Origin of the sequence: Anaerostipes amylophilus (assembly GCF_025567365.1) — a bacterium.
GTDB lineage: Bacteria > Bacillota > Clostridia > Lachnospirales > Lachnospiraceae > Anaerostipes > Anaerostipes amylophilus.
In genome coordinates, this window is the sequence record NZ_JAOQJG010000004.1 from 1 (window position 1) to 115,343 (window position 115,343).

Annotated in this window: 101 protein-coding genes and 1 rRNA gene (1 of these 102 running past the window's edge); 94 read left to right on the top strand and 8 right to left on the bottom strand. The window is 37.1% G+C overall.

The genetic code is table 11. From position 1 onward, the window contains the following. Together OCV53_RS06400 and mgtE are read left to right on the top strand one after the other, a co-directional pair. Positions 1–194: ribosomal RNA gene (locus tag OCV53_RS06400) — 23S ribosomal RNA — on the top strand; the annotation flags it as partial. Positions 195–684: 490 nt separating this feature from the next. After that, the gene (gene mgtE, locus OCV53_RS06405; protein ID WP_008391695.1) at positions 685–2,082 is read left to right on the top strand and encodes a magnesium transporter; all 1,398 of its coding nucleotides are present in this window, start codon (positions 685–687) and stop codon (positions 2,080–2,082) included. 40 nt (positions 2,083–2,122) lie between these two features. Here the strand turns inward: mgtE and OCV53_RS06410 are convergent, their stop codons facing one another. After that, positions 2,123–4,951: a bifunctional diguanylate cyclase/phosphohydrolase gene (locus OCV53_RS06410; RefSeq protein ID WP_242852138.1), complete on the bottom strand. Its 2,829-nt coding sequence runs from the start codon at positions 4,949–4,951 to the stop codon at positions 2,123–2,125. A 343-nt stretch (positions 4,952–5,294) separates the two neighbouring features. Here OCV53_RS06410 and OCV53_RS06415 point away from each other — a divergent pair, with 343 nt between their 5' ends. From OCV53_RS06415 to clpX, 6 genes are all read left to right on the top strand, one after another. Beyond that, a complete protein-coding gene (locus OCV53_RS06415; RefSeq protein ID WP_055197216.1) occupies positions 5,295–6,296 on the top strand; it encodes a calcium/sodium antiporter in 1,002 nt (333 codons plus the stop codon). A gap of 62 nt (positions 6,297–6,358) precedes the next feature. After that, positions 6,359–6,799, top strand: coding sequence for an Rrf2 family transcriptional regulator (locus OCV53_RS06420; protein ID WP_055197218.1), 441 nt, complete (start codon positions 6,359–6,361; stop codon positions 6,797–6,799). Next, positions 6,796–7,785: a Gfo/Idh/MocA family protein gene (locus tag OCV53_RS06425; protein ID WP_055197220.1), complete on the top strand. Its 990-nt coding sequence runs from the start codon at positions 6,796–6,798 to the stop codon at positions 7,783–7,785. The genes OCV53_RS06420 and OCV53_RS06425 overlap by 4 nt, the downstream gene beginning before the upstream one ends. Before the next feature lie 56 nt (positions 7,786–7,841). Further along, positions 7,842–8,612: a peptidylprolyl isomerase gene (locus tag OCV53_RS06430; protein WP_055197222.1), complete on the top strand. Its 771-nt coding sequence runs from the start codon at positions 7,842–7,844 to the stop codon at positions 8,610–8,612. A 24-nt stretch (positions 8,613–8,636) separates the two neighbouring features. Beyond that, the gene (gene pdxR / locus OCV53_RS06435; RefSeq protein WP_055197224.1) at positions 8,637–10,028 is read left to right on the top strand and encodes a MocR-like pyridoxine biosynthesis transcription factor PdxR; all 1,392 of its coding nucleotides are present in this window, start codon (positions 8,637–8,639) and stop codon (positions 10,026–10,028) included. A gap of 18 nt (positions 10,029–10,046) precedes the next feature. After that, positions 10,047–11,432: an ATP-dependent Clp protease ATP-binding subunit ClpX gene (clpX, locus tag OCV53_RS06440; protein ID WP_055197226.1), complete on the top strand. Its 1,386-nt coding sequence runs from the start codon at positions 10,047–10,049 to the stop codon at positions 11,430–11,432. Positions 11,433–11,611: 179 nt separating this feature from the next. On the opposite strand, the gene OCV53_RS06445 is transcribed toward clpX, so the two are convergent. Together OCV53_RS06445 and OCV53_RS06450 are read right to left on the bottom strand one after the other, a co-directional pair. Continuing rightward, complete coding sequence (locus OCV53_RS06445) at positions 11,612–12,637, bottom strand: branched-chain amino acid aminotransferase (protein ID WP_022375432.1); 1,026 nt, start codon at positions 12,635–12,637, stop codon at positions 11,612–11,614. 118 nt (positions 12,638–12,755) lie between these two features. Further along, complete coding sequence (locus OCV53_RS06450) at positions 12,756–13,814, bottom strand: glycoside hydrolase family protein (RefSeq protein ID WP_022375433.1); 1,059 nt, start codon at positions 13,812–13,814, stop codon at positions 12,756–12,758. A gap of 225 nt (positions 13,815–14,039) precedes the next feature. Between OCV53_RS06450 and OCV53_RS06455 the strand changes: the two genes are divergently transcribed. From OCV53_RS06455 to OCV53_RS12250, 4 genes are all read left to right on the top strand, one after another. Continuing rightward, the gene (locus tag OCV53_RS06455; RefSeq protein WP_055197228.1) at positions 14,040–15,998 is read left to right on the top strand and encodes a fructose-bisphosphatase class III; all 1,959 of its coding nucleotides are present in this window, start codon (positions 14,040–14,042) and stop codon (positions 15,996–15,998) included. 96 nt (positions 15,999–16,094) lie between these two features. Then, positions 16,095–17,771 carry a S8 family peptidase gene (locus OCV53_RS06460; protein ID WP_055197230.1) on the top strand — a complete coding sequence of 559 codons (1,677 nt, stop codon included), beginning with the start codon at positions 16,095–16,097 and terminating at the stop codon, positions 17,769–17,771. Between the two features lie 170 nt (positions 17,772–17,941). Next, positions 17,942–18,379 carry an AAA family ATPase gene (locus OCV53_RS12245; RefSeq protein ID WP_055197232.1) on the top strand — a complete coding sequence of 146 codons (438 nt, stop codon included), beginning with the start codon at positions 17,942–17,944 and terminating at the stop codon, positions 18,377–18,379. Next, on the top strand, positions 18,366–18,716 hold the full coding sequence (locus OCV53_RS12250) for a PD-(D/E)XK nuclease domain-containing protein (protein WP_055197234.1): 351 nt from the start codon (positions 18,366–18,368) through the stop codon (positions 18,714–18,716). The genes OCV53_RS12245 and OCV53_RS12250 overlap by 14 nt, the downstream gene beginning before the upstream one ends. Before the next feature lie 71 nt (positions 18,717–18,787). Here OCV53_RS12250 and OCV53_RS06470 read toward each other — a convergent pair whose 3' ends face one another. Further along, entirely contained in the window at positions 18,788–20,104 is a 1,317-nt protein-coding gene (locus tag OCV53_RS06470; RefSeq protein ID WP_055197236.1) for a polysaccharide biosynthesis protein, read from the bottom strand. 135 nt (positions 20,105–20,239) lie between these two features. On the opposite strand from OCV53_RS06470, the gene OCV53_RS06475 reads away from it, so the two are divergent. The 15 genes from OCV53_RS06475 to OCV53_RS06545 all read left to right on the top strand — a co-directional run bounded on the left by OCV53_RS06475 (position 20,240) and on the right by OCV53_RS06545 (position 35,997). Continuing rightward, on the top strand, positions 20,240–20,698 hold the full coding sequence (locus tag OCV53_RS06475; protein WP_022375440.1) for an RrF2 family transcriptional regulator: 459 nt from the start codon (positions 20,240–20,242) through the stop codon (positions 20,696–20,698). Positions 20,699–20,700: 2 nt separating this feature from the next. Further along, positions 20,701–21,885 carry a cysteine desulfurase NifS gene (gene nifS, locus OCV53_RS06480; RefSeq protein ID WP_055197238.1) on the top strand — a complete coding sequence of 395 codons (1,185 nt, stop codon included), beginning with the start codon at positions 20,701–20,703 and terminating at the stop codon, positions 21,883–21,885. Between the two features lie 34 nt (positions 21,886–21,919). Continuing rightward, positions 21,920–22,357 carry a Fe-S cluster assembly scaffold protein NifU gene (gene nifU / locus OCV53_RS06485; RefSeq protein WP_008391662.1) on the top strand — a complete coding sequence of 146 codons (438 nt, stop codon included), beginning with the start codon at positions 21,920–21,922 and terminating at the stop codon, positions 22,355–22,357. A gap of 9 nt (positions 22,358–22,366) precedes the next feature. After that, positions 22,367–23,452, top strand: coding sequence for a tRNA 2-thiouridine(34) synthase MnmA (gene mnmA / locus OCV53_RS06490; protein ID WP_081020042.1), 1,086 nt, complete (start codon positions 22,367–22,369; stop codon positions 23,450–23,452). Positions 23,453–23,588: 136 nt separating this feature from the next. Next, positions 23,589–25,070: an extracellular solute-binding protein gene (locus tag OCV53_RS06495; protein WP_022375240.1), complete on the top strand. Its 1,482-nt coding sequence runs from the start codon at positions 23,589–23,591 to the stop codon at positions 25,068–25,070. 29 nt (positions 25,071–25,099) lie between these two features. Then, positions 25,100–28,366, top strand: coding sequence for a histidine kinase dimerization/phospho-acceptor domain-containing protein (locus tag OCV53_RS06500; protein WP_148368932.1), 3,267 nt, complete (start codon positions 25,100–25,102; stop codon positions 28,364–28,366). Positions 28,367–28,369: 3 nt separating this feature from the next. Continuing rightward, positions 28,370–28,996 carry an ATP-binding response regulator gene (locus OCV53_RS06505; RefSeq protein WP_148368934.1) on the top strand — a complete coding sequence of 209 codons (627 nt, stop codon included), beginning with the start codon at positions 28,370–28,372 and terminating at the stop codon, positions 28,994–28,996. Between the two features lie 116 nt (positions 28,997–29,112). Then, positions 29,113–29,982: a DUF368 domain-containing protein gene (locus OCV53_RS06510; protein ID WP_055197240.1), complete on the top strand. Its 870-nt coding sequence runs from the start codon at positions 29,113–29,115 to the stop codon at positions 29,980–29,982. Positions 29,983–30,233: 251 nt separating this feature from the next. Next, on the top strand, positions 30,234–30,914 hold the full coding sequence (locus tag OCV53_RS06515) for a response regulator transcription factor (protein ID WP_022375237.1): 681 nt from the start codon (positions 30,234–30,236) through the stop codon (positions 30,912–30,914). Then, positions 30,911–32,389, top strand: a complete 1,479-nt coding sequence (locus OCV53_RS06520) for a HAMP domain-containing sensor histidine kinase (RefSeq protein WP_055197242.1) — start codon at positions 30,911–30,913, stop codon at positions 32,387–32,389. The genes OCV53_RS06515 and OCV53_RS06520 overlap by 4 nt, the downstream gene beginning before the upstream one ends. A gap of 131 nt (positions 32,390–32,520) precedes the next feature. Beyond that, positions 32,521–33,300: an SIR2 family NAD-dependent protein deacylase gene (locus OCV53_RS06525; protein ID WP_055197522.1), complete on the top strand. Its 780-nt coding sequence runs from the start codon at positions 32,521–32,523 to the stop codon at positions 33,298–33,300. Positions 33,301–33,312: 12 nt separating this feature from the next. Beyond that, positions 33,313–33,918, top strand: coding sequence for an imidazole glycerol phosphate synthase subunit HisH (gene hisH, locus OCV53_RS06530; RefSeq protein WP_055197244.1), 606 nt, complete (start codon positions 33,313–33,315; stop codon positions 33,916–33,918). Positions 33,919–33,930: 12 nt separating this feature from the next. Beyond that, a complete protein-coding gene (hisF, locus tag OCV53_RS06535) occupies positions 33,931–34,692 on the top strand; it encodes an imidazole glycerol phosphate synthase subunit HisF (RefSeq protein WP_055197245.1) in 762 nt (253 codons plus the stop codon). A 198-nt stretch (positions 34,693–34,890) separates the two neighbouring features. Further along, entirely contained in the window at positions 34,891–35,571 is a 681-nt protein-coding gene (locus tag OCV53_RS06540; protein ID WP_262568743.1) for an Rpn family recombination-promoting nuclease/putative transposase, read from the top strand. Positions 35,572–35,589: 18 nt separating this feature from the next. Next, a complete protein-coding gene (locus OCV53_RS06545; protein ID WP_009265149.1) occupies positions 35,590–35,997 on the top strand; it encodes a C-GCAxxG-C-C family protein in 408 nt (135 codons plus the stop codon). A gap of 118 nt (positions 35,998–36,115) precedes the next feature. Here OCV53_RS06545 and OCV53_RS06550 read toward each other — a convergent pair whose 3' ends face one another. Next, positions 36,116–40,333, bottom strand: a complete 4,218-nt coding sequence (locus tag OCV53_RS06550; protein ID WP_055197248.1) for a 2-hydroxyacyl-CoA dehydratase — start codon at positions 40,331–40,333, stop codon at positions 36,116–36,118. Between the two features lie 216 nt (positions 40,334–40,549). Here OCV53_RS06550 and OCV53_RS06555 point away from each other — a divergent pair, with 216 nt between their 5' ends. From OCV53_RS06555 to OCV53_RS06585, 7 genes are all read left to right on the top strand, one after another. Next, positions 40,550–40,894: a LysM peptidoglycan-binding domain-containing protein gene (locus OCV53_RS06555; protein ID WP_055197249.1), complete on the top strand. Its 345-nt coding sequence runs from the start codon at positions 40,550–40,552 to the stop codon at positions 40,892–40,894. Positions 40,895–41,027: 133 nt separating this feature from the next. Further along, positions 41,028–41,960, top strand: coding sequence for a magnesium transporter CorA family protein (locus OCV53_RS06560; protein ID WP_022375510.1), 933 nt, complete (start codon positions 41,028–41,030; stop codon positions 41,958–41,960). A gap of 28 nt (positions 41,961–41,988) precedes the next feature. Further along, positions 41,989–42,858 (top strand): rhomboid family intramembrane serine protease, encoded by an 870-nt coding sequence (locus tag OCV53_RS06565; protein WP_055197252.1) that lies wholly within the window; start codon positions 41,989–41,991, stop codon positions 42,856–42,858. A gap of 45 nt (positions 42,859–42,903) precedes the next feature. Next, positions 42,904–44,346, top strand: coding sequence for a pyruvate kinase (gene pyk, locus OCV53_RS06570; RefSeq protein WP_022375512.1), 1,443 nt, complete (start codon positions 42,904–42,906; stop codon positions 44,344–44,346). A 105-nt stretch (positions 44,347–44,451) separates the two neighbouring features. Next, positions 44,452–44,769, top strand: a complete 318-nt coding sequence (locus tag OCV53_RS06575; protein ID WP_022375513.1) for a hypothetical protein — start codon at positions 44,452–44,454, stop codon at positions 44,767–44,769. Next, positions 44,766–45,743: a DUF2953 domain-containing protein gene (locus OCV53_RS06580; protein ID WP_055197254.1), complete on the top strand. Its 978-nt coding sequence runs from the start codon at positions 44,766–44,768 to the stop codon at positions 45,741–45,743. The genes OCV53_RS06575 and OCV53_RS06580 overlap by 4 nt, the downstream gene beginning before the upstream one ends. 1 nt (position 45,744) lies before the next feature. Next, positions 45,745–46,116, top strand: a complete 372-nt coding sequence (locus OCV53_RS06585; protein ID WP_022375515.1) for a GerW family sporulation protein — start codon at positions 45,745–45,747, stop codon at positions 46,114–46,116. Between the two features lie 566 nt (positions 46,117–46,682). Here OCV53_RS06585 and rpmB read toward each other — a convergent pair. Continuing rightward, on the bottom strand, positions 46,683–46,868 hold the full coding sequence (rpmB, locus tag OCV53_RS06590; protein ID WP_006565876.1) for a 50S ribosomal protein L28: 186 nt from the start codon (positions 46,866–46,868) through the stop codon (positions 46,683–46,685). Positions 46,869–47,061: 193 nt separating this feature from the next. On the opposite strand from rpmB, the gene OCV53_RS06595 reads away from it, so the two are divergent. From OCV53_RS06595 to OCV53_RS06635, 9 genes are all read left to right on the top strand, one after another. Then, positions 47,062–47,418 (top strand): Asp23/Gls24 family envelope stress response protein, encoded by a 357-nt coding sequence (locus tag OCV53_RS06595; RefSeq protein ID WP_055197256.1) that lies wholly within the window; start codon positions 47,062–47,064, stop codon positions 47,416–47,418. A 6-nt stretch (positions 47,419–47,424) separates the two neighbouring features. Further along, complete coding sequence (locus OCV53_RS06600; protein WP_055197258.1) at positions 47,425–49,104, top strand: DAK2 domain-containing protein; 1,680 nt, start codon at positions 47,425–47,427, stop codon at positions 49,102–49,104. Positions 49,105–49,176: 72 nt separating this feature from the next. After that, positions 49,177–51,207, top strand: coding sequence for an ATP-dependent DNA helicase RecG (recG, locus tag OCV53_RS06605; RefSeq protein WP_055197260.1), 2,031 nt, complete (start codon positions 49,177–49,179; stop codon positions 51,205–51,207). A gap of 12 nt (positions 51,208–51,219) precedes the next feature. After that, positions 51,220–51,492, top strand: coding sequence for an acylphosphatase (locus tag OCV53_RS06610; RefSeq protein ID WP_022375154.1), 273 nt, complete (start codon positions 51,220–51,222; stop codon positions 51,490–51,492). 124 nt (positions 51,493–51,616) lie between these two features. Continuing rightward, complete coding sequence (locus OCV53_RS06615) at positions 51,617–51,838, top strand: alpha/beta-type small acid-soluble spore protein (RefSeq protein ID WP_022375155.1); 222 nt, start codon at positions 51,617–51,619, stop codon at positions 51,836–51,838. Between the two features lie 187 nt (positions 51,839–52,025). After that, the gene (gene rsmD, locus OCV53_RS06620) at positions 52,026–52,583 is read left to right on the top strand and encodes a 16S rRNA (guanine(966)-N(2))-methyltransferase RsmD (RefSeq protein WP_022375156.1); all 558 of its coding nucleotides are present in this window, start codon (positions 52,026–52,028) and stop codon (positions 52,581–52,583) included. Positions 52,584–52,586: 3 nt separating this feature from the next. After that, positions 52,587–53,078 carry a pantetheine-phosphate adenylyltransferase gene (gene coaD, locus OCV53_RS06625; protein ID WP_055197262.1) on the top strand — a complete coding sequence of 164 codons (492 nt, stop codon included), beginning with the start codon at positions 52,587–52,589 and terminating at the stop codon, positions 53,076–53,078. Next, positions 53,079–53,687, top strand: a complete 609-nt coding sequence (locus OCV53_RS06630) for a hypothetical protein (protein ID WP_022375158.1) — start codon at positions 53,079–53,081, stop codon at positions 53,685–53,687. Beyond that, positions 53,677–53,841: a hypothetical protein gene (locus tag OCV53_RS06635; RefSeq protein WP_155492458.1), complete on the top strand. Its 165-nt coding sequence runs from the start codon at positions 53,677–53,679 to the stop codon at positions 53,839–53,841. Before OCV53_RS06630 ends, OCV53_RS06635 begins: the two co-directional genes overlap by 11 nt. A 791-nt stretch (positions 53,842–54,632) precedes the next feature. On the opposite strand, the gene OCV53_RS06640 is transcribed toward OCV53_RS06635, so the two are convergent. Continuing rightward, on the bottom strand, positions 54,633–55,844 hold the full coding sequence (locus tag OCV53_RS06640) for a tRNA(Met) cytidine acetate ligase (protein WP_055197266.1): 1,212 nt from the start codon (positions 55,842–55,844) through the stop codon (positions 54,633–54,635). Positions 55,845–56,117: 273 nt separating this feature from the next. Between OCV53_RS06640 and pta the strand changes: the two genes are divergently transcribed. The 17 genes from pta to OCV53_RS06725 all read left to right on the top strand — a co-directional run bounded on the left by pta (position 56,118) and on the right by OCV53_RS06725 (position 79,456). After that, the gene (pta, locus tag OCV53_RS06645; RefSeq protein WP_055197268.1) at positions 56,118–57,125 is read left to right on the top strand and encodes a phosphate acetyltransferase; all 1,008 of its coding nucleotides are present in this window, start codon (positions 56,118–56,120) and stop codon (positions 57,123–57,125) included. 27 nt (positions 57,126–57,152) lie between these two features. Then, positions 57,153–58,343, top strand: coding sequence for an acetate/propionate family kinase (locus OCV53_RS06650; protein ID WP_055197270.1), 1,191 nt, complete (start codon positions 57,153–57,155; stop codon positions 58,341–58,343). A 129-nt stretch (positions 58,344–58,472) separates the two neighbouring features. Next, complete coding sequence (locus OCV53_RS06655) at positions 58,473–58,982, top strand: YceD family protein (protein WP_055197272.1); 510 nt, start codon at positions 58,473–58,475, stop codon at positions 58,980–58,982. A 4-nt stretch (positions 58,983–58,986) separates the two neighbouring features. Beyond that, a complete protein-coding gene (rpmF, locus tag OCV53_RS06660) occupies positions 58,987–59,172 on the top strand; it encodes a 50S ribosomal protein L32 (RefSeq protein WP_008391606.1) in 186 nt (61 codons plus the stop codon). Between the two features lie 95 nt (positions 59,173–59,267). Then, entirely contained in the window at positions 59,268–60,275 is a 1,008-nt protein-coding gene (plsX, locus tag OCV53_RS06665; protein ID WP_022375101.1) for a phosphate acyltransferase PlsX, read from the top strand. A gap of 7 nt (positions 60,276–60,282) precedes the next feature. Next, on the top strand, positions 60,283–60,969 hold the full coding sequence (rnc, locus tag OCV53_RS06670) for a ribonuclease III (RefSeq protein ID WP_022375102.1): 687 nt from the start codon (positions 60,283–60,285) through the stop codon (positions 60,967–60,969). Between the two features lie 18 nt (positions 60,970–60,987). Beyond that, on the top strand, positions 60,988–64,545 hold the full coding sequence (smc, locus tag OCV53_RS06675) for a chromosome segregation protein SMC (protein ID WP_055197274.1): 3,558 nt from the start codon (positions 60,988–60,990) through the stop codon (positions 64,543–64,545). Between the two features lie 13 nt (positions 64,546–64,558). Further along, a complete protein-coding gene (gene ftsY, locus OCV53_RS06680; protein ID WP_022375104.1) occupies positions 64,559–65,494 on the top strand; it encodes a signal recognition particle-docking protein FtsY in 936 nt (311 codons plus the stop codon). Position 65,495: 1 nt separating this feature from the next. Continuing rightward, positions 65,496–66,713, top strand: a complete 1,218-nt coding sequence (gene ilvA / locus OCV53_RS06685) for a threonine ammonia-lyase (RefSeq protein WP_022375105.1) — start codon at positions 65,496–65,498, stop codon at positions 66,711–66,713. A 342-nt stretch (positions 66,714–67,055) separates the two neighbouring features. Next, positions 67,056–69,236 carry a 1,4-alpha-glucan branching protein GlgB gene (gene glgB, locus OCV53_RS06690; RefSeq protein WP_022375106.1) on the top strand — a complete coding sequence of 727 codons (2,181 nt, stop codon included), beginning with the start codon at positions 67,056–67,058 and terminating at the stop codon, positions 69,234–69,236. A 16-nt stretch (positions 69,237–69,252) separates the two neighbouring features. Continuing rightward, positions 69,253–70,437 carry a glucose-1-phosphate adenylyltransferase gene (locus OCV53_RS06695; RefSeq protein ID WP_022375107.1) on the top strand — a complete coding sequence of 395 codons (1,185 nt, stop codon included), beginning with the start codon at positions 69,253–69,255 and terminating at the stop codon, positions 70,435–70,437. Between the two features lie 13 nt (positions 70,438–70,450). Further along, a complete protein-coding gene (gene glgD / locus OCV53_RS06700) occupies positions 70,451–71,584 on the top strand; it encodes a glucose-1-phosphate adenylyltransferase subunit GlgD (RefSeq protein WP_055197276.1) in 1,134 nt (377 codons plus the stop codon). Then, positions 71,577–73,022 carry a glycogen synthase gene (locus tag OCV53_RS06705; protein WP_022375109.1) on the top strand — a complete coding sequence of 482 codons (1,446 nt, stop codon included), beginning with the start codon at positions 71,577–71,579 and terminating at the stop codon, positions 73,020–73,022. Before glgD ends, OCV53_RS06705 begins: the two co-directional genes overlap by 8 nt. Before the next feature lie 62 nt (positions 73,023–73,084). Next, positions 73,085–75,523 (top strand): glycogen/starch/alpha-glucan phosphorylase, encoded by a 2,439-nt coding sequence (locus tag OCV53_RS06710; RefSeq protein WP_055197279.1) that lies wholly within the window; start codon positions 73,085–73,087, stop codon positions 75,521–75,523. Positions 75,524–75,550: 27 nt separating this feature from the next. After that, positions 75,551–77,473, top strand: a complete 1,923-nt coding sequence (locus OCV53_RS06715; protein WP_055197280.1) for a glycoside hydrolase family 13 protein — start codon at positions 75,551–75,553, stop codon at positions 77,471–77,473. Between the two features lie 194 nt (positions 77,474–77,667). After that, complete coding sequence (locus OCV53_RS06720; protein ID WP_022375112.1) at positions 77,668–78,039, top strand: BlaI/MecI/CopY family transcriptional regulator; 372 nt, start codon at positions 77,668–77,670, stop codon at positions 78,037–78,039. A 133-nt stretch (positions 78,040–78,172) separates the two neighbouring features. Beyond that, complete coding sequence (locus OCV53_RS06725) at positions 78,173–79,456, top strand: M56 family metallopeptidase (RefSeq protein ID WP_172674552.1); 1,284 nt, start codon at positions 78,173–78,175, stop codon at positions 79,454–79,456. Between the two features lie 353 nt (positions 79,457–79,809). Here OCV53_RS06725 and OCV53_RS06730 read toward each other — a convergent pair whose 3' ends face one another. Beyond that, positions 79,810–81,492, bottom strand: coding sequence for a Na/Pi cotransporter family protein (locus OCV53_RS06730; protein WP_022375114.1), 1,683 nt, complete (start codon positions 81,490–81,492; stop codon positions 79,810–79,812). 314 nt (positions 81,493–81,806) lie between these two features. Here OCV53_RS06730 and miaB point away from each other — a divergent pair, with 314 nt between their 5' ends. From miaB to OCV53_RS06900, 34 genes are all read left to right on the top strand, one after another. Next, a complete protein-coding gene (miaB, locus tag OCV53_RS06735) occupies positions 81,807–83,219 on the top strand; it encodes a tRNA (N6-isopentenyl adenosine(37)-C2)-methylthiotransferase MiaB (protein ID WP_055197284.1) in 1,413 nt (470 codons plus the stop codon). Further along, a complete protein-coding gene (gene mutS, locus OCV53_RS06740; protein ID WP_055197285.1) occupies positions 83,212–85,839 on the top strand; it encodes a DNA mismatch repair protein MutS in 2,628 nt (875 codons plus the stop codon). The genes miaB and mutS overlap by 8 nt, the downstream gene beginning before the upstream one ends. A gap of 3 nt (positions 85,840–85,842) precedes the next feature. Continuing rightward, positions 85,843–87,825, top strand: a complete 1,983-nt coding sequence (mutL, locus tag OCV53_RS06745; protein WP_055197287.1) for a DNA mismatch repair endonuclease MutL — start codon at positions 85,843–85,845, stop codon at positions 87,823–87,825. A gap of 24 nt (positions 87,826–87,849) precedes the next feature. Continuing rightward, a complete protein-coding gene (cdd, locus tag OCV53_RS06750; protein ID WP_055197289.1) occupies positions 87,850–88,227 on the top strand; it encodes a cytidine deaminase in 378 nt (125 codons plus the stop codon). 4 nt (positions 88,228–88,231) lie between these two features. Next, positions 88,232–89,194, top strand: a complete 963-nt coding sequence (gene miaA, locus OCV53_RS06755) for a tRNA (adenosine(37)-N6)-dimethylallyltransferase MiaA (protein WP_055197291.1) — start codon at positions 88,232–88,234, stop codon at positions 89,192–89,194. Beyond that, entirely contained in the window at positions 89,166–90,461 is a 1,296-nt protein-coding gene (locus OCV53_RS06760; RefSeq protein ID WP_055197293.1) for a methionine gamma-lyase family protein, read from the top strand. Before miaA ends, OCV53_RS06760 begins: the two co-directional genes overlap by 29 nt. A gap of 124 nt (positions 90,462–90,585) precedes the next feature. Continuing rightward, positions 90,586–91,284 carry a RadC family protein gene (gene radC, locus OCV53_RS06765; RefSeq protein WP_022375121.1) on the top strand — a complete coding sequence of 233 codons (699 nt, stop codon included), beginning with the start codon at positions 90,586–90,588 and terminating at the stop codon, positions 91,282–91,284. An 11-nt stretch (positions 91,285–91,295) separates the two neighbouring features. Next, positions 91,296–92,252: a rod shape-determining protein gene (locus OCV53_RS06770; RefSeq protein WP_022375122.1), complete on the top strand. Its 957-nt coding sequence runs from the start codon at positions 91,296–91,298 to the stop codon at positions 92,250–92,252. A 27-nt stretch (positions 92,253–92,279) separates the two neighbouring features. Beyond that, positions 92,280–93,146: a rod shape-determining protein MreC gene (gene mreC, locus OCV53_RS06775; protein ID WP_022375123.1), complete on the top strand. Its 867-nt coding sequence runs from the start codon at positions 92,280–92,282 to the stop codon at positions 93,144–93,146. Positions 93,147–93,157: 11 nt separating this feature from the next. Beyond that, entirely contained in the window at positions 93,158–93,673 is a 516-nt protein-coding gene (mreD, locus tag OCV53_RS06780) for a rod shape-determining protein MreD (RefSeq protein ID WP_022375124.1), read from the top strand. Beyond that, complete coding sequence (locus tag OCV53_RS06785; RefSeq protein WP_055197295.1) at positions 93,673–96,588, top strand: penicillin-binding transpeptidase domain-containing protein; 2,916 nt, start codon at positions 93,673–93,675, stop codon at positions 96,586–96,588. Before mreD ends, OCV53_RS06785 begins: the two co-directional genes overlap by 1 nt. A gap of 20 nt (positions 96,589–96,608) precedes the next feature. Next, positions 96,609–97,349 (top strand): septum site-determining protein MinC, encoded by a 741-nt coding sequence (minC, locus tag OCV53_RS06790; RefSeq protein ID WP_022375126.1) that lies wholly within the window; start codon positions 96,609–96,611, stop codon positions 97,347–97,349. A gap of 18 nt (positions 97,350–97,367) precedes the next feature. Further along, positions 97,368–98,153, top strand: coding sequence for a septum site-determining protein MinD (gene minD / locus OCV53_RS06795; protein WP_055197297.1), 786 nt, complete (start codon positions 97,368–97,370; stop codon positions 98,151–98,153). Positions 98,154–98,167: 14 nt separating this feature from the next. Beyond that, a complete protein-coding gene (gene minE, locus OCV53_RS06800) occupies positions 98,168–98,428 on the top strand; it encodes a cell division topological specificity factor MinE (RefSeq protein ID WP_022375128.1) in 261 nt (86 codons plus the stop codon). Positions 98,429–98,443: 15 nt separating this feature from the next. After that, positions 98,444–99,559, top strand: coding sequence for an FtsW/RodA/SpoVE family cell cycle protein (locus OCV53_RS06805; RefSeq protein WP_022375129.1), 1,116 nt, complete (start codon positions 98,444–98,446; stop codon positions 99,557–99,559). A 12-nt stretch (positions 99,560–99,571) separates the two neighbouring features. After that, positions 99,572–99,964, top strand: a complete 393-nt coding sequence (locus tag OCV53_RS06810; RefSeq protein ID WP_022375130.1) for a methylglyoxal synthase — start codon at positions 99,572–99,574, stop codon at positions 99,962–99,964. Between the two features lie 39 nt (positions 99,965–100,003). After that, positions 100,004–100,966 carry a D-alanyl-D-alanine carboxypeptidase family protein gene (locus OCV53_RS06815; protein ID WP_242852139.1) on the top strand — a complete coding sequence of 321 codons (963 nt, stop codon included), beginning with the start codon at positions 100,004–100,006 and terminating at the stop codon, positions 100,964–100,966. A gap of 1 nt (position 100,967) precedes the next feature. Next, entirely contained in the window at positions 100,968–101,912 is a 945-nt protein-coding gene (mnmL, locus tag OCV53_RS06820; RefSeq protein ID WP_055197299.1) for a tRNA modification radical SAM protein MnmL/YtqA, read from the top strand. Further along, positions 101,913–103,292, top strand: a complete 1,380-nt coding sequence (locus OCV53_RS06825) for a biotin/lipoyl attachment domain-containing protein (protein ID WP_055197301.1) — start codon at positions 101,913–101,915, stop codon at positions 103,290–103,292. 35 nt (positions 103,293–103,327) lie between these two features. Next, positions 103,328–104,023: a YggS family pyridoxal phosphate-dependent enzyme gene (locus OCV53_RS06830; RefSeq protein WP_055197303.1), complete on the top strand. Its 696-nt coding sequence runs from the start codon at positions 103,328–103,330 to the stop codon at positions 104,021–104,023. A 265-nt stretch (positions 104,024–104,288) separates the two neighbouring features. Then, on the top strand, positions 104,289–104,585 hold the full coding sequence (locus OCV53_RS12525; protein ID WP_410075005.1) for a cell division protein SepF: 297 nt from the start codon (positions 104,289–104,291) through the stop codon (positions 104,583–104,585). A 2-nt stretch (positions 104,586–104,587) separates the two neighbouring features. Then, a complete protein-coding gene (locus OCV53_RS06840) occupies positions 104,588–105,343 on the top strand; it encodes a YlmH/Sll1252 family protein (protein ID WP_055197305.1) in 756 nt (251 codons plus the stop codon). A gap of 9 nt (positions 105,344–105,352) precedes the next feature. After that, on the top strand, positions 105,353–105,937 hold the full coding sequence (locus tag OCV53_RS06845; protein ID WP_022375137.1) for a DivIVA domain-containing protein: 585 nt from the start codon (positions 105,353–105,355) through the stop codon (positions 105,935–105,937). Then, positions 105,912–107,006, top strand: a complete 1,095-nt coding sequence (gene aroB, locus OCV53_RS06850) for a 3-dehydroquinate synthase (RefSeq protein WP_055197307.1) — start codon at positions 105,912–105,914, stop codon at positions 107,004–107,006. Before OCV53_RS06845 ends, aroB begins: the two co-directional genes overlap by 26 nt. Before the next feature lie 12 nt (positions 107,007–107,018). Next, on the top strand, positions 107,019–107,528 hold the full coding sequence (gene lspA, locus OCV53_RS06855) for a signal peptidase II (RefSeq protein WP_055197309.1): 510 nt from the start codon (positions 107,019–107,021) through the stop codon (positions 107,526–107,528). Next, a complete protein-coding gene (locus OCV53_RS06860) occupies positions 107,512–108,429 on the top strand; it encodes an RluA family pseudouridine synthase (protein ID WP_055197311.1) in 918 nt (305 codons plus the stop codon). Before lspA ends, OCV53_RS06860 begins: the two co-directional genes overlap by 17 nt. A gap of 17 nt (positions 108,430–108,446) precedes the next feature. Then, positions 108,447–109,265 (top strand): pyrroline-5-carboxylate reductase, encoded by an 819-nt coding sequence (gene proC, locus OCV53_RS06865; protein ID WP_022375141.1) that lies wholly within the window; start codon positions 108,447–108,449, stop codon positions 109,263–109,265. A 127-nt stretch (positions 109,266–109,392) separates the two neighbouring features. After that, positions 109,393–109,659, top strand: coding sequence for a 30S ribosomal protein S15 (gene rpsO / locus OCV53_RS06870; RefSeq protein ID WP_022375142.1), 267 nt, complete (start codon positions 109,393–109,395; stop codon positions 109,657–109,659). Between the two features lie 267 nt (positions 109,660–109,926). Continuing rightward, positions 109,927–110,844: a nucleotidyltransferase family protein gene (locus tag OCV53_RS06875; protein ID WP_055197313.1), complete on the top strand. Its 918-nt coding sequence runs from the start codon at positions 109,927–109,929 to the stop codon at positions 110,842–110,844. Positions 110,845–110,993: 149 nt separating this feature from the next. After that, positions 110,994–111,332 carry a prenylated flavin chaperone LpdD gene (gene lpdD, locus OCV53_RS06880; protein WP_022375144.1) on the top strand — a complete coding sequence of 113 codons (339 nt, stop codon included), beginning with the start codon at positions 110,994–110,996 and terminating at the stop codon, positions 111,330–111,332. Positions 111,333–111,373: 41 nt separating this feature from the next. After that, on the top strand, positions 111,374–112,408 hold the full coding sequence (locus OCV53_RS06885) for a metallophosphoesterase family protein (RefSeq protein ID WP_022375145.1): 1,035 nt from the start codon (positions 111,374–111,376) through the stop codon (positions 112,406–112,408). A 3-nt stretch (positions 112,409–112,411) separates the two neighbouring features. After that, on the top strand, positions 112,412–113,746 hold the full coding sequence (locus OCV53_RS06890) for an AAA family ATPase (RefSeq protein ID WP_055197316.1): 1,335 nt from the start codon (positions 112,412–112,414) through the stop codon (positions 113,744–113,746). A gap of 54 nt (positions 113,747–113,800) precedes the next feature. Further along, on the top strand, positions 113,801–114,781 hold the full coding sequence (locus OCV53_RS06895; RefSeq protein WP_055197318.1) for a LacI family DNA-binding transcriptional regulator: 981 nt from the start codon (positions 113,801–113,803) through the stop codon (positions 114,779–114,781). A gap of 222 nt (positions 114,782–115,003) precedes the next feature. Further along, positions 115,004–115,343, top strand: partial view of a sucrose-specific PTS transporter subunit IIBC gene (locus tag OCV53_RS06900; protein WP_055197320.1) — the 5' portion only. 1,589 nt of this gene lie beyond the right edge of the window; the window shows 340 of its 1,929 coding nt (coding positions 1–340); it begins with the start codon at positions 115,004–115,006; the stop codon falls past the right edge of the window.

The window sequence follows — 115,343 nt, forward strand, 5'->3', positions numbered from 1 at the left end:
AGTGCATCGCAGAGTAGCCAAGTCTGGAAGGGATAAACGCTGAAGGCATCTAAGCGTGAAGCCCCCCTAAAGATAAGATTTCCCATACCGTAAGGTAGTAAGACCCCTTGAAGACGACGAGGTAGATAGGGCAGAGGTGGAAGTACGGTAACGTATGGAGCTGACTGTTACTAATCGGTCGAGGCTTTAACCAAAGAAGGCTAGAGTGTAAGAGATGTGAATAGTTCTTGTATGTTGTTTTGAAGGTATATCCTTTATATATAGATTTAATATGAAGATTCAAGCATTCTTAGAGATAAGGATGTTTTTTTTATTGCATAGAAGATTTCGATGAAATCCCCTATGCAATAAAAAGCCCTCCGGGCAGGATCACACTGCGGCGGAAAAGATTGTTAAATCATAGTAAAATAGGTTGACGATATCAGAAAAATCTGATAATATAACCCAGAATGAAAACAAAGAATGTTGAGAGATATTAGTAAAGATGTGAAAGGAGGTGTATGTTCATGGATAGTTGCGATCGTATAGGACGAAGTTGTATGCGGGGTCAAAAAAGAAAATATAAGATGCGAATGCTGCTCTCTGTGAAGATACATGAATAGCAACATTTGTATTATGATATCCTTTTTGATACACCGCGAAACAGAATTTTGCAACCAGATTTAGGAAAAGAAGGAGGATATCATGAAAAATGCAAGAAATCAGCATAGAACAGATTATGCAAAAGAATTGATCAAGATCGTACAGACAACGAAAGATAGAGAAGAATTAAAGAAAAAGATCGCAGCTTATCACGAAAGAGATATTGCAAATGCAATCGTAGAATCAGATAAAACAGTTAGAAAATGTATCTATGACATTTTAGACATTGCAGATATTGCAGAGATTTTTTCTTATATCGAAGAGGAACCAGGAAAATATCTGGAAGAAATGCCAATTGAACAGGCAGCGAAAGTTGTATCAAACATGGATTCAGATGATGCGATGGATCTGTTTGAAGAACTAAATGAAGAAGATAAATACAAATTATTAAAGAGACTGGATAAAGAAGCAAAAGAAGATGTTCAGAAACTGCTGTCTTACGAGGAAGATCAGATCGGTAGTTGTATGACGAATAATTATATCGTAGTAAGAAATGATGTAACGATTCGTGAGGCAATGAGTACACTTGTAAAGCAGGCAGGAGAACATGATAATATCCAGACACTTTATGTGATAGATGAGAATGGGATTTTTGCAGGAGCGATCGATCTGAAAGATTTGATCATCGCAAGAGAACATGATAATCTACAGGACATCATAAGCAGTTCTTATCCTTATGTATATGAACATGAAAAAATCAGTGAATGTATGGAAATCTTAACAGATTACGAAGAAGATTCCATCCCAGTACTGACACAAGATAAGAAAATCGCAGGAATCTTAACATCTTCCGATATTGTAGAATTGGTCGATGACGAGATGGGAGATGACTATGCAAAACTTGCTGGTTTAACAGAAGAGGAAGATTTAAATGAACCCACGATAGTTAGTATGAAGAAGAGACTTCCATGGTTGATCGCATTGTTATTCTTAGGAATGGCAGTATCCTCAGTTGTTGGAATGTTTGAATCTATTGTTGCGGTATTACCAATCGTTATCTGTTTCCAATCCCTGGTACTTGATATGGCGGGAAATGTTGGAACACAGTCTTTAGCTGTAACAATCCGCGTATTAATGGATGAAAATCTGTCAGGTAAGAAAAAGATTGCTTTGTTATTTAAAGAAATGAAGATCGGTTTCTTAAATGGAGCGAGCCTAGCGATCATGGCACTCGTATTTTTAGGGGTGTACATCCATTTATTTAAACATTATGCATGGATTTCTTCATTTCTGATTTCAGGGTGCGTAGGAATTTCACTGATCGTTGCGATGGTGATCTCAAGCCTTGTAGGAACGATCATTCCAATGTTCTTTCATAAGATCAATATTGACCCAGCAGTGGCTTCTGGTCCATTGATCACAACTATCAATGATCTAGTTGCAGTTATCACATATTATGGACTTTCTGGTCTTGTGTTGATTCAGTTATTCCATATATAAAGAAGAGAGTGGCAAAAGTAAATTCTTGCCACTCTCTTCTTTATATGTTTGGTGCTTTATTTTTCATGATCGGAATATATTCATAAGTTGGTTCAAGATGATGTTTGCTATATAACTTATAATATTCGATAAAGATACGATTCATAATCTGAGGTATCTTTGTTTCATCAGTCTCATATAAAATGATCAGATACTGCATGGAACTGTAATGAGTACAGATATCAACTTTTCGAATTTTTTGACGGATCGCCTGTTCCATGCAATCAAGCGCATCCTCGATGTTCTCGATATACATGATATGATCAGGATTTGTTTCCATCGTGACCATCACTAGATAACAGTGATATTTGTAGCGGTTACCCAGATGATGCATATATTCATAGATTTTAGCAAACTCACGATAATCAAGATCAAGTACACCAGAGTAATTACCATTTTCACGTAATGCTTTTGCAATTAAAGAGAGATCATTTTTAACCGTGTGGTCGTCACACCCAGATTCAGAAATCTGCCGATAAAAGGAGAAGTCGCTTTTTCCATTTTGTTTTACGAAATATAGTGCTTTATCAGCTTTTGTATAACATTCGTCAAAAGAATCTCCAATATTGCACATATATAGTCCGGCAGAAATGGATGCAGCATGAAGCTCAGGATCTTGTTCCTTTCGAGTATTAAATTTCTTAAAAATAGCAGTTATAACTTCTGTAATACTATTTTGATCAGCATTTGGCATAAATAATAGAAATTCATCTCCGCCAAGACGACAGACAAGACATTCACTGGAATATTCTAATAATAGATTACCAAGAAGCTTCAATACACGATCACCAGCTTTGTGGCCATAGATGTCATTGATGGTTTTTAAATTGTCCATATCCATAAAGACAAGACATCCGCTGTGGCGTTTCATCAACTGCGCAATGGCTTGCTCACCTTTATTTCTGGTTGGAAGCCCAGTTAAAAAGTCGAGATTTTCTTTGGTTTTTTGTGTACGGATCGTGCTCATGATGTCAGAAATGAATTGACTCATTTCGATTTCAGCTTCAGGAATCTGAGTATTCTCAGTGATACTTAAAAGATCTTCTTTGACATGAATACGGTCTTCCCTTAATAGTTTTAAAAAGATATCAGTGATCTCAGGATCAAACTGAGTCCCTTTATTATTCTCTAATTCCTGTATGATCTTTTCTGGTGGAAGTTGATTTCGGTAAATTCTCTGGGAACTCATAGCATCATAACTGTCAGCAACCGCAACAATTCTTGCATGTAGTGGAATCTCTTTTCCCTTTAAACCGTCAGGATAACCATTTCCATCATAACGTTCATGATGATTGCGTACAATTTCTTGTACGTGATCGATCAGAGAAATATTCTTTAAGATATTTGCACCAATGATCGTATGTTCCTTAATAATAGAAAATTCTTCCTCAGAAAGTTTGCTTGGTTTATTTAAAATGGTATCAGGAATAGCAATTTTGCCGATATCATGAAGATGAGCAGCATTTTTTAGATTACTAAGTTCTTTTTCATTCCATCCAAGTTCACGAGCAATCAAAACGGAATACTCTGCAACACGATGAGAATGTCCTTTCGTATATTCATCTTTTGCCTCGATCGTGGTGGATAACATCTGCATCAACTGCAGAGACATCTCTTCTATATTTTTTTTACGTTTATCGAGTTCTTCCTGTTGCTGGTGTTTGATGATATCACGGATGATATGGATCGTATAGATCACATTTATAAACAGTAAGATCAAAATAGCGATACCGACAAATACACCAGAAACAGATACTTTGTAATATACAGAAATTGCTTCAAAAATCACAGAAAGCATTGTAATAAGCAGTCCAAAGAACAACAGGCAATCACTTCGACTCCGATGATTCCAATATCTGATCAGAAAAGTAAGAATGACAGCAAGGAAAGTAATAATAAGGATTGCGTGTGCTGCTGGCATTGTCTCAATATAATCTGCAACGCCTGTAAGATGCAGGATCGTACAGATGATAAAATTCAATAAAGCAATAAAACAAATCGATTGAAAGATCTTTTTATATTTACCTTTCTGAAGATTATTGACATATAAGGAAATCGGCAACGGACATAACATGAGCATAATAAAACATGAAGTTGCAAGTCCAGATGCATTTGGAACAAGGATCTGCCGCATTTTTGATTCTCCGATCATCCAGACAGAACCCATAAGCGTACACCATCCAAGATATTCCATATTAAACTTGGTTTTGTAAACAATTCCAAGGGCGATACTGAATAAGATTGTGACAATCGATGCAAAAAAGATAAATGATCCGATCACGGTTCCAGAGAAGTTATGATTGAAAATATAACTCCAGATCTGCATTTGATCTCCACAGTAAATCGTATTGACAACACCAGAGTAGTTACTCGTATATGTTGTAAGTTCCAGACAAAGTTCCTTTCCGGCATCTGCAGACGAAGTATTGCAGAATATATAACGGCTGGCAGAGTTTTTGCCAAATCGGTGCAGGCTTTTTGCATTGTACTCTTTTCGAAGTTTTCCATCAATGTAAAAACGTACATCTTGAAGGGAAGAACGGATTGCGATCACATTCTCGTTATAATCATCTGGAAGTGTAGTAGTAATGATCATCGTCTGTTTTGCTGGAACTTTATAACGTCCAGGGACAGAAATGTTTTGTTTTGTACCATCGGATTTCTTCCATGTAAAAGTACCATTGTAGATGATGGAATGTCCAGATTGGTCAAAAAACTGTTCATCAGGTCCTAAAATCTGAATCCCAATGAACCAGACAAAGATGATCATCATCAAAATATAAAATAGTCTGGAAATATTTTTATTAGTTTTGTATGGTTTTCTGATCAAAAATAGTTTCCCCCTCCATTTGTTGATCGCATTGTATATCAAAATCAACATAATTAATTTTATTATACGGTTTTATGATTCAATTTGCAATTTAAACTATACTTGACAGATCAATATTTTTTTGTTAAAGTAATCAAACAATCAATATTCCATGAGGGAGTAGTTCGCGTCATACAAAGACGTGATTTGTCAACAGACTCGGTAATGACTCGCAGATATCAAGCAAGTCAGCCTGGCAAATATTAAAGAATGAGACTCATGTATGTTCTTATAGTACATCTGGAACATACATGAGTTTTTCTTATGTACAAATAAAAAGACAATTTTGAAAGGAGAAAAACAAATGGAGAAATTTATCAACCAATCCCCATTATTTTTAGTGATCATCTGTCTGATCATAGGATTTGCATTTTTAATGAAAGGAGCAGACTATTTTGTAGAAGGAAGTTCAAGTGTCGCCAAACGTTTAAAAGTTCCTTCTATTATCATTGGATTGACGATCGTAGCCATGGGAACATCACTTCCAGAAACTGCAGTCAGTGTAACAGCGTCTATTGCCAATAATAATGCTCTGGCGATCAGTAATGTAGTTGGTTCTAATATCTTTAATATGATGTTTGTGATCGGAGTCTGTTCAATTTTAGCAACGATCGGTGTAAAAAGAGAAACAATTATAAGAGATATTCCATTATCTCTTGTATGTGCGACATTACTTCTCATATTTGGTTATCTTGCATTCGGAGATAGATCACATATGATCCTTGGACGTTTTGATGGAATCATTTTCCTTATTATATTTGCCGTATATGTTCTTATGATGGTTTTTCAGGCAATGCGTGCCAGAAATAATCAGGAAGTCGTACAACTTGAAACAATGGAAAATGAAGAATTGATGATCATGTCTTATCCAAAGAGTCTGTTATGTATCGTTGGAGGTGCAGCAGCCATTGCATTTGGTGGAGATCTTACAGTTGATGCCGCAAGCAGGATTGCCATAGATTTTGGAATGAGCCAGAATCTTGTAGGATTAACGATCGTTTCTATCGGAACTTCCCTGCCAGAACTAGTAACATCCATCGTAGCAGCAAGAAAAAATGAAGTTGATATGGCAGTTGGAAATGCAATTGGTTCGAATATCTTTAATATTCTTATGGTACTTGGAATTGCATCCGCGATCAGTCCATTACAATTGATCGGTGAAAATATTATCGATATTGTTGTATTAGTCGTATTTTCTATCGTTGTATGGTTCTTTGGAGCAACAAAAAAAGAGATTTCAAGAACAGAAGGAATCATAATGATCTGCTTGTATTTATGCTATAGTGCATACATCATTATGCGCTAGTCGTAATCATTGACATTACACCACTGCCACTATAAAATATAAGGTATACAGGAGGAAAGAAAATGCAGATATCAAGCAGATTTACAATGGCGATTCATATGTTTGCATGTATAGATGTATTTAAAGATATGAAAATGACCAGTGATTTTATGGCAGCAAGCATCGGAACGAATCCCGTGATCATAAGGAAACTTTTGCAACAGCTCAAAGCAGCAGACCTGGTTGAAGTATTAAGAGGAACTGGCGGCGTGAAAGTGAAACGTCCATTTAATGAGATCACATTTTTAGATATTTATCAGGCTGTGGAATGCACACCACAGGAAGAATTATTCCATTTCCATGAGAAGCCAAACCAGAAATGTTCGGTAGGCCGTAATATCCATCATGTGCTGGATAGTAAATTAGATAAAGTACAAAGGGCGATGGAACAAGAACTTGCTAAGATAACCTTAGAAGATGTAAAAGAAGAGATGGAAGAGTGGATCAGGAAGGAGAACGAATGATCAGATTAGCAACGATCGGAACCAACTTTATCACAGACTGGTTCATGGAAGGAGTTCAGGAATTAGAAGAGATTAAATTAACTGCGGTATATTCAAGAAATTTAGAAAAAGGAAAGCAGTTTGCAGCAAAATATGGTGTAGAGAAAGTATATAACAATTACGAAGAAATGGCACAAGATCCAGAGATTGATGCTGTTTATGTAGCAAGTCCGACTTATATGCATTACGCACATTCCATTACAATGATCAATTATGGAAAACATGTTTTGTGCGAGAAACCAGTCTGTTCAAATCGTGAAGAATTAGATATACTTACCCAAGCAGCGAAAGAACAAGGTGTTGTATTTATGGAAGCTATGAAGAATGTTCATTCACCAGGATTTTATGCAATGATGGATAATCTTCATAAGATCGGAACGATAAGGAGAGCAACGATCCAGTATTGTCAGTATTCTTCTAGATATGACAAATTCAAAAATGGTATCATAGAGAATGCGTTCAATCCAAAGCTTTCTAATGGGGCATTAATGGATATTGGATCTTATTGCATCCATTTCCTCGCAAGTTTATTTGGCAAACCAGAAAAGATCTTGGCGGACAGCATTTTTCTTGAAAATGGAGTTGATGGAGCAGGAAGTGTGATCGCATCTTATGGAGATAAGCAGGCAGAGATCATTTATTCCAAGATCACAGATTCTAAACTGCCAACACAGATTCAGGGAGAAAAGGGCTGTATGATCATTGAAGAATGTCCGATCATTAAGAAGATTACGATTCTTTATCGTAATGGGGAGAAAGAAGAATTACAATTTGAAAAAAGAGACAATCCAATGATCTACGAGACAAGAGATTTTATAGAACTGATCAAAAAACATAAAGTCGATCATGAATTTTTAAGATCATCAGAGATTGAGATGGATATCATAGATGAAGTACGAAGACAGACAGGAATCATATTTCCAGCAGATAAGATCAGAGAACAATGATCCTAAATAAGAGATTTTAAAATAAGACTAATAAACAAGAAGGGAAATCAAAAAACATGAGAAAGATCATAGCAGCAGGATGTTTGATGATGGCAATGTCACTATGTGTGGGATGCTCATCAAAGAAAGAGGACAGCAAAGAAACAACAACAGCAACAACGGAAGCCAAAATGAAAGTACAGTCCAAATATAAAGTACCAAAGATCACAGCAGCAAAGAAAACGGATCAGCTGGCTGAAGCACAAAAGGGTGAAACAATTGTTACGATGCAAGTTAAAGGTTATGGAGAGATGAAGTTTAAATTTTTTATGAAAAAAGCACCATTGGCAGTGAAAAACTTCGTAACACTTGCATCAAATGGATATTTTGACGGACAGATCTTTCACAGAGTCATTAATGATTTTATGATCCAGGGTGGAGATCCAACAGGAACAGGTACTGGAGGCGAAAGTATCTGGGGAGAAGAATTTAAGAATGAAGTCTGTGATGAACTTTTACCTTTAAGAGGGGCGTTATGTATGGCAAATTCTGGAGCTGATACAAATGGAAGCCAGTTCTTCATCGTTCAGGCCAAATCAGATACAGCAAAAAAAGGTCTGGAAGAAGGAACTATGGATTTTACCAAGAAACAAAAACAATTATTTTTAGATCAGGGTGGATACCCATCCTTGACAGGAAGCTATACGGTATTCGGACAGATGATCGAAGGATATGATGTGTTAGATAAGATTGCAGCATGTGAGACAAAGGATAGTGGAAGTGGGGAACAAAGCCAGCCGGTGAAGAAAGTTGTGATTGAGAAAATGGCGGTTTCAAATGCAAAATAAATAAAAGGGGAAACAGGTGATGATATGCTGATCGTTGCACTTGATGCATCAAGGAAAGAACCTTTATATGAGCAGATTTATAATTCTATAAAAGAAGAAATTGTAACAGGAGCTTTACCTTTCGGGGCAAGGCTTCCTTCTGCAAGAAGACTTGCAAAACATCTGGATGTAAGCCGCAATACAGTGGATACAGCTTATGCACAGTTGTGTGCAGAAGGCTATATAGAGTCAAAGCCCAAAAGGGGATTTTTTGTCTGTCAGGTTGAAGAACTCGCAGAATTACATATTCCAGTTAAAATTGAGGACGAGGAAGAAGAAATCAAGAAGGAAGAAGTTCCTTATGATTTTTCTCCGGTAGGAGTTGATATGACGCAGTTTCCATATCATATTTGGAGAAAACTTTTAAAAGAGATCATGATCAATGATAATAGTGAATTGTTCCAGAAGGGAAATTTTCAGGGAGATTTAGAACTTCGTAAAGCAATCATGTATTATTTGAGACAGTCAAGAGGTGTGCATGTTCACACTAGCCAGATTGTAGTGGCAGCAGGAATGGAGAATCTATTGTTTTTGATTCATCAGATTCTTGGAGAGAAAGTTTCTATCGGAATTGAGAATCCAGTATACAAAAATGCTTATGCAATCTTAAAAGAACTAAATTTTAAGATTCATCCGATCACTATGGATGAATCGGGAATGTGTGTGGAGCAGCTAGAACAAACAGATGCTAATCTGGCCTATGTGACACCAGCACATCAGTATCCAACTGGAGTGATCATGCCAGTTGGTCGTAGAAGCCAGTTACTAAGATGGGCAAAAAAAGACCCAGACCGTTATATTATTGAAGATGACTATGACAGTGAATTCAGATATCAAGGAAAGCCAATTCCAGCAATGCAGGGATTAGACGATGGAGAAAATGTAATCTATACTGGAACATTTTCAAAAGCGATCGCACCGGCCATTCGTGTATGTTATATGGTATTACCTCAAAAGCTGGTAAAACAATACCAGAAGATTGGGCGGACATTTTCATGTGCAGTATCAAGAATTGATCAGAAAGTATTAACCATGTTTCTGACAGAAGGACATTTTGAGCGGCATTTAAATCGTATGAGAAACATTTATAAGGAAAAACATGATCAGCTTATCATAAGTCTTAAAAAATTGGATTCAAAGATCAAAATATATGGACATGGAGCTGGTGCACATATCATTGTAAGCTTCCCGGTAAATGATCCTTACAAGTTCCAGAAAGAATTAAAACAAAGAGGTGTGATGATCTATCCGCTTTCATGGTACTATATTGAAGGAAAGCCATCGACAGAAGAATATATTTTAGGGTTTACTAGAATGAAAAAAGAAGATATGATAAGAGGGATTGAAATTATAAGAGAAGTACTCTATTCAAAATAAACAGTGGAGGACAATCATATGTCAGAAGAGAAGAATCAAAACGAGATTGAGGAAGTAACAAATGAAGACGAACACAAAGATGTAGAACATTACTGCTATCTTTGCAGACGTCCGGAATCTGCAGCCGGTAAGATGTTAGAACTTCCTAATAATATTTATATTTGTACAGACTGCATGCAAAGAACATTAAATTCTATGAGCAATGGCCAGTTTGGTTTCATTGATGCAAGAAATATGGATCTTGACAGCATGGACATCACAAAGATGATGAACGATATGCAAAGTATGCAGCCAAAAGCAGAAGTAAAGAAGAAAAAGAAAGACAAAAAAGAAACGCCAGAACTTACATTAAAAGACATTCCAGCACCACATCAGATCAAGGCAATGTTAGATGAATATGTCATTGGACAAGATTATGCAAAGAAAGTCATGTCTGTTGCAGTATATAACCATTACAAACGAGTGGTCACAAATACAATGGATGAGATTGAAATCGACAAATCCAATATGCTGATGATCGGACCAACAGGAAGTGGTAAAACATATCTTGTCAAAACACTGGCAAGACTGTTAAAAGTGCCCCTTGCAATCACAGACGCCACATCATTAACGGAGGCCGGATATATTGGAGATGACGTAGAAAGTGTCTTATCAAAGCTTCTACAGGCTGCAGACAACGATGTAGATCGTGCAGAACACGGAATCGTATTTATCGATGAGATCGATAAGATCGCCAAGAAACAAAACACAAACAGCAGAGATGTCAGCGGAGAATCCGTACAGCAGGGACTGTTAAAACTTTTAGAAGGAGCAGAAGTCGAAGTACCAGTCGGAGCTACAAGCAAAAACGCCATGGTACCACTGACAACGATCAATACAAGAAATATCCTTTTTATTTGCGGAGGAGCTTTCCCAAGACTCGAAGGAATCATCAAAAAACGACTGATGAAGAAAACATCTATCGGATTCGGAGCGGATCTTAAAGATCACTTTGATAACGAAGAGAACATCATCTCCAAAGTCACAAACGACGATCTGAGAGAATATGGAATGATTCCAGAATTTATCGGAAGACTTCCAATGGTATTTACATTAGACGGATTAACAAAAGAAATGTTAGTCAAGATCTTAAAAGAACCAAAGAATGCGATCCTGAAACAATACCAGAAGTTATTAGAACTAGATGAAGTCAAATTAGAATTCGATGAAGGAGCATTAGAAGCCATCGCAGAACAAGCCCTGAAAAAGAAAACAGGAGCCAGAGCATTACGTGCGATCATCGAGAAATTTATGCTGGACATCATGTACGAAATACCAAAAGATGACACGATCGGAAGTGTAACGATCACAAGAGACTACATCGAAAACCACGGAAATCCAGAAATTCATCTAAGAGACCAATAAATACAATCCAGATAATCCACGATATATCTAAACACAATGCAGACGGAATTATTAACCAATAGCTTTCCGTCTGCATTTTTATGTGATTCAATAACCTTCCGTATAAAAGAATATAGAAAATAAAATAGTAGTCAATTTGACTACTATTTTATTTTCTATATTCTATTGATTACGAAAGATTATTTAATAACCTTAATCCATCCTTCAGGTGCTTCGATATGTCCCATCTGGATTCCTGTTAAAGTATCATATAATTTCTGGATGACTGGTCCCATTTTTTCCATTCCGCTTGGGAAACAGATTTCGTTACCATGATCATAAATCTTTCCTACAGGAGAGATAACTGCGGCTGTTCCGCATAATCCACATTCAGCGAAATCTTTTACTTCATCAAATAATACTTCACGTTCTTCAACTTCAAGTCCAAGATATTCTTTTGCTACATAAACTAAAGAACGGCGAGTGATAGATGGAAGAATGCTGTCAGATTTAGGTGTTACGACTTTACCATCTTTTGTAACGAAGATAAAGTTAGCTCCACCTGTTTCTTCTACTTTTGTTCTTGTTGCTGGGTCAAGATACATATTTTCATCAAATCCCTGACGATGAGCTTCCATGATTGGGTAAAGGCTCATTGCATAGTTTAATCCAGCTTTGATGTTTCCTGTTCCGTGAGGTGCAGCACGATCGTAATCACTGACACGGATAGTAATAGGTTTTGCACCTTCTTTGAAGTAAGGTCCTACAGGTGTAGTGAATACACGGAACTGGTATTCGTTTGCAGGTTTAACACCGATAACGGCGTCACTTCCAAACATATATGGACGGATATATAATGTAGCACCAGAACCAAAAGGTGGTACGAATGCTTCGTTAGCTGCAACAACTTTCTCAATGGCTTCTACAAATTTGTCTTCAGGGAATACAGGCATTTCAAGTCTTCTACAAGAATCTGCCATACGGCTTGCATTTAAGTCAGGACGGAATACAACAATATGTCCATCTTCAGTTGTGTAAGCTTTCATTCCTTCAAAACATGTCTGAGCGTACTGTAATACACCGGCACATTCAGAGAGTGTGATCGTAGCATCTGTAGTTAATGCTCCTTCATCCCATGCTCCATCTTTATAATTTGCAACAAAACGGTAATCTGTTGGCATATAACCAAAACCGATGTTAGCCCAGTCGATATTTTTCTTTTCCATAATATTAATGCACTTCCTTCTAATCTTATTGTAGAGTCGTTAGCCAGTCTATGGATGGTTGGCTAAAAATTCTTATTGCTAACAGTTTACACCCGAATATTTATGACGTCAAGATATTTTATACATCATAACCATGAATGTTTTTCACCGATGGCCCATAGGTAAGACCAACACCTTGAGAACTTTTTGGTCCCTTTGGATAACCGATACCGCTGTAATAGATATAATAGGTGCCATTTTCTACAAAGAAGCTGCTGCGGTAAATACCACGGTTATCCCATGTTTTCTTCTTTTGGGATGGTTTTAAGATCGTGATACATTTCTTAAAATCATGTTCATTTTTAGAAGAAGTATAGTAAAGATTCATTTCTCTGTGCTTATGACCATTAATGAAAGCAACAACGATTATCTCATATCCTTTGTTCGTATGAATGACATCGAGATGCCAGCTGCGAAGATTATTTGATGGATATTTTAACTGAATCTTGCGTGGATTACTCCAATGGAATCCGTCTTTGCTTTCACGGTATAGAATCGGATATTTTCCTTTGCAATTAACGGTCCACATTTTATATCGTCCATTTTCATAGATGATCGATGGACTTAGAATGCGGTCAGTGTGTGCATCAGAAACCAATACATTCTGAGCTTTACTCCAATGGATACCATCAGTTGTTGTGCGTTTCATGATCTTATCGATCTGGGTACGATTATCAACCTGGCGCCAGTAGCATTCTAAAGTATTGATATCCTTTCTATATACAAGATGTGTATCAGAATTATATTGCTTGTCAGGATTTTCAAATGGAGTTAGTGGATCCAGTGCAACAGCTTTTCCTTCTCCTTCAAATGGTTTCCAGTGAATTTTATCATTGGATACGCAGACATGGGGATTTTCTTTTCGCTGGTCAGCACCTGGGTATGGTGTATAAGCCATCCAGTAGCGGTAGCCGTTCCAAGGTTTGTCAAAATTCAAGACTTTTGGGTGAAATGCCTGATCATCACCATAAGAACTGATGATATTAAGTTTTGATCTGCAAAGTTTCCGCTCCCAAGAGGTGTTTGTTTTTGCAGGCTGGTTAAGTTCTGTCTGCGTGTTTTTTGGTGCACAAGAAGAAGTGACGATCAATAAAGTTAAGATCATCACCAGTGCAATGCTTTTGTTCTTTTTTAACATAATCTCCTCCTTATTGTATGCAGCCTTTCAAATCTACGATCAAAAATCAGAAAATTTACATAGATTTTGCAAAGACTGACTACAGTATAACACAAGAAATGACATTATTTTCATAAAAGCATCATAATTAAGGAAAATGAAAGAAAGTTATTGGGAAAGTATGAAAAATAATGATATAATATTACAGAACAATAAAATAAGCGTAAACGAAAGGGGATTCTTCTCATGGACCAGATGAAGTATCTAAAGGAACTGGCAGTGCGTTATCCAAATGTCGCAGCTGCTTCAACGGAGATAATTAATCTTCAGGCAATCTTACATTTGCCAAAAGGAACAGAACATTACCTGTCTGATGTCCACGGAGAATATGAGAAATTCAGTCATATTATAAGAAATGGATCAGGAGCAGTCAGAAGTAAGATAGAGGATGAATTTGGAAATAAACTAACAAAAAAACAAAAGAAAAATCTAGCATCTGTTATCTATTATCCAGAGCAGAAAATGGATTTAATGGAAGAAGAATTACCAAGGAATGAACTGTTAGAGTGGCAGCATGATACGATGGTACGGCTTGTGCATGTTGCAAGAGCGGTTGGAAACAAGTATACAAGATCAAAAGTAAGAAAAGCAATGAATCCTCAATTTGCCTATATTATGGAAGAATTGATGGTGGAACATCGAAGAGCAGATAAGAAAAAATATGTAGAACAGATTCTTGAGACGATCATAACAACAGGAAGGGTCAGACAGTTTATCGCAGCAATGGCACATCTGATTCAGGATCTTTCCATTGACCATTTGCATGTGATCGGTGATATTTATGACAGAGGTTCAGGTCCACACAGGATCATGGATTGTATCATGAAAACGGAGAATGTAGATATTCAGTGGGGAAATCATGATATTTTATGGATGGGAGCTGCATCCGGGCATCGGGCATGTATTTGTAATGTAGTAAGGATCTGTGCAAGATATAATAATCTGGATGTATTGGAAAATGGTTATGGAATTAATCTGATCCCATTGGCAAGATTTGCACTGGAATGTTATAAAGATGACGATTGTGAGCTATTCCATGCATCTGGAGAAGTTGATGAAAGTAACATCCGTGAAGAAGAATTAAATAAGAAGATGCATAAAGCAATCGCCATCATTCAGTTCAAAGTTGAAGGACAATTGATCAAACGGCGTCAGGATTTTTTAATGGACGATCGATTGTTATTAGACAAGGTTGATTATGAAAAAGGAACGATCACATTGGATGGAAAGGAATATGAACTAAAAGACAAGAATTTTCCAACGATCGATCCAGAAGATCCATATAAGCTGACAAAAGAAGAAGAATACGTGATGGATCATCTTGTGACCGTATTTAAATATTGTGCTTATCTTCAGGAACATGTAAGATTTTTGTTTGCGAAAGGAAATTTATATAAAGTATTTAATGGAATGCTTCTGTATCATGGCTGTGTACCGTTGAATGAAGATGGTACCTTCCGTGAGGTAGAGATCGAAGGAAGAAAATATGCGGGAAAAGAACTTTATGATATCTTGGAACATCTGGCAAGACAAGGGTATTATGAAGAGAAGAATATGAAAGCTAGAAAATACGGACAGGATATTATGTGGTTCATCTGGTCTAATGAAAATTCACCTGTTTATGGAAAAGCAAAGATGGCAACGTTTGAAAGGTATTTTCTGGATGATGCAGATCTTAAGAAAGAGAAAAAAGACTATTATTATCAATGGTATGAAAATGAAACAGTGATCAATCAGATCTTAGAAGAGTTTGGTTTAGATCCGGCGACAGGAAAGATCGTCAATGGACATATGCCAGTTGCGGTCAAGAAAGGAGAAAGTCCGATTAAATGTGGTGGTAAACTGTTTGTCATTGATGGAGGATTTTCAAAAGCATATCAGAAGACAACAGGAATTGCGGGATATACACTTGTTTCGAATTCGTATGAATTAAAAATCGTAGCACATGAACCATTTGTATCAAGAGATACAGCAATTCGTGAGGAAACAGATATTCATTCTGACACAACGATTATCAATAAGGTAACAAAACGAAAATGTGTTCTTGATACGGATAATGGAAAAGCATTACAAGAAAAAGTGGCAGATCTTGAACAGTTATTATGGGCTTATCAGAAAGGACTGATTACGGAGCGTATATTATAGCAAGTTGCAATGGTAAGACAATGAAGTGTAAGGTTACTGTAAAATAACAAATTAAGAAGTTGCAGCATAAACTATAAAAAAATCCGAGGTATTCTTATGCCATGCGAAAATGCCGCCCAAAGTGATGACTACTTTGAATTTATTGGAGAATATAGTGGAGTTGTTGACTATGTAAAAGAAGAATTTAACACCGAATGTATCACAGTCATCGATCAAAGATTTGCAATCGCATACGTCCCGAAAAATGGACGGACATCAATCTACGGACAAAACTGCCCATACAACACGATCCCAAGATGTTTTGGCTTGATGGATACACAGATGTTAGAAGATGTTGGAGTTGCACAAGTAAGGAGAAGTACGTTAGAACTTTATGGAAATAGTGTCTTGGTCGGAATGATCGATACAGGAATCGACTATGAACATCAGGCATTCCGCTATGAAGACGGTAGCAGCAAGATTTATTCTCTATGGGATCAGACAATCAAAGGCAATCCAGAAGATACCTTCCTAGGATACGGAACAGAATACACAAAAGAACAGATCGAAGAAGCACTAAGAAGTAAAGTGCCGCAAGAAAAAGTACCATCGAAGGATGAATCCGGACATGGTACTTTTTTAGCAGGATTAATCGCAGGAAATGAGGACAACGAAGCAGGTTTTTCAGGGATTGCCCCAAATGCAGGACTCATTGTTGTCAAGTTAAGAAAGGCAAAAGATTATTTAAAAGAATACTACTGCATTGACCCAAAATACGAAGTATATGCAGAAACAGATATCATGCTGGCAGTCCGCTATATTGATGCGATCGCAGAACAACTGCAAAGACCTGTTGTCATATTTTTAGGAATCGGAACAAGCCTTGCATCCCATCTTGGAACAGGTCCATTAGATCAATATCTGTCAGGCAGAGCTATGCTTCGAGGAGTCGCAGTCGTCACAAGTGCCGGAAATGAAGGGCAGGCAAGACATCACTACAGCGGTCAGGTTTCACAAAATGCATCCAAAGTAGAAGTAAAAGTCGGAGAATCAGAATATGGATTTACGATGGAATTATGGGGATTAGCACCAAACCGATATTATGTGGATATCGAATCACCATCTGGACAGAAAACGGGAAGGATTCAAGGAGGATTAAGCGGACAGAGAGATGTCACATTTTTACTGGAAAGAACAAGGCTGATCGTGGAATATTTTACAGTAGATACATCTGCAGGAGCACCTGTCATCGTTATGAGATTTCAAAATCCAGCCCCCGGGATTTGGAATATCTATGTCAGCGATGATGAAGTTGGAAACAGAGAGTTTGATCTATGGCTTCCAATTACAAATTTTCTAAGTGAAGACACATTTTTTTTAGAATCGACACCATATAATACACTGGTAGCACCATCCAATACAGGATTATTAATGTGTTGCGGAAATTATAATTCTAATACAGGAAGTCTTGCAATCGACAGCAGCAGAGGTTTCCCAAGAAATGCGATCAAACCAGATTTTACAGCACCCGGAGTAGAAATCTTAGGACCACTTCCAAGAAATCGTTATGGAAGAAGATCAGGAACCAGTGTCTCAGGAGCTATCACAGCGGGAATCGCAGCATTGATGTTGGAATGGGGAATTGTACAGAAAAATGATATGCAGATGAATACGACGAGGATTAAGAATTATCTGATCCGCGGTGCAAGAAGAGATCAAGGGAGAATATATCCTAATCGAGAATGGGGATATGGGGAAGTTGATCTTTATGAGACGTTTTTGGGAATACGGTAAAAGAATGAAGATAAGAAAATTGTTTGAAGCAGCAGGAGACAGGATTGAAAATATTACAAGTGTTCAAAATGGAAAAAAGTGATACTTTTGTTAACTATTAATATCGCAGGAAAGAAGGTGTAACATGATAAACTTAAACATTCCAGTAGGAATTTCAGACTAAATCAGGCTTGGTCAGTGAAATTCTAAAAACACCAGCAACGGAAGTTACATTGATCACAAGACCAAGACGTTTTGGAAAAACACTTGGAATGAGTATGTTATACAACTTCTTTGATATAAAAAAAGACAGCAGGAAATTATTTGAAGGTCTGGAGATTTCAAAAAAAGATAATGTATGCAAAGAGTGGATGAACCAGTATCTAGTCATTTTTCTAACATTTAAAAATATTGATGGATTAAACTTCCAAGGAGCATATGATCAGTTAGTATATGAGATTGGAAGTTTATTTGAAGAGCATTCATACTTAACAGATTGTGAACAACTAAGTGAGAATGAACGACAGATGTTTCGAAGATTACAGAATCAGCAAGCCAGTACAGTTGAGATTTCGCGCTCCTTACAATTATTATTGCAGATCATGAATAAATATTATGGAAAAGAATAAACTACTTAGAAAAACAATCAGTTATCACGATTATAAAGAAGATTTCTACCCATTTCTTGCAGGAATTTTTGCAGGAGCAGGATATATGGTGGAATCAAATAAAGAACATGGAGAAGGCAGAAGTGATGTGGTTGTTTATGACTCTATAGATGGAAGAGTTGTGATATTCGAGGCAAAGTATTCGAAGACGATCGATGCAATGGATCAGGATTGTCAGGCAGCGATCAAACAGATCGATCAACGGATGTATGCAAAAGAGTATGAAGACAGCTGTGATGAAGTGATTTGTTATGGGATTTCTTTTTATAAAAAGAGATGTACGATTTTGAAGAAGTAGTTGTAAGGTAGAAAAAATTTAAGTTGTGGAGTTGGCCAACTGTAGATTTTTGTCACATATACGAAAGCCTATCAAATCACAATTTTCAATTTCCGATAATTCGCCCAGCAAAGGAACAAACAACTAAGAAACAATCCTCCAAAATATCCCTTAACCCCATACAAAGGAATGACAAATAAAATAAAACAGATCTGAATCACAAGAGATACACTGTTATGTAGCAGTGTATCTTTCGTTTTTCCAAGTCCATTTAAAATCGTAGATAAGATTGAAGAACAATACAAAAACGGACATAGAAAAGACAATAATCTTAAATATTCCCCGCAAAGTTTATTATGAAAAAAGAAGTTCCCAATCCAAGGAGCTAATACAAAGAATCCGCCCCAAGCCCCAACTCCAAGAATCAAACAAAAAATGATAGGCAGGATCGCACAACGTCTAAGATAAGCAGAATTATTTTCAGCTTTGGCAGCGGAAATCTTAGGTAAGAGCATTAAAGATAAAGCATTTGTGATCGTAGATGGAAACATAATAAAAGGAAGTACCATTCCACTTAAGATTCCATAAATCTCGACACTACGATACCGATTTCCATAAAAGCGATATAACATCATCGGAATCAGAATACTTTGCACACTCTGCAATAAAGTGACAGACAAGCTGTTTAAAGTCAGGGGAATCCCAAGAGATAACAGTTCGTAACATAAAGAACGTTTTGATACAGTCGAACCGGATCCTGCCTTAACATGATCAGATTTTTTATGTAAAAGATAATAGATCACAGTAAAGAAAAATGAAACGATTTCACCGACAGCCATTCCACAAACAGCAAGGAATGCAGCAACTGGCATTTTTTCTATCAAGAATATAGAAAGCAAAAAAATGGAAGAAACCCGAGAAATCTGTTCTAAACACAAAGAAAGCGCGGGGACATAAGAATTTCCGACTCCAAGACAATATCCATGAATACAATTTTTGACACCGACAAAAGGAAGAACAAGGACAGCAAGCCGAAGGCATGGCACGCAGGCAGGTTCATGAAGAAAGACAGCACAGATTTTATCTGCATATACAAAGCAAAAAAAGGAAAAAATAAAACAAAGCACCATTGTCAAAATAATTGTAAGTCGAAGAGTTGTTTTGGCAGCATCAACTATTCCTGCAGCTTTTTTTTCCGCAGTGATCTTAGAAAGTGCAATCTGAAATCCCTGAAAGCAGACCGCAAACCCAAGAAGATATACAGGAAAGATCAACTGATAAATTCCAATCTGATGTGCACCAATCATCCCTGCAAGAAATATTCTATTATAGAATCCAATGAGCCGTGAAAGAAAATTTGAAATTGTTAAGATCACAGTGCCACAGATAAATGGGCTTGCATTTTTCATAAGAGATACCAGCCGTTTTTAATCATTGTATGAAATAAAAAAATAAGATATTCCAAATAATGTTGACATCACAAAGATGCTTTGTTAATATAACAAATGAAATCCGAGTTATATAGTCGGGATTGAGGTGAGAGAATGAAATTATCGACAAAAGGACGCTATGGATTAAGAGCAATGGTAGATATTGCAGTATACAGTCAGGATAGTCCGGTACCGATCAGTGCGATCGCAGAACGGCAGAATATTTCTGTCAGCTACTTAGAGCAATTATTACCAAAACTTAAGAAGGCAGGAATTATCAAAAGTATTCGTGGGGCACAAGGTGGATATATGTTGGATAAAGATCCAAAAGACATTTCCGCAGGAGATATTTTAAGAACTCTGGAAGGAGATCTAACACCGATCGACTGTGCAGCATTTACTGGAGATACATCCACTTGCAGCGGAACAAAGTTCTGTGTAACTAAGACAGTCTGGCAAAGAATCAATGATAGCATCCAGCAGGCGGTTGATTCAATTACCTTACAAGAATTGATGGAAGAATCAATCGAAATACATAATAAATATGATCAAGAAGAAAGGCAGGAATCATAATCATGGAAAAGAAAATCATTTACTTAGATCATGCAGCAACTACAGCAACAAGACCGGAAGTTGTAGATGCAATGCTTCCTTATTTTACAGAAAATTTCTGGAACCCATCCAGTGTATATACACCAGCATTAAATAACCGTAAAGTCATAGATGAATCAAGAGATACGATCGCAAAATCTCTTGGAACAACACCAGAGAACATCTATTTTACAGCAGGTGGTTCTGAATCTGATAACTGGGCATTAAAATGTACAGCAGAAGCTTATGCAAGCAAAGGAAAACATATCATCACAAGTAAGATCGAGCATCATGCGATCCTTCATACATGTGAATATCTTGAAAAAAGAGGATTCGAGATCACATATATCGATGTTGATGAAAACGGAATCTTAAAATTAGATGACCTAAAAGCAGCAATCAGACCAGATACGATCTTAATTTCTGTGATGTTTGCAAACAACGAGATCGGAACGATCCAGCCAATCAAAGAGATCGGTGCGATCGCGAAAGAACATGGAATCATCTTCCATACAGACGCAGTTCAGGCATATGCACAGATTCCAATCAATGTCGATGAATACAACATCGATATGTTAAGTGTCAGCGGACATAAATTCGGTGGACCAAAAGGAATCGGATTCTTATATATCAGAAAAGGATTAAAACTTCGTTCTTTCGTTCATGGTGGAGCTCAGGAAAGAAAGAGACGTGCCGGAACAGAAAATATCACAGGTATCGTAGGACTTGCAAAAGCAGTCGAGATCGCATTTGCAACAATGGATGAAAGAATCAAGAAAGAAACAGAAGTTCGTGACTATGCGATCAAGAGAATCTTAGCAGAAGTTCCATACTGCAGATTAAATGGAGATGCAGTGAAGAGAGTACCAAATAATATCAACATCAGTTTCCAGTTTATCGAAGGTGAATCCTTACTGATCATGCTTGATATGGCAGGAATCTGTGCATCTAGTGGATCAGCATGTACATCTGGATCCTTAGATCCATCTCATGTATTGTTAGCTATCGGACTGCCTCATGAGATCGCTCATGGATCACTTCGTATGACAATCGGAGAAGAAACAACAAAAGAAGATATGGACTATGTTGTTGATAAGATCAAAGAAATCGTGACAAAATTAAGAAAGATGTCACCATTATACGAAGATTTCGTAAAGAAAAATAACTAGAAAATTATAGATAGATAAATCAGGAGGAATCACAATGTACAGTGAGAAAGTAATGGATCATTTTCAGCATCCAAGAAACGTAGGAGAAATTGAAAACGCCAGTGGTGTTGGAACAGTTGGTAACGCAAAATGTGGAGATATCATGAGAATCTACTTAGATATCGATGATAATGGAATCATTCAGGATGTCAAATTCAAGACATTTGGATGTGGAGCAGCTGTTGCAACAAGCAGTATGGCAACAGAATTAGTAAAAGGAAAGAACATCCAGCAGGCATTAGAAGTAACAAACAAAGCTGTTATGGAAGCATTAGACGGACTTCCACCAGTGAAAGTTCACTGTTCTTTACTTGCAGAAGAAGCAATTCACGCAGCATTATGGGATTATGCTGAGAAAAATGGTATCAAGATCGAAGGATTAGAAAAACCTAAAACAGATATCAGTGAAGGTGAAGAAGAAGAGGAATACTAGGAGGCAGCTGTGAAAGAAAAAGTCGTGGTTGGAATGTCAGGAGGTGTTGACTCATCTGTTGCGGCATATCTCTTAAAGAAGCAGGGATATGACGTGATCGGTGTGACAATGCAGATCTGGCAGGAAGAAGATGAGTTTGTTCAGGAGGAGAATGGCGGATGCTGTGGATTATCAGCGGTTGATGACGCAAGACGTGTTGCCCAGGCAATTGGAATCCCACATTATGTTATGAACTTCAGAAAAGACTTCAAAGATAAAGTCATTGACTATTTCTGTGAAGAATATTTAAATGCAAGAACTCCAAATCCATGTATCGCATGTAACCGTTATGTAAAATGGGAGTCCTTGTTAAAGCGTTGCTTAGATATTGGAGCAGACTATATTGCAACCGGACATTATTCACAGATCACAAAGCTTGATAACGGACGTTACGCATTAAAATGTTCTAAGACACAGAAGAAAGATCAGACCTATGCCCTGTATAATCTGACTCAGAATCAGCTTTCCAAAACACTCATGCCAATCGGGGCATATACCAAAGATGAAGTCAGAGCGATCGCAGAAGAGATCGGACTTTTAGTAGCTAAGAAGCCTGATAGTCAGGATATCTGCTTTGTAGATGATAACTATGGTGAATTTATTGAAGAGACAACTGGAACAAAGATTCCAAAAGGAAATTTTGTAGATCCAGAAGGCAATGTCTTAGGACAGCACAAAGGAATCATCTACTATACTGTAGGACAGAGAAGAGGTTTGGGACTATCCTTGAAGAAACCAGGATATGTCATTAAAGTAGATAAAGATACGAATGAGGTCGTCGTCGGAGACAAGCAGGATTTATTTGCCAATGTTTTATATGGAAATAAAGTTAACTGTATGTCTGTACCAGCATTTGAAGATGGTATGAGACTGATGGCGAAGATCCGTTATAATAGTCCGGAAGTTCCTTGCAGAGTTTATATGACAGGGGAAGATGAAGTGAGAGTTGTCTTTGACGACCCACAAAGAGCGATCACACCGGGACAGGCCGTTGTATTCTATGATGGAGATATTGTTGCAGGAGGAGCTACGATCCTTCGTGCGGCAAATGAATAAATAAAAAAACAAGGAAGTTTTTATATCTCAAAAAAGGTATAAAAACTTCCTTGTTTTCTATATTTTTCTATTTCAAATAAAAAAATCATGTTATAATGAAAAAAGTAGTTCATGATGATAAGGGGGGAATGATATTATGAAAAAAGGGTTTCTGGCCGCACTGATGGCATGCATGATGATCACATCATTATTGACAGCATGTGGCAGTTTAAAGAAAGATGAGGCAAAGACGGTCAAGCTAGACCCAGATAATCCAGTGACGTTAAAAGTCTGGCATTATTATAATGGAAACCAGCAGGCAACATTTGACAAACTGCTAGAGAAATTTAATTCAACCGTTGGAAAAGAACAAGGAATTTATGTTGAAGGCTATGGACACGGATCAGTTGCAGATCTTGATAAGGCATTGACAAGTTCGGTAAACGAAGAAGTAGGTGCAGAAGATATGCCAGATATTTTTTCAACTTATGCAGATACGGCATATTCCATCCAGAAAAAGGGAAAATTAGCAGATCTATCACCATATTTTACGAAGAAAGAACTTTCAAAATATATAGATTCCTACATCAAAGAAGGATATTTAAATAACGATAAAAAGCTGTATTTACTTCCAGTTGCTAAATCAACGGAAGCAATGCTTTTAAATACGACAGACTGGGAACCATTTGCCAAGGCAATGAAAGTGACAACGGATGACCTGAAGACAACAGAGGGAATCACAAAAGTAGCAAAGAAATACTATGAATGGACAGATGCAAAGACACCGAATACACCAAATGATGGAAAAGCATTCTATGGAAGAGATTCCATGTCAAATTATTTTGTGATCGGAATGAAGCAGATGGGTCAGGAATTATTTAGAGTCAAAGATGGAAAAGTAACAGTGAATGTAGATAAAAACTCCATAAAACGTTTATGGGAAAACTATTATGTACCATATGTGAGTGGCTATTTTGCATCTTACGGAAGATTCAGATCTGACGATGTGAAGACAGGAAATATTATTGCATATACAGGTTCTACGTCTTCTGCATTTTATTTCCCGGATAAGGTAGAAGAAGATAAGGGTTCTCATAAGATTGATTATAAAGTATTAGAAGCACCGATCATGAAAGGTGGAAAAAATTATAAAGTGCAGCAGGGTGCTGGAATGGCAGTGACGAAATCAGATGATAAACACGAATATGCAGCGACTGTATTTTTAAAATGGTTTTCAAAGAAAAAACAAAACCTTGAATTTGTTTGTGAATCTTCTTATCTGCCAGTTTTGAAAGAAGCCAACAATATGAAGAGTGTGGATCAGATGATCAAAGATAAGAAGATCAAAGTAGATGATAAAACCTACGATTGTCTGAAGAACACATTGGATAATTTTGATAAAACAAAATTTTACACAACAAAGACATTCAAGAATGGATATAGTATGCGAAAAGTCTTGGACTATAATTTATCCGATCAGGCAACTGCGGATAAAGCTGCCATTGATAAAGCGATCAAGGCAGGTGCATCCAGAGAAAGTGTGTTAAAGCAATACACATCAGATAAGAATTTTGAAACATGGTATCAGGGATTTTGCAGTGCACTTGAGAAAGCACAGGAAGCAAAGGAAACGAAATGAAAGTTTCGTAGTAACAGGGGAGACAGAGCGTGAAAAAGAAGAGATCATTATTGCAGATCATGTTAATACCGATGCTTGTGATCATATTGATCCAGGGGAGTATACCGTTTTTGACACTTGTACTGAGCGGGATCAAGAAGAGTCTGGAAGATAATACGATACAGATGGATACGCATATGATAGAGAAAAACCAGTTGATCCTGCAAAATGATATGAATGAGAAATGGCGTACGATCTACAAAGAGAGTGATGGGCTTTCACTGAATCTCGAGAATTTATTAAAAAGTGATCATAAAACGATAAAGCAGTTTTTGAAATCAAAAGAATTACAGGGGCAGTATCTGGAAAAGGTATTCCCACAGCTTTTGAGTACACTACAGTATAATACAACATCTGGTGTTTTCCTAGTACTGGCGAATGACCAGGATATTTCAAAAGAAGCAGATTATCAAGGAGTTTTTGTAAGAGATTCTAATCCACAGTCTAAGACAGTTTCGAATACAGATTTACTAATGGAACGTGGCAGTAAGAAGCTGTCTCATAATGAGAAGATTTCCTTAGATAGTCCGTGGGTAACCAATTTCCATTTTTGTGGAAATGGACAGCGAAGTGCCGATGATTTTTATTATCAGCCATACATAGCGGCACAGAAATATAAAGACAGTAAGATGGTCGATCTTGGCTATTGGGCTAAGCCATTTATCTTGGAAGACAGTTATTTGGATGATCATAAGATGATCACTTATTCTGTACCTTTGAAGTATGATGGAGAAATCTATGGAGTTTTGGGAGTGGAGATTTCCTTGGATTTTTTAAACAGTTACTATTCTGTACATGATCTTGATACTTCAAGAAATGCAGGATATGCATTGACGATCGATCAGTCGGATGATTCTGATAAAACTTATGAGATCATCAGTGGAAAAGGAACACTTTATGATGCAGCAGCAAGAGTTGGAAAGACTTTAAAATTACAACAACAAACAGGAAAAGAATTATATAAAGTGAAGGATGCTTTTGTTGGAACGCAAAGAATCTATGCGATCACAAAACCTCTAAAATTATATAGTAATAATGTACCATATGAGGATACGAAGTGGACATTGTGTGGATTTGTTACAGAGGATTCTATCTATGGACTTGGGAATCAGGTATATATGTGGATCATTGCAACAATCATAGGAAGTACATTATGTGCAGTTATCCTTTTATATATTTTGATACGTTATGTGACAAAACCAGTATATACGCTTGCTGAAAGTGTAAGAGGCGGGGTTAAGAAAATTCATCAGTATGGATCATCATCGATCAAAGAAATCAATGAACTTCATGAAGTGATCGAAACATTGACAGATGCACAGCAAGAAGCAGAAGATAGGCTGTTGGAAGAAAAAGAACGTTATAAGATTGCAGTAGAGACATCCAATGATTTGTTCTTTACTTATCGTAAGAAGGATAAGATCCTTGAAATTGTAAACAGCAAAGAATTTGATGGAGTCTGGAAATGCAAAGACCATCCAGAATATTTAAGAAACGAGTGTATCCATCCGGAAGACCGCAAGAAAGTATTTGACATTTTTAAGACAGACGAGAAGAAATTGAATATTGAATGCCGTTTAAGAGAGAATGTTCATAAAGACTATAAATGGGTAAATCTGACGGGAAGTGTGATGAAGGATGAGAATGGAGAATATGATCGTGTGGTTGCCTGTGTACATGACATTCAGCAGCACAAGATGTTAGAAGAAGCACAGAAAAATAAACAGATTCTTGATTCTACAACTAAGTTTTACCGTTTGGAACATGGAATTAATGAAATCATGTTACGAATGAAACAGGTTCATAAGTCAGTATTCACAGAACTTGAGATTGATCAGTTTACAAAATTAAACCAAAAATATGGTCTGGTATTTGGAGACCTGATACTGGAACATTTAGCAAAGATCATTCGTAGAGAATGTATAGAGCAGAAGATCAACGATGCTATTTTTATTCGTGGAAATGCAGGAAAGATTGTAATCTGGATTCCACACAAAAGTGTAGATGATATGAAACAACTTCTTGATCTGATCAGAGAAGATTTTGAAAATATGATTCATAAAGATTATCAGGAATTAAGCTTTAAGGCAGGAATATCTATGATATCAAAGGATGATGATATATGGGAAATGCTAAAACAGACAGAAAAAGCTTTACAGCTAGCAAAAAGCAAGCAGATGAAAGAACTTTGTTATGAAGAATTATCCAAAGAAGAACAGATCATTCCTAAAGATATGAAGATTGAAGAACGCCCAATTTTTGAAAAGCTAAAAGAAATGAGTCTGTCATCATTGGCATTAAATTTATTTGATCGTAGTAGTGATATGAAGGTTGCAATGGATGTACTTGCTCTGAAACTTCAGGAAGTTTGTCATCTTAAAAATCTTGAGATCATAAACTTTAGCAAAGAATATCTGGTAAATAGCTATTCCTATCAGTGGAAACAGGAAGATACACAAAAATGGAGCGGAATCGTACATTGTAATGCAACACAATATGCAGATTTCATAAAAAATAACATTAAGCAAAAGATTCTTCCAATCACACAAAAGCTGCGTCAGGAACCATTACTGAAAGACTTTGTCAAAGAACAAGATGGTATGATCTTCCATATGCTTGATGATGGAGAATATTCTGGAAGTGTATTATTTATTGGAGTAGAGCGTCAATATATTTATGAGGAGAAAGAGCAGAAACAGTTAGAAGAGATTAGTGCGATCATCCAAAACCGAATGAACCTGCAACGTCACAATCTCCTGGCTCAGGCAAAATCTGATTTCCTTGCACGAATGTCACATGAAATCAGGACACCAATGAATGGTATTATCGGTATGACGGAGATTGCTTTAAGAGAAGATCAAGGGGAAGCAAGAAGAATGGATTGTTTAAGAAAGATTCAGAGTTCTTCTACATATCTGCTTGGCATTTTGAATGATATTCTTGATATGAGCAAGATTGAAAGTGGGAAGATGCAGCTTGTAAAAAAGAAATATTCATTGAATCAAGTGATCGAAGATCTAAGCGTTGTGATGGAATCAAAGATAAAGCAAAAGAAGCTACATTTTGTAAAACAGATTGAACTGATTCACCATACATTCATATGCGATGAACTAAGACTTAATCAGATTCTTGTGAATCTCTTAAGTAATTCGGTCAAATATTGTGATGAAGCTGGATATATCTCACTGATCGTGAAAGAAACAGCTATGGATGAGAAACATTCTGATGTTTATTTTGCGGTGCAGGATAATGGATGAGGAATTGCAAAAGATAAGCAGGAGATCATTTTCAAACGTTTTGAGCAGGCCGATAATTCTGATCTCGCAAGAAGACAAGGAACAGGACTGGGACTTGCAATCAGTAATCGTTTAGTTCATATGATGGATTCAGAGATTGAACTTCAAAGTGAGTTAGGAAAAGGAAGTATCTTTGGATTTCATGTGACACTGGAACTTGCACAAGATCAGGAAGAGGTAAAGAAAGCAGAGGATCATCCATTAAATGTGGAAGGAAAGAGAATTTTGATCGCAGAAGATAATGAGCTGAATATGGAAATCATTACAACGATACTAAAGGACTATAAAGTGATCGTGGAATCTGTTTATAATGGACAAGAAGCATTGGATAAGATCAAAGCAAGTGCTCCAGGATATTATGATCTTATTTTTATGGATATCATGATGCCAGTGATGGATGGGCTTGAGGCAACCAAAGAGATTCGAAGACTTTCAAGAAGAGATTGTCAGGAGATTCCAATCATAGCAATGAGTGCGAATGCATTTGATGAAGATGTGAAAAAGTCTCTTGCAAGTGGGATGAATGGACATTTATCTAAACCGATCGATCTTGCTAAGTTGGAAGAGGTTTTATTGTTAATATCTTCTTAGTCTTTATAGATATCAGATGAGTATATGCGTATTTTATTTCATACTTTCTTCTAAAAAAAAGGTATGTTACAATACTATGAGTTGTATATTAACAAATAACAGGAGAAAGAGGTAGTATGCTAAATTTTATCAGAGGATTTTGTATGGCATTAGCTGACAGCGTTCCGGGTGTATCTGGTGGAACGGTTGCGTTCTTACTTGGATTTTATGACAAGTTTATCACATCACTCGATCATTTGATGTCAGGAACAAAAGAAGAAAGAATCGAAGCAATCAAGTTTTTAATAAGAATTGGAATTGGATGGGTAATCGGAATGGGGGCAGCGGTTTCTGTTCTGGCTAGTATTTTTGATGATAAGATCTATGAGATCAGTTCCTTATTCTTAGGACTTATCATCTTTGCGATTCCAATGATCTGTAAAGAAGAGAGGGATTCCTTAAAAGGGAAATATCAGAATATCATTTTTGTAGTGATCGGAGTTGTATTAGTTGCAGCGATCACATATTTTAATCCGGTATCTGGAAAAGGTATCAGTGTCAGTGTAGAACATTTAAATGTTACACTTGGTATTTACATCTTTGCGGTAGCAATGGTAGCAATTTCAGCAATGGTGCTTCCTGGGATTTCAGGATCAACTATGCTTTTGATCTTTGGATTATACATTCCAGTGATCACTGCTGTTAAAGAAGTAATGCATCTAAATCTGTCTTACTTTCCAGTTGTTGTGATCTTCGGACTTGGAGTCTTAACAGGGATCGCACTTGTCATTAAATTGATCAAGAGAGCTTTGGAAAATCATCGTTCAGCAATGATTTATTTTGTCATTGGAATGATGATCGGGTCTTTATATGCAATCGTTATGGGACCAACAACACTGGAGAATACGAAGGCAGCAATGACACTTCATACGTTCCATCCGGTATTCTTTATTATCGGTATTGCAATCGTTTTTGGACTTGAGAAGATCAAAGCAATTTCTGAATAATCCAATGAATTTAATAAAATACGAGAGTATAATAAAGGAGTTTTGCAGAATTTTATCTGTAAAGCTCCTTTTTTGCATATGTTATGTATGTCGTAAAATTACGATTGTAAATTCATAACAAACATTCACAGTTTTGACATAATCCTATGATAGAATAAAATCAACAAAATGAGAAAAGCTGTTTTTTACTCGATAGGAAGTACAGTATTATAAATGATCGTATAAAAATAAAATCAGGAGGAAGATATAAGGTGAGTGAATTAAAGATATTAGTTGTGGATGATGAAAGCAGAATGCGAAAGCTAGTGAAAGACTTTCTCACAAGAGCAGGCTATCAGGTACTAGAAGCACAGGATGGTGAAGAAGCGGTTGATACCTTTTATTCTACAAAAGGAATCAATCTTTTAGTCTTAGACGTTATGATGCCGAAGATGGACGGATGGGAAGTTGTCAAAGAGATCCGTAAGGTATCGAAAGTTCCGATTATCATGCTGACAGCCAAGGATCAGGAACAGGACGAGCTTCTTGGATTTGAACTTGGGGTGGATGAATACATTTCCAAGCCATTCAGCCCAAAGATTTTAGTAGCCAGAGTGGAAGCTCTTTTAAGAAGAACGGTTCAGACAGAAGGTGAACAGTTAGAAGCAGGCGGAATCGTGATGGATGTTGGAGGACACCATGTATCGATAGATGGGAAAGGAATCAATTTAAGTTATAAAGAATTTGAATTGTTACAATACTTTATGTCCAATCAGGGAAGAGCACTTACAAGAGAGAGTATCTTAAATCAGGTGTGGAATTATGACTATTTTGGAGATGCCAGAACAATTGATACGCATGTGAAGAAATTAAGAAGTAAACTTGGCGAGAAAGGTTCTTACATTCATACGATCTGGGGCATGGGATATAAATTTGAGGTTGAAGAGAATTGAAAAAGAGAGTATTAAAAAACCGTTCAGTCCGAGTAAAGATGACTTTGATGCTGATCATTATCATGACATCGGTGATCTTATTGTCTGTATTAGTAAATCTTACGATGCTTAAAACATACTATACAGAAAAAGAGAAAAAGGCAATTAAGGAATCATACTGTGAGATACAGAAAGTGTTTAAGAAGGATACAGTTCGTAAGAATGATGTTGATGAGATTGCCAAAAAGTATAATTATAGAATTATGATCAATGATTCGACAGGACAGAATGTATATAGCTCAGAAGGCGAAAAGAGTTTTATGTATAAAAACCTTTGGAATATTCTAAATAATAATCTGGACAGAATCAGTAATGAGATCAGCAAACAGGGATATGCAGTTATGACCAATTCCAATAAGAGTATTGGAACAAGTATTAATCTGATCGGATATCTGGAGGATGATTATACGGTGATCATTAGCACACCGATGGAAAGTATTCAGACAAGTGCAAGATTATCAGGACAGTTTACGATGTATGTTGGATTGGTCTTGATCGTTTGTGGTGCAGTGGCAATGTATTTATACAGCCGCCAGTTTACAAAGCCAATCGAAGATATGGCAAAAGCAGCGAATCAGATGTCGCATCTTGATTTTGATGTAAAAGTACCAACAGGATCAGATGACGAACTTGGAAGGCTTGGGAACAGTATCAATGAGCTATCGTCTAAATTGGAATTAACTATTTCAGAACTAAAAACGGCAAACAATGAGCTTCAAAAGGATATTGAGCAGAAAGTTCAGATTGATGAGATGCGAAAGGAATTCTTATCCCATGTATCACATGAATTAAAGACGCCGATCGCATTGATCCAAGGATATTCAGAAGGGCTGAAAGACAATATCTTAGATGACGAAGAAAGCAAGGAATTCTACTGTGACGTTATCGCAGATGAAGCAAAGAAGATGAACAGGATGGTTCAGAAACTGCTGACACTCAATCAGATTGAGTTTGGAAATAATCAGGTTAACATGGAACGATTTGATATTACGGAAATGATTCAAAATATGGTGGAAGCAAGTAAGATCCTTGTGGAGAAACAAGGAGTTCAGATTATTTTTGATGAACCAGAGACACATGTGTGGGCAGATGAATTTATGATCGAAGAGGTTGTGAATAACTACTTGAGCAATGCAAGAAATCATGTTACAGATGGAGGAATCATCAAAGTAAGCTATTGTCAGCATGGAAAGGACTTAAGAGTCAAAGTATTCAATACAGGAGATCATATTCCACAGGAAGATATCAATAAGCTTTGGGTAAAATTTTATAAAGTCGATAAGGCAAGAACAAGAGAATACGGTGGAAGCGGAATTGGATTGTCTATCGTTGAAGCTACGATGAAAGCCCATGGCAAAGATTACGGAGTTACGAATGTAGAAGGTGGAGTAGAATTTTACTTTGAAGTAGAATCCGCAGATTCTGAATCCGAATAGTATGATTCAATGTAAAAATAATACAGACAAGGAAACGATTCTTGTGGTATGATATAGAAAGAGTAAAAGCAGGGGAAATCAGTGTAAGCTGGTTTCCTTTGGCAAATAAGGATAAAAAGGATGAAAGAAATATGTTAAAAGATTACAAAGACCAGATTCAAGATGCAGACCTTGTATTAGTTGGAATCGGACGAGAATTACGTGCAGACCGTCTGATCGATTTTAAGAAAGCAATCACAAATGAACATTATCAGAATCTGATCGGCAAAGATGATGAAGATTCCAAATGGATGAGAACAGTCTACGAAAGAGAATATTTATTATCTATGAAAGAGACAGATCTGTTCAAAGAATTAGAAGAAGTTTTAGAAGGAAAAGAATATTTTGTAGTGACAAGCAATGATGATGGATTATTATATCATACTCATTTAAAGAAAGATCATGTTACTGCACCATGTGGCAACGGTGATTTCTTCCAGTGCAGCGGACCATGTGATGAACAGCTCTATCCAGCCAACTTAGGACTTAAAGATCTAATTGATTATTACGAGAAAACAGGTAAGATAGAACATCTGGAGTGTCCAAAGTGTGGCAAACAATTAATCTTTAATGTCCGTACAGAAGAGACAAAATCCATCTATATCGAAGGAGCCTACCTAAATTCATGGGCAAGTTATACGAAATGGCTCCAAAACACTTTAAATAAAAAGCTTTTTATATTAGAATTAGGAGAAGGTTTTGAAGTCCCAAGTTTGTTCCGCTGGCCTTTCGAGAAGATGGCATTCTACAATGAGAAAGCAACTTTTGTAAGAGTGCATCATTCACTTTACCAGATTGGAAAAGAGATCAAAGAAAAAGGAATCGGGATCAAGATGGACAGCCGTGACTTTTTAAACATAGCACACGAATAGAGGAGACAGCCTATGATAGCGATTATCGATTATGATGCAGGAAATATCAAAAGTGTTGAGAAAGCACTGAATTACCTCGGAGAAGAAGCAATCATCACAAGAGATCACGATGAGATCGTAAACAGCGACAAAGTCATTCTTCCAGGAGTTGGAGCATTTGCAGATGCGATGGAGAAGATTCGTCATTATGGATTAGAAGATACGATTCATGAAGTCGTAGAGAAGAATATTCCATTTTTAGGGATCTGTCTTGGGCTACAGTTAATGTTTGAATCTAGTGATGAAGGACCAGGGGTGAAAGGACTTGGATTATTACCAGGAAAGATCTTAAGAATTCCAAAGAGTGGAGATTTAAAGATTCCACATATGGGATGGAATAATATCAAAGTTAAAGAAGGTTCTAGATTATTCAAAGGACTTCCAGATAATCCATATGTATATTTTGTACATTCCTATTATCTTCAGGCAGACGATGAAGATATCGTAGCAGCAACAACCGAATATGGTGTGAAGATTCACGCAGCAGTAGAGAAAGACAACATCTTTGCCTGCCAGTTCCATCCGGAAAAGAGCAGCACCGTAGGACTACAGATTTTAAAGAACTTCGTTTCACTATAGGAGGAATTGGCGATGCATACAAAGAGAATTATCCCATGTTTAGATGTCAAAGCAGGACGCGTTGTGAAAGGTGTCAATTTCGTTAATCTGATTGATGCCGGAGATCCGGTAGAGATCGCAGCAGCATATGACAAAGCAGGTGCAGATGAGCTTGTATTCTTAGATATCACAGCATCATCCGATGCAAGAAATATCATGATCGATATGGTAAGAAAAGTCGCAGAAAAAGTATTTATTCCATTTACCGTCGGTGGAGGGATCCGTACTGTGGATGACTTTAAAGCAATCTTACGAGAAGGCGCAGATAAGATTTCGATTAATTCCTCAGCAATCAATACACCGAATCTGATCAATGATGCAGCAGACAAATTCGGAAGCCAGTGTGTTGTTGTAGCGATTGATGCCAAACGCAGAGCCGACGGAAGCGGATGGAATGTCTACAAGAACGGTGGAAGAATCGATGTAGGCTTAGATGCTGTAGAATGGGCCATGGAAGCAAACCGCCGTGGAGCAGGAGAAATCCTGTTAACAAGCATGGACTGTGACGGAACGAAAGCAGGATATGACAATAAACTGACAAGAATCATTGCAGAGAATGTTGATATTCCAGTGATCGCATCTGGTGGTGCGGGGAATAAAGAACATTTTTATGATACATTGACAGAAGGAAAAGCAGATGCAGCATTGGCGGCTTCACTGTTCCATTTTAATGAATTGAAGATATCTGATCTCAAGGAATATCTGGATCAGAGAGGGATTAGTGTCAGACGATAGAATTATATCATTTGATGATAAGGAAAGAAGACTCTTTTTTTGTGAGGAGTCTTCTTTTTTAATACAATGTTATTGTAAAATATTGACAGGAATAAACAAATGTGTTTTAATTACATAAAATACAAACATTTACATAATAAACAGGAGGGGACATATGGAACAAAATGAAAATAATTTTATCAGCGAAGAAGTAAAAAGATTAACATAGAAATGCAAAATACCTATCAGGAAGACTGGGCAGAGAGAAGCCTTTTCTACAACTGTCGGATGTTTACAGAAGGTTTTAAAAAAGGCGATCCTTACTGGAAGCTTTCACCTTGTATCCATATAGGAATCTTAAATTTTAACATGATGAAAAGTCCTGGATATTACCATAAAGTGACATTGCGAGACGAAAAAACCAATGAACTCTACAGTAGAAAATTTCAATTCCATGTGATAGAATTAAAGAAAACAAAGGCAGCCAAAGGCAAAGCAAGAAAGCATCCTCTATACCGTTGGGCAAGACTGATCGCCGCAACGACATGGGAAGAGGTTGCGCAGGAATCAGCAGGTAATAGATATATGGAAAGGATACAAGAAGAAATGGTAAAGATGAGCCAGGACGAACGGGACAGATATCTATATTTGAGAGAAGCGATGGCAGCGAGTGACAGAGTGAGTCAGCTGCAGAGTGCGGAAAATCGTGGGGTAAGGGCAGGAAAATTACTAAATCAAATTTCTATGATTCAGAAAAAAGTAAAGAAAAACAAGAATCTAGAACAAATAGCAGATGAACTAGAAGAGTCAACAACCAAGATAAGACCAATCTACGATCAAGTAAAACAACATCCAGACAAAACAGCAGAAGAAATCTACAATCTAATTAATAATGAATAAAATCGGAGGACATTACAAATGAGTATCAAGACAGACAAAGCAGCACAAAACCACCAGAAAGGCTACAACTGTGCCCAGGCAGTTGCCTGTGCATTTGCTGAAGAAATGGGAATCGACGAATCCATCATTTTCAAGATGATGGAAGGTCATGGACTAGGAATGGGCTGCATGGAAGGAACATGTGGAGCGATCACCGGAGCCGTTGCAGTCATCGGTGCCATAAAAAGCTGTGGAGACATCGAGAAACCAGTTTCCAAAGCAGCAACCTACAAACTTTCAGGAGAGCTTGTAAAACGCTTTCAGGAGAAGAATCAAGCAACAAAATGTAAGGACCTAAAAGGGATTGAAACGGGAAAAGTCTTAAGATCCTGTCCAGGCTGTATTGAAGATGCAACAGCCATTCTGGAAGAAATTTTAGCAGAATGATCTAATTGAAATAGAAAGAAACAAACAAGAAGCCATGTTACAAGCATAGACAAGATTTATCTATGCCGGAACATGGCTTCTTTTTATTAGCATTTGATTCTAAACAATAGAAAAATAACTATTTATTCATATTCTTCTCAGCCGCAGAAAGCATCAGCTTAATACGGTTGATCTGGTTAACCTCACTAGCTCCCGGATCATAGTCAATCGCCACGATGTTCGCATCAGGGAATGCCTGACGGATTTCTTTGATAACACCCTTACCAACGACATGGTTCGGTAAGCATGCAAATGGCTGTGTACATACGATATTTGGAGCACCGCTGTGAATCAGTTCAACCATCTCACCTGTTAAGAACCAACCTTCACCAGTCTGGTTACCGATGGATACAAATGGTTTTGCATATTCTGCAAGATCTTTGATATATGCAGGTGGTTCAAAACGGTTACTCTTGGCTAGTTCTTTACGAAGAGTCTGACGATAACGTTCAACGATCCAGATCGCGGAATTGCTGATGATCGCAGATTTCTTAGATTTACCAAGGTAACGGTATTTGAAGTTACTGTTGTAGAAGCTGTACATGAAGAAATCTAATAAATCAGGTACAACAGCTTCCGCACCCTCACGTTCCAGAAGTTCTACTAAGTGGTTATTTGCATCTGGAAGGAATTTCACAAGGATCTCTCCAACGATTCCGACACGAGGTTTCTTAATATCTTTTAATGGAATGCGGTCAAAGTCACGAATGATTCCACGGATATTCTTCTGGAATGTGTAGAAGTTACCTTTGGCAATATCACGTTTACATTTTGCAGCCCATTGTTTGTGTAATTTATTAACAGAACCAGGTTTTACTTCGTAAGGACGTGTATGATAAACCGTTCTCATAAAGACATCACCATAAACGATCGCCTGAACTGCTTTATTTAATAAACCAGGTGTAAAACTAAATCCGCTGTTTTTCTCAATTCCCTGTGCACTTAAACCAATAACAGGAACATAACCATAACCAGCTTTCTCAAGCGCACGGCGGATAAAACTGATATAGTTTGTAGCACGGCATCCACCACCAGTCTGAGAGATGACAAGTGCGATCTTATGAGGATCATATTTACCAGAAAGCAATGCATTCATTAACTGTCCAATCACGATCAGAGATGGATAGCAAGCATCATTATTTACATATTTAAGTCCTGTATTAACATCTTCCATACCACCCTGATTTAAAACTTCAACGTTATATCCACAAGACTGCAGGGCAGGTTCTAAGAATTCAAAATGGATCGGAGACATCTGAGGAACTAACAGTGTGTAGTTTTTACGCATCTCTTTTGTAAATTCCACACGTTTGATCGCTGGAGATACAGGTTTTGGTTCAATCTTATGTTTTTTACGGACACGAACAGCACTGATCAGTGAACGGATACGGATTCTTGCTGCACCAAGGTTATTTACTTCATCAATCTTTAATACTGTGTAGATACGTCCAGATTTTGTTAAGATATCTTTTACTGTGTCAGTTGTAACCGCATCCAGTCCACAACCGAAAGAGTTTAACTGAATGACTTCTAACTGTTTATTTGCTTTTGCATAGTTTGCTGCAGCATATAATCTGGAATGATACATCCACTGATCCTGTACATTTAATGGACGTTCAACCTTTGATAAATGAGAAATAGAGTCTTCAGTTAAAACGGCGATTCCATAAGAGTTGATCAGCTCTGGAATACCATGATTGATCTCAGGGTCGATATGATATGGACGACCACATAAAACGATACCAGTTCTACCAGTTTCAGCAAGGTAAGCAAGTACTTCCTCACCTTTATTCTGAATGTCTGTACGAACCTGTGCAAGTTCTGCATACGCCTTATCAACCGCATGATTGACTTCATCTACTGTTAAATGATACTGAGCTTCTAATTCCTCGAATAAACGGGATTTCAGGGCTTCTTCATTATCCAGTGCTAAGAATGGATTCATGAAGTTGATATGCTCTGTAGCAAGTTCTTCCATGTTATTTTTGATATTTTCTGCATAAGAAGTAACGATCGGACAGTTGTAATGGTTATTTGTACCTTCCATCTCGTTACGTTCATAAGGAATACAAGGGTAGAAGATATCCTTGATTCCCTGTTTGATCAGCCACATCACATGACCATGGGCTAATTTTGCAGGGTAACATTCTGATTCACTTGGAATAGATTCGATACCTAACTCATAAATCTTACGGGAAGATTCTGGAGATATCACAACTTTAAATCCAAGATCTGTAAAGAATGTATACCAGAATGGATAGTTCTCATAAATATTTAAAACTCTAGGGATACCAATGACACCACGTGAAGCTTTTTCATCAGATAAAGGTTCATAGTCAAAAGTACGATGGAGTTTGTAATCATAAAGGTTTGGAATATGTTCTGCATTTGGTTCTTTTCCAACACCACGTTCACAACGGTTACCTGTGATATAACGGCGGCCGTTTGAGAATTTGTTGATCGTTAACAGACAGTGGTTTGTGCAGCCTTTGCATCGTGTCATAGATGTATCAACACTCATAGCAAAGATCTCTTCTAAAGGAAGCATAGAAGTTTCCATATCTGCTTCATAACGTTCTCTGGCGATCAGTGCAGAACCGAAAGCTCCCATGATACCAGCAATATCAGGTCTTACAGCATGGCATCTAGAGATACGTTCAAAGCTTCGAAGAACCGCATCATTATAAAATGTACCACCCTGCACAACGATATGTTTTCCAAGATCAGAAGGATCTGTTAATTTGATAACTTTGTATAAAGCATTCTTGATAACAGAGTAAGCAAGACCAGCAGAGATATCTCCAACACTTGCTCCTTCTTTCTGTGCCTGTTTTACCTTAGAGTTCATAAACACTGTACAACGTGATCCAAGATCAATCGGATTCTGTGCTGTTAAGGCAACTTTTGCAAATTCCTGTACGGAATGATTTAAGGATTTTGCGAATGTTTCAATAAATGATCCGCAACCTGAAGAACAGGCTTCATTTAACTGTACATCATCAACGACACCGTTTTTGATACGGATACATTTCATATCCTGGCCACCGATATCAAGGATACAGTCAACATCAGGATCAAAGAATGCAGCAGCATAGTAATGCGCAATTGTTTCAACTTCACCAAAATCAAGGTTTAACGCAGCCTTGATCAGATGTTCTCCGTATCCTGTCGAACAGGAAGATACGATCTTGGCTTCTTTTGGCATCTGTTTATCAATCTCATGAAGTGCCTCGACAACAGCGTGAAGCGGACTTCCGTTGTTATTATTGTAGTAGCTGTAGAGAAGTTCTCCGTCTTCACCAGCTAAAGCAACTTTTGTTGTTGTGGAACCAGCATCGATTCCTAAGTAACAGTTTCCTTTATATGTAGAAAGATCTCCGCGTTTTACAACATGGCGGTTATGATCTTTTACGAAACTCTTATATTCTTGTTCGCTCTTAAATAAAGGTTCTAAACGGTCAACTTCCTGCTGAAGCTCAATCTTCTTCTCAAACTGCTTTAATAAATGTTCAAAATCAGTTGTAACTTCCTCTTTTGCATTTAAGGCAGCACCGACAGCTGCAAATAAATGAGAGTGAGTTGGAGCAATGATCTCATCATCTTTTAAGTTTAATGTACGGATAAATGCCTCTTTTAATTCTGTAAGGAAATGAAGAGGACCTCCAAGGAAAGCAACGTTTCCACGGATTGGTTTACCACATGCAAGACCACTGATCGTCTGGTTTACAACTGCCTGGAAAATAGAGGCAGCAAGGTTTGGTTTCGTTGCACCTTCGTTGATCAGAGGCTGGATATCAGTCTTTGCAAATACACCACAGCGGGCTGCGATCGGATAGATTGTGTCATAATCTTTTGCATATTCGTTTAATCCGCCGGCATCTGTCTGTAATAAAGAAGCCATCTGGTCGATAAATGATCCTGTACCACCAGCACAGACACCATTCATACGCTGATCGATTCCATGTGTGAAATAAATGATCTTTGCATCCTCACCACCAAGCTCGATGGCAACATCTGTCTGAGGAGCGTAATCCTGTAATGCACTGGATACACAGACAACTTCCTGACAGAATGGGATGTCTAAGTAAGAAGAAATGGAAAGTCCTCCGGAACCGGTAACGGTTGGAGCAAACGTCATTTCTCCGATCTGGTCTTTTGCTTTTCTTAATAAGGAAGATAGTGTTTCCTGAATCTTAGCAAAATGTCTCTGATAATCAGAGAAAAGTATATTATGTTGTTCGTCGATGACAGCGACCTTGACTGTCGTTGAGCCAATATCAATTCCTAATCGTTTCATCTTCTCGTATACCTGCTTTCTATAAAATACTATAATTTCAAGCGTTAAAATAATGTTAAAAAAACATATCTGTCCAATATACATGGACATTATATCTATTATAATCATTTTCAAAATAATTGCAAATAGGAATATTATCTAAAAAATCGGGGGAAAATAGTGGAAACAAGGAAATGCTGCTGCATATTCTATAAAAAAGCGAAGGAATTCTTAAAAATGAGTCAAACAAATACATGCAAAGGAACAGTTTATATTGTAAAAGAAAAAGACAGCCTGTATCAGATCGCAAAGGCATATGGAGTGAAGGTAAGAGATATCATGAGAGAAAATCCTTTTGTTAATGTGTATAATTTACAGATCGGTGATGAATTATGTGTTCCTGGATTTTTAAGTGTTGCAGAAAATGCATACACTCCATATATTGTAAAAAAAGGAGAAACAATCCTTAATATAGCCAATATGCACAAAACAACAGTGGAAAATTTAGCAAAAAGTAACAAAAAAATAAGGGAAATGACATTGCCAGTTGGTACAGTACTGTTAATTGACAAAGCAAAATGAGTTCTTTATAATGAAATAGGTAAAAGTTTGGAGTTTTAGATATTCCAAAGAAGAAAACAGGATCTGTGAGAATACAGAGCCCTGTTTTGTGGGAAACTTATGGACAAGGTACTTCCATAGAAAGGAGCGGACAATGATCAAGTATTATCGCACGATGGATCATCAGATTCATGAAATCAGTGAACCTATGGAAGGTACATGGATATCGTTAGTTCATCCCACAGCGGCAGAACTTGCAACGATTGCGGCAGAATATAAGATAGATATTGATGATCTTAGAGCCCCTTTGGACGAAGAAGAACGTTCGCATATCGAGGTGGAAGAAGGTTATACCTTGTTTATCGTAGACGTACCAACAACAGAGGAACGAAAAGAAAAAGAATATTTCTTAACGATTCCATGTGGTATTATTCTGACTGAGAAAGTGATCATTACAGTATGTCTTGAAGATACTTCTGTTCTTGCAGACTTTAAGAATGGAAGAGTTAGAAATTTCTGGACATTTAAGCGTACAAGATTTATCTTACAGATACTTTACAGGAATGCATCATTATATCTTCAATATCTGCGAATCATTGATAAAAAGAGTGATTCTGTTGAAAAACAGCTTCACATCTCAACGAAGAATCAGGAACTTATAGAGCTTTTGGAATTAGAGAAGAGTTTGGTTTACTTTTCTACATCCTTAAGATCAAACGAACTGGTACTTGAGAAGATGCTAAAGATTGATAAGATCAAACAGTACCCGGAAGATGAGGAATTACTGGATGATGTTATCATAGAGAATAAACAGGCTATTGAGATGGCGGATATTTATAGTAATATCTTAAGTGGTACAATGGATGCATATGCATCAGTTATCTCAAATAATCTGAACATAGTAATGAAAGTTCTTGCAATCATCACGATCGTTATGTCGATTCCAACGATGATCGCAAGTTTTTGGGGAATGAATGTTCCAGTACCATTAGCACATTCACCATATGGATTTTTGATCCTAGTGATCGTATCTTTAATTCTCACAATTTTTGGAGGATACATCCTGGGTAAGAAAAACATGTTTTAATATTGATTGATGATAAGAAAGGTTTTTTATGTGGCTAAATAAACTGGAAGAGAAATTTGGCAAATATGCAATTTCAGATCTTCCAAAGATCATAGTTTTATTATATGCGGTTGGATTTGTGATCGCAAATATATCACCACAATTATACAGCTTACTGGAATTGAATCCGTATCTGATCCTTCACGGACAAGTCTGGAGATTAGTAACATTTTTACTGATCGGACCAGAGACGAATTTGATTTTTGTAATATTTGTATTATTATTTTATTACTCTATCGGAAGCTCATTAGAGCAGGTATGGGGTACTTTCCGATTTAATATGTATTATTTGATCGGAGTTTTAGGAACGATCGTTGGAGCGTTCTTAACCTATGTGATTCTTACGTTTGCGTATGGAGAATCCTATGGTGCTTTTGTGAATATGGACACATTTTATCTGAATATGACATTGTTTTTAGCATATGCAGCAATGTTTCCAGAGATGGAAGTATATTTGTATATGATCCTTCCAATCAAGGTAAAATGGCTTGGATACTTAGATGGATTATATTTAATCTACATTTTTTTAAGTTCAGGCTTTACAGTTGCCGGAATTTCGGTTAAAGTATCTATAGTTGCAGCTTTGTTAAATTTTCTACTATTTTTCTTCTCTATGAAGAAGATCCGAAGAATGGGAGCAAACTTCAAGGCTAAAACAATACATAAGAAGAAGGCAAGAGCGTACAAAGCTAAGACGATCACGCCAAAGAAGAAGAATGGTGCGATGCACGAATGTGCAGTGTGCCACAGAACAGAACTTGACGATCCAGAATTGGAATTTCGTTATTGTTCAAAATGCGATGGGAATTATGAATATTGTCAAGATCATTTATTTACCCATAAGCATGTGAAAAGGTGAGTTGTTTATTATTTAAATATATTTTGAAACCAAAGGAGAAAAATTATGCTAACCAAGAAGACAAAAATCATTTGTACAATGGGACCTGCAACAGACGACGATGAGGTATTAAAAGACCTGATGCGTTCAGGAATGGACATTGCCCGTTTAAACTTCTCTCATGGAGATCATGAAGAGCAGTTAGGACGTATCAAGAGAATTAAGAAGTTTAGAGAAGAACTGAATTTACCAATCGCTATTTTACTTGATACAAAAGGACCAGAGATCCGTACAGGATTATTAGAAACAGATGATGATGTTGAATTAGTAACAGGTCAGGAATATACACTGACAACAAGAGACATCAAAGGAAATAATGAAATTACCAGCATTACATATGCGGAACTTCCACAGGATGTAGAAGCTGGAAACACAATCCTGATCGATGACGGATTAATTGGGTTAAAAGTTAAAGAGATCAAAGATGGAACAGATATCGTATGTGACGTTATCAACGGAGGACTTTTAGGAAGCCGTAAGGGTGTTAACGTACCTAACGTAAGAGTTAACTTACCATCTATCACAGAAAAAGATAAAGCAGATATCGAATTCGGTCTTGAGAATGGAATCGACTTCATCGCAGCATCATTCATCCGTAATGCAGAAGCTGTAGAAGAGATCAAAGATATCATCGGTGCACATAACATGCATGTTGGTGTAATCTCTAAGATCGAGAACATGGAAGGTGTTGAAAACATTGATGCGATCATCGATGCATCTGCTGGTATCATGGTTGCCCGTGGTGACCTTGGTGTTGAAGTACCTGCTGAAGAAGTACCTTTCTTACAGAAAGAGATCATCAGAAAATGTAACGATGCATTCAAACCAGTTGTTACAGCTACACAGATGTTAGATTCTATGATCCGTAACCCACGTCCAACAAGAGCTGAGGCTACAGACGTGGCAAATGCGATCTATGATGGAACAGATGCGATCATGTTATCTGGAGAAACAGCAAAAGGTAAATATCCAGTAGAAGCTGTTAAGATGATGAATCAGATCGCAATCTCAACAGAAGTTCACTTAAGCACAAAGATCAAAGATTACAGATCTAAATATATCAATCGTGGAATTTCAGCAGCAGTTGCTTATTCTGCAGTACAGACAGCACACAATGTAAATGCAAAATGTATCTTAGCATCAAGTATGTCAGGATTCACAACAAGAATCGTATCTAAATTCAAACCAGATGCACAGATCATCGGTTTGTCACCAGATGATGCGATCGTACGTCAGATGCAGATCTATTGGGGAGTACGTCCTTTCAAATCTCACAAAGCTGAGACAACAAAAGATCTGTTAGATGAAGCAACAGATATCGTATTAGATGCAGGACTTGCTGAGAAAGGTGACATCTTAGTCTTAACAGGTGGTGGACCAGCTAACCACCGTGGAAAAGGTGTTACAAATATGTTAAAAGTAGTAAAAATCGGTGAATTTGGCGAGTAATCGACACGAATATATGATAGAATGGGGATGTAGCAATACATCCCTTTTTTCTTTTATCAGGAAATTCACTAAGATAAGATGGGATATTTTCAGGAGGAAATACGAGTGAAAGTTTCAGAACGTGTATACATATCAGAGATATTAAAAATACAAAAGAGGCACTTACTTCGCAAAATAGAGAAAGAAAAATCAATTTCAAGACTGTATTGTATCACACTGCCACTCTGGAACAGTGCATTTCTGGAAATATATCCTTATAATGAATTATTATCAGATATTCACAAAGAAAAAGATATTACAATCGTAGGGATGGCAGCAGGAAAAGATGATGCAGTCGTTATGTTAAGACGTATGATCGATGATCTGTATCATAAAGGAAAATTAAAAGACATCACAACATATTTCTGCGGGGAAGATAAATGAGCATACTATTTTTTATATTAAAGATCATAGGAATCCTGATCTTGATACCGATCGTGTTACTTTTAATCCTTCTGATATTTCCAATCTGTTACCAGATGGAAGGAGATTTTGATGATAAAACACCGAAAGCACAAGCGAAAGTATCATGGGCAGTCGTATTTTTACGGGCAAAGGTGTTTTATGAAGAAGAACTTAACTTTGCAATCCGCATCTTTGGAATTCCGGTATATGATTCACGAAAGGACCATTGGTCTGTATTAGGGGAGCATCCAGAGAAAGATAAGAAGAAAAACAAGAAGAAACATAAGAAAAAATCGACATCTGAAAAGAAATCAAAAAAAGAAGCGAAACAAAATAAACAACAGATAAAACAGGAAAAGCATACTGTACAAGAACAAATTTCAGATAAAAAGGTGGTTCGGGAAGCAAAAGATATAACAATAAAAAAGACTTCAGAAGACGTATTTGATCTTACATGGGATGAAAAAGAAGAATCAACAAAGAAAGACAAGGAGTTTTTCGGCAAAAAAATCGTGAATCTTCTCAAAAAGTGTTATAATAAATGCAAGAATCTCATAACAAAGATTCGTAAGATTACAGATAAGATGGAGACTGTTGGAGACATCTTAGAAGACGAAGATATTATCAATGCAATAAAGAGAATCAAAGAATATGGAATAAATGCAGTAAAGCTGTTGCTTCCGCAGAAACTAAATGCACAGATAACATTTGGTTTCGAAGACCCATATTACACAGGGAAAGTCTTAGGATGGGCAGCGGTACTGATTCCAATTTACGGAGATCGCATAGATATTACACCAGACTTTGAAAAAAGAACTCTAAAAGGACATTTAAAGATCAAAGGAAGTATAAGAAGATATAAGATCTTACAGCTGTTATGGAAAATATACAAAGACAAAGATGAACTAATAAAACAAAAAGACCGAGCATTAAGAATGATAGGAGGCAACTAAAATGAGCAAAGAAAATTTAAAAGATACCATGGGTTCACTATTTGACGGCATGGAAGGATTCTTAACATCAAAAACAGTCGTAGGAGAACCTATCTATATCAAAGATACCATCATCTTACCATTAGTAGATGTCTCCTTCGGAATGGGTGCAGGAGCTTTCTCTGGAGACAAGAAAGATAAAAGTGGAGGAGGAATTGGAGGAAAGATGACTCCAAGTGCTGTACTTGTTATTAAAGATGGACAGACGAAGCTTGTGAACATTAAGAATCAGGAGACGATCGTGAAGTTATTGGATATGGTACCAGATGTGATTGACAGGTTCGCAGGTAAGAACGAAAGTTTGGAAGATATTGTGGATGATCTTGAAAAGTAAATTTTAATTTCGAGTTGGCCAATTGTAGAATTCGAGTATATGATAAAAAATAAATAAGCAACTGAACGCGATGCGGTGGAATTTTGCTCATATTTTGAACAAATCGCTGATCCGCCCAATTTCCTACGATAACTCGCTTTGGAGTTTTGTTTCAGACAAAAGTCTTTGAAGCTCAGACAATCGTCCAATTGGGCTACGAATTTATTCAAAATATGGCAAAATTCCAATGCATCGCGTTCAGTTGCTTATTTATTTTTTATCATATACAAAAGCCTACCGTCGCAAACCCAAATTTATAAAGGAATGAGTAATAAAATTTCGGAATAAATATGTACAAAAAGGATTTTTAAATATGAAACGAGTCTGGGCTATTGCTTTTTTCTTTTTCTCTATGGGGTTGTTTGCGGGATTTTGGATTACGCATGATCCTATGAAAATAGTTATTTGTATAGGATGTGACATTATAGCGTATTGTTTGTTTTTTAAATGAATTTCAATAGAAAGGTAAAATAAAAAGAGTTGGAAAAATTCCAACTCTTAGTGGTTTCTTATATAATCAATCAAGATTAAGCACGTTCAACCTTACCAGATCTTAAGCAAGAAGTACAAACGTACATTTTCTTAGCTGCTCCGTTAACTTTAACTCTTACGGATTTGATGTTTGATTTCCACATTTTGTTTGATCTTCTATGTGAATGGCTCACTGCGTTTCCAAAATGAGCACCTTTGCCACAAATAGCACATTTTGCCATGTTAGCACCTCCTTATTCCAATCTCTATTCCTGTTTCATTCCAGGCTCGACAACTATTTCATTCTAACAGATTGATTTATAAAAATCAAGAATAAATTTGCTTTTATTTTAAATCATTTTTTGAAACACTAGACTTAGAGGGTTTCATAATGTATAATCGAGTTATATGAATTCTCGTTTGGAGGTATAATTTATGAAAGGACATGTGAATACAAAGAATGGAGAAATCTCCATTGAAAATCAGGTAATTGCGAAATATGCCGGAATCTGTGCTCTTGGATGCTTTGGTATTGTAGGAATGGCAATGGTGAATATGAAAGATGGAATTGCCAAGCTTTTGACAAGAGATAATATCAGAAAAGGTGTATTTGTTTCAGTAAATAATAATAAGATCACGATAGACTTCCATATTATTGTATCTTATGGAGTTTCTATTTCTACAGTGGCAAGCAATCTTATGGAATCTGTAAAGTATCGTGTGGAAGAATTTACAAGCCTTGAAGTAGAACGGATCAATATTTACGTTGAAGGCGTAAAAGATATAGGATAATAGATGATGGAGGCAAAGATTAAGATGAAACAGATAGATGCAGCATTGCTGCAGAAGATGTTGATTGGCGGAGCCAAGAGATTAGAGGCGAATAAAGAATATATTAATGAACTGAATGTATTCCCTGTACCAGATGGTGATACAGGAACGAATATGACAATGACTGCACTTGCAGCAGCCAAAGAAGTTGGAAATGCACCAGAAGTAACAGTTAAGGAAGTTACAAGAGCATTATCAAGCGGGTCTTTAAGAGGTGCAAGAGGTAACTCTGGAGTTATCTTATCTCAGTTATTCAGAGGATTTTACAAAGGTGTCAAGGGTGAAGATGTTCTGACAACCGAAACTGCTGCAGCGGGGTTTAAGAATGCGGTAGATACAGCGTACAAAGCTGTTATGAAACCCAAAGAAGGAACAATCCTTACAGTAGCGAAAGTAACGGCGGAGAAAGCAGTAGCATGTGCAAGAGAAACAGAAGATTTTAATGAATTTGCAGAGGTTGTGATCAAGGAAGCAAATGCGATTCTTAAGAAAACACCAGACATGCTTCCAGTACTGAAAGAAGCAGGTGTTGTGGATTCAGGTGGACAGGGACTGGTAGAATTTCTTCAGGGGGCAGTAGATGTATTGTCCGGAAAAGAAGTTGATCTAAGTGGTGTAGAAAGAGTTGCAAAGAAGCCAGCAGCGACACAGACAGAAGCACCATTGGAAGAGAAGGATATCAAATTTGGTTATTGTACAGAGTTTATTGTTATGACCAAAGAAGAGATTTCTATGGAAGAAGAACAGAAATTCAAAGATTTCTTAATGGGAATCGGAGATTCTATCGTAGTCGTTGCAGACGAAGACATCATTAAGGTTCATGTGCATACAAATCATCCTGGAAAAGCAATCGAAAAAGGTCTCACATATGGAGAACTTACGAATATGAAGATTGATAACATGAGAGAAGAACACAGAGAGCGTTTGAATCTTACACAGGCAGAAGCACAGGTGGACGATCAGCCAGTGAAACCAGAAGAACCGAAGAAAGATTATGGATTTGTAGCAGTTTCTATTGGACAGGGAATGAATGACATTTTCCGTGAATTAGGGGTAGATTATCTGATCGAAGGTGGTCAGACAATGAACCCTAGTACAGAAGATATGTTGAATGCGATCGAACAGGTTAATGCAGAGACAGTCTTTATCCTGCCGAATAACAAGAACATCATTCTTGCAGCAACACAGGCACAGTCTTTAGTAGAAGATAAGAATGTTGTGATCATTCCGACAACAACTGTTCCCCAGGGAATTTCAGCGATCATTGGATTTGATCCAGAAGCAGATGTCGAGTCTAATGAAGAAAGTATGAAAGATATCATCGAATGCGTCAAGACTGGAGAAGTAACTTATGCGGTCAGAGATACATCCATCAATGGAATTGCGATCAAGATTGATGATATTATGGGAATTGATGATGATGGAATCAAGAAAGTCGGACAGGATATCGAGAAGGTTACATTAGGATTATTAGAAGAGATGGTAGATGAAGACAGCGAGCTGATCAGCATTTACTATGGAGCAGATACAACAAAAGAACAGGCAGAAGCATTACTTGAGAAAGTAGAAGAAACATATGGTGACTGTGATGTACAGTTAGAATATGGCGGACAGCCGATTTATTATTTCTTATTGTCAGTAGAATAAGATGATACAAAGAAATCCCGCTTGAAGGCGGGGTTTCTTTGCTTTTAAGAGGAACTATTTAAGGAGAGACCTATGGATGGAACAACGAATATCATAGAATTAAAAGGAATTGGGGAGAAGAGTGCAACGGCATTTGGAAGACTTGGAATTCGGGATATTGATAGTCTTATCACGATGTATCCTAAATATTATCTCACTTACGAAGACCCAAAAGACATCCATGAATTAGAAATCGGACAGAGGGTTTCGATTGCAGTACGCATTAATTCAGAAGTGCATATTCAGTATGCAAGAAGAATAAAGATTGTTACTTGCACTGCAAAGGATCACACGGGAACGATCATGCTTGTATGGTATAATATGCCGTATTTAAAGAAACAATTACATCAGGGAAGAGACTATATATTTACAGGGACACCGATCTACAAGAATGGCAGGATCACAATGGAACATCCAGAAATCTTTACACCAGAAGATTATGAGGCAAAACAGGAAACACTGCAGCCAGTTTATCCATTGACAAGCGGGCTTACCAATAAGCTGGTATCCAAAGCAATGTTTCAGACAAAAGATTATATTTTTCAGATTCCAGAATATCTTCCACAGAATATTCTTGATCAGTATCATCCGATGGAATATAACAAAGCGATTTGGAATATTCATTTTCCAGAGTCCAAGAATGATCTGATAGAAGCAAAAAAACGCTTGATCTTTGATGAATTTTTTATTTTTATCTCAGCAATGCATATGATAACATCAGGTGAAGATATTAAAGAAGAAGGATATAAGATCGGTGTTTGTAAGGAAGCAAAAGAATTAATAGCGAATCTTCCATATGAGCTGACAGGAGCACAGAAACAGGCGTTAAATGAGATGGCAAAAGATATGGCATCGGGAAAAGTTATGAATCGTCTTGTGCAGGGGGATGTAGGTTCAGGAAAGACGATCCTTGCGATCATATTGCTTTTGATGTGTGCAAAGGCTGGATATCAAGGCGTTTTAATGGCCCCGACAGAAGTACTTGCAACGCAGCATTACGAATCATTTATGGAGCTTTTGAATCCATATGGAATCAAGATTGCATTATTAACAGGATCAACAAAAGCAAAAGAAAAAAGAGAAATTTACCAGAAGATTAAGGGTGGAGAGATTGATATTGTGATCGGAACTCACGCGGTAATTCAGGATAAGGTAGAATATCAGAAATTAGCACTTGTTATTACAGATGAACAGCATAGATTCGGAGTAAGACAAAGAGAAAGTTTATCGTTAAAAGGAGAAAAACCACACGTGCTTGTTATGAGTGCAACACCGATTCCAAGAACACTTGCGATCATCTTATATGGAGATCTTGATGTATCGATCATTGATGAACTGCCCGCAGAGAGATTGCCGATCAAAAACTGTGTAGTAAATACAAGTTACCGTCCGACAGCCTATCGATTTATTGAAAAACAGGTAAGTCAAGGAAGGCAGGTTTACATCATTTGTCCAATGGTGGAAGAAAGTGAGCCAATGGAAGGGGAGAATGTCATTCAGTATGCACAGATGTTAAGAAGCCAGTTTGCACCATCGGTAAGGATCAGTTATCTTCATGGGAAGATGAAAGCAGCAGATAAGCAGAAAGTGATGGATGATTTTTCAGAAGGGCTGATAGACGTACTTGTATCAACAACGGTTGTGGAAGTTGGCGTAAATGTACCGAATGCAACGGTTATGATGGTAGAGAATGCAGAACGTTTCGGGCTGGCACAGCTTCATCAGTTAAGAGGAAGAGTTGGACGAGGCGTTTATCAGTCATACTGCATTTTTATGACAAGTTCCAAGAAAAAAGAAACTATGCAGCGTTTAGAAGTATTGAATAAATCAAATGATGGATTTTACATCGCAAATGAGGATTTGAAATTAAGAGGACCTGGAGATTTCTTTGGAGTCAGACAGAGTGGAATGATAGATTTTGTTTTAGCAGATATTTATACGAATGCAGATATTATGAAGCAGGCGGCAGATGCAGTGAAAGAACTTGAAGAAGAAGAATTTGATTTTTCAAATTTAAAAAATAGCAGATTGGAAAAACAGATCGGTCTTGCAAGAAATATATAGGAGGAAGAAGATATGGTACGTTTTTATCTAAGGTTTACAGGAAGGGTCCAAGGAGTGGGATTTCGCTTTTTTGCAGCAATGAATGCAGAAAAATGTCATCTGAGTGGATGGGTAAAAAATATGCTGGATGGTTCGGTAACAGCGGAAGTTCAGGGAACAAGGCTTCAGATCGAACAATTTCTTGAATTAACACAGACTGGAAATCGTTTTGTAAGAATTGATCATATTGAAAAAGAGGAACGCCCATATGATGAAAAAGAAAAAGGATTTCATGTAAGATATTAAAAAATATCAGAAACAGTTACAAAAAAATTCCACAATATGTAAAAGATTCTAGTGTATCTTTTGAACGTTTACATATACTATGAACGTAACAAACAACAAACAAAAGAAATGGAGGTCTTTCAAAATGGAAGAACGAACTTCAGCAAGAAGCAAAGGAACAAACAGAGTCGAAGTACCAGAAGCAAGAGGAGCTTTAGACAAATTTAAGTTTGAAGTAGCAAATGAAATTGGCGTGGATTTAAAAGATGGATATAATGGACATCTGACAACTGCTCAGGCAGGATCTGTCGGAGGAGAAATGGTTCGTAAGATGATCCGCAGACAGGAAGAAGAAATGTCTCGCTAGTAAATTAAAAATACAAATGAAAAAAGAAAGATAAGAGAGAAAGAGGCAGTGAAAGCATAAACTATGACTGCTTCTTTCTCATTGTCGGTTGACAAAATCTGTAGATATAATAAAATAAAAGAATGATAGTCTGCGAAAGCAGAAGTGTATCGTGGAATAAAATACAGATAAGGAATGTACATAGATTATGAGAGTCGTAGCAGGAAGTGCGAAGAGTTTAAAATTAAAGACGATCGAAGGTATGGAGACAAGACCTACGCAGGATCGCATCAAAGAAACATTATTTAATATGATACAATATGATATTGCCGGATGCACATTTCTGGATCTTTTTTCCGGGAGCGGCGGGATTGGAATTGAAGCATTGAGCCGCGGTGCAAAGCAGGCTTATTTTGTGGAGAAGGCAAAGCCGGCACTTCGATGTATCCGAGAGAATTTAAGATATACAAAGCTTGATGACAGAGCACAAGTTATGGCTGTGGATGTCATAACAGCTATCAGGCAGTTAGAAGCAAAGAAGATAACATTTGATTATATTTTTATGGACCCTCCATACAACAAAGGATTTGAAGATGAGGTATTGGCGGTACTGAATGATTCAACAATCTGCACGCCAGATACGGTCGTGATCGCAGAGTCATCACTTGAGACGGAGATTTCAGATTTTGAGGAATTAAAGGTGTCAAGAGTCAAGAAATATAAGACAAATAAACATACATTTTTGATGAAGACACAGGAGGATTAGAAAGTGAGTATTGCAGTTTATCCGGGAAGTTTTGATCCGGTTACATATGGACATATTGATATTATTGAGCGTTCAGCAAAGGTATTTGACAGGTTGATCGTCGCAGTGCTGGTTAATAGCGCCAAGAAACCATTATTTACGACACAGGAGAAAGTCGATATGATACGCAAGGCAACAAGTCACCTTGATAATGTAGAAGTAGTGTCATTTTCGGGATTATTGGTAGATTTTGCAAAAGAACAAGGGGCCAGTGTATCTGTAAGAGGATTGCGTGCAGTAACAGATTTTGAGTATGAGATTCAGATTGCCCAGACAAACGCGAAGTTGAATAAAGATTTAGATACAATGTTTTTTACAACCAGCATAGAGTATTCTTATGTAAGTTCCACGATCGTAAAAGAAATAGCTTCTTATCATGGAGATGTTTCTGAGATGGTACCGCCTTACGTACAAGAATGTCTTGAGAAGAAATTTAAAGCACAGGAGGCGAAATAAATGAGTGAAAAATATTTACATGAGATGATTGATGATATCGAGGTTCTGATCGATGAAGCAAAACCGGCAAGATTTAGTCCGGGAAAGATCACAATTGAGAAAGATGTTTTGATGACAGTGATCGAAGAATTAAGGAAACAGATTCCAGGAGAGATTGAACGAAGCCATAAGATCATTCTTAATAAAGATGCGATTTTAGAAGATGCAAGAGTGAAAGCACAACAGACGATCGACCAGGCAGCGAAAGATGCAGGAGAATTGATCGATCATAATGAGATTGTTGAGATGGCTAAGATGAGGGCAGATGAGATTGAGAACCATGCCAAAGAAACAGCAAGAAGTGTGATGCATAATGCGAATGAAGAAGCAGATCAGATCCGCGCAGGAGCACTTCGTTATGTCAATGAGATCATGGAAGATGTTCAGGGATATGTTGTGAGCGTAAAAGAAGCACAGCAAAGTATATTTGATCAGTTGTTGTCTGCATTAGATTCTGATCTTGAATCAATTAAGACAAATGCGAAAGAGATTGAAGAACAGCTTTCAGGAGTCAGCATACCTCAGACAAGAACGAGAACGGTTGAAGATTTTATCTCAGATGAAGAATAGGGCAGCAAGCAGACCACTTGATAAACTGAATAAGAATTTAACAAGCAGATATTTCCAGAAGGAAAGTCTGCTTTTTTTACATACGCTTATTGTCTGTGCAGCAGCAGAAAGTCCGCCAAAAGAAGTGATCATGCAAAGAAGGATTATTTTATGATAAGAAGAAATCTGCATTGTACCAAAATAAGAGACGGCGTTTGTAATCTCAAATATAGCGATCAGCATTTGCTTTATAAAAAATGGAAATGGTAAAACAGAGATTAAAGATGCACCGATCGAAAAGATCATGATACAGATACCGATCGTAAAAATAGAATGGAGACTGTCAAAGATTATCTGATCAGCCGATTTTTTTATAGAAACAGGATGTGAAATTTGATGTGCATGAAGAAAATCTTTTGTGAAAAATAGATAAAATAAATAAAAAAGATAACAAAGTACAGGGAAATAAAGACAGAAAAAGAAACAAAGAGTATTTATGTTTCCGTGGAGAATCAAAGTTAATGTATATCCAATAGTAAACATTGGGCTGATCTGATTGCAAACATAAAGAAGTGCCTGACCTTCCTGTTTGGTATAAGAACCAGAGAGAATAAGATCATTGATAATTTTTGCACCGAGTGGACAGCCACAGAAAAAACCAAGAATACAGGTGTAGAAAAAGTCATCATTAATGTCAGGAAAGAGCTTTTTTAAAGGGAAAAACAGGCGGGAAAGAAAATGGAACGTTTGGTAATATTGCATAAAACCAGATAGAAGTAAAAATGGAAGAAGTGTTGGAGTGATCGTTGCAGACCATAAAAGTAGTCCATTTTTGGCTCCATCGATTGAAGTTTGTGGAAAAAATAACAAGGAAACTGCACAAAAAATGAGCAAAAATTGAATAATACCATTACGCATAGGAAATCTCCCGTTCCTTTTTTATAATGTATGAAACGGGAGATAAAACTAGACGATAATCTGTTCATCTTTCAAGATCGTATGGAATTTCTGACCTATGACAGCCTGATATATCTGGTGGGCATATTGATCAACTGACAACAGAATTTGCTGCTCTTTTTCAAGTGGATCGTGGAGTGGACGGAGGTGACGGACCATAGGGAGACTTGTTTCTTTTTTTATAGCACCGATCAAAGAAGAAGAATCCCGGCGGAAACCAAGGATCTGGTAATAAGGTGCCATATGATATTTCTTTGCCAGAAGAAATTTCGAATCTGTCATTCCAAGCATAATATGGAGAAGGTTTCTGCTTGTTTTACTCCACGTGATATTTTTGCTCTTACATGCTAAAATAAGATCTTCAAAGGACTGATCAGGACGAAGTTTTTTCATAAGGCGATCGCTGAAATCCTTAGAAATTCCGACAATCTTAGTCAGATCATCAGTGGAATGAATACTAGTTTGCAAAAGAAGAGAAAAGTCATCTGAACATACAGGAAAATCATGTTGGTAATGATGTTTATACAGATCATGCAAAGAATCAGGGACTCTTGAAAATAATGGTTCGATCAGATTTTGCTCGAGTGTACTGCGGATCGATGTCGCAGAAGAGATCGATGGTGTCAGATCTGTGCTGTGATGATCGTTTGCAATTCGTTCTACGCAGACCGGTGTTATAGAACTGTTGAGACGGATCAATGCTTTTAGATATTCAATCCCAAGAATGTTATTTGGCTGCTTTAAAATCTGAATCATGGAAGCATCCTTAAGGTGAGTTGTAAGATACAGTTCTTTAGCTTTTGGATAAGAATGTCCAAGGCTCATAAGATCTTTTATGCCGGATTCAATTTCATTTTCATATTTAATAAGAAAGGATGCAATTGCTTTAAGTTTGTTAATCTCTTGACATTCGCTTCCGAAAGAAAGGTAGTCAACAACACCTAATTTATCAAGCAAAGTAACAGCACCCATGGCGAAATCAGGAGCAGAAGAGGCAGCTGCAAAAAGAGGCAGTTCGATTACAAGATCAACACCACACAGTAGAGCTGCATGAGCACGTATTTTTTTATCCATAATCGCCGGAGTTCCACGCTGGACGTAGTTTCCACTCATTAGCGCAATTACACGTTTAGCTCCGGTTTTTTTCTTTGTTTCCATAATATGATATTTATGTCCGTTATGAAACGGATTATATTCACAAATGATAGCTGCAGTCTTCATAAAATATCCTTTCAGAATTTCAAAATTAAATCTTTTATATAATAAATGTATTATAAATCACGAAACAAAAAAAGTAAAATTGCACAAAAAACAAAAAATGGACAACAAGTATCTTGTCAGAGGAAACAAAAAAATGTAGAATAGAATATAGATTTTTCTGGAAATGTACAACGAAAAATACAAATACCATTATTGTATACACAGAAATGATGTTGTATAATTTAACAGGATTAAATTCATCTTTTTGGAAAGTTGAAAGGAGCAACGCGAAAAATGAGTGTTATTGATGAGATTAAAAACAAGGCAAAAACAAATAAGAAAACTGTTGTACTGCCTGAAACTACAGACATGAGAACATTAACAGCAGCAGCAGAAGTTATCAGTGAAGGAATTGCTGATATTATTTTAGTTGGAAAAGAAGACGAGATTAAAGCAAAAGCAGAAGGATTGGATTTATCAAAAGCTTCTTTTGTTGATCCAGAAAACAGTGATCGTTTAAATACATATATCGAATCTTTATGTGAAGCAAGAAAGAGCAAAGGACTGCTTCCAGAAGATGCAAAAGAGATTCTGCTATCCAACCCACTGTTCTTCGGAGCAACAATGGTAAGAGTCGGAGATGCAGACGGAATGGTAGCAGGAGCAATCAACTCTTCTGCAAACGTACTTCGTGCAGCACTTCAGGTTGTTAAAACTGCACCTGGTACAGAAATCGTATCTGCCTTCATGTTAATGGATACAAAGGCAAAAGATATGGGAGAAAACGGATGTTTCGTATTCGCTGACTGTGGACTGAACCAGAATCCAAATCCAGAACAGTTAGCAGCGATCGCTTCAAGTTCAGCTAAGACATTTGAACAGCTGATCGGAGCAACACCAAGAGTTGCAATGTTATCCCATTCTACATGCGGAAGTGCAAAACATGACGATGTAACAAAAGTTGTAGAAGCAACAAATATCGCTAAAGAAAAATATCCTCAGTATTTAATTTGTGGAGAATTACAGCTTGATGCAGCAATCGTACCAGAAGTTGCAGCAGCTAAAGCTCCAAGAAGTGAAGTTGCTGGTAAAGCAAATGTATTAGTATTCCCAGACTTAGATGCTGGTAACATTGGATACAAATTAGTACAGAGATTAGGTGGAGCACAGGCATTCGGACCTATTACACAGGGAATCGCAAAACCAGTCAATGACTTATCACGTGGATGTGTAGCATCAGATATCGTTGGTGCAGTAGCAATCACATGTGTACAGGCAGCAGCACTGGAAGCAGATAAATAAGAATAAATTTAAGGAGAATCATATTTCATGAAAGTTTTAGTTATCAACTGCGGAAGCTCATCATTAAAATATCAGTTAATCGATTCAGAGACAGAAAGTGTTTTAGCAAAAGGATTATGCGAAAGAATCGGAATCGACGGAGCATTAACACATCAGCCAGCAGGAAAAGACAAGATCAAATCTACACCTGCTATGCCAGATCATAAGACAGCAATCGGAATTGTTATCGATCAGCTGACAGATAAAGAAAACGGAGTTGTAGAAAGCCTTGATGAGATCGGTGCTGTAGGACATCGTATCGTTCATGGTGGAGAGAAATTTACAAAATCATGTCTGATCACAGATGAGGTTATCAAAGAAGTTGAAGAATGCAGCGTATTCGCACCACTTCATAACCCAGCTGGATTAATTGGAGTTCGTGCATGTCAGGAATTAATGCCAGGACTTCCAATGGTAGCAGTATTTGATACAGCTTTCCATCAGACAATGCCAGAGAAAGCATTCTTATATGGTATTCCTAGAAAATACTATGATGAAGATGGTATCCGTCGTTATGGATTCCACGGAACATCTCATCAGTTTGTATCTTTAGAGACAGCAAAAATGTTAGGAAAAGATATCAAAGACTTAAAAATTATTGTATGTCATCTTGGAAATGGTGCAAGTGTAACAGCAGTCAAAGGTGGAGAATCTGTAGATACATCTATGGGATTAACACCGCTTGAAGGATTGATCATGGGAACACGTTCTGGAGATCTTGATCCAGCGATTGTTGAATTTATTGCAAACAAAGAAAATAAAACAGCATCTGAAGTATTAAATATTTTAAATAAAGAATCAGGAGTTTATGGATTATCTGGAGTATCTTCTGACTTTAGAGATGTAAAAGCAGCAAGAGCTGAAGGTAATAAAGCTGCAGCTGCAGCATTAGATGCATATGCATATCGTGTAGCAAAATACATTGGTGCTTATACAGCAGCTATGAATGGTGTAGATGCAATCACATTTACAGCAGGACTTGGAGAAAATGATGATATTACACGTGCAGCAATCTGTGAATATCTTGGATATCTTGGAGCAGATCTTGATAAAGAGAAGAATAAGGTTGCTGGAGAACCAGCGGTGATTTCTAAAGATGATGCGAAAGTTAAGTTACTGTGTATACCAACAAATGAAGAATTAATGATCGCAAGAGACACAGTAGCCCTTGTAAAATAATTATTTTATGAAAAAATAGAACTTGTTAAAATGTGCTTCTGGATTGTTTTTTTTAAAAGTAAGGAAAATTACTTGACAAACCAGAAGCACATTCGTATAATAGTACAGTATGAAAATTTAGGAGATCGTATGAAGATTCAATTATCAAAAATTATTTCAGTACCTAAATATGAAGAAACCGTCGAAGCGTCAATCAATCTGAATGAGATTAAGCTAAAAGGTGTGTCTTATCCTATTCGAGAGAAGAGTGATTTTTCGATCGTTTTTAGAAATATTGGAAAGGATAAGATATCATTTTCATTTGAGACAGAAGTTACGCTTGGAATTCCATGCAGTCGATGCCTTGAGGAAGTGAGTTATCCGGTTTCCGTCAAGGTGACGAAAGAATTAGATTTTTCGGATCTTGATGAGGAAGACTCCTCATATATCGAGAACAAGGAACTTGATCTTGATATATTGATCTTCGATGAAGTTGTTCCAAAACTTCCGTCCAAAGTTTTGTGCAAGGAAGACTGCAAAGGACTTTGTCCGGTATGTGGAACGAATCTGAATAAAAAAGAGTGTGGCTGCGATCGTACGGTGGCAGACCCTCGTATGGCAGCGATTCAGGATATTTTTAAGAATTTTAAGGAGGTGTAAACCAATGTCAATTTGTCCAAAGAATAAATCATCCAAAGGAAGAAGAAACAGACGTAGAGCAAACTGGAAGATGACTGCTCCAACACTTGTAAAATGCAGCAAATGTGGTGCTCTTATGATGCCTCACAGAGTATGTAAAGCCTGCGGATCTTACAATAAAAAGGAAATTGTTTCAGCACACGCTGAATAATGGTAAATCAAAGAAAAATGCCATACGTTTAGACTTTTTAAGAAGGTTTATGCGTATGGCATTTCCTATTTTAAAAGAAAAGGAGAATAGGTCGTATGGAGAAATTAGTCAAAGTTGCTGTTGATGCTATGGGTGGAGACAACGCACCAGGAGAGATTGTAAAAGGTGCAGTTGATGCTGTGAATGAAAGAAATAATCTCAAAGTATTTTTAGTAGGAAAATCCCAGAAAATTCATGAAGAATTAAGCAAATATCAGTATAAGAGTGAACAGGTAGAAGTCATAAATGCAGAAGAAGAAATTTCTTGTGACGAATCACCAGTAGAAGCGATTCGTAAGAAGAAAGATTCTTCCATGGTGGTTGCACTGAAAATGGTGAAAGATAAGACTGCAGATGCATTTGTGTCAGCCGGAAGTTCGGGAGCGATCCTTGTTGGAGGACAGTTTGTTGTTGGAAGGATCAAAGGAATCAAAAGAGCACCATTAGGTGCAGTTATGCCAACAGCCAAAGGGCCTATGCTGTTAGTTGATGCAGGAGCAAATATGGATGCGAAAGCTGAATACTTACTCCAATTTGCACAGATGGGATCTATCTATATGGAAGATGTCCTTGGAATCAAGAATCCAAGAGTCGGTCTTGTCAATGTTGGTGTGGAAGAAGCAAAGGGAAATCAGCTTGTTAAGGAGACAGGTCCATTATTAAAAGAATGTGAAAATATTAATTATATTGGAAGTATCGAGGCAAGAGAAATTCCATATGGTGCAGCGGATGTTGTTGTATGTGATGCATTTGCTGGGAATATCGTCTTGAAACTTGAAGAAGGATTATCAGCGGTATTAGTAAGCCAGATCAAGGAAGGAATGATGTCAACACTAAAGAGTAAGATCGGTGCATTACTGGCGAAACCAGCACTGAAGAAAACATTAAAGAAATTTGATGCTTCAGAGTATGGTGGAGCACCACTTCTTGGTTTAAATGGCCTAGTTGTAAAAGCCCATGGATCAGCAACAGCAAAAGAAATGAAAAATGCGATCGTTCAGTGTATTGCATTTGCAGAAGAAAATATTACACAGAAAGTAAAAGATCAGATTGTGAAAGGATAAAATAGAAATGGATGCAAAAAGTGTGGAAGAATTTCAAGAGCAGATAGGAATTAAATTTCATGAACCATCCCTTCTTTGGAATGCTTTTATTCATAGTTCCTATGCGAATGAACGAAGAATGAGCAAAGATAAAAATAACGAACGCTTGGAGTTTTTAGGTGATGCGGTATTAGAACTTGTAACAAGCAATTATCTTTACAGAACTTATACAAAAGAGCCAGAAGGTAAGCTAAGTAAGATCAGAGCAAGTCTTGTGTGTGAGCCGACACTTGCAGGATGTGCAAGAGATATTAATTTAGGTAAATATGTTCTCTTAAGCAAAGGAGAAGATATGACAGGTGGAAGATCAAGAGATTCTATTCTTTCAGACGCATTTGAAGCAGTGATCGGTGCAATCTATTTAGACCAGGGAATTGAGACTGCAACAAAATTTGTTGAAACATATTTATTTAAAGACGTAGAAAATAAAGTTTTATTTTTTGATGCGAAGACAAATCTTCAGGAGATTGTTCAGGGAGAAGGAAAAGGCAGATTAAAATATGTTCTAGTCAAGGAAGAAGGACCAGATCATGCAAAAATCTTCACAGTAGAGGCAAGACTTGGAGATACAGTGATCGGAACAGGAGCTGGGCATAGCAAAAAAGCGGCCGAACAACATGCAGCCTTTGAAGCGATCAAAAGCCACAAAAAATAACATGAAGCAGAGGTGGACATGTATTTAAAAAGTATTGAAGTCAATGGTTTTAAATCTTTTGCCCATAAAATGATTTTTAAATTTGAACATGGAATTACAGGAATCGTAGGACCAAATGGAAGTGGAAAAAGCAATGTTGCGGATGCAGTGCGTTGGGTACTTGGAGAACAAAGAGCGAAGCAGCTTCGTGGTTCTAAAATGGAAGATGTCATTTTTGCTGGTACAGAATTAAGAAAACCAATGGGATCAGCATATGTTGCGATTACTCTAGATAACAGTGATCATAGTCTGCCAATTCAGTTTGAAGAAGTGACGGTTGCCAGAAGAGTATATCGTTCTGGTGAAAGCGAATACCTGATCAATGGAAGTGCCTGCAGGCGAAAAGATATTGTAGAACTTTTTTTTGATACGGGAATTGGAAAAGAAGGTTATTCTATCATTGGACAGGGACAGATCGAACAGATCTTAAGTGGAAAACCAGAAGATCGAAGAGAACTCTTTGATGAAGCGGCAGGAATTGTAAAATATAAGAAAAACAAGCTGGAGACACAGAGATCATTAGAAATCGAACGAGAAAATCTTGTAAGGGTAACAGATATTTTGACAGAATTGGAACGTCAGGTTTCACCTCTTCAGAAACAATCTGAACGTGCAAGAGAATATCTGCTTTTAAGAGATCAGTTAAAAGATGAAGATGTAAAATTGTTTTTATTTGAAAATCGAAATCTTGAACAGGAATTAAATGAGCTGGATCAAAAGATAGAGATTGCACAGCGAGAGATGAAACAGACAGAACATGCACTTGCCAAAGCAAAAGAAAAATATGGAAAACAAGAAGAACTTTTGGACAGTTTAAAACAGGAAATAGAAACGATCGCAGCAGAAATTTCAGAGATGAAGATCACAAAGCAGCAAAAAGAAGGGCAGATTCAGGTACTGAAAGAACAGATCAATACAGAACGTATGAGAGAAAGTATATATCTGGAATCAAAAGATAAGCTGTTTAAAGATCTGAATGAGAAGAAGCAGCAATTAAAGAGATTCGAAGTGGAGACAGAAGAGATCCGTAAGGAATATGAAGCTGTTATGGATCAAAAGATTCAAAAAGAAAGCGAAGTTGCACTGTATCAGAAACAGATTCAGGATTTTGAGAAAGAACACGAAGAGATTGAGATCAGAGTGAATGCTGTAAGAGAAGGCCGTATGAGGGTTGCTGGAGCTATCGAACGATCACAGACTGTAAAAGAACAGTTAAATGTGCAGATTATTGGTCTTGAGCAGCAGATGGAAGAATTAGAACAACAGATAAAAGAACAGCAGAACGAAAAAACTCTTTTTAACAATAAGATCAAAGCAATCAAAGGAAAGAAAGAGCAGTTAGAGATTGAACGTCATAATGCCAAAAGAATCGAAGAAACATTATCAGTAGAACGTCGGCAGATTCAGACAGAGATTGATAAAAAAAGAGAAAAATACCATAGAATCCGTTCAAACTATGAAACGGTGCGGAATATGGCAGAACGTTATGATGGATATGGATTTGGAATCAAAAAGATCATGGAACAGCAAGCTGTGGAGTCAGGGATCATTGGAGTGGTTGCAGATATCATTAAGGTAGAAGCAAAGTATGAGACAGCAATCGAAACAGCTCTTGGAGGAAGTATCCAGAACATTGTAACGGATACACAGAAAACAGCGAAGAAAATGATTGAATATCTTAAAAAGAATCGTTATGGAAGAGTGACATTCCTGCCGTTAGATGCAATAAAAGGAAAATCATTTGCAAGAGAAGAAATTCTTTCAGAACCGGGAGTGGTCGGATCGGCTAATATGCTTGTGCAATACGATGAAACATATAAGGAACTGTTCTCATCGCTTCTTGGGAAGATTCTTGTTGTAGAAGATATGGATGCAGGAATCAGGATTGCTGATAAATATCATCATAATGTAAGAATTGTAACACTTGAGGGAGACTCTTTGAATCGTGGAGGTTCCATGTCAGGTGGTGCATTTAAGAATAAGAGTAATCTACTTGGAAGATCCAGAGAAGTTGAAGAACTAAAGGGACGACTTGATAAATGGACTCAGACAATAGCAAAAGATGAAAAAAAATATGATGAAAATGAAAAAAAACTCAAAGAATATCAGCAAAATATGGTAAACTTAGAGCAAGACATTCAAGCGATATCTCTGGAATTGAATACACAACAGATGTCACGCACAGCAATCGAAAACAGACAGGAAGAACTGACAAAGAGAAAAGAACAGCTAGTGCTGCAAAAAGATAGACTGAAACGAGAGTTATATACAGCAACAGAAGATGCAGACAGACTGCAGGATGAGCAGATGGATCTTGAAAGTGCGAATGAACAGGACGAAGAACGAAATAAAGTAATTGATGAGAAATTAGAATATCTTCGAAAATGTGCAGAAAAGCATGCAATGGAAGTATCAAAAGTTCATATGCGTTTAAGTCAGGAATCGCAGAAACTAGAGTTTCAGGAAGATAATCAGGAGCGTATAAGATCCGAGATTGAACGTCTTAGTGAAGAATTTAATGAGAATCAAAAAGATGTAGGAGATGTCAATGAGAATGTAAAGACATTACAACAGCAGATTGAAGAACTTAAAGATTCTTTAAACTTGATGGAACAAAAGATCATAACAGATCAAAAGAGACATCAAAAGATTCAGGAAGAAGTAAAAACAAAAGAAATACTTTACAAAGATATCTTGAAAGAACGCGAAGAGATGATAGAACGTGTCAGTGGATATGATAAAGAAATCTATCGTCTGGAAAGTCAGAAAGATGGTAAAAAGCAAAAGAAAAAAGAATTGCTTGATTATATGTGGGAAAACTACGAGGTTACTTACCATCAGGCGAAGCAAAGATTGGAGCTGAATGAGACAGAAAGTCTTTTAAGGATCAAAGAAACAATCAACCGATTAAAGAAACAGATCAAAGATCTTGGACCAGTTAATATCAATGCGATCGAAGATTATAAAGAAGTTTCTGAGCGTTATGAATTTATGCAGAAACAGCATGAAGATATCGTAACAGCAGAGGCACATTTAGCAGGGTTGATGGAAGAGCTTGAAGAAGCTATGAGACGTCAGTTTAATGAAAAATTCAAAGACATCCAGAGAGTATTTCAGGAGGTTTTTGTGGAATTGTTCGGTGGAGGAGAAGCAAGACTGGAACTTACCGATGATGATGTGTTAGAATCAGGAATAAGGATCATTGCACAGCCACCTGGAAAGAAACTTCAGAATATGATGCAGCTTTCCGGTGGAGAAAAAGCATTAACAGCAATCTCATTGTTATTTGCAATTCAGAACTTAAAACCATCGCCATTCTGCCTGTTAGATGAGATAGAAGCGGCATTAGATGATTCGAATGTTACAAGATTTGCAAAATATCTGCATAAACTTACAAAGGATACCCAGTTTATCGTGATCACACATCGGAGAGGAACGATGATGGCAGCAGATGTCTTATATGGTATCACGATGCAGGAGAAGGGAATATCCACACAGGTTTCTGTTAATTTGATCGAGAATGATTTAGATGAATAAAAGGAGAACAGCTATGTCAGAAAAGAAAGGTTTTTTTAAACGACTTGCCCAAGGGTTATCAAAAACAAGAGACAATATCGCCTCAAGTTTTGATTCTATTTTCAGTGGATTTTCTGGAATCGATGAAGATTTTTACGAAGAACTGGAAGAAATTTTGATCATGAGTGATATGGGAATTGATACAACCATGAATATCATTGAAGATTTGAAGAAAAAAGTAAAAGAAAATAAGATCAAAGAGCCGGAAGAATGCAGACAGCTTTTGATCGACTCCATCAAAGACCAAATGCGTCTTGATGATACTGCTTATGATTTTGCTGATAAAAAAAGCGTGGTACTTGTAATTGGAGTAAATGGTGTAGGTAAAACAACATCTGTTGGAAAACTTGCAGCATCTTTAAAAGGACAGGGAAAGAAAGTATTGCTTGCAGCAGCTGATACATTCCGTGCAGGAGCGATCGAGCAGTTAAAAGAGTGGTCAAATCGTGCTGGTGTTGATATTATCAGTCAGGCAGAAGGTGCAGATCCGGCAGCAGTTGTATACGATGCAGTAGCAGCTGCGAAAGCAAGAGATGTTGATGTATTATTATGTGATACAGCTGGACGTCTTCATAACAAAAAGAACCTGATGAATGAGTTAAGTAAGATCAATCGCATCATTCAGAAAGAATACAGTGAAGCTTACCTAGAGACACTTATCGTATTGGATGGAACAACAGGACAAAATGCCATGGCACAGGCAAAACAGTTCAAAGAAGCAACAGATATTTCCGGTATTATTTTAACGAAATTAGATGGGACAGCAAAAGGTGGTATTGCAATCGCAATCCAGTCTGAATTAGGAATACCGGTAAAATATATTGGTATTGGGGAACAGGTAGATGATCTTCAGAGGTTTGATCCAGATATGTTCGTTAATGCACTATTTGAAAAAGGAGAAGAAAATTAAAATGTTAGAACTAAAAGATTTTGAAGCAGCATATAATAAAGTGCAGGAGGTTGTCCTTCCTACAAAGCTGATCAAAAGTGAATATTTTTCAAACCAGACAGGAAATGATGTTTATTTAAAACCAGAAAACATGCAGCTTACAGGAGCTTACAAGATCCGTGGTGCATATTACAAGATTAGTACATTATCTGAAGAAGAAAAAGCAAAAGGACTGATCACAGCATCTGCTGGAAACCATGCACAGGGGGTTGCATTAGCAGCAGCGAGACAGGGCGTAAAAGCAACAATCGTTATGCCAACAACAACTCCATTGTTAAAAGTAAACAGAACAAAAGATCTTGGAGCAGAAGTAATCCTTCATGGAGATGTATATGATGAAGCATGTGCACATGCATTAGATCTTGCAGCAGAACATGGATATACATTTGTTCATCCATTTGATGATCCAACGGTTGCAACAGGACAGGGAACGATCGCTATGGATATCTTCAAAGAACTTCCAACAGTAGATTACATTCTTGTACCAATCGGTGGAGGTGGACTTGCAACAGGTGTATCAACACTTGCCAAGTTATTAAATCCAAAGATCAAAGTCATTGGAGTCGAACCAGCAGGAGCAGCTTGTATGAAAGCTTCTTTAGAAGCAGGAAAAGTTGTATCATGTGATCATGTCAGTACAATTGCTGATGGTACAGCAGTACAGACACCTGGAAAGATTATTTTCCCATATGTTCAGGAGAATCTTGATGACATTATCACAGTAGAAGATGAAGAATTGATCCCATGTTTCTTAGATCTGCTAGAAAATCATAAAATGTTAGCAGAAAACTCTGGATTATTAACGATTGCAGCATTAAAACATCTGGACGTAAAGAATAAGAAAGTTGTATCTATCATCAGTGGTGGAAATATGGATGTGATCACAATTGCATCTTTAGTACAGCATGGACTGATCATGAGAGATCGAATCTTTACAGTATCTGTATTCCTTCCAGATAAACCAGGAGAACTAACAAGAGTATCTCAGGTGATCGCTGAAACACAGGGAAATATCGTTAAGCTTGAACATAACCAGTTCGTAAGTATCAACAGAAACAGTGCGGTAGAACTTACGATCACAATGGAAGCATTCGGTAGTGAACACAAAAATAAGATCATCAAAGCATTGAAAAAAGCTGGATATGATCCTAAAATCAGAAATTCAAAATCTGTATATTAATTGGTTGGATGAATTTCACAATATGACAATAATTTAAGTATTAAATATTGTACAATTTGTTGAAATATACTTTGATTTTTGGTATAATAAAGTTAGTGAAACAAACACTTTTTGAACAGCGGATAAATGACCAGAAAGTGGACAAGAAACGAAAGATATTTACAGTACATTGTTCTTTGAATATGAAATATCTTGTAAGATGACAGCGTGTCACATTCTTTGCTATACATATAGAAATTAAAGATATGACTAATAAGCGTAAATAAGCCATTTACAAGAAGATTGTTCATGACTGTTTACGCTTTTTTATTTGTTTTGGAAATTTTAAGGAGGAGTTATACTATGAGTGAAACTATCAATCGTGAGGATTTGTATTTGTTTCAGACTGGGAAGGCCAGACAAGCATATTTAACGTTTGGCTGTCATTACCAGAAGAAGACAAAGACTCACAGATTTACTGTTTGGGCTCCAAATGCAAAATCAGTAAGTGTCGTAGGAGATTTCAACTTTTGGAATCCACTCGCCCACCCAATGAAGGGTGACAAAGATGGAATCTATACGATAGAGATTGAAGGACTTAAGAAAGGTGATCTGTACAAGTATTATGTAGAAGGATACGATGGAATCTGTCGTTATAAGAGTGATCCATTTGCGTTCTATGCAGAGTGCAGACCTGATACAGCATCAAAAGTCTGGGATTTTGACGATTTCAAATGGTCTGACAAACGTTTTATCAATCAGAGAAAGAAACGTCAGGCAATAGATCAACCAATGTCCATTTATGAATTGCATCTTGGAACATGGCGTATGCCACAGGAAGAAGAGAGAGAGTTTTATAATTACAGAGAGATTGCTGATATGCTGATCCCTTATCTTCAAAAGATGGGATATACACATGTCGAATTAATGCCGATCACAGAATATCCATACGATCTTTCCTGGGGATATCAGGTAACAGGATATTATGGGGTAACATCAAGATATGGAACACCAGAAGATTTCAATTATATGATCAATGAATTGCATAAAGCAGGAATCAGTGTGATCCTTGACTGGGTACCAGCTCATTTCCCAAGAGATGAACATGGATTGGCGATGTTTGATGGAACACATATTTATGATCATGAAGATCCTAGAAAAGGAAGCCAGCCAGACTGGGGAACATTATTATTTAATTATGGGAAGCCAGAAGTACAAAGTTTCCTGATCTCAAGTGCAATGTTCTTCGCAGATATTTATCATGTTGATGGAATCCGTATTGATGCTGTATCAGCAATGCTTTATCTTGATTTTGGAAAACAGGAAGGTGAATATGTGCCGAACGAAGATGGAACGAATATCAACTATGAAGCGGTTGATTTCCTTCGTAATCTAAATGAAGCACTTCGTACAACATATGAAGGATTCCTAACGATCGCAGAAGAATCTACAGCATATCCAAAAGTCACAAGTGATATCGATGATCCAGATGGACTTGGATTTGTTTATAAGTGGAATATGGGATATATGCATGATTCCCTTTATTATATGGAACTTGATCCATTATATCGTAAAGATAATCATGGAGCGATCATTTTTTCTATGGATTATGCATACAGTGAGAACTATATTCTGCCATATTCACATGATGAGGTTGTTCATGGCAAAGGTTCCATGATCAATAAGATGTATGGAGCATATGATGAGAAGTTTGCATCTTTGCGTACATTATATGGATTTACGATCGCACATCCTGGTAAGAAATTATTATTTATGGGTGGAGAATTTGCTCAGTTTGTCGAGTGGAGAGACAAGGAACAGCTTGACTGGTTCTTGATTGACCAGTATGAGATGCATGATTCTTTCCATGAATATGTAGCAAAATTAAATGAAATTTATAAAGCTCATCCAGCGTTTTATGAATTAGATCAGGATCCAGCAGGATTTGAATGGTGTTTACAGCGTGATGCAGATCATAGTGTTGTAGCATTTATACGAAAGAGTAAGAGAGGCAGAGGAAGAAAACAGGAACAGATCCTTTGTGTCTGCAATTTTACACCGATGGAATGGGATAAGTATCTGATTCCATTGCCAAAGAAATCAAAACTTACGAAGATCTTAGACAGCAGTGAGCTTGATTTTGGTGGAGATGGTGATGTTTCAGAAACAAAAGTTTCAACAAAACGTGTGAAAGTACCATCAGAAGGAAAGGCAACATATCAGCAGTGTGCACAGATTTCCTTAAAACCACTAAGCGTTGTATATTATAAGATCGAGGAAGTGGAGAAAAAACCACGAAAGACGACTGCGAAAAAAACTGAGACAGCTAAGAAAGTAACAAAAGAAGTTGTAGAAGAGACAAAGAAGGCAGAACCTATCAAGAAAGCAGTGCAGGAGAAGAAACCTGCACCAAAGAGTGAGACTTCAAAGAAGGAAGATACAAAAGAAACAACCAAAACTGTAACAAAAGAAAAGGAGCAGCCAAAAAAGAAAGCAAGAAAGACAAGAAGAACTAATAAGAATAAAAATCAAGGTGTAAAATAAAGGAGGAACAAGAGTTATGATTAACAAGAAAGAAATCGTTGCGATGCTGCTTGCAGGGGGACAAGGTAGCAGACTGTTCGCATTAACTCAGAAGAAAGCAAAACCAGCTGTATCATATGGTGGAAAATATAAGATCATTGACTTCCCATTATCAAACTGTGCAAACTCAGGAATTGATACTGTCGGAGTATTAACACAGTATGAACCATTAGAGTTAAATGCATATATTGGTACTGGAGGATTCTGGGATCTGGATGATCTAAATGGTGGAGCATATGTATTACCTCCTTATATGCGTGGGGAAACAGGTAACTGGTATCGTGGAACAGCAGATGCGATTTATCAGAACATCAACTTTATTGATAATTATGATCCAGACCATATCATCGTATTATCTGGAGACCAGATCTGTACAATGGATTATGCAAAAATGCTTCAGTATCATAAAGAAAAAGATGCAGATTGTACAATCTCTGTTTTGAATGTTACATATGAAGAAGCAAAACGTTTTGGAATCATGAATACAGATGAAGATGAACGTATTTATGAATTCGAAGAAAAACCAGCAGAACCAAAGAGTACAAAAGCTTCTATGGGTATTTATATCTTTAAATGGAAACTGATCCGTCAGTATCTGATCGATGATGGAAATGATCCAGAATCAGAACATGACTTTGGTAAGAATATCATTCCAAGAATGTTGGAAGATGGAAGAAAGATGTATGCTTACTCATTTGATGGATACTGGAGAGATGTAGGAACGATCGACAGCTTATGGGAAGCTAATATGGAACTTCTAGATGAAAATCCTCAGATTGACTTAAATGATGATAAGATGAGAATCTACACAAGAAACTTCTCATTACCACCTCATTTTGTAGCACCAGGTGCATCTGTTAAGAATTCTATTCTTGCCGATGGATGTATCATTGAAGGAGAAGTAGAAAACTGTGTCATCCATTCTGGTGTTAAGATTGGAAAAGGCAGTGTTGTTAAAAACAGTGTGATCATGAAAGATACTGTGGTAAGAACAGGTTGCCAGATTGACAAAGCACTGATCGATGAAGAAGTTGTTATCGAACAGGGTTGCAAGGTTGGAGAAGGAAATAATGTAACTGTAATCGGATATCATTGTGTAGCATTAGAAAATGCAACTGTTGAAGACGGAGCAATGATCTACCCAGATACCATCTTACACTAGGAGGATTGAAGATATGGATAAACAGATGTTAGGTATTATCAATGCAGGAGAAGAAAATAGAAAGTTAAAAGACCTTGTACGATCCAGAAGTTTATCAGCACTTCCTGTTGGTGGACGTTATCGTACAGTAGACTTTATGTTAAGTAACATGGTAAATGCAGGAATTAAAAATGTTGGATTATTAACAAGAAGAAACTATGATTCCTTATTAAGCCATGTAAGCTCAGGTAAAGACTGGGGATTAAATAAAAAACGTGGTGGATTATATATTTTCCCACCATATATCAATGATGCATCTCCATCTGGAGAATACGCAAGTGTTATGGACGGACTTCGTGGAACACTTGGATTCTTAAAGAAAGCAAAAGAAAAATATGTATTATTAGGACGTTCTTATGTGATCTTTAATGCAGATTTTCAGGATATGTTAGATAAACATATCAAATCTGGAGCAGATATCTCACTGATGTATTTTGATAACAGCGATGATGCAACAAACTGCGATTATGAAGGAGTTTATTTAAAGACAGATGAAGATGACAAAGTTCTTGATATGTGCTATTCAGAAGGAAAACATCGCTCTAATAAGAAGAGTATGGATACTTATATTATGAAAACAACACTGTTGATCGATTTTATCGAAACAGCGATCGCACATAATAAGAAACACTTCTTCTTTGATGTTATTGTTCCAAACTTTGACCGACTGGCTATTCAGGGATATGAATATAAAGGATATGTTGGATGTATCACATCTTTGGAAGCATACTATAATGTTAATATGGATATGTTAAAACCAGAAGTTTACAATGAGTTATTCCTTGCAAGAAGAAGAATTTATACAAAATCTGCCGATGGAGCACCAGCAAAATATGGATCAAATGCGAAAGTCAGCAATAGTTTGATCTGTAGTGGATGTGAAGTAGATGGTACAGTTGAGAATTCCATCATCTTCCGTGGATCACAGATTGCAGAAGGTGCAGTGATCAAGAATTCTGTAGTTATGGCAGAAGGATTTATCGCACCAGAAGCAGAAATCAATAATACAATCTTAGACCGACATGTAAAAGTTTATTCAAAGGCACACTTATCAGGATCTTCAAACCATCCAGTATTCATTCCGAAAGGAGCAAGTGTTAATGAGTAAAAATAATTCACTGAAAGTGCTATTAGCAGGAGCTGAATGTGCACCATTTGTGAAACTTGGAGGGTTGGCCGATGTTATGGGAACGCTTCCAAAAGAATTAAACCAGATTGGTGCTGATGCTCGTGTGATCATGCCTTTTCATAGTCAGATGAAAGGCAAGTATGGCGCTCAGACAAAACATCGGGCAGATTTCAACATCAACTTTGCTGGTGGAGAAACATATGTCGGTGTAGAAGAACTATTTTACAATGATGTTACATATTATCTGATCGATAATGAAGGCTTCTTTGGAGATGCTGTATACCGCGGTGGACTTGCAGAAGGAGAGCAGTATGCTTTCTTCTGCCGTGCCGTGATCGAGGCAGCAAGCCGTATTGGATTTATTCCAGATGTGATTCACTGTAATGACTGGCAGACAGGGCTGATCCCAATCTTACTTCGTACACAGTACGGACATTGGGATATTGGAAATGCGAAAACGATCTTTACGATTCACAACATGATGTATCAGGGAGAGTTTGGATTTGATCAGTTCGAACATTGGTTAGGAATCGATCCAAAATATGATACACCAGAATTTATGCATAATTATGAGTGTGCAAGCTTTATGAAAGCAGCCCTCGTATTTGCAGATCGCTTGAGTACAGTAAGTCCAACTTACGCACAGGAGATCCGTGATCCTGCATTCGCATATCGTCAGGAAGGAATTTTGAATGCAAGAGCAGGAGATACATGGGGAATCTTAAACGGAATGAACCAGGAAGAATTTAATCCAGAGACAGATCCGCTTATTCCATATCATTTTAACAAAGATGATCTATCTGGAAAGAAAAAGGATAAGATCGAACTGATTAAGAATCTTGGATTATCCATCACACCAGGAGTTCCGATCATCGGTATGGTTACAAGATTAACAGAGCAGAAAGGTCTGGATCTTGTAAAATACATGTTAGATGAGATCATGTGTACAGAGAATGTTGCATTTGTAATTCTTGGAACGGGTGATTATGAATATGAAGAATTCTTCCGTTATATGGAAAATAAATACAAAGGAAGAGTATGTTCATACATCGCATATGATAATGCGATTGCACACCAGATTTATGCAGCGAGTGATCTGTTCTTAATGCCATCCAAATTTGAACCATGTGGAATTTCACAGATGATCGCACTTCGATACGGAACACTTCCAATCGTACGTGAGACAGGTGGACTGCGTGATACGGTACAAAGCTACAATGAATACGAAGATACAGGAAATGGATTCTCATTTGCAAACTACAATGCACACGAGATGCTTGGAGCAATCCGTTATGCATTACAGACTCTGCAGAGTCCAAAGAGAAAACATGGACTGATCAGAAGAGCTATGGAATCCGATAACAGTTTTGCAAAATCTGCAAAAATTTATCTGGATATGTATAAGAGCGTATTATAAATTTCAGAAAAACAACGGGCATCTATAAGATGCCCTGTTTTTTTCACAGAAAGGAGGCATAGATGAACGTAACAGACAGCAAACAGATCGTACAAAGGATCAAGAGTAAACTGATTCATGCCTTAGGAACAACGATCGGTGAGGCGACCAATGATGAAATTTATAAAGCGGCAGCAGAGTGTATCAGGAAAGATATCATGACATCCTGGGCGGACAGCAGAAGAAGAGTTCAGGAACAAGGGGCAAAGAAACTTTATTATATGTCTGCAGAATTTCTTTTAGGAAGAGCATTTTCAAATAATCTGATCAATTTAGGACTATATGAAACATATAAAGCAGCATTCTGGGAGATGGGAATTGACTTTGATGTGATCACAGAGGAAGAGAACGAAGCAGGACTTGGAAATGGTGGACTTGGGCGGCTTGCAGCATGTTTCTTAGACTCACTATCAACCATGGAACTGCCAGCAGTTGGTTGTGGAATCCGCTATGAATATGGGATGTTTCGTCAAAAGATTGTCGATGGAACTCAGATCGAGATGGAAGATGACTGGCTAAGAGACGGAAATATATGGGAAATTGAACGGCCCGAATTAAGTGTAGAAGTTCATTTTAACGGAACAATTGAGGAAAACTGGACAGAGAATGGTTTAGAGATCAAGCACAAAGATTATAATACAGTGATCGCAGTTCCATATGATATGCCGATCATTGGATACAAAACCAAAACTCCGGCAACTCTTCGCTTATGGAGTGCAAGAAGTAAACAAAGATTTGATTTTCATTCTTTTAATGAAGGAATCTATGATAAAGCAATGGCAGATCAGACATTTGCCGAAGCAATATCAAAAGTATTATATCCATCCGATGACCATATGCCGGGGAAACAGTTAAGGTTAAAACAGTTTTATTTTCTTGCATCTGCAACAATGCAGTCAATGCTCAAGAGACATAAACAGATATTTGATGATCTGCATACATTGCCAGATCATGTTGTAATTCAGATCAATGAAACACATCCAGCTCTTGCAATTCCAGAATTAATGAGGATTTTGATGGATGAAGAAGGATTTGGATGGGACGAAGCTTATCAGATTGTAAAGAAAATGTTCCATTATACAAACCATACGATCATGACAGAAGCCATGGAATGCTGGGATGAAAATATGTTTCGTTTTTTGCTTCCAAGAATTTATCAGATCGTCTGCGCGTTCAATGAAAAATACTGTAATAAGATTAGGGCATATTACAGTCATGATGAAGAAAAAGTGCGAAGTATGGCGATTATCGGAAACAATGAGATCCGCATGGCAAATTTATGTGTAGCAGTATGCAGAAGAGTGAACGGAGTATCAAACCTTCATGGGGATATTCTGAAAGAGAAGATATTTAATAGTTCGTATCGTATCTTTCCACAGAAAAATCTTGCGATCACAAATGGGATCACACACAGACGTTGGTTTGGGCTTGCAAATCAGGGACTTTATCATTTGGCGAAAGAATATATAAAGGGAGATATTCTTAAAGATTATCATCTGTTTGAACAGTTTCTTCTATATAAAGAGGATGAAGAATTCTTAAAGAAATACAGCGAAGTAAAAGAGAATAATAAGATTCGATTTGCAAAATATATTAAAGAAAAACAAGGAATTGAAATTAATCCAGATTCCATCTTTGATGTACATTGTAAACGTCTGCATGAATATAAACGGCAGTTAATGAAATGTCTGCATATCATTTATGTTTATCAGAGGATCAAAAAAGATCCGGAATGTATTACGACACTGATCACATTTATTTTTGCAGCAAAGGCGGCACCTGGGTATACGAAAGCAAAAGAGATCATAAGGCTGATTCATTCTGTGGCAGAGATGGTTAACAAAGATCCGGATATGAAAGGAAAGATTCAGGTTGTTTTTGTAGAAGATTATTGTGTGTCTGTTGCAGAAATGTTGATTCCGGCAGCAGATATCAGTGAACAGATATCAACTGCCGGAATGGAAGCTTCTGGAACTGGAAATATGAAATTTATGATGAACGGAGCATTAACGATCGGAACTATGGACGGAGCGAATATAGAGATCGCTGATAGAGTCGGAAGAGAAAATATCTTTATTTTCGGAGATAGTGCAGAAGGTAATTATAATAAAAAAACCTATCATACATACAATCCAGGAATCATATTTGAAAATAATCCATGGATTCGTGATGTATGCAACTGCCTGATCGAAGGAAATCTGTTATACTACGGCAAGAAATATTCAGAAATCTACCAGTCGTTACTATTTGGGGAATATGGAGAAGCAGATCCATATTATGTTCTGGCAGATTTTCCATCTTACATCGAAACATATGAAACAATGTACCGGCTGTATGTAGATCAAAAAGAGGAATGGATCAAAAAAACAGTGATCAATACAGCAAAATCCGGATATTTTTCATCAGACCGAACGATTGAACAATATAATGAAAAAATCTGGAACCTGAAACCAGTAAAATAAGAGTTACAAGAAGATGAGATTAATATTATGATTCATAACGCGTCAATAGAAAAATACAGAACTCCCGTAGGAGCAGTCACCTGCGGAAGTGAGATGACCATAAGGCTTTATGAAACAGGGAAGTCGGTCAGCAAAGCAGAGATTATTATGTATTCCGAAACCTTTCATCGGGAATACGAGATGAAACGAAAAAAAGACTGTATGGAAGAACATTTAAAGATTACAAATGAAGCAGGGATTGTGTGGTATTATTTTCGAATCTGGGAACATGGCAGATGTTATTTTTATGGAGCGAAGCATGGACAGACACAGGGAGAAGGGATGATCTATGATGACACTCCACAAAGTTTCCAGATCACGGTATATGAAAAAGACTTTGACACACCAAGATGGATGTCTAAAGGAATCATGTATCAGATTTTTCCAGACCGTTTCTGTCAGGGAAATAAAAAGAATATGGAACGTGGAAAAGCATACCATGAGAGTATGGGAAGAGATGTGTATCTTCACGATGAATGGGAAGAACGCCCAATCTTTGGACCACTTCCTGGAAAAGAATTTTATGATCCGTGTGATTATTTTGGAGGAGATATCGAAGGAATCATATCAAAACTAGATGACCTTAAACGATTAGGAATCAACTGTATTTATTTAAACCCAATCGGAGAAGCAGCATCAAATCACCGCTACAATACATCAGATTATAAGAAAGTCGATCCATTCCTTGGGAATAACGAAGATTTCAAGCGGCTATGCCAGCTTGCCAAAGAACGAAGGATTCATGTGATCTTAGACGGCGTATATTCCCATACCGGAGATGACAGCGTCTATTTTAATAAGAGGGGAAACTATCAGGAACCCGGTGCATATCAGGGAGAAGAATCGAAGTATTACGACTGGTATGACTTTAATGAGGACGGAACTTATAAGAGCTGGTGGGGATTTGAAACCCTTCCGGAAGTCAATGAACTAAATGAGAAATTTGTGGATTACATTATCACAGGAGAAGATTCGGTGATCAAACACTGGTTAAGTCTTGGAGCATCAGGGTTCCGTCTTGATGTAGCAGATGAGCTTCCAGATGAATTTATCTTTAAACTGCGAAGTGAACTAAAGAATAAGTTCAAGAATTATGCCTTGATCGGGGAAGTATGGGAAGATGTCACAACCAAAGAAAGCTACGGAACGAAACGTAAATACGCGTTGGGAAAAGGCTTAGACAGCGCAATGAACTATCCGTTGAAAGTCAATGTCACAGATTATTTACTCGGCAATCAAAGCGCCGAAGATATGAAGACATTCCTGCTATCCCAGCAGTGCAACTATCCAAAACCACTGTATTATGCACTGATGAACCTATTATCCTCTCATGATATTCCAAGAATTCGGACGACACTTGCAACAGGAATGAACGAGAACTTTCCATCGAGAGAGCAGCAGGCAGAATATGTCATAACATCAAAGATGGATCAGAAAGGAAAATCCCTCACAAGGCTTGCGATAGCAGTCCAGTTCTTTGTTCCTGGAATGCCATGTATTTATTATGGAGATGAATACGGAATGCATGGATTGATGGATCCATTTAACAGGGGAACATTTTTTGAAAATGATAAAGAAACATATCAGGATGTTCTGAAACTTACTAATATGAGAAATCAGGAAAAGGTATTGCAGACAGGACATGCATTGTATATGGCAGCAGACGATGATGTACTAGCCATCCTGCGTTTTATCAGTAGAAAAAAAGATGTTTTTGGAGAGGCATGTGAGAATAAAGCATTGCTGCTTCTTATCAATCCAACACAAATGGAAAAAGAGATTGAGATCGATCTTGCAGAAGCTAAAGAAGGTGTAAGCGAGAGTGAATTACAGCTACTGTCAAAGAATTTAACAAAGACTGTGGTTAAGGCAAAGGCAGCACCAATGGATTACAAGATCATAGAGCTGTAACAAAAATGCATTAAGACCAAAGAAAAAGGCAGTTTCAAAGAGAAGCTGCCTTTTTTGTGCATTTTAACGAAAAACAAGTGATGAAATTATGCACAATAGAGAAAAAGAAATAATTTGAGAAAATCATTTACATTCAGATTAACTATAGTTATAATTAACTATAAATATAACCAATAAAGGAGGGTGATAAAAGAATGAAATTAAAAGAATTATCAGAAGTGGAAATTTTGATAATGAAGAGTATCTGGAAACTAGGAGATGACATCACGGCATATGATATTATCGAGTATTTAAAAGACCATTATGATCGTGATTATGCAAGAAGCACAGTAAAAACTTATATAGCAAAACTAAAAGACAAAGGTTTTCTAAACACAGAAGTAAGAGGAAACTACAGTTATATCACAGCGATCATTTCTGAGGAAGAATACCGTGAGGAACAGATGAGAAAGATGAAAGATTTCTGGCACGATGGTTCGGTCAAGGAAATGTTCCAGACACTGACAAAGACGATCACACCAGAGGAGAAAGAAGAATTACAGGATTTAATTGATGATTTGGATTAATATAATTTATACGATCAAACAGACTATTATTTATATAATGAGTTTGATTTTGTTAAATGCATTGACAGGAAGCTGCATATTTATCTGTTTTAAATTATTAGAAAAGCCACTTGAGAAAATGGGATTGATAAAGATGAGCATCAGATTACTAAGAGTTGTGATCTTATCATTTTTGATACCTGTTGTATTTGTTTTATTATTCCGTGTGTACGATGATAATGTGACATTTTCAATAGATTATCCATTGCCTTATGTGTTTGGATGCTTTTTGCTGATCTGGGCAGTTGGATGGGGCAAAGCTTTCGTTCATAGTATTCAGATCCACAAGAGGTTGAAATATCTGATCAATACAGCATGTTTATGTGAAAAAGATGTGATAAAGGTAAAGGACGAGTGGCAGAAGAAACTTAGAATTCATCAAAATGTAATAGTGAAACAGACCTATACGATCGCAACACCAATCATATGCGGTATCATAAAACCGGTCATCTTGCTGCCAGTAAAAGATTATTCCAAGGAAGAACTGGATGTCATTTTTGCACACGAACTGATGCATTGCCGTCATAAGGATATCCTATGGAAACAGCTTTGTGCATTCAGCCGTATTGTCTTCTGGTGGAATCCACTAATCCAGAGATTTGTCTTTGATGTAGACAGCTGGAATGAAAGCTATTGTGATCAGGCGGTTACAAAGATCTTAAAGAATAAGAAAGAATATTTTACAACCATATGCAGACTAGGAATAAAACCATTTGAAAAAGGGGCGTATCTTTGTGCAACACTATATGAAGATAAGAATCAGCTGAAGACAAGGATATACAGGATTAGGGCAATTGAAAGTATGAACATAATAAAGATTTTTGCAGGGCTTTGTATGGGTACATTATTGTTTGTGACTTCCATGTTTGCTGTGATATTTATTACAAGAGGATATCACGATATTTATATGAGAACAGTCATAACAGTTAGTGATCTTAGGGAAAAATATATGGACCCTGAGCCAATCGCAGAAGTTACGGATGTTGAGAAACTGGAAGTACATGATGAAATCAGACTCGCAAAGAAGCTTCCAGTTGTACCAATGAAAGAAAGAATTACCAGAAAAAAAGATGATCTTGTATTCGTGCAGAAATTAAAAGCCGGGACAAGAATGGAATCGAACTCTGTCTATCTAAAGAAAGGAGAGACAGTAGAGATTTCAAATGGAAATTCCATGGATGAAAATACCAAGAACGATTCAAAATTTGTTTCAGGGATCATTGATGATCGGGGAAAAGAATGGTATGCAATGAATTCCATGGATGTTAACTGTTCGATCAAGATTCAGAAAGAGGGAAATTACAGGGTATTTGTAGAAAACAGATATAAGACGAAAGTAAAAGTTTTTATGTTTACATATCTGGATAATAAAAAATAAAACAATAAGAAGGATCATAAATAGAATTATAAAAAGGAAAGAGGGATAGGATTTGAAACAAAAATAAGGACGGACAGGAAGGAGAATGCCTTATGAAGAAGCTATATCAGTCAGAACTCTATACAAAACATCATTGGAAAATTTAAAGGCAATATTTTTCTTCCACATTTTGTATATTTCACACTAGCGGCAATTAAGTATCTTGCACTGCCGATCTTGTTATTATTATGTGATATACATTCGGATTGGGTGTACAGCTACTAAAAAGAATCCGCAAACCTTTCGATACTTTATGTATCTTTGGTTTGCGGATTCTTTTTTTATCATTTATATATTTTTTGATTCGATTGAAATTAATTATTCGTAGCGAGGGCCTCATTCTCAGCAGCAAGCATTTCATCTTCATCTTCGTCGCTCATAGAGTATGCGATATTGACACTATGATCAGCGATACGCTCTAATTCAGAAAGCATATCAGAGAATAATAAACCAGCTCTTGGCTCACAGTCACCTTTGGCAAGACGTTTGATATGATGCTTCTGGTAGCGGCGTTCCATCTTATCGATGGAAGCTTCCAAAGCAGCAATCTCAGCAAGTTTATCTTCTTGTGTGTTCACACCATCCTGAGCCATAAAACTTTCTAAAGAAAGTTTTAACAGTTTAGAGACAGCTTCATACATTTTTTTGATTTCCTCTTTTGCATCGCCAGTAAGACCAGTATTATGTTTTAATTCGGTCTTTGTATAATCAGCAAAGTTCTCTGCGTGATCTCCAATTCGTTCAATATCATTGACTACATAGAACATGGAACCTAAAATCTTCTGATCGGCCAAAGGCAAAGATAACTGGTTTGATTTTACCAGATAATCTGTAATCGCATGGCTGACATTGTTGATGTCTTCTTCTCTGTGATAAATCTTATTCAGATATTCATCAGACTGATTTAAAAATCCTTTGATGGAACGATCCAGATTCTCCTGTGCCATATCTGCCATACGTTTTAATTCATTCTTAGCCTGAGGAATCATAGTTGCAGGAGATTTTAAGGAAATCTCTGTGATGTACTGTAATTCATTATGATGTACTTTTTGATCTTCTCCAGGAATGATCTTCTCAGTTAATGCAACAACTAAAGGTGTACATGGGAACATGAATAATACTTCAATGATCTTAAATGTTGTATGTGCATTTGCAACACTTCGTCCAAGATTTCCACCGGAAATACTTAAGAAGAAGTTAGTAATAGGCTCAAGTGCGATACTAAGTCCTGTAAAGATGATGATACTTCCAAATACGTTAAATAAGAAATGGATCATCGCAGCACGTTTCGCACCCTTATTACCACTTAAGCTGGCAAGTAATGCAGATACACAAGATCCCATATTACATCCAAGGATAATAAAGAAACAGATCGGAAGGCTTAATAATCCCTGTGAGGCCATTAACAAAACGATACTTACAGTGACTGAAGAACTCTGTAAGATCGCAGTCATGATAAATCCAAATAAAACTCCAAGGAAATGGTTATCAAGTGTCTGAAGATAAGACGTGATCAATGGTGAATCTTTTAACACAGACATAGCACTTGACATGGAAGTTAATCCCATAAATAAAACACCAAATCCAAGAACAACTTCTCCAATTTTCTGAACCGTAGGATTATTCATAAATAATACCATGATAACACCAGCCATCAAAAAGACAGGTGCGATCTCAGAAAGATTAAAAGATACAAGCTGAGAAGTAACAGTAGTACCGATATTGGCACCAAGGATAACTCCGGCAGCCTGAGATAAGTTCATAAGCCCAGCATTTACAAAGCTTACTACCATAACAGTAGCAGCACTGGAGGACTGAATGACTGCGGTAAAAAAGATACCGACTAACATACCGGTCAAACGGTTTGTAGTAAATATTTCAAGAATCCGGCGAAGTTTGGCACCGGCAGCTTTCTCAAGTCCATCGCTCATCAGTTTCATTCCATAAAGAAAGAGGCCAAGGCCTCCCATCAGAGCAAGTATGATAGTATAGTCCATACAACATTTCTCCTTTTTAACAATAACTTAACATAAATATTACTTATATTTTACTTTATACGAGGCAATGTGACAAGAAAAATTTTGATTTGTGATAGAGTTGCATGTATGAGATAGAAATATTCAAACTTCACATCTTCTGTCTGAGAAAACATCAGTTTACAGCCAGTAACATTCTCCATACACATCCGGTAGTGGTTTCGATTACGTCATCAAACCAGCAAATTAATATTTGTCTAAGCAAAATATTCATGATATAATCAGAGATACTGTAAAAATAGAGATGAATTAGATAAAGTAGGAGAAATAATAGAATGGAACAGTTAAAGAATGAGTCGTCAAGACAGTACGAATATATGGAAGAAATGAAAAAATGGGTTCAGAAAAAGTCTGAAGAATTAGGACGTAAGTTAACATGCCATGTAACAACATTTGGCTGTCAGATGAATGAAAAAGATTCAGAAAAGTTATTAGGAATCCTAGAAACGATCGGATATGAAGAAGTTGAGACAGAAGATGCAGACTTCTTAATTTTTAATACATGTACTGTCCGTGAAAATGCCAATACAAAGTTATATGGACACTTAGGACAGGTTAAGAAGATGAAAGAAAGAAATCCACAGATGATGATCGGATTATGTGGATGTATGATGCAGGAAGAACATGTCATTGAGAAAATCCGTACAAGTTATAAATTCGTAGATATCATTTTTGGAACACATAATATCTTCAAATTAGCTGAATTATTAAAAGCAAGAGTTGATTCTAAGGGGATGATCGTTGATATCTGGAAAAATACAGACCAGATTGTGGAAGATCTTCCAAGTGACCGTAAGTTTTCATTCAAATGTGGAGTCAATATCATGTATGGATGTAATAACTTCTGTAGTTACTGTATTGTACCATATGTAAGAGGAAGAGAGAGAAGCCGTAAGCCGGAAGATATCATTAAAGAAGTAAAACAGGTAGTATCAGAAGGAGTCAAAGAGGTTATGCTTCTTGGACAGAACGTAAACTCTTACGGAAAGACATTAGAGGAACCAATGTCTTTTGCCCAGTTATTAAGAGAAGTAGAAAAAGTCGAAGGATTAGAAAGAATCCGTTTTATGACTCCACATCCAAAGGATTTATCTGATGAGCTGATCGAAGTGATGGCAACAAGCAAGAAAGTATGTAAACATATGCATCTTCCAATGCAGTCAGGTAGCAGCCGTCTGTTAAAATTGATGAACCGTCACTATACAAAAGAACAGTATATTGCATTAGCTAAGAAGATTCAGGAGAGAATCCCTGGAGTATCATTTACAACAGATATTATCGTAGGATTCCCTGGAGAGACAGAAGAAGACTTCGAAGAGACATTAGATGTTGTAAGAGAAGTCGGATTTGACAGTGCATACACATATGTATATTCCAAACGTTCTGGAACACCAGCAGCAAGCATGGAGGATCAGGTGGATAAAGATGTCATCAAAGACCGCTTTGATAGACTTCTTGCCTTATTAAAAGAGACATCAGCAAAGAACTGTAAGAAGAAAGTAGGAGATATCGAGAGAGTTCTGATCGAAGAGGAAAATACACACGAAGAAGGAATGTTAACAGGAAGATTGGAAAATAACCTGTTAGTTCATTTCAGAGGATGCAAAGAACAGATCGGTACAATGGCCGATGTCAAATTAGTTGAGGAAAAAGGTTTCTATTATATGGGAGAACAGATCCATGGCTAAAAAAGGAAAACTTACACCGATGATGCAGCAGTATATGCAGATCAAAGAAGAGAATAAGGATTGTATCTTATTCTACCGCCTCGGAGATTTCTACGAGATGTTCTTTGATGATGCACTGACGGCATCCAAAGAATTAGAGATTACATTAACAGGAAAGAACTGTGGACTTGAGGAGCGCGCACCAATGTGTGGCGTTCCTTATCACGCTGTAGATTCTTATTTAAATAAATTAGTAGAAAAAGGATACAAAGTCGGAATCTGTGAGCAGGTGGAAGACCCAAGCCAGGCAAAAGGGATCGTAAAGAGAGAGATCGTGCGTATCGTAACACCTGGAACGAATATTTCACAGCAGAGTCTTGATGATGAGAAGAATAATTATCTGATGTGTATCTTTGCAAGTGATGGAAGCTATGGAATCTCATTTGTTGATGTCACAACAGGAGATTTCAGAACAACCTCCATGGACAGTTTAGCAAAGGTACGAGATGAGATCTTTAAATTCGAGCCGGCAGAGATCATTTGCAATGATGCATTCCTGATCAGTGGCATGGATTTTGATTATTTAAAAGATAAGATGTCTATCGTGATCTCAAGCATTGAGCCATATCATTTTGATGAAGAACAGGCAGAAGAACGGATCAAACGTCAGTTTAAAGTAGGAAATTTAGAAGGTCTTGGACTTGTGGATTATCCAATGGGAGTGATCGCAACTGGTGCATTACTTGGATATCTGCATGAGACACAGAAAAGTTCCTTAGATCATTTGATGCATATTGATGCATATGAGACAAGTGAATTTATGATCATTGACAGTTCCAGCCGCAGAAATTTAGAACTGTGCGAGACATTAAGAGATAAACAGAAAAAAGGTTCCCTTTTATGGGTATTAGATAAGACAAAGACAGCCATGGGAGCCAGAATGTTAAGAAATATGGTAGAGCAGCCATTGGTTGACAAGAAAAAGATCGAAGAGAGATACGATGCAATCACAACACTTACGAATCAGACGATTGTGAGAGAAGAATTAAGAGAATACTTAAATCCAATTTATGATCTGGAACGTCTGATGACAAAAGTAAGTTATAAGACAGCAAATCCAAGAGATATGATCGCATTTAAGACATCATTGGAACTTTTACCAGCGATCAAAACGATTCTTGAAGAATGTAAAGATCCGCTATTATCAGGGTTAAGAGAAGATTTAGACCCATTAGAAGATATTCATGATCTGTTAGAAGATTCCATTATTGAAGAACCACCGCTTGCGATCAAAGAAGGCGGAATCATCAAAGAAGGGTTTAAAGATGATATTGATCAATTAAAACGTGCGAAAACAGAAGGAAAACAGTGGTTGATGGAACTTGAGGAAAGAGAACGAGAGAAAACTGGAATCAAGAATCTGAAGATTAAATATAATAAAGTTTTTGGGTATTATTTGGATGTAACAAATTCTTACAAAGATCTTGTGCCCAATTATTATATTCGTAAGCAGACACTGGCAAATTCTGAGCGATATACAACAGAAGAATTAAACCAGCTGGCAGATACGATCTTAGGATCTGAAGATCGTCTGTATGCATTAGAATATGAAACTTATGTTACGATCCGTGAAACATTAGCAGGAGAGATGGAGAGAATCTCAAGAACAGCCAATGTGATCGCACAGATTGATGCAATGGCCTCTTTTGCATATGTCGCAGAACGCAATCATTTTGTGCGTCCAAAATTAAATGTAAGAGGAACGATTGATATCAAAGATGGAAGACACCCGGTTGTAGAACAGGTGATTCCAAATGATATGTTCATTTCTAATGACACATACCTTGACAATAAGAAGAATCGTGTCGCGATCATCACGGGACCAAACATGGCAGGTAAATCAACCTATATGAGGCAGGTTGCCCTGATCGTGTTAATGGCACAGATTGGTTCTTTTGTACCAGCGGCAAAAGCTAATATTGGTATCGTAGATCGTATCTTTACAAGAGTCGGGGCATCTGATGATCTTGCTTCCGGACAGAGTACATTTATGGTTGAGATGAGTGAAGTTGCCAATATTTTAAGAAATGCGACAAAAAACAGCTTGCTGATCTTAGATGAGATTGGACGAGGAACCAGTACATTTGACGGACTGTCTATTGCATGGGCAGTTGTGGAATATATCAGTAATTCCAAGCTTCTTGGTGCAAAAACTCTGTTTGCGACACATTACCATGAACTGACAGAGTTAGAAGGTAAGATCGACAGTGTACATAACTACTGTATTGCGGTCAAAGAACAGGGAGACGATATCGTATTCCTTCGTAAGATCGTAAAAGGCGGTGCAGACAAGAGTTATGGAGTTCAGGTAGCGAAACTTGCAGGAGTACCAGATGCAGTGATCAACCGTGCAAAAGAGATCGCAAGAGAGCTGGAAGAACACGATCTGACATCAGGTGCTAAAGACATCATGCCATATGGAGAGGCCGAACAGTTAAGCTTCTTCAGGGAAAGTGATGAGCCAACAATGGAACATCCATTTATGGCAGAACTAAGAGAAAAAGATCTTTCCGATATGACACCACTGGAAGCATTAAATTACCTGTATGTATTACAGGAAAAGTTAAAGAACGAGGAGTAATTTATGGCGAAGATACAATTACTGGATCAAAAGACAATCGATAATATCGCAGCAGGAGAAGTCATTGAGAGACCAGCTTCTGTTGTAAAGGAACTTGTGGAAAATGCAGTTGATGCCAATGCCAATGCGATCACGGTTGAGATCAAAGATGGCGGAATGACGTTAATAAGAGTTACAGATAATGGAATCGGAATTCCAAAAGATCAGGTAAAGACTGCATTTTTGCGTCATGCAACAAGTAAGATCCGTTCGGTTGAAGATCTGTTAAGTGTATCTTCTCTTGGATTTCGAGGAGAGGCATTATCAAGTATCAGTGCGGTTGCACAGGTTGAACTAGTAACAAAGACAGCAGAAAGTTTTAGTGGAGTATCCTATAAGATCTATGGAGGAGAGGAAGAAGCTTTTGATGACATCGGAGCACCCGATGGAACGACATTTCTTGTAAAGAATCTGTTTTATAATACACCAGCAAGAAGAAAGTTCTTAAAGAGTGCGACAACCGAAGCAGGATATGTGGAACAGATGATGGTACACATTGCCCTAAGCCATCCCGAAATCTCCTTCAAATTTATTCATAATAACAAGAATAAGATTTATACTTCTGGAAATGGAAAAGTTAAAGATATCATTTATCATATCTATGGAAGAGATGTGGCAGGAGCGTTAATTCCTGTACAAGCACAAAGTGAAGATGTCAAAGTGACAGGATTTGTCGCAAAACCTTATGTTTCCAGAGGCAACAGAAATTATGAGAGCTATTTTATCAATGGAAGATATATCAAAAGCTCGATCATTTACAAGTCGATTGAAGAAGGATATCGTACTTTTACGATGAAACATAGATATCCGTTTGTGTGTCTTGATTTTAAGATTAATCAGGAATTATTGGATGTCAATGTCCATCCGACGAAGATGGAGATACGATTTCGCAATGGAAGAGAGATTTATGAACTGGTTGTGGATACAGTCAGGGAGGCGTTACTTCAGAAAGATCTGGTGCAGGATGTATTAAGAGAAACACCGAAGAAGAAAGAACAGCCGAAAACAAAAGAAGTGAAAAAGCCTGAGCCATTTGAGGTAAATCGAAGGAAAGAAGAGACTCAGAAGATGGACCAGACGATGAAAGACTTTGCACAGATGCGACAAAGTCAGACGAATCAGCAAGGACAAGGTGTGCAGCAGATTGAAAAGTCGTCAATTGTAGCAAATTCAATAGGACATAGGGCAAAGCCTGAGGGTATGAAACAAGATCGTTTAAAGAGCGAATCATCTCAAACCGCAAAGAAACCAACCTACGCAGGCTTAAACTACAACACACAGAAAAAAGAATTCCCGCAATACAAGACCGATGAATTAAGCAGTAACCAGATGACATTAAGAGAAGATCCGGTCTTTTCTGTACAGGCAAGACCTGACCGCAAGATCTTAGGACAGCTCTTTAAGACCTACTGGCTGATCGAATACGAAGACCAGTTATTCATTATGGACCAGCATGCGGCACATGAGAAGGTGAACTATGAAAGACTGATGAAGAATTTTAAAGAAAAAGAAATCTACAGTCAGAGATTAGAGCCGCCAATGGTAGTAACGGTTTCCATGATGGAAGCAGAAGCATTAGAAAGATACAAAGATGCATTCGCAGGTTTAGGATTTACGATAGAATCCTTTGGTGGAAATGAATATTGTATCCGTGAAGTTCCCGCAAATCTTTATGGAATTGGGGAAAGAGATTTATTTATGGAACTTTTAGATGCTGTGAGCCAGGAAAACGGGATAATGGATACTGAAGTGATCGCAAGTAAGATCGCAACGATGGCATGTAAGATGTCGATCAAAGGAAACCAGAGGGTATCGTTGATGGAGGTGGAACATCTCTTAGATGAACTGATGAAACTTGAGAATCCATACCAGTGTCCACACGGAAGACCGACGATCATTAAAATGAGTAAATATGAGATAGATAAGAAGTTTAAAAGAATCGTATAGGAAGCCAGATAAGGAGGAAATATCATGACAGATCAGGAATTATTAAATCTTGCGGATAAAGCAAAACAAAAAGCATATGTACCATATTCAAAATTTCAGGTAGGAGCAGCAATTCTTACAAAGGAAGGAAAAGTATTTACAGGATGTAATGTGGAGAATTCTTCTTATGGAGCGGCTATCTGTGCAGAAAGAACGGCAGCAGTCAAAGCAGTTAGCGAAGGATACCATGATTTTGAAGTGATTGCGATTGCATCCAATGGAAGTGACAAAGAAACTGTATATCCATGCGGGATCTGCCGACAGTTTCTGCATGAATTTAATCCAGAACTCAAAGTGATCTGTCAAAGTCCAGATGGATTTGAAACTTATCGATTATCAGAACTTATGCCGAAAGGATTTTAAATAGATGAAACCAATGGTAATTTTAACAGGACCGACAGCGGTTGGAAAAACAGAGTTATCGATCCGATTAGCAAAAATCTTAAATGCAGAGATCATTTCCGCAGACTCCATGCAAGTCTATAAGAAAATGGATATTGGAACCGCGAAGATCCGTCCAGAAGAGATGGAAGGGGTCAAACATTATCTTGTGGATGAACTTGACCCAAGGGAAGAATTCCATGTGGCAAGATTTCAGCAGATGGCAAAAGATGCATTAGAAGAAATCTATGCAAAAGGAAAGATTCCACTGATCGTCGGTGGAACAGGATTCTATATTCAAAGTCTTCTTTATGATATTGATTTTACAAAGGAAGACGGAGATCAGGAATATAGAAGACAATTGGAAGAAAAGGCAAAAACAGAAGGAAATGACAGTCTGTATGAGATGTTAAAACAAGTTGATACAAAGTCTACAGAAAAAATTCATAAAAATAATGTCAAACGAGTGATCCGCGCATTAGAATTTTATAAATTAAATGGATATCCGATCTCAGAACACAATGAGAAAGAAGCAGCAAAGACATCACCATATAATTTTGCTTATTTTGTATTAAATCATAAAAGAGATATCTTATATGACAGAATCAACAAAAGAGTTGATATCATGGCAGAACAAGGCTTGATCGATGAAGTAAAACAATTAAAAGAAGAAGGCTATGAAAAGACGATGGTTTCCATGCAGGGAATTGGATATCGTCAGGTATTTGAATACCTGGAAGGAAATTTATCTCTAGAAGATACGATCGATCTGATCAAGAAAGACACCAGACATTTTGCAAAGCGCCAGCTGACTTGGTTTGGAAGAGAAAAAGAAGTTGTCATGGTAGATAAGTCAAAATTTGGATCAGAAGATGAGATTTTAACATATATGCTTACAATATTAAAAGAAAAGGGGATCTATGATGGATCAGTTAAAGAACTATTATAAGGAAATGGGAGTCGAAGAGAAAGTCTTCGACTACGCACAAGAAGTAGAAAAAGGGTTAAAAGACCGTTTTGAAAAATTAGATGCGATCGCACAGTTAAATCAGATCAAGGTATTAAATGCGATGCAGAAACACCAGATCGCAGAGATGCATTTGGGTGGTACAACAGGATATGGATATAATGATTCTGGAAGAGAAGCAGTGGAAGCTTTGTATGCCGATGTTTTTGGAACAGAAGATGCACTTGTAAGACCACAGATCACATGTGGAACTCATGCATTAGGTCTGGCATTATCCGCAAATTTACGTCCAGGAGACGAAATTCTTGCTATTTCAGGAAAACCATATGATACACTAGAAGAAGTGATCGGAATCCGTGAATCCAAAGGATCCCTGAAAGAATATGGGATTACATATGCACAGGTAGATCTGTTAGAAGATGGAAGTTTTGATTTTGAAGGAATCAAAGATGCGATCAATGACAAAACGAAACTGATTCATATCCAGAGATCCAAAGGATATGCTACAAGACCAACATTATCGGTTGATGTGATCGGGGAAGCGATCGCATTTGTAAAAGAGATCAACAAAGATCTGATCGTTATGGTTGATAACTGCTATGGTGAATTTGTGGAGGAAAAGGAACCATCAGAAGTTGGAGCCGATATGATTGTTGGTTCTCTGATCAAGAATCCGGGTGGGGGACTAGCACCAATCGGTGGTTATATCTGTGGAAGAAGTGACCTGATCGAACAGTGTGCATACAGACTTACAACACCGGGACTTGGAAAGGAAGTAGGAGCAAGTCTAGGGGTAAACCGTCAGTTTATCCAAGGGTTCTTTATGGCACCAACGGTTGTTAATGCAGCGGTTAAAGGAGCAATTTTTGCAGCAAACCTTTATGAGAAATTAGGATTTAAAGTCATTCCAGATGGAAAAGAAGAACGCCATGATATCATTCAGGCAGTAGAATTTCATGATCCAGAGAAACTGGTTGCATTTTGTGAGGGAATTCAGAAAGCATCTCCGATTGACAGCCATGTAACGCCAATTCCATGGGATATGCCAGGATATGATAGTCAGGTCATTATGGCAGCAGGAACATTTGTATCTGGTGCATCCATTGAATTAAGTGCAGATGGACCGATGAAAGAACCATATGCGGTTTATTTCCAGGGAGGGCTTACTTACCCTCATGCAAAATACGGAATTATCATGTCACTACAGAGAATGGAAGAAAAAGGGTTAGTTGAAATTCCAGAAGTATAAGAAATAAGAAAAATTTAAGGAAAACAACGGTTTGATTTCTATACATAAAAGAAAAGTTATGATAAAATTTATAAATGGGAAATGTTTTTGATCTTTGGGATTTTTTCGGTAGAAAGGATCAGATATGGAGAAAAAACATCAGACATTAAAGGAATTACCAATTTCAGAAAGACCCTATGAAAAGTGTGAAAAAAGTGGAGTAGAGGCTTTGTCAGATGCAGAATTGCTGGCAGTAGTCTTAAGAAGTGGAACGAAAGATCTGACAGTGGTGGATCTTTCTAAGCAGATTTTATCAATGAATCCTTTTTATGAAGGGCTTCTTGGAATCTGTCACACTTCCAGAGAAGAATTACAAAAGATACCTGGAATCGGGAAAGTAAAAGCAATGCAGATTTTATGCATTGCTGAATTATCCAAACGATTAGCACAGGCAAAAGTAGAAGATAAGATAAGTTTTCATGATCCGTCATCGATTGCAGATTATTATATGGAACAGATGCGGCATTTAAACAGGGAAGAGATGATTTTAATCTTTTTTAATGGGAAAAATAAAGTTATCAAAGAACTTAAAGTTTCTGTAGGAACGGTAAATCAGACAGTGGCTTCGCCAAGAGAACTATTTCTTGAGGCATTGCGGTGTGAAGCGGTATCAGTTCTAATGATCCATAATCATCCATCGGGTGATCCAACACCAAGCAGGCAGGATATTCTCACAACAAAGCGCATGAAAGAAGCAGGAGAGTTTCTTGGAATACCACTGTGTGACCATATTATCATTGGAGACAGAACATATATAAGTTTTCGGGAAGAACACATGATATAAGGAGCAGAAATATGAAAACGACACAGTTAGGAATTGAACTAGGAAGCAGACATTTAAGAATTGCTGCAACAAAGAAGAAAGAATTTTTAAAGATTAAGAATATGATTGCTTTTGATGAAGATGATAAAGTCAAAGCAATCGGAGATGAAGCATTTGATATGTATGAGAAACAGCCATATAGTGTGAGGGTTATAAAACCTATGGAACATGGGGTTATTTCAGATTACACAAATATGAGGTATTTATTAGGAACAGTGCTTGATAGATACTTTAAGAGAGTACACAAGCCAGAGCTGGTGATAGCTGTACCTGTGGATATTACAAATGTAGAGAAGAGAGCATTTGATGATCTTGCATGGGAAGCCGCAGGAAAGGTAAAGGATATCAAACTGATAGAGAAACCAATTCTTGCAGCGATTGGAAGCGGAATTGATGTAGAAGCCCCATGTGGTAATATGATCATTGATATCGGGGCGGGTACAACAGAAATTTCTGTGATTTCCTTAGGCGGAATTGTAGAAAGCAGATTACTGCCATATGGTGGGGATCAGATCGATGAGTGGATCAAAGATTATGTAAAGAAGAATTACAAATTAGAGATCGGTATGAAGAATGCAAGACGATTAAAGATGGCATATGCCGAGAATGAGACGCAGCAGGATATTTCTGTAAAAGGAAGAGATATTGTAAGTGGACTTCCAAAAGAAGTAAAGATTCCGGCAGCAATTGTGGAAGAGAAAGCAAGAGATCAGATTCGAGAGATCTGTATGCAGGCAAAAGCGGTACTGGAGGTTGTCACTCCGGAACTTGCGACTGATATTGTGAATGAAGGAATCTATATATCTGGAGGAGCTTGTGGATTTACAAAGACAGAAGAATGGATCAAAGAAGAACTGAAGGTAACGGTTCATATCAAACCAGAACCACAAGATCATGTAATTTTAGGAATGCAGTCATATTTAAAATAAAGTAAATGATGAAATGAGGACAGATGTATGAAATTGCAAAAGAAAAAATTTAATTCAAATCATCTGCTGGCAATCTTTATCGTTATATGTGGATTGTTAGCAGGGATTAGTGTTTTTGCAGGAGGGGTGCTCTCACCGGTAAAGAATGTATTCTTTACGGTTTTATCACCGATGCAGGAAGGCACTAATTCCATCGGAAATTTTGTTTTTTCATGGAATGAGAAGGCAAAAAGCAAGAAAGCACTGAAAGCAGAGAATGAGAAGCTTCAGGAGAAAGTTGATGCATTAAAGATGCAGAATCGTGTGCTTGAACAGAATCAGGTAGAATTAGAACGACTTCAGGATCTGCTGAAATTGAAGAAAAAATACAAAAAATATCATACAGTCGGAGCTAGAGTTATCAGTAAAGGATCAGGAAACTGGTTTGATATATTTATGATCGACAAAGGAAGCAAAGATGGCCTCAAAAAAGATATGAATGTTATTGCAGGAAATGGTCTGGTAGGAATCGTTTATGATGTATCTGCACATACAGCAAAAGTGCGAACGATCATCAATGACACAAGCATGGTCAGTGCAATGTTCTTAAAGACGAATGATTCTTGCATTGTAAATGGAAGTCTTGATACAATGGAAGACGGATATCTGGAAGTTGTATATATCAGTAAGGATGCGAAAGTTAAGAACGGAGATGAGTTGGTAACATCTTATGTAAGTTCTAAATTTAATGAAGGAATCACGATTGGAAAGGTATCCGATATCAAGCTTGATTCTACAAAACTTACAAAGACAGCTAAGGTTACACCGATCGTTGACTTTAAGCATTTAAAAGAAGTATTAGTTATCACAGATCTTAAGAAAACAGAGAACCTCGATACAGGAACTAAGGAATAGCAGGTGAAGATATGAAGATTAAGAGAATTTTGTTTTATGTAATATCTGTACTTGTTTGCTTTCTATTGCAGACATCAGTGTTTGAGTTTTTAAAACTTGCAGATGTTATGCCGAATATCTTACTGATCTTAACAGTTACAATAGCATTTATCAGAGGAAAGAAAGCAGGGATCGTGGTAGGGTTTGTCTGTGGGTTGTTGATTGATATTTTTTCAGGAAGTGTGCTAGGGCAATATGCATTTGTATATCTCATGTTTGGATATGTAAATGGATGGTTTCATGCATATTTTTATGAAGATGATATTTTACTTCCAATCGGCCTTTTGACAGCAAATTCTCTTGTATACAGCTTTGTGATCTTTTTCTTCTTTTTTGCATTAAGAGGAAGACTTCAGTTCTTTTCTTATTTGTTTAAAGTAATGATTCCAGAGGCTGTTTATACAGGAATCACAGCATTGATCATTTATAAGATATTGTTGGAAGTAGATATTAGGATCAGAGATGGTGAAAAAAGGAGTATGTTCTAGTGTTACGAAAAATTTACGATAAAGCAGAAAAATTATTAGCAAACAGACTGCTTGCACTGATCGTACTGATCGCAGTACTTTATTGTGTTTTGATCGGAAGGGTATTTGTGCTTCAGATCGTGGAAGGACAGTCTCATAGGCAGGATTTTACATACAAAGTACAAAAGACAGTCAAGACATCAGGTACACGAGGAAATATTTATGATGTCAATGGAAAATTATTAGCATATAATAAGTTGGTTTACACTGTAAATTTCCAAAATGACAGTGCATTCCAGACACTTGCTAAGCAAAATGGGACATCAGAGAGTTATGAGAAGAATGAAGTAATCTACAAAGTAATTAAGATTCTTGAACGTAATGGAGATTCATTTATCAATGATATTCCAATTGAATATACAGGAAGCGGTAAACTAAGATTTACAGAGACAGGATCAAGACTTAAGAAATTTAAGAGAGATGTTTTTGGAATCGGAAGTGATACTTCTGATCTTTCACAGTCAGAGAAGGAATTAAGAAACAAACAGCTTAATGCGACAGCAGAAGAAGTCTTTCAGTATTTAAGAGATGGAACGATGGGATCATCAGGAACTGGAAAGATGTTTGATATTGATAAAAAATATTCCAAAGAAGATGCATTAAAGATCATGTCAGTAAGATACAGTGCATTTTTGAGTAGATATTCACAGTATATGAAGGTTACGATCGCAAATGAGATCAATAGCAAGAGTATTGCGGAGATCAAAGAAAGAAGTTCAGAACTTCCAGGAATCGATATTGATACAAAGTCTATTCGTGTATATAATAAAAGCGAGGCAATGGCTCATATTATTGGATACACAGGAACAGTCAACACAGACGAATTAGAAACTTATAACAAAGGTAAAAAAGAAGAAGATAAAGATTACTATTCCAGTGATGAAACAGTTGGAAAAGCAGGTATAGAAAAACAGTTTGAGAAGTATCTGCACGGAGACAGCGGAAGCAAGACATTAGTTGTCAATAATGTGGGAAAAATCGTAGAAACTACGAAGACAGTGAAATCCGGGACAGGAAATAATATTACATTATCTATAGACAGTGATCTGCAGGAATATGTATATAATCTTCTTGAGAAAAAGATCGCAGGAATCGTATTATCCAAACTCACAAGTTCTGACAGTGCAGGAAATGACCGTGAGAATATTATGATACCGATCAAGAAAGTATATTATTCATTTATTGGAAATAGTGTGATCGATCTTGAGGATCTGAATGGTAATGATGCAACATCTTACGAAAAGAAGATGTACAAAAAGATTCAGAGGCTTGAAGATGCCGCGATCAAAACATCAAAGAATCTGGTATTGAATGAAAAGAAAGCTTATAAGGATGAAAGTGATGAGAAACAGGCATATTCATCTTATGTATATAGTTTGTTATCAAGTAAGAAGATTCTCTTAAGCAGCTCTATTGATACGACAGATAAAACATACCAGAGATGGAAAAATGAGAAAATCAGTTTAAGCGAATTCTTAAGATATGCGGTGAATAAAGAATGGATAGATATTTCATCTTTGAATATCAACAGTAAGTATAATGATACAGAAGAGATCATGAAAGCACTGGCAGCATATGTTGAAGATGCATTGATTGAGGCAGATGATTTCGATATGACGGTTTGTGAACAGAGTATCATGAAGGGTAAATTAAGTGGAAGAGAAGTATGTCTTCTGCTTTATGAACAGGGAGTCCTTAAGAAGAAAGGCGACAGTGATTATTCTGCCTTGAAATCTGGATCTTTAAACAGTTATGATTTTATCCGTAAGAAATTAAAAAGTTTGCAGATCACACCGGCACAGCTTGGAATGGATCCATGTTCTGGCTCTGTTGTTATTACAGACTCTAAGACTGGAAAGGTAAAAGCATTGGTAAGTTATCCAGGATATGATAGTAATCGTTTATCAAATGGAACAGATTCCGGATATTACAGACAGCTGGCTAATTCAGCATCAACGCCATTATATGACCAGGCATTAAAACACAAAACAGCACCAGGATCTACATTTAAACCATTATCAGCACTATCAGGTCTGAATGAAAAAGTTATTACAACGAGCACGGTGATCAACTGTACAGGTTTGTATGATAAGATCACGCCACCAGCAAAATGCTGGAAGTATCCGGATCGTCATGGACCAAGAACTGTATCTACAGCGATAGAAGCATCTTGTAATTATTTCTTTTATGAAGTAGGATATAGATTAGGAAACAAATCAGGTTCATACAGCAGTAAGGAAGGATTAAAATATCTGGAAAAATACGCAACAGATCTTGGACTGAATAAGAAGTCTGGAATTGAACTTGATGAGTCATCTCCACAGGTTTCTGATGAGACTTCTGTACGTTCTGCCATTGGACAGGGACGTAACAGTTTCACACCAAGTCAGATTTCTAATTATGTGACAACGTTATCAAACAGAGGTACAGTATATAATCTTAGTATCATGGATAAGATCACAGACGATAATGGAAAGACGATTAAGAAGTATGGTGTCAAGAAAGTCAGACAGCTCCATTATGATACGAAGTACTGGAATGCGGTACAGACAGGAATGAGAGGTGTAGTGAATGGAAATGACAGTTCTGTAAGTAGTATTTTCAAAGGAATGAAAGTAAAGGTTGCAGGAAAGACTGGTACTGCACAGGAGAATAAGAAACGTCCAAACCATGCACTGTTTATTTCTTATGGACCATATGAGAAACCAGAGATCACGACGACAGTAGTTATTCCGTTTGGATATACTTCATCCAATGCTGCATCTACGGCAAAGGATATTTATGAGTATTATTTTGCAAATGATAAGACAAAGGCGAAGATGGAGAAGAATAATAAATCAGTCACAGAAACCAATGTAGGTACTGCGGGAGACTAAGAAAAGAAGAGAGGAATCGTATGAATCATCCGGTATTGTTAAAAGGAAACAGCATTGGGCTTACCATGGTGCTTGATCCTGAGATGAAGTTTGAACAGCTCAAAGCTGCTATTTGTGAGAAGTTTATACAGGCAAAAGATTTCTTTAACGGACAGACCCAGATCGCATTGAAGATCGAAGGTCGGAAACTCACATCCCAACAGCTTGAAGAAGTTTTAGGGATTATTGCCGAAAAGACAACATTGACGATCGCATATGTCATAGAAGATGATAAGATCATGGAGACATCATTTAAAGAGGCATTAAAGAAACTTGAGGAGAAGGAACAGAAAAGATCGCAATCTCTGATCGATGAGAGAAGAAAGGGAGATGGACAGTTTTACCGAGGAACCTTAAGGTCTGGACAGAGTCTTGAATCTGATGGAAGTGTTGTTGTTGTCGGAGATGTTAATCCTGGAGCATCAGTCAGCGCGAAAGGAAATGTTGTTGTTCTTGGTTGTGCTAAGGGATATCTAAGTGCAGGAAGCGGTGGAGATGATCATGCATTTGTTGCGGCATTGGACATGCAGCCCATGCAGATACGCATTGGAAAGCATATAGCAAGAAGTGCAGATGGAGAACCGGAGAAGAAGAAAAAATTCTTTGGAAGATCCAAGAACAGTGATAATCAACCGATGGAAGCACAGATTGCATTTGTTGAAGAAGGAAATATTTATATCGAGCCCATATCAAAAGCGCTCTTAAATGAAATCATAGTATAGTGAATGGAGGAAAATAAAATGAGTGAAGTTATTGTAATCACATCTGGAAAAGGTGGCGTTGGAAAGACAACAACCACTGCCAATGTGGGAACAGGATTAGCGAAGGAAGGAAAGAAAGTTGTATTGATTGATACAGATATCGGACTTCGTAATCTGGATGTTGTCATGGGGCTTGAAAATAGGATCGTATATAATTTGGTTGATGTTGTGGAAGGAAATTGCAGAATTAAGCAGGCAATGATCAAAGATAAGAAATATCCAAACCTTTTCTTATTACCATCTGCTCAGACAAGAGATAAGACATCTGTAACACCAGAACAGATGGCAAAACTTGTAGAGGAATTAAAAGATGAATTTGATTATATCATTCTAGACTGCCCGGCTGGAATCGAGCAGGGATTTAAGAATGCGATCGCTGCAGCTGACAGAGCATTGATCGTTACAACTCCGGAGGTATCCGCAATCCGTGATGCAGACCGTATCATTGGTTTATTAGAGGCAAATGACATACATAAGATTGATCTTGTGATCAACAGAATTCGTATGGATATGGTAGAAAGAGGAGATATGCTCTCAAAAGACGATGTGCTTGATATTCTTGCAGTTGACCTGATCGGAATCGTTCCAGATGATGAGAATATCGTTATTTCCACAAACCAGGGAGAGCCGCTGGTTGGAAGCGATACACCAGCAGGAAAAGCTTATAAAAATATTTGTGACCGCGTGATGGGCAAAGAAGTCCCATTTATGGAAATTACAGGACCAACTTTCTTCCAGAGACTTGCACATGTATTTAAAAAGTAGAGGGGAGATAAAAGATGGGTTTTTTTGATAATTTTTTTAAGAAAAAGAGTTCAGGAGAAGTAGCAAAGGACCGTTTGAAATTGCTGCTTGTTTCAGATCGGTCAAATTGCTCTCCTGAGACGATGGAACTGATCAAAAATGACATCATTAAGGTAATCTCCAAATATATGGAGATCGACCCGGACGGATTGGACATTCAGATTACACAAAACAGCGAAGAATCCGAAGGACCGGCATTATATGCCAATATTCCGATTCGCGAGCTTAGAAAATAACATTGGAGAAAGAACATGCTGCGAAATTATCGATTGCAAAATTACAATTTCAAACTCTTATTTAATGTACTTGTACTGATGGCAATGGGACTTTTATTTATTCATAGTGCAAATCCTTCATTCGTTGTAAAACAGGCACTTGGTATTACAATGGGACTTGGTATTATTATTGTAGTATCACTGATTGATTTTCAGGTATTTACAAGAAATGCAGAAATATTGTATATTTTTAATGTAATCATGCTGATCGGCGTCAAGTTATTTGGAAAAGATGTGAATGGAGCAAAGAGGTGGTTTTCCCTTGGACCATTGGGAACATTTCAGCCATCAGAACTTAGTAAAGTGATCATGATTATTGTGATTGCAGCATTCCTTGTCAAACATCAGGATGATCTTAACGAACCTAAGATCCTTGGAAAGCTTGCATTAGTATGTGCAGTACCGCTTCTTTTAATCTTGAAGCAGCCAAGTCTTTCCTCAACACTCGATATTTGTTTTATCATTCTTGGAATGATATTTATGGCAGGATTGTCTTCTAAACTGATCGTTCGTGTATTGATCATTGGAGTACCACTTTTAGCAATCTTTTTATGGTACGTCCAGACGCCTGGACAGGTTTTACTAGAGCCGCATCAGGTGGCCAGGATCATGTCATTTTTACATCCAGAGAATTATGCAGATTCAACAGCTCTTCAGACAAGCAATTCAATTATGGCAATCGGATCTGGAGGATTATTTGGAAAAGGTTTTGGAAGTAATACAATATCGAATGTATCAGCCAGCGATGTAAATTTGGTATCCGAGAATCAGACAGATTTTATTTTCTCAGTGATCGGAGAAGAATTTGGATTTGTTGGATGCGTGATCTTGATCGTTATATTTGCATGCCTTGTATATCAATGTATGAATGTGGCGAAGAAATCAGGAAATCTGATCGGTACTTATGTTGCTGTGGGAGTTGCCTGCTATATGGGATTTCAGTCATTTATCAACATAGCTGTTGCGACAGGAACTATGCCGAATACAGGACAGCCACTTCCGTTTATCAGTTATGGGTTAAGCTCGTTGATGTCGGCATCGATTGCGATCGGAATGGTACTTAACATATATTTACAAAGAAAAAGACACTAGGAGGTTCTATTTATGAATGTAGGATTAGTTGCCCATGATGGGAAAAAGAACTTGATGCAGAATTTGTGTATTGCATATCAGGATATTTTAAAAAAGCATAAATTATATGCAACAAGTACGACCGGACAGATGATCGAAGATGTTGCCAATTTAAAGATTCATAAACTTCTTGCGGGACATTTTGGCGGAATGCAGCAGATGGGAAGCAAGATATCCAACAATGAAATAGACCTTTTGATTTTTTTACAGGATCCGTCAAATAAGAAGAGAACACCGGATTTTTATAATGTTTTAAATCTCTGTGACCAGTATAATATTCCATGTGCCACGAATCTTCCAACTGCGGAAGTATTGATCCTTGCACTGGATCGAGGAGATTTGGATTGGAGGAATATGTATAAATAGACTGTCAGGAGACGGTCTTTTTTTACAAAGATTATGAAGATGAAGAAAATAATATGTATGATTATGTCGATCATGATGGTAGCAATGTCAGGGTGCCAGTCATCCAGCGCAGCATCACTTGATTATGAACAGCATTATAAAACAACAGGAACAGCAATGAAAGAATCAGCATTGTCAGACCGCTGGGAATCTAAAGGCTCTAAAGTAGCAGTTGTATCAAAGAAGAAGGCAGAGAATGAGGATTATCCAGATGCCAAAGAAGTACTTCTTGTGAATAATACAAAGAATAAAGTATTAGTAAGCCAGAAAGTATTTGATCAGGCATATCCAGCAAGTACAACAAAGATCATGACAGCACTTCTCACACTGGAGAATTTAGATTTAAATAAAGTTGTTACGATCAAACATGATATTACATTCCCAGATGGTGCAGCAGTGGCAGTTCATCTAAAAAAGGGAGACAAGATCACAGTAGAAGCACTACTCAATGCCCTGATCATTATGTCAGCAAATGATGCGGCAGTAGCATTAGGAGAAGAAGTCTCTGGAAATCTGACAAGCTTTGTAAAATTAATGAATAAGCGTGCTAAAGAATTAGGTGCAACAAATACACATTTTGCAAACCCAAATGGTTTACATTTAGCCAATCATTATTCTACAGCATATGATTTATACCTGATTTTTAAGGAAGTAGCGAAACACAATGAATTTTTCAATATTGCGGGAAGATCAAGCAGTAGAATTGAATATACAGGCTCTAAAGGACAGTTGAAAGTCTATGATATGGCATCTACAAACCAGTATATTGCAGGTACTTATACATTACCAAGTAATGTATACATGATTGGTGGGAAGACAGGTACAACAACACAGGCAGGTTCTTGTCTGATTCTGCTTACAAAGAATAAAGACGGAGAAGAGTTTATTTCAGTGGTATTAAAAGGAGCAACAAAATCAGCACTTTACCATACAATGACAGATATTTTATCAAAGGAAAACTAAAATGGAACGATATAAAACTTACAGTGGACATTTAAAACAAATATATGGAGAAAAAGTATATAAGCTGCCGGTAAATCTTCCAGTGACTTGTCCGAATCGTATGGATGGAGATGGGTGTAGTTTTTGCGGAGGGGTTGGAACAGGCTTTGAAGCAATGAATTGTGAAACCTCTGTAAGTGAACAGTTATTAACAACAAAAGAAAAGATAGCCAAGCGATACAAAGCAAAAAAATTTATTGCGTATTTTCAAAATTATACGAACACATTTCTTCCAGTAAAACAGTTAGAAGAATATATGATCGAAGCAGCCAGGATGGAAGATATTGTTGGAATTTCAATATCAACAAGGCCAGACTGCATTACAAGAGACTATCTTGACTGTATGAAGAATGTTTCAGACACATATGGTGTGAAAATATCAATAGAATATGGACTTCAGACAGTAAATTATAAGACTTTGGAGAAGATCAACAGAGGACACAGTCTTGCAGAATATCTGGATGCGGTTTTAATGACAGCACCTTATGGATTTGAAATTTGTACACATATCATATTGAATCTTCCAGGTGATGATATAAGAGATGTTATAGAGACGGCAAAGATCCTGTCAGTACTTCCGGTACAGATCGTAAAACTACATTCATTATATGTGCCAAAAGGTTCCAGACTGTACAAAGAATTTGAGGAAGGTAAGGTTAGTATGTGTTCCGCAGAAGAATATTTGGAAAGACTTGTAACTTTTATCAGTTATGTTAGAAGTGATATGGTGATCGAACGACTATTCAGCCGTGTACCAAAAGAAGATGCGTCATTTTCAAATTGGGGAATCAGCTGGTGGAAATTAAGAGACCAGTTTGATGCGATAATGGAGGAGAGAAATCTTACACAGGGATGTAAGGCAGACTATCAAAACGGAGCAGCACTCAGGCGATGGAGGATTTGTTAAATGGCAAAAAAACGACAACGAAAAATAAAAATGCGCTGGAATATTGGAATGATCATATTTGCGGTAATTTTTGTTTATATCGTGATCAATGTCATAATATTTATGGGCAAGAAAAAACTGAGTGTATATAAAGTTACCGAAGATAAGATTACAAACACATTATCATTGACGGGAATTGCAGTCAGGGATGAACAGTTATTAAAGACATCACAGTCTGGATACATTACATATTATGTAGAAGAAGGAAAGCGGGTCAAGAAAGATGGAACTGTTTTTACTGTAGACAAGGACAAGAAAGTTCAGGAAACATTTGCAGAAAAAGTAGAAGAGTTGCAAAAGACGACAAATGTGATGGATGATGATGAGGTATCACGTAAGATCAATGAGTATCAGTCCGTTTACAATGATAATAACTTTTCAGAAGTGTATGATTTAAAATACGATCTTAAGAATGCTATTTTAAATATCAATGAAGATGCAATGAAGAAAGTAATCGCATCAGTACAGGATGCGATGGGGACAGAAAGTTTTCAGACGCAGAAAAGTACTTCAAGTGGTGTGGTAGAATTTTATTCGGATAAATTTGATGGGAAAAAAGTAAGTGATATCAATGCATCAGACTTTGATCAGACAAGATATCGAAAACAAAAATATAATACAGCAGATAAAGTAAAAAAGAATAAAGTTGTTGCAAGGATCAATAAGAGTGAAAAATGGCAGATTGTTGTTCCATTAAAAGAAGAAGAGTACAAGATGCTCAAAGACAAAAAAGAAGTATCAATACGATTTATGCAAGATCAGAATAAAGCAACAGCAACAGTAGAAACCATCAAAAAAGGTAAAAATTATTTTGGATATCTAAAATTAAATGATTATGCGGTTCGTTATTTGAGTGAACGTTATCTTGAGATTGACATTACTTTAGATTCTTATAAAGGGTTAAAGGTTCCAAATACATCAATTGTTAAGAAAAAGTTTTATCAGGTTCCGGTCAAATACCTTACAAAAGGTGATAATAGTACGACGGAACAGTTTGCCGTACGAAGCACTAGTAAGAATGGTGAGGTAACGGTAGAACAAAAAACGTATACCATTTATGGCAGAAGTGAAAAATACTGTTATCTGGATCCTGATGAAGTAGGGGAGAATGTTGTATTGCAGGCAATGGACTCTAATCAGACATTTTTGATCGAGAAGAAGAAGACTTTGCAAGGGGTATATTGTACAAATCGTGGTTATGCAGATTTTAAACCGATCGATATTCTGACACAGAAAGATGATTACTCGATCATAGCCAATGATACGAATCAGGGAGTCAGTGCATATGACTTTATCGTATTGGATGGAACGACGATCAAGGAAAATCAGATTATTTATTAAATGACATTATCAATCAACAGAAAGAAGGAAGAAATATGCTGATAGAACGTTATAATGAAGTGAAAGAACATGTGAAAGAAGCTTGCGAACGCGTGGGACGAGATCCAAGAGAGGTTACAGTCATTGCCGTCAGCAAAACAAAGCCATTAGAGATGGTGGAAGAGTTAAGAAAAGAAAAAGTTCTGGATTTTGGAGAAAACAAAGTACAGGAGATCAGAGATAAGTATGCAAATATCAGCTGGCCGGTAAGATGGCATCTGATCGGACATTTGCAGACAAATAAGATCAAATATATTGTAGATAAGGTAGCATTGATCCATTCTGTGGATTCTGTAAAACTGGCACAGGCAATTGATAAAGAAGCAGTAAAACACAATGTTAAAGAGGTTCCAATTCTTATTCAGGTTAACTTTGCACATGAAGATACTAAATTTGGATTAGATCCAAAGGACGTAGAAGATGTGATCAAAGAAATCTCAAAACTTGAATATGTAAAGATCAAGGGATTGATGCAGATTGCACCATTTGTTGATGATCCCGAAGATAATCGTAAATATTTTCGCGCGATGAAACAATTATCTGTTGACATCAAGAACAAAAACTTTGATAATGTAGATATGAGTATACTTTCCATGGGTATGACGAATGATTATGAGATCGCAGTAGAAGAAGGAGCGACAATGATCAGAGTTGGTACAGCAATTTTTGGAGAGCGCAATTATAACATATAGCGGAGGAAGATCGATGAAAGGTACAGTTGACAAACTGCTGAACTTTATGAAGCTGACAGAAGATGAAGAATACGATGAAGAGTATGAAGAATACGAAGATGAAGAAGAGGAAGAACCAGAGAAAGTAGGTTTTTCATTTTTTAAGAAGAAAGAAAAGGAACCGGTGGAAGAATCTGAAGAAGAAGTAAGCCAGCCTTTTGATCATGTATTAAGTAGGGAAGAGAAGAAGAAAAGGTTTACAAGTACTGGAAGCAAGGTGGTATCCATGAATGGAAGAGGAGTAGAAGTCTACGTTATCAAACCACAGGATTTTGCAGAAGCGCAGACAGCGGCAGATCTTTTAAAGAAAGGAAGAACTGTTGTGATCAATTTAGAAGGTGTGGAACTTACAGTTGCACAAAGAAGCATTGATTTTATTGGTGGAGCAACTTATGCGATCAATGGTTCCCTGCAGGCAGTATCCAACAACATTTTTATTGCAGCACCAGACAGTATTGAAGTCAGTGGAGACCTGAAAAGTGAGATCATGAATGGAAATACGATCTCACCACAATTAAAGTAAACATGAAAGAAGAAGAATTATTAAAGAAACGACTTTTGGAACTGGCACAAAAATCATACAGCCAGAATGTTTATAAACATACACATTTTTTAAATGAATACGAACAGAGTATTTATCAAGATATGAAGAAAGAACTTGATTATGCACATCCACAGCTTGTTGGAGGACATGAACACTTTACAAGAGCTGTGGTACTGTTTGGTTCGAAAGAATTATTTGGTTATGAGGGTGAGATTCCATTGGCATGTGCCAGGATCTCACCTGTTTTTGATAAGTTTGCAGAAACATTAAGCCACAGAGATTATCTGGGTGCTTTAATGAATCTGGGGATTGAACGTTATCTGATCGGGGATATTCTTGTTGATGAAAAATGTGCTTATATTTTTTGTATGTCTCATATTATGGATTTACTAAAAGAACAGTTAGGACAGGTAAGGCATACAAGAGTAGCAGTAGAAGAAGTCGTATGGGAAGAAACAGGATATATTCAGAAATATAAGAGAAAAGAAGGGTTTGTGGCATCTATGCGGTTAGATGTTCTGGTGTCACAGGCATATGGACTTTCAAGAACATCAAGCGATAAGCTGTTAAAAGCCCAGAAAGTATTTCATAATGGAAGACTTTGTATATCATCAGGACAAAAGATCAGACAAGGAGATATCATATCAGTGAGAGGATATGGAAAGTTTCTGGTAGAAGATTTGGGCAAAACATCAAAAAAAGGCCGTCAGTTTCTTACACTGGCGATCTTTCAATAGGAGGAATATATGATTACACCAGTTGAAGTATTAGGAAAAGAACTAAAGAGGGGATTTGGCTATAAGGCAGTTGAGGTTGATGAATTTTTAGAAGATCTTGCAAAAGATTATGAAAAAGTTTACAAAGAAAATAATGAATTAAGAGAAAAAGTATCTGCACTGACAGAGAATTTAAGTCATTATCGTACAATTGAAGAATCATTAAAGAGAGCATTAGTTCTTGCGGAAGAAACATCCAAAGAAACGATTGAGAATGCAACACAGAAAGCCCAGACATTAGAAGCTGAAGCATCAAGAAATGCAAAAGAACTTGTTTCAGAGGCACAGGCAGAAGCAGATAAGATCAGAGTGAGTGCAAAAGAAGATTTCAAGGAAGAAAAAGAAAAACATGAACAAATGATCAAGAATTATCAGGAATTGATCCGAAAGCTAGAAAGTGATTATCAAAGTTATAAAGCAAGAATGAAACAGTTTATAAATGGACAGATGGATATTTTAAACAATCCTGTATATGAGATGGAATTTCAGATCGCAGGAGAGAAGGAAGAAGAGGAGCAGGATAAGAATCATGAACAATTTGGAAAAGAACAGTAAGATTGAGATTCGAACAGATGGTAGAAAATCATATGATATTATTTTGAAAGATTCTTTTGATGATTTTCTAAAACAGATGGAATTTCTGGAAATTGAACACAAAAAAATATGTATTGTAACAGAAAGCAATGTAGCCCCATTTTATTTAAAGCAGATGTATGACTTGATTTCTTCAAAGGCTGCGAAAACGATCACATTCAGCTTTGAAGCAGGAGAGAAACACAAACAGTTAAAGACGATAGAAGCGTTATATGAAGAACTAATCATTAACCATTTTGACCGTCAGGATCTTCTGATCGCATTAGGAGGCGGGGTTGTTGGTGATATGACAGGATATGCGGCGGCAACATATCTTCGAGGAATTGATTTTGTGCAGGTGCCAACAACATTGTTATCACAGGTGGACAGCAGTATCGGGGGCAAGACAGGAGTTGATTTTCTTCAATATAAGAATATGGTCGGTGCATTCCATCAGCCAAAGCTTGTATATATCAATACAGCGACATTAAAATCTCTGCCAGAGAGAGAATATTTTTCTGGAATGGGAGAAGTTATCAAACATGGATTGATCAAAGATGCAAAATATTATGATTGGATCAAAGATAATATTACACCGATCAAAGAAAGAGAACATGAAGCAGTAAGAGAGATGATCTATAGAAGCTGTCTGATCAAAGGAGACGTTGTAGAGCGTGATCCAAAAGAAAAAGGAGAACGTGCCTTATTAAACTTTGGTCATACACTAGGACATGCAATTGAGAAATTAAAAGATTTTACATGGCTTCATGGAGAATGTGTGGCAGCAGGATGTTGTCTGGCAGCCAGAATATCGCAGATGAAAGGAAATCTTACAGAAGAAGAAGTAAAAGATATCAAAGAAGTGTTTATAAAGTTTGGTATGAATGGAGATATCAGTGAACTTTCTATTAAGGATATTATCAAAACAACGAAATCCGATAAGAAGATGGTTGGAGATAAAATTAAATTCATATTATTACATTCCATCGGAGAAGCATATATTGATATGAGTGTAACCGATGATGAAATGGAAAATGCATTAAAAAAATAACAGGGAAAGATAATGAAGAAGCATATAAAGATATTTAGTCTGATTATCATATTGATCATTGCAGACCAGCTGACAAAGCTTTGGGCATTAGCGGATCTGCGTGGCAGTGAGGGAATTCCTGTCATATCAGGGGTGTTTGAACTGCAATATCTTGAAAATCGCGGCGCAGCCTTTGGAATACTTCAAGATAAGCAGATCTTATTTTTGCTGATCACAGTGGCAGTGGCAGTATTGTTAACATATATCTCCATAAGAATACCAGAAGAGAGAAAATATACACCATTAAGAATCTGTTATGTATTACTGATGGCAGGTGCATTTGGTAATCTGATCGATCGTGTGGCAAGAGGTTATGTTGTAGATTTCTTTTATTTTAAACTGATTGATTTTCCTATTTTTAATGTGGCTGATATTTATGTTACAGTGACAATGGTATTACTAATAGGACTGATCTTGTTTTATTACAAAGAAGAAGACTTTGAATTTTTGAGCAGGAAAGGAAAACATGGACGAAACGTTTGAAATTAAAGTGACAAGTGATCTGGCTGGAAAAAGACTGGATGTTATATTGGCAGAACAGTGTGATGATCTTACAAGAAGTTATATCAATAAACTGTGCAAGGAAGAACGTGCAAAGTTAAACGATAAGATTTCCAAAGGCAATAAGAAATGCAAAGAGGGAGATAAGATCACACTTCAGATACCAGAACCAGAAGAACTTGAAATCCTTCCAGAAAAAATGGATCTTGATATTGTTTATGAGGATCAGGATGTTATACTGATCAATAAACCGAAAAATATGGTGGTGCATCCGGCAGCAGGGCATTATACAGGAACTTTGGTAAATGGATTGATGGCACACTGCAAAGACGATCTGTCAGGAATCAATGGTGTACTGCGTCCAGGGATTGTTCACCGGATAGATAAGGATACAACGGGAATTCTGATCGTATGTAAGAATGATATGGCACATCAAAGCATTGCCAAACAATTATATGATCATTCGATCACAAGAAAATATCATGCGATCGTTTATGGAAATATTAAGGAAGAAGAAGGAACCGTAAATGCTCCGATCGGCCGCAGTTTGAAAGACCGCAAGAAGATGGGGATCGTTATGGATGGGAAACATGCAGTGACACACTACAAAGTTTTAAGAAGACTCAAAAAAGGTTTTACTTATATTGAGTGTCAGCTTGAAACAGGAAGAACCCATCAGATTCGTGTCCATATGGCATCGATCAAGCATCCTTTACTCGGAGATGATGTATACGGACCAAAGAAATCAAAATATACACTGGAAGGTCAGTGCCTTCATGCAAAGGTTTTAGGATTTGTACATCCAAGAACCGGAGAATACATGGAGTTTGAAGTACCACTTCCAGAGTATTTTGAAAAACTACTGAAGAAATTAGATCAATGACAGGAGGAGAAGGCACAATGAAACTTGGATTTATCGGATGTGGAAATATGGCACAGGCAATGATCACTGGAATTTTGAAACAAAATGTTGTAAGTCCAGATGAATTGATCGTATCAAACCCACACGAAGAAAAAACAGCAAAATTAAAAGAACAATTTGGAATCTTAACGACAACGGATAATAAAAAGACAGCAAAGGAAGCAGAGATTGTAGTGTTGGCTGTAAAACCTCAAGTGTATCCGGAAGTGATCAAAGAGATCAGAGATGAAGTTTCAACAGAACAGATCATCGTAACGATTGCTGCAGGAGTATCCATGGCGGCAACAGAACGCCAGTTTGGAAAAGAAATGAAGATTGTGCGTGTAATGCCAAATACGCCAGCACTTGTCGGAGAAGGAATGTCTGGATTATGCTGTAATGAATATGTGACAGAAGAAGAATTTGATAAGGTTCATCATATTTTCCAGAGTTTTGGAAAAGCTGAAAAGATTACAGAGAATCTGATGGATGCAGTTGTCGGAGTCAGCGGAAGCGGACCAGCATATGTTTATATGTTTATTGAGGCAATGGCAGATGCAGGGGTAGCACAGGGACTCCCAAGAAAACAGGCTTATACATTTGCTGCACAGACATTACTTGGAAGTGCCAAAATGGTATTAGAGACAGGGCAGCATCCAGGTGAATTAAAAGATGCCGTATGTTCACCAGCAGGAACAACGATCGAGGCTGTCAATACACTAGAGAAAAAAGGATTTAGAAGTGCAGTGATCGAAGCTGTCAATGCGGCGGCAAAGAAAAACCATGAGCTTGGGAAACCAAAAAAGAAAGAAAAATAAAAAAATACTTTACAAAACTAATATAATTATGATATTATATAGAAGTTAGTTAACCGATACTCAGATTTGGGCACTCCAACCCTTTCCTGGTATCTGGCGATCAATAGAATTCAAGGAGGAAAACACAATGATTTCATCAGAAAAGAAAGCAGAAATCGTAGCTAAATACGGTAAAGACGCAAAAGACACAGGTTCACCAGAGGTTCAGGTAGCAATCTTAACAGCTAGAATCAACGAGCTTCAGGATCATTTCAATCAGCATCCTAAAGATCATCATTCAAGAAGAGGACTTCTTAAGATGGTTGGTAAGAGACGTAACTTATTAGCTTACTTAAAGAGCAAAGATGTTGAAAGATATCGTGCATTAATTGAAAAATTAGGATTAAGAAAATAATCTTACAATACGAATTTAAGACCTGTTGTTACAGTCATGTGGCAGCAGGTTTTTATATTATAAGATAATATGTCAAAATAAAGGAATTTTCATAGAAATAGATTGACAATTATTGGTTAAAATTAGGAACAACCTATTGAAATAGTTGACTTTATACAAAATAAAATCTATAATTAAGTTTATATGTGAAATAAAATATAGAGATATTTCACAAAAGAAAAAAGGTAACGAAACAAAGAAACAGTTGAATAACCGAAGGGGAGATTTATGAACACTACATTGATTATTATGGCCGCCGGAATTGGATCAAGATTTGGTGGAGGAATCAAACAGCTGGCAAAGATGGGACCGAATGGAGAAATCATCATGGATTATTCTATCCGTGATGCAAAAGAAGCAGGATTTAATAAAGTTGTATTTATTATCCGTAAGGATATCTTCGAAGAATTTGAAGAAGTGATTGGTAACCGCATCAAAGAACAGATTGATGTAGAATACGTTTTCCAGGAATTAGATGATCTTCCAGAAGGATTTGAAGTCCCAGCAGGACGTACAAAACCATGGGGAACAGGACAGGCAGTTCTTTGCTGCAAGGATGTAGTGAAAGAACCATTTGTGATCATCAATGCAGATGACTATTATGGAAAAGAAGCGTTTGTAAAACTTCATGATTTCTTAGTATCTGGAGAAGATCTTGGAAGAGAATTTACTATGGGAATGGCAGGATTTATCCTGAAGAATACATTAAGTGATAATGGTGCTGTAACAAGAGGAGTCAGTGTTGTAGACGAGAAAGGTCTGTTAAGCCAGGTTCATGAGACAACAGGAATTGAGATGAATGGAGAAGGTAAGATTGTTTGCGACAATGAAGAAGTTCAGAAATGGATCAGCCCAGATGATAAAGTATCTATGAATATGTGGGCAGCATATCCAGAATTTTTAGAATATCTTGCAGAAGACTTCAAGAATTTCTTATCTAATGTTGAAGAAGGAGACATCAAGAAAGAATATCTGCTTCCAAATATCGTAGATAAATTATTAAAAGAAGGACGTGCAAACGTTAAGGTATTAGAGACACAGGACCGTTGGTTCGGTGTAACTTACAAGGAAGACAAAGAATCTGTACAGAAAGCATTTGAAGGTCTGATCAAAGACGGTGTTTATCCAGCAGATTTATGGGCTTAAAATATAAATTATGATAATAAAAGGCAGTTGGAAGTGATTCTGGCTGCTTTTTTATTTCTTGTTTGCTATCATTATATATTGTTGCAATTCTATATATAAATGCGTTAAAATAAAACAAACCTAAAACTACAGGAAAAGGAGTATCGTAGATGGAAGGAGCCATAACAAGAAAACAGATTGCTGGAATTACGATAGAGATTCAGGAAACAAGAATTGGAGACGATATTGTGTTAATTCTTGCTGGAGGTGACAAACCACATATTGGTTGTGTTGTACAGGCGGTTCCACGTCCTTCGCTTACAAATGATGGAAGTATCAGTGTGACATCCTCAGTACTGAATCTGACCGGTCATAAAGATGAATTCTTATGCAGAAAACTGGCAGAGAAACGATGCAGAGAAACGGGAAGAATTGTTGTATGTACTGGAGGAGTACATATTGAAAATATTACGAAAGAGCAGATTCATAAGCTTCTAGAAGAAATATAACATATTTTATCGAATTACAAAAATGGAAAGCAGGTGATTTTTTGAAATTTATTCATATAGCAGATGTACATTGGGGAGCACAACCAGAGAAAGATCGATCATTTGGAAGAATCAGAGAAAATGAAATTAAACATACATTTCAAAAAGTCATTGATTATGCAAACAAACAGCAGACAGATGTCTTACTGATCGCAGGAGATTTCTTTGATCAAAGGCCGACGAAACAGGAATTAAGAGAAGTTGATTATATATTATCAGGATTGCAGAATACAAAAACAGTAATGATCGCAGGGAATCATGATCATTTATCAACAGAAGAAGAGTTTGTTAAGTATCATTGGAATAGTGAAGTATATTTGTTAGACGGCAGAGAAAGAAATTATGTTTATTTTGAAGAACTTCACACAACTATTTATGGGATCAGTTATTGGACAAATCAGATCAGGGAAGCTGTGTATGACGATATGAAACCACAGGATTTTGATGAATTTTCCATTCTTCTTGCACATGGTGGAGATGAAAGTCATATTCCGATCAATAAAGACATATTAAAATGGTCAGGATTCGATTATATTGCTCTTGGACATATTCATAAACCAGAGATTATTTTTGAAGACCTGATGGCATATTCAGGATCTTTAGAACCTTTGGATCGTACAGAAACTGGAAGTCATGGATTTATAGAAGGTGAGATCAGTGAAGAGAAACAGCAGATAGAATTTGTCCCATTTGCAAAAAGAATGTATATACAAGTCGAGGTTATGATCACAGAAGAAATGTCTGCATCTGAAATAAAAGATCGTATAGAAACAGAACTTTCTTATCGTGGAAAAGATAATATTTATGAAGTAGTTTTAACGGGAAGTATTGATCCGGAGATAGAAATAGATTTTGATGATATCAAAGAGGATTATCTGATTTCAGATATCATTTATGAAACAAAAAGTCGCTGGGATTATGATCAGTTAGCAGAAGAAAATGATCTTATGATCCAAAAAGTAGCAGAAATATTAAAAGAAGAACCGCAGGCACTGACATTTGCGATGGAAGCACTATCTTATGCCAGGGAGAGATAAGTGATGGAGATTGAGAAAATAAATATAGATGGATTTGGAAAATTTCATAAATATAATGCATTGACAACTGATAAGATTCAGGTGTTTTTTGGAAAGAATGAGGCAGGAAAGACAACGATCAGAAAATTTATGATCTCAATGCTCTTTGGTTTAGAGAGGGCAAGAGGAGTTGCTGCAGAAAATGACGATTACATAAGATATATGCCAGTAAATGGAGGAAACTATGGAGGTTCTGTTACGATCAGAAAAGGAAAAACTTTTTATCGGATTATAAGGAATTTTTCAAAAGAACAAAAAAATCTTCGGATGTTTTATGAAGACACAATGGAAGAAATCAATCTGCCAGGAACTACATTGCAGCGTATTCTTTTTGACAGTGACAAAACAGCATTTGAGAATACAGTATCAATGACACAGGCAGATATTCGTACAGGAAAAGAAATGAAAGAAGTTCTGCAAAATTCTATGGCGAATTTAAGAAGCAGCAAAAATGTAGGGATCGATCTTCGAAAAGCAGTAGATTATTTAAAGATCAAGAGAAGACAAAAGAGAAAAGATTCTGCATTTGTTCAGGTCGATATTTTGCGGAAACAAAAAAATGAATTCAAATATGATGTTGGGCAATTGAGACGTTATGAACAGGAAGAGAGAAAAATTAAACGACAATTACAGCAAAAAAGGCATTTGACATTTTGGCAGAAACTGATCGGCTGGATTCAAAAACTGTTAGGAAATGATCCAGAGAAGATCAGGAAGATGGAATTAAAACATCGTCTTGAAATTATAGAGATTGAGAAATCACAGCTTCAGATGCAGGAACAAAAAGCAGAAGACATGGAATATAAATACCAACAGGCTCTCAGCAGAAAGAAAGCAGCTGAGCTGGAAATCCATGAGATAGAACAGGCGATCAAAGCCATTGAGCAGGCAGGAAGATCTATTCAGAAGACATTTGGACAGGAATTAAATGAAAAGATATCTAAGATATTTTCAGATGTAACAAATGGAAAATATACGAAAGTTGTCATGGATGACAGCTTGAGGATGATGGTATATGATGGTTTCGATTATATTGATATGAAATATTTAAGCAATGCAACGATAGAACAATTATATTTTGCATTACGTCTGGCATCTGCAGATCTGTTATATGAAGATGATGGATTTCCGTTATTTTTGGATGATGTATTTGGCAACTATGATGATGAAAGATTAAAACAGACACTTGGTTATCTTGAGCGGAAAACAGACAGGCAGATTTTTTTATTTACAGGTAGAAAAGAAATACTTCATATATTAGATCAGAATGAAATTTCATATCACCTTATTTCTTTATAGTTTTTTCTGTGCTAAGATATACAAAGAAAAAGTAACAAAAGGAGATAAGAATATATGGCAAAGAAAATGACCATGGCAGATATCGCAAGTTTATCAGGAGTCGGGAAAAGTACTGTATCCCGTTATTTTAACGGAGGATATGTAAAAGATGAGACAAGAGCGAAGATTCATAAGGTCATTGAAGAATATAATTACACACCCAATGCATTTGCAAGATTAAATGCAAAACAAAGCAATGTGATCGGTGTGGTTGTGCCGACACTTAATTCCAAGATCACAAGTCGCGTAATCACAAGCATTGACCGATATCTAAGAGAGAAAGGATACACAACACTTATTCAGAATTCAGATCACAATATTGATCAGGAATTACAGAATATTCAGCGATTGATCCAGCTAAATGTCGATGGAATCCTGATCAGTTCCATAGCAATTACAAAAGACCACAAAGAACTGTTAAAGAAAGCAGGAATACCTGTGGTTGTCTTAACACAGGATTATGAAGCTGGAATTTCCATCATTTATGATGATTACCATGCAGGAAAAGCTATGGGAGAGCATATAGGGAAGAAAGGACATCAAAAGGTTGGATATATTGGTGTTTATGAGACGGATAAAGCGGTTGGAATCGAACGAAGAAATGGTGTATTAGATGGACTGAAAGAATATGGGATCACACCTGTAATAGGAAAGAGTGATTACAGTTTCCTTGGTGGACAGACGGTTGCAAGAGAATTACTTGAAAAAGAACCAGATTTGGATGCGATCATCTGTGCGACGGACAGACTTGCATTTGGAACATATAAGATCTTGCATGAATATAAGAAAGAGATCCCAGAAGAAGTATCGGTTGCGGCCTTTGGTGGATATGATGAAAGTGCATTATTAACGCCAGAACTTACAACCTTAAAGTTTGATTCTTATGGCATGGGGTACCTTGGTGCGGAAACGATTCTTAAGATGATCGCAGGAGATCCAGTGTCTAAGAAGCAGATTGTTGGATATGAATTTATTGATGGTGGGAGTGTCCGGTAATAAATTTATATTGATAATGATCATAAATTCTTCATATGTACTCATAATATCGCCCTCCTTCCGTATTGCTCGGAACGGAGGGCTTTGCTGTTGAAAATAATAAAACAAAAAATATGGTATCGATTCCATGAAAACTATTGACAAACAAACGAGAAAGTAATAATATACAAATATGGAACCGATACCATAATAAGTTTCACAATCAAAAAAAGGAGAGAAGATATGGATTACGCAAAAATCGCCAGCCAGGTTATTGAAAACGTTGGTGGAAAACAAAACATCAAATCTGTACAGCATTGTGCAACAAGACTTCGCTTACAGCTTAAGAACAACGACCTTCGCAATGAAGAAGCAGTCAGTGACATTGAAGGAGTGAAGGGAGTTTTCTTAACTCAGTCACAGTTCCAGATCATTTTTGGATCAGGACTTGTAAATTTAGTCTGTGATGAAGTGCAGAAACAGTTAGGTATAGCAGTCGATACATCAGCAGATGATGAGAAAGAAGAGAAGAAAGGGAATGCCCTTCAGAGATTAGTAAAGCTTTTAAGTGACATTTTCGTAC

What these genes read in the sequence shown, in the direction of transcription:
- OCV53_RS06415 (WP_055197216.1), top strand. Translation starts at nt 5,295, where the DNA reads ATGGAGAAATTTATCAACCAATCCCCATTATTTTTAGTGATCATCTGT.
- mutL (WP_055197287.1), top strand. Translation starts at nt 85,843, where the DNA reads ATGGCGAAGATACAATTACTGGATCAAAAGACAATCGATAATATCGCA.
- OCV53_RS06580 (WP_055197254.1), top strand. Translation starts at nt 44,766, where the DNA reads ATGAGCATACTATTTTTTATATTAAAGATCATAGGAATCCTGATCTTG.
- glgB (WP_022375106.1), top strand. Translation starts at nt 67,056, where the DNA reads ATGAGTGAAACTATCAATCGTGAGGATTTGTATTTGTTTCAGACTGGG.
- pyk (WP_022375512.1), top strand. Translation starts at nt 42,904, where the DNA reads ATGCTAACCAAGAAGACAAAAATCATTTGTACAATGGGACCTGCAACA.
- OCV53_RS06860 (WP_055197311.1), top strand. Translation starts at nt 107,512, where the DNA reads ATGGACGAAACGTTTGAAATTAAAGTGACAAGTGATCTGGCTGGAAAA.
- OCV53_RS06725 (WP_172674552.1), top strand. Translation starts at nt 78,173, where the DNA reads ATGAGCATCAGATTACTAAGAGTTGTGATCTTATCATTTTTGATACCT.
- OCV53_RS06845 (WP_022375137.1), top strand. Translation starts at nt 105,353, where the DNA reads ATGATTACACCAGTTGAAGTATTAGGAAAAGAACTAAAGAGGGGATTT.
- pta (WP_055197268.1), top strand. Translation starts at nt 56,118, where the DNA reads ATGAGTGTTATTGATGAGATTAAAAACAAGGCAAAAACAAATAAGAAA.
- lpdD (WP_022375144.1), top strand. Translation starts at nt 110,994, where the DNA reads ATGGAAGGAGCCATAACAAGAAAACAGATTGCTGGAATTACGATAGAG.
- miaA (WP_055197291.1), top strand. Translation starts at nt 88,232, where the DNA reads ATGAAACCAATGGTAATTTTAACAGGACCGACAGCGGTTGGAAAAACA.
- OCV53_RS06615 (WP_022375155.1), top strand. Translation starts at nt 51,617, where the DNA reads ATGGAAGAACGAACTTCAGCAAGAAGCAAAGGAACAAACAGAGTCGAA.
- OCV53_RS06420 (WP_055197218.1), top strand. Translation starts at nt 6,359, where the DNA reads ATGCAGATATCAAGCAGATTTACAATGGCGATTCATATGTTTGCATGT.
- OCV53_RS06695 (WP_022375107.1), top strand. Translation starts at nt 69,253, where the DNA reads ATGATTAACAAGAAAGAAATCGTTGCGATGCTGCTTGCAGGGGGACAA.
- OCV53_RS12250 (WP_055197234.1), top strand. Translation starts at nt 18,366, where the DNA reads ATGGAAAAGAATAAACTACTTAGAAAAACAATCAGTTATCACGATTAT.
- lspA (WP_055197309.1), top strand. Translation starts at nt 107,019, where the DNA reads ATGAAGAAGCATATAAAGATATTTAGTCTGATTATCATATTGATCATT.
- OCV53_RS06545 (WP_009265149.1), top strand. Translation starts at nt 35,590, where the DNA reads ATGAGTATCAAGACAGACAAAGCAGCACAAAACCACCAGAAAGGCTAC.
- OCV53_RS06635 (WP_155492458.1), top strand. Translation starts at nt 53,677, where the DNA reads ATGAAGAATAGGGCAGCAAGCAGACCACTTGATAAACTGAATAAGAAT.
- OCV53_RS06495 (WP_022375240.1), top strand. Translation starts at nt 23,589, where the DNA reads ATGAAAAAAGGGTTTCTGGCCGCACTGATGGCATGCATGATGATCACA.
- hisH (WP_055197244.1), top strand. Translation starts at nt 33,313, where the DNA reads ATGATAGCGATTATCGATTATGATGCAGGAAATATCAAAAGTGTTGAG.
- OCV53_RS06720 (WP_022375112.1), top strand. Translation starts at nt 77,668, where the DNA reads ATGAAATTAAAAGAATTATCAGAAGTGGAAATTTTGATAATGAAGAGT.
- OCV53_RS06655 (WP_055197272.1), top strand. Translation starts at nt 58,473, where the DNA reads ATGAAGATTCAATTATCAAAAATTATTTCAGTACCTAAATATGAAGAA.
- OCV53_RS06715 (WP_055197280.1), top strand. Translation starts at nt 75,551, where the DNA reads ATGATTCATAACGCGTCAATAGAAAAATACAGAACTCCCGTAGGAGCA.
- OCV53_RS06810 (WP_022375130.1), top strand. Translation starts at nt 99,572, where the DNA reads ATGAATGTAGGATTAGTTGCCCATGATGGGAAAAAGAACTTGATGCAG.
- recG (WP_055197260.1), top strand. Translation starts at nt 49,177, where the DNA reads ATGGATGGAACAACGAATATCATAGAATTAAAAGGAATTGGGGAGAAG.
- mreC (WP_022375123.1), top strand. Translation starts at nt 92,280, where the DNA reads ATGAAATTGCAAAAGAAAAAATTTAATTCAAATCATCTGCTGGCAATC.
- OCV53_RS06565 (WP_055197252.1), top strand. Translation starts at nt 41,989, where the DNA reads ATGTGGCTAAATAAACTGGAAGAGAAATTTGGCAAATATGCAATTTCA.
- minD (WP_055197297.1), top strand. Translation starts at nt 97,368, where the DNA reads ATGAGTGAAGTTATTGTAATCACATCTGGAAAAGGTGGCGTTGGAAAG.
- glgD (WP_055197276.1), top strand. Translation starts at nt 70,451, where the DNA reads ATGGATAAACAGATGTTAGGTATTATCAATGCAGGAGAAGAAAATAGA.
- OCV53_RS06445 (WP_022375432.1), bottom strand. Translation starts at nt 12,637, where the DNA reads ATGGAAAAGAAAAATATCGACTGGGCTAACATCGGTTTTGGTTATATG.
- OCV53_RS06475 (WP_022375440.1), top strand. Translation starts at nt 20,240, where the DNA reads ATGAAATTATCGACAAAAGGACGCTATGGATTAAGAGCAATGGTAGAT.
- nifS (WP_055197238.1), top strand. Translation starts at nt 20,701, where the DNA reads ATGGAAAAGAAAATCATTTACTTAGATCATGCAGCAACTACAGCAACA.
- OCV53_RS06890 (WP_055197316.1), top strand. Translation starts at nt 112,412, where the DNA reads ATGGAGATTGAGAAAATAAATATAGATGGATTTGGAAAATTTCATAAA.
- OCV53_RS06555 (WP_055197249.1), top strand. Translation starts at nt 40,550, where the DNA reads ATGAGTCAAACAAATACATGCAAAGGAACAGTTTATATTGTAAAAGAA.
- ilvA (WP_022375105.1), top strand. Translation starts at nt 65,496, where the DNA reads ATGTTAGAACTAAAAGATTTTGAAGCAGCATATAATAAAGTGCAGGAG.
- OCV53_RS06455 (WP_055197228.1), top strand. Translation starts at nt 14,040, where the DNA reads ATGGACCAGATGAAGTATCTAAAGGAACTGGCAGTGCGTTATCCAAAT.
- mreD (WP_022375124.1), top strand. Translation starts at nt 93,158, where the DNA reads ATGAAGATTAAGAGAATTTTGTTTTATGTAATATCTGTACTTGTTTGC.
- clpX (WP_055197226.1), top strand. Translation starts at nt 10,047, where the DNA reads ATGTCAGAAGAGAAGAATCAAAACGAGATTGAGGAAGTAACAAATGAA.
- OCV53_RS06610 (WP_022375154.1), top strand. Translation starts at nt 51,220, where the DNA reads ATGGTACGTTTTTATCTAAGGTTTACAGGAAGGGTCCAAGGAGTGGGA.
- OCV53_RS06650 (WP_055197270.1), top strand. Translation starts at nt 57,153, where the DNA reads ATGAAAGTTTTAGTTATCAACTGCGGAAGCTCATCATTAAAATATCAG.
- smc (WP_055197274.1), top strand. Translation starts at nt 60,988, where the DNA reads ATGTATTTAAAAAGTATTGAAGTCAATGGTTTTAAATCTTTTGCCCAT.
- OCV53_RS06430 (WP_055197222.1), top strand. Translation starts at nt 7,842, where the DNA reads ATGAGAAAGATCATAGCAGCAGGATGTTTGATGATGGCAATGTCACTA.
- OCV53_RS06525 (WP_055197522.1), top strand. Translation starts at nt 32,521, where the DNA reads ATGTTAAAAGATTACAAAGACCAGATTCAAGATGCAGACCTTGTATTA.
- OCV53_RS06560 (WP_022375510.1), top strand. Translation starts at nt 41,028, where the DNA reads ATGATCAAGTATTATCGCACGATGGATCATCAGATTCATGAAATCAGT.
- cdd (WP_055197289.1), top strand. Translation starts at nt 87,850, where the DNA reads ATGACAGATCAGGAATTATTAAATCTTGCGGATAAAGCAAAACAAAAA.
- OCV53_RS06460 (WP_055197230.1), top strand. Translation starts at nt 16,095, where the DNA reads ATGCCATGCGAAAATGCCGCCCAAAGTGATGACTACTTTGAATTTATT.
- OCV53_RS06600 (WP_055197258.1), top strand. Translation starts at nt 47,425, where the DNA reads ATGGAGGCAAAGATTAAGATGAAACAGATAGATGCAGCATTGCTGCAG.
- OCV53_RS06510 (WP_055197240.1), top strand. Translation starts at nt 29,113, where the DNA reads ATGCTAAATTTTATCAGAGGATTTTGTATGGCATTAGCTGACAGCGTT.
- OCV53_RS06470 (WP_055197236.1), bottom strand. Translation starts at nt 20,104, where the DNA reads ATGAAAAATGCAAGCCCATTTATCTGTGGCACTGTGATCTTAACAATT.
- nifU (WP_008391662.1), top strand. Translation starts at nt 21,920, where the DNA reads ATGTACAGTGAGAAAGTAATGGATCATTTTCAGCATCCAAGAAACGTA.
- OCV53_RS06840 (WP_055197305.1), top strand. Translation starts at nt 104,588, where the DNA reads ATGAAAGAAGAAGAATTATTAAAGAAACGACTTTTGGAACTGGCACAA.
- minE (WP_022375128.1), top strand. Translation starts at nt 98,168, where the DNA reads ATGGGTTTTTTTGATAATTTTTTTAAGAAAAAGAGTTCAGGAGAAGTA.
- rsmD (WP_022375156.1), top strand. Translation starts at nt 52,026, where the DNA reads ATGAGAGTCGTAGCAGGAAGTGCGAAGAGTTTAAAATTAAAGACGATC.
- OCV53_RS12525 (WP_410075005.1), top strand. Translation starts at nt 104,289, where the DNA reads ATGAATGGAAGAGGAGTAGAAGTCTACGTTATCAAACCACAGGATTTT.
- OCV53_RS06730 (WP_022375114.1), bottom strand. Translation starts at nt 81,492, where the DNA reads ATGGACTATACTATCATACTTGCTCTGATGGGAGGCCTTGGCCTCTTT.
- mnmL (WP_055197299.1), top strand. Translation starts at nt 100,968, where the DNA reads ATGGAACGATATAAAACTTACAGTGGACATTTAAAACAAATATATGGA.
- plsX (WP_022375101.1), top strand. Translation starts at nt 59,268, where the DNA reads ATGGAGAAATTAGTCAAAGTTGCTGTTGATGCTATGGGTGGAGACAAC.
- OCV53_RS06760 (WP_055197293.1), top strand. Translation starts at nt 89,166, where the DNA reads ATGATGGATCAGTTAAAGAACTATTATAAGGAAATGGGAGTCGAAGAG.
- OCV53_RS06825 (WP_055197301.1), top strand. Translation starts at nt 101,913, where the DNA reads ATGGCAAAAAAACGACAACGAAAAATAAAAATGCGCTGGAATATTGGA.
- mgtE (WP_008391695.1), top strand. Translation starts at nt 685, where the DNA reads ATGAAAAATGCAAGAAATCAGCATAGAACAGATTATGCAAAAGAATTG.
- minC (WP_022375126.1), top strand. Translation starts at nt 96,609, where the DNA reads ATGAATCATCCGGTATTGTTAAAAGGAAACAGCATTGGGCTTACCATG.
- rpmB (WP_006565876.1), bottom strand. Translation starts at nt 46,868, where the DNA reads ATGGCAAAATGTGCTATTTGTGGCAAAGGTGCTCATTTTGGAAACGCA.
- mutS (WP_055197285.1), top strand. Translation starts at nt 83,212, where the DNA reads ATGGCTAAAAAAGGAAAACTTACACCGATGATGCAGCAGTATATGCAG.
- OCV53_RS06830 (WP_055197303.1), top strand. Translation starts at nt 103,328, where the DNA reads ATGCTGATAGAACGTTATAATGAAGTGAAAGAACATGTGAAAGAAGCT.
- rpsO (WP_022375142.1), top strand. Translation starts at nt 109,393, where the DNA reads ATGATTTCATCAGAAAAGAAAGCAGAAATCGTAGCTAAATACGGTAAA.
- radC (WP_022375121.1), top strand. Translation starts at nt 90,586, where the DNA reads ATGGAGAAAAAACATCAGACATTAAAGGAATTACCAATTTCAGAAAGA.
- OCV53_RS06770 (WP_022375122.1), top strand. Translation starts at nt 91,296, where the DNA reads ATGAAAACGACACAGTTAGGAATTGAACTAGGAAGCAGACATTTAAGA.
- proC (WP_022375141.1), top strand. Translation starts at nt 108,447, where the DNA reads ATGAAACTTGGATTTATCGGATGTGGAAATATGGCACAGGCAATGATC.
- miaB (WP_055197284.1), top strand. Translation starts at nt 81,807, where the DNA reads ATGGAACAGTTAAAGAATGAGTCGTCAAGACAGTACGAATATATGGAA.
- OCV53_RS06595 (WP_055197256.1), top strand. Translation starts at nt 47,062, where the DNA reads ATGAAAGGACATGTGAATACAAAGAATGGAGAAATCTCCATTGAAAAT.
- OCV53_RS06805 (WP_022375129.1), top strand. Translation starts at nt 98,444, where the DNA reads ATGCTGCGAAATTATCGATTGCAAAATTACAATTTCAAACTCTTATTT.
- OCV53_RS06710 (WP_055197279.1), top strand. Translation starts at nt 73,085, where the DNA reads ATGAACGTAACAGACAGCAAACAGATCGTACAAAGGATCAAGAGTAAA.
- OCV53_RS06640 (WP_055197266.1), bottom strand. Translation starts at nt 55,844, where the DNA reads ATGAAGACTGCAGCTATCATTTGTGAATATAATCCGTTTCATAACGGA.
- hisF (WP_055197245.1), top strand. Translation starts at nt 33,931, where the DNA reads ATGCATACAAAGAGAATTATCCCATGTTTAGATGTCAAAGCAGGACGC.
- OCV53_RS06895 (WP_055197318.1), top strand. Translation starts at nt 113,801, where the DNA reads ATGGCAAAGAAAATGACCATGGCAGATATCGCAAGTTTATCAGGAGTC.
- OCV53_RS06425 (WP_055197220.1), top strand. Translation starts at nt 6,796, where the DNA reads ATGATCAGATTAGCAACGATCGGAACCAACTTTATCACAGACTGGTTC.
- OCV53_RS06630 (WP_022375158.1), top strand. Translation starts at nt 53,079, where the DNA reads ATGAGTGAAAAATATTTACATGAGATGATTGATGATATCGAGGTTCTG.
- OCV53_RS06585 (WP_022375515.1), top strand. Translation starts at nt 45,745, where the DNA reads ATGAGCAAAGAAAATTTAAAAGATACCATGGGTTCACTATTTGACGGC.
- OCV53_RS06705 (WP_022375109.1), top strand. Translation starts at nt 71,577, where the DNA reads ATGAGTAAAAATAATTCACTGAAAGTGCTATTAGCAGGAGCTGAATGT.
- ftsY (WP_022375104.1), top strand. Translation starts at nt 64,559, where the DNA reads ATGTCAGAAAAGAAAGGTTTTTTTAAACGACTTGCCCAAGGGTTATCA.
- rnc (WP_022375102.1), top strand. Translation starts at nt 60,283, where the DNA reads ATGGATGCAAAAAGTGTGGAAGAATTTCAAGAGCAGATAGGAATTAAA.
- OCV53_RS06875 (WP_055197313.1), top strand. Translation starts at nt 109,927, where the DNA reads ATGAACACTACATTGATTATTATGGCCGCCGGAATTGGATCAAGATTT.
- pdxR (WP_055197224.1), top strand. Translation starts at nt 8,637, where the DNA reads ATGCTGATCGTTGCACTTGATGCATCAAGGAAAGAACCTTTATATGAG.
- aroB (WP_055197307.1), top strand. Translation starts at nt 105,912, where the DNA reads ATGAACAATTTGGAAAAGAACAGTAAGATTGAGATTCGAACAGATGGT.
- OCV53_RS06815 (WP_242852139.1), top strand. Translation starts at nt 100,004, where the DNA reads ATGAAGAAAATAATATGTATGATTATGTCGATCATGATGGTAGCAATG.
- OCV53_RS06550 (WP_055197248.1), bottom strand. Translation starts at nt 40,333, where the DNA reads ATGAAACGATTAGGAATTGATATTGGCTCAACGACAGTCAAGGTCGCT.
- OCV53_RS06450 (WP_022375433.1), bottom strand. Translation starts at nt 13,814, where the DNA reads ATGTTAAAAAAGAACAAAAGCATTGCACTGGTGATGATCTTAACTTTA.
- rpmF (WP_008391606.1), top strand. Translation starts at nt 58,987, where the DNA reads ATGTCAATTTGTCCAAAGAATAAATCATCCAAAGGAAGAAGAAACAGA.